The sequence below is a fragment of the Alcaligenes sp. EGD-AK7 genome, from assembly GCF_000465875.3.
In the GTDB taxonomy this organism is placed as follows: domain Bacteria; phylum Pseudomonadota; class Gammaproteobacteria; order Burkholderiales; family Burkholderiaceae_B; genus Alcaligenes; species Alcaligenes phenolicus.
In genome coordinates, this window is sequence record NZ_AVOG02000001.1 from 1,091,174 (window position 1) to 1,206,516 (window position 115,343).

Sequence of the window (115,343 nt, forward strand, 5' to 3'; positions counted from 1 at the left end):
GAAACGTACTATTGCTCGCTCTCTTTTTTCCCTGGCCGCCTTGCTGAGCCTGCCCACCCTGGCCCAGGCCGAAGTCACCGTGACCGATCCCTGGGTTCGCGCCACGGTTCCCGGCCAGCAAGCCACCGGCGCCTTCATGGTGCTGCAATCCACCGACAACGCCCAATTGCTGGGCGCCAGCAGCAGCTTGAGCAAACAGGTAGAGGTACACGAAATGGCGATGGAAAACGAAGTCATGCGCATGCGCCAGGTTGAAAAAATCGACCTGCCCGCTGGCAAGGCTGTGGAACTGAAACCCGGCGGCTACCACATCATGCTGCTGGGTCTGGACAAACAGGTTGAGGCGGGCAGTTCCGTGGATCTCACCCTGGAAATCCAGAATGCCGCCGGTCAAAAGGAAGAGCTGAAAATCAGCGCTCCAGTCCGTGCCTTGAACACCAAGGCTGGCCAGGGTCACCAGGGCGCACACGGCCACTAAGGCCCTGTTCCCACCCCTTCAAACCGCCTGTTTTACCGGTTTGAAGGGCTTTGTTTCAGACTTCCGGGTTTTCCATAATTGGCTGGTTTTGATTAGCTAACGTACATTGAAACCACTGACATAGTGTCAGTAAGCTGTCTGAAACACAGCTTTCCCAAACTGTCATCATGACAGTTCACCGCCGCCAGAGCGGCCCATAGGCCCTACCGCAACGGTAGGGCCTTCGTGTTTCTGCAGCAGGCTCTTTGCATATTACTAGGCCCTTGCCCGGGTCTGGAGTAAAGTTAAGACCGTAGCGTCGGTTTAACCTTGCAAGGAGTACATAGATGGCTCTAAGTCCACATGACAACAATCGCTCTGAGTTGCTACGTCAACTGCCCTTGAAACCAGGATGGTTTATTGGTTTGGGCATCGCCCTGATTATTCTGGGTCTGATCGCCTTGATCTACGTGGTTGGCGCCACGGTTGCCAGCGTGGTGTACGTCGGCATCCTGATGACCATAGGCGGCGTGCTGCATCTGGCTCATGCATGGAGTTCCAAAGGCTGGCGCGGCTTTCTGTTCTGGAGCTTGAGCGGCATTTTGTACTTGTTCGCCGGTTTGATTGCCATCAGCAACCCCTTGGTAGGTGCCACCGTCCTGACCCTGATTTTTGGCGCCTTCCTGATTGCTTCCGGCGCATTCCGACTCTGGATCTGGTTTCAGAACCGGGCCCAGGCAGGTGGCGGCTGGATGGCCTTTTCCGGCCTGATTACACTGGCAGCCGGTTTGATCATTGCCGCAGGCTGGCCCGGCAATAGTGTATGGATTCTGGGCCTGATTCTGGGTATTGATTTGCTGACCCAAGGTTGGGCCAGCTTGTTGATTGGTATGGCAATCAAGCGCAATCAGAACTAAACCATCGGCCAGGATCAAACCCCTGCGTCGGGATTGATCTCCGCTGACTTAATCACTGCAAATCACTCCGAAAAAATGCCCGACCAGAAGCAGATTCTGGTCGGGCATTTTGCTATCTTGATCTCCCGTCCTGGACTGTAGGCCTGCCACCAGGCTGCCAAGCCTGCAACCCAAGCGGTACAGAGCAAACCCTACAATCGACTATCGGACTTCCAGCGCCGGCAGAGCGGCATCCCGTCCCCGCAGCCAGGGCTGACGCGTATGGGCCAGCATCTGCGCATCACCGGGGCTATCACCATAGGCCATATCCAGCTCCACGGGTTTATCTCCCAGCCACGCCTGCAAGCGATCCACCTTCTCCTGCCCCCAGCAATTGGCGCTGGCCATGCCCACACAACCTTGTTGATCATCAAAGGCCAACTCTGTCGCCAGCACCTGAGCCATTCCCTGTGCTTGCCCCCAGGGCTGTAAATAAATGGACGGCGAGGCACTGACCAGCACCACCGTATCTCCCCGCTCTCGATGGGCACGGACTCGTTCCATCATTTCCGGGCGGACAATCTGCGGCACATAGTCCCGCACATAGGTGTCGGCTAAAGCCTGAACCTGCTCCCGGCTCAAACCACCCAAGGCACTGCGTAGAAAACGGTGCTTGATCGCCTGACGACGCTGCGGACCGCGATCCCAGACCAGGACGCGAGGCACGCAAGCTAAATAGGCACGAATACAGACTGGCCAGCCTCGCATGCGACGTATAAAGTCCTGCAAGCTGTCCCTGTCTGTAATCGTGCCATCAAAATCAAATGCGACCAGCACAGGTACCCCTTTGGTTTTCAGAAAAAGGGCTAGTGTAAAGGGGAACACCAGCCCTTCCCAAGCCCTGCTTTATAAGGCCCAGCCACCCAGGTAGAAAACGACCAGGGCAATGGCAATCAGAACCGTGCCCACATTCAGGCGACGCAGTTCACCCGAGAACAGGCGACCCAGCACCAGCGTGCAAAAGCCCAGCATGATGCCTGTGACGATATTGACGGTCAGCACGATAAACACGGCGCACACCAGACCCGCCATGGTGTCGACCGTATCTTCGGTATTCAGATGACGCACGCCGCCCAGCATCAGCAAGCCCACATACATCAAGGCAGGCGCAGTCGCATAGGAAGGCACCAGACCGGCCAAAGGCGACAGGAAGATCAGCATCAGGAAACCCAGGCCAACCACCACCGCGGTCAGACCGGTACGTCCCCCGGCGGCTGTGCCGGCAGCTGATTCAATATAGGCGGCGGCAGGCGAAGCCCCCAAGCTGGCTGACACCAAAGAGCTGAGCGAGTCCGTCGTCAGGGCGCGACTGCCATTGATGATCTGACCATCCTTGTCCAATTGCCCGGCATTGCCCGCGACAGCACGAATCGTGCCGGTCGCATCAAACACGGCCGTCATCACCAGAGCCAGCACACTGGGCAGGACGACCGCATTCAAGGCCCCGCCTATGTCCATGGCACCGATCAAGGAGTTCTCGCCCAGCAGGCTAGGCATGGCAAACAGGCCAGTAAAACGCACATTGGGATCGAAGATCAGGCCTACCGCCGACAGACCCAAGATCACCAGCAAGATACCGCCCGTGACACGACGGCGCTCCAGGCCAAAAATCGCTGCCAGACCCAGCACACTCAGCCAGACCGGCATGGACGTGACGTCCCCCAGGGCAACCGGCAGACCTGCGCCCGTATTACGGGTCACCAGACCTACCTCGTTGGAGGCGATCATCAGCAAGAACAGGCCAATTCCGATACCCGTGCCATGCGCGATGCCCAGGGGCAAATTGCGCAGAATCCAGGTACGAATCCCGGTAGCGGAAATCAGGGTAAAGATCAGGCCCATCAGGAACACGGCACCCAGGGCGACGGCCGGGCTAAGTTGCTGGCCCAGCACCAAGTCAAAAGCCAAGAACGCAGTCAAGGACAAGGCACAGCCCACCGCAATGGGCAGATTCGCCCACAGCCCCATCAGCAGGGAGCCAAAAGCACTGGTCAGACACACGGCCACAAAGACTGACGAGGTATCAAAGCCCGCCTTGCCCAGCATGGACGGTACGACAAATACGGAATAAACCATTGCCAGGAATGTCGTCAGCCCTGCCAAGACCTCCTGACGCAGAGAACTGCCGCGCTCTGTATAGGCAAAATGTTTCTGCAACCAACCGCCAGCAAGCGGAGGGACCAGGGCCTCCTGCCCTGGCCGCAATGCGGATTCTTGCTCAGCCATACTTCATGCTCCTTTATCAGTATTGTGATGTCTGAAACGGTACGTTGCCGTCATCAGGAATCAGTAATGGACAGTTCCAGCCCCAAAGGGGGCAAGAGACTTCTCACACGCTGAATCAAAGAAAACGCCGAGCAAAGACGAGTCCTGCCCTGCCCGCAACAAGGTGCAGACATAGGCAGAAAGAAGTAGGTATGCGGGGGTGTCTCCGACCGAACCGAGGCCTTTTCGGCGCTTCTTTTGATCCCGATAATGGGAAGTGAGGGCCATTCTACGAGCCGTCAAGGACGGGAAAATCACCTCTAGGTAATGAGGGTTATCAATCGCTTCGGTGGCGAGATACAGGCATATAGGCTTGGCCGATGAACTGCTGGCGCAACTGCTGCCATTGACGTTGCATATCCTGGGCCTGCTGCTGGTCGGGTCGCAAACGCTCTGGTTCCAAGTGCATCAGAGCCAATCCATATTTGGCCGCCGACAGCTCCTGCGCGACGCTGGCTGACTGCTGCACCGCCTGGGCGGGACGTTCCTGCCATAAGCTGCCCAGGCCGCTCAAACTGTCAGAAGCCTTGGCCAAACGCTGACGTACCGAACCTGCAATACTGACAGGCCAGATCTGGGTAAACATCACGTACATCACCGCATTGCCCAGCAAAATACCGATCACCCGATCACGGGCTGAATCCAGATCAAAGCTGGGACCAAAGCCCTGCAAGGTCACCAGATAAAAGGCAAAGGCAATTTGAATGCCGGCATACGAGATACGTTCCGGGCCATAAAATACCCAGGCCCCTAACAGGGACACCAGAAATACCACGACCATCAAGCCGCCAATATCCAGCAGATGCGGCATCACAAACAAGATGGTGATAAAGCCCAGTGCCGCCCCCAGCAAACAGCCCACAATCCGCAAGGTCAGCTTGTGTACGGTTTCCCCGGTAGAGCCCAAAGCGGCCACGTAGCAGGTAATCATGGCGGTATGAATGCCCTGCCAGTCTGCCGCGCTATAGATCAGATAACAAAGCACCGCTGCTGCCGTCGCCTTCAAGGCATGGTGCTGATAAACAGGATTACTAAAGGCGTCGGGCACCATGAAGGAGCCATGTTCCGGATCCGCTTTGCCAATAGACACTGCCCCCGACAAGGCCAGCAAGGCATCGCGCAAATCTTGTTCGGCCAAAGAACTGGAGGCTGACAGCTCGGGCAGATCATTCATCTGCGGCAAACGCCCTTGTTCAATATCCTGTGCGCTGCGTTCACAAATCTGGGCAAATGCTGTGGCCTGCTCATTGTCCAGATGCTGATCGCGCAAGACGGCAACCGCCAGCAAGGCTCGGTAGGTATTCAAGATGGTCTGATCCAGTTCTGCCTGCTCTTGTGCAGGCCGCAAATGAAACAGCCGTATCCAGCCCAGTCGCTTCTGTTGTGCACTGACTCCCAAAGCCAGTTCGTCCCACAAATCCTGCGTATCTGCCTGCCCCATCAAGCCCTGGGCCGACAAACGCAAACGCGCTGCCAGCTCACGGCGCAACACCTTGTGCGGGTACAAACCAAAACAGAGATTGAAGATCAGCACCAGGCCCATGGGGGCGCAGGTCATCAACCAGGCATAAAGCACGGCACGGGTAGCAATCTCGCCAAAGGGCACATAGCCCAGCAAGGTCAGCACAAAGGCGATGACCAAGGCAATAATCCCGCCCAAAGGCCCCAGCTTGCTGGCTACCCCGAGAAACAACAGCACAAAGGAGGTCAGCACCATGGCCAGCAAACGCCAGGCCGGATACTGAATCGTGACCTGAATCAGTGGCACCATCAGCAGCACCACAATGGACACCAGCACCACCAGAGCCAGCGCCAGTACCGAGCTCTCGCCGGCATCGGACTTCATCACAAAGAAGATCACAAAGCAGCTGACGGCAGACTCGGGAATACCGTAGTTCATGGCCAGCAGCACCATCAAGGCGCACAGCACCGCCACGCGCCAGCTTTGCGCCAGACGACCGGGGGTGGGCTGCAAGTCTTGCCAGACCAGCCGCGCCAGACCCGACACGCCGGTCTTAGCAGTTGCCATCGCGATGAATAATGGTGGTGGCCGAGGCACCCATGCGCATCAAGTCCTCGGGCGGGGCATCCAGACGGATACGCACCGGAAAGCGTTGCGCTACCCGTACCCAATTCATGGATTTCTGAATATAGGGCAGGCTGCGCGGCAGATTGATCTGCTCCTGACTACTGACGCCCCAACCAATTTCCTCTACCTTGCCCGAGAGCTTGCGCGACGGATCGGACATCACATACACCGTGGCGCAGGCCCCTGGCTTGATCTCCTTCAGATCCGTTTCACGGTACATTCCCGTGACATACCAGGAATCCGTATCCAGCAAGGTAAAGACAGAAGTGCCGGGCATCAGATGTTCCCCCGAGCCGATACGCAAACCCACGATACGACCGTTGTGCGGTGCCTTGACCTGAGTATGTTCCAGGTCACGCTGGGCCATCGCCAAACCTGCCTGTCGCGCTTGCACCATGGCTTCTTCTGCCTGCGTATTGCCGACCAGAGCCTGAGCAGCCCCGGATTGCTCTGTTGCCTGTTTCAAGGTGACTTGAGCATCACGCAGCAAGGTATTGGCTTCATCCAATTGCTGTTGGGAGACATAGCCCTTGGCCGCCAGATTCGCCAAGCGACGCTGGCTTTGCGTGGCCATCGTCAAATTGGTTTTAGCGCGGGTAATCTGATCATCGGCAATGACGGCGTTATGCCCTTCTGCGCGCACAGCCCGTTGCTTCATGTCCAGCGTAGCCTGAGCCAGCGCCAGTTCAGCCTGGGCCTGTTCCAGACGCAGCTGATAAAACACCGGGTCTACGGTAAAGAGCAGTTCATCGCGGCTGACGAACTGACCGTCACGCACCATCATGCGCTCAATATGCCCAGGCAAGGAGCTGGAGATGTGCACCACATCGGCACCGATCACCGCGTCTTCGGACAAAGGGTTGTTGGCAGAGCGCTGCAAATACCACCATGCCAAGACAATGGCGGCGACAACAATCAGCACGCTCAGCAGGCGGGCAGCGCCTTTACGGGGGGAGGATTTCTGTGCCTGGGTCATGGCTCAGTCACTCGAAGAATAGAAGAAGTGCGGCAAAGGTCAGTGCCAGCGTCAAGCAGGCATAGACAGGCAAACGCATGGGCAGGGCATCATCCACTCCCGCACGAATCAGCCCCCAACGAATCAGTAAGGTCAGCAGCACGGCTCCCAGCACACACACCAGCCAGGCCGGGAAATACGAACCCGCCATATAGACCGAAGGTGCAAGAGAACATCCCCCCAACAAGGGCAAGACAGCCAGACCGGCTAGTAGCGCACGCATGCGTGGCATCTCCCTGATTATTGTTAAACCGATCTGCGCATGGCGCCCTGATCGCTGCGATGAATTGTACCCGAGCCTGTCAAATACATCCCTTATATCCCTACCTGATTAAGCAACTGTGTATCTATGATTTTCACGAGTATAGTGACAAGCATCTTTCTGATAGGGTCTCAATAACCTCGGTTATTTACACAGAGTTGCCATGGATGACGTAAACCTGACTTTAAGCATGCTGGCCGCCGTTCTAATCAGTAACAGCGTGGTCAAGATAATACCTGTTGCCATCCCTGCCCCTCTCGTACAGATTTTGCTCGGCTTTCTAATTGCCGGCTGGTTCAATCATGGGATGACCCTGAATCCGGATCTGTTCTTTTATCTGTTTCTGCCGCCCTTATTATTTCTGGATGGCTGGCGCATTTCCAAGGAAAGTTTAATTCGGGACCGAATTGGCATTCTGGTTCTGGCTTTTATTCTGGTCTTTTTAACGGTATTCGGATTAGGCCACGTGCTGCACTGGCTCATTCCTGCCATGCCTTTGCCAGTGGCCTTCGCCTTGGCCGCCATTGTCTCGCCAACTGACCCAGTTGCCGTCTCGGCTATTACCCGCCGCGTGCCTCTGCCGCCGCGACTGCAGGCCTTGCTGGAGGGTGAATCCCTGTTCAATGATGCCAGCGGTCTGGTTGCGTTTCGACTTGCTGTAGCCCTGGCCCTGGGCGGCTCTTTTTCCATCTCGTCTGCCAGCCAGAACTTCCTGTGGTTAACGCTGGCCGGCCTGGTCGTGGGCGTAGTGACCACGCGTGCCCTGCTTTTTCTGCGTAATCTCTTTGTGCGCCGCTGGGGCGAAGAGCCAGGGCCAGAAGTTCTGTTCAGCCTGCTTCTGCCTTTTGCGTCCTACTTCCTGGCCGAACAAATGGAGGCCTCTGGCATTCTGGCCGCTGTCGCGGCAGGCGTGACCATGAGCTACGCCGAGCTCTCGGGCAATGCACTGGCGGCCACCCGTATGCAGCGCAAGACCGTCTGGGACACCTTGCAACTTAGTTTGAATGGCATGATGTTCGTCCTGCTGGGCGAGCAACTACCCGCTATCTTTCGCGGAGCGGTACAGGTTGTCCAGGAGACCGGCCACCACAATCCAGCCTGGCTGCTGGTTTACGCGGTCGCCATGTGTACCACCCTGATTTTGCTGCGTTTTCTATGCGTTTACGCTTACCTGTGGCTACGACGCGGCCTGTCCCTGCTGGGCTTGCATCATGATGCTGAGACCGCCCAAGCCAACCCGCGCCTGGTGCTGGTGCTGTCCATTGCCGGGGTACGAGGTGCCGTCACCCTGGCCGGTGTCATGACCTTGCCGCTCACTCTTGCCGATGGCAGTCCCTTTCCTGCCCGAGATCTGGCCATTTTCCTGGCCTCCGTCGTCATTATCGTGTCACTGCTGACGGCCAGCCTGGCCCTGCCACCCATCATGAAACGAGTAAGCTTCCCTGCCCTGCGCCGACGTCAGGAGCAGGAAGAACGGGCCGAGCAAGCCGTACGTCACGCCAGCGCCCAGTCGGTGGCGCAGACATTGAATGACTTGATTGCTCACAATCCCCAGTCCTCAGGGGCGCGTTACACGGCCATGGCCGACCGCGTCCTGGGCACTATTGCTCACAGCCCTCAAGGCGACGGACTGGAGCCGGATCTGGCAGAACAAGCACTGGAAAAAGACATGCAAATCCGGGCCCTCCACGCCGCGCGTGAGGCCGTTTACACTTTAGCTCGCACACACCAGATATCCGATGAAATCGCTCGCGAACGGGTCCGCCTGCTGGATCTGATCGAACTGCGTATGTCTTGAGTCCGCCTTCCTTTCATTTATCGTTGATTTTTTAGGACGCCATGCAGACTTACTCCTACCTGGGCCAGTCCCCTGCCCTGCGCCAACAACGCCAAGCCTATCGTCATGGCTTGCCAGCCTGTGTTTGCGCCCACCCCTCCATTCCCTTCATTCACAAGCGCTTGAGTGCATCAGCCAGTTTCGCCCCCAGCGCGGCCCCTGCAGGCCCGGCCTTCCAATCCAATAATGCCCTGGATCAGAAACCCATCGCCCTGGCTCCCAAACTGATCCTGAGCAATCTGCGCCTGTTTGATGGTGAAACAACAGAGCTGAAAAACGGGCTGGCCGTCCAGATTGACCAGGGCCGCATCACTGCCGTCATGCCGGTTGCCGAGATTCCGACCGACGCCACCGTCATGGACTGCCAGAACAAAGTCTTGATGCCTGGCCTGATCGACGCCCACTGGCATAGCCTCTTGTGCGCTGTCGACCAGATGACCGCCATGATGGCCGACCCGGCTGACCTGCATTTGATTGCCAGCAAAGAGGCCGAGCGCACCTTGCTGCGCGGCTTTACCACCGTGCGCGATGCCGGTGGCCCCAGCTTCTCCTTGAAACGCGGTATTGATATGGGCTTGCTGCATGGCCCGCGCATCTATCCTAGCGGCGCCATGATTGCGCAAACCGGCGGCCATGCAGACTTTCGTATGCGCTACGAAGTGCCACGCGCAGAAGGCGAGCTAAGCCACACCGAACGAGCAGGTGTAACCTGCATTGCCGATGGTGCCGACCAAGTCCTGCGTCGTGTTCGGGAGCAACTGATGCTGGGCGCCAGCCAGATCAAGCTGATGGCCGGGGGCGGTGTCACCTCCTTGTACGACCCACTGGAAGGACTGCAATTTAGTGATGCCGAACTGCGTGCCGCGGTGGGCGCCGCCAGCGACTGGGGCACCTACGTGATGGTGCACGTGTACTGCGCTCGTGGTATTCAGCGTGCGATCAAGGCAGGCGTGAAATCCATCGAACACGGCCAACTTGCCGACGACGAAACCGCCCGCATGATGGCTGGCGAAGGCGTGTGGTGGAGCCTGCAACCCTTTTTGGCCGATGAAGACGCCAACGTCCAGCACGACCCACGCAGCAAGGCCAAGCAACAACAAGTTGCCGTAGGAACCGTACGTGCCTACGAGCTGGCCGATAAATATCAGATCCAGACCGCCTGGGGCACGGACATTCTGTTCACCCCCGCCCATCTACCACACCATGGCCGCATGTTGTCCAAGCTGACCCGTTTTTACAGCCCGCTCAAGGTGCTGAAAATGGCGACCGGAGATAATGGCCGGCTGCTGCAACTGTCGGGCCTGCGCCAACCGTACGAAGGCGAGCTGGGCGTAATCCGAGCCGGTGCCCTGGCCGATCTGCTGTTGATTGATGGCGAACCCGAACAAAGCCTGAGCTTTCTGGAGCAGCCCGAACAGAACCTGCTCTTGATCATCAAGGACGGCAAGATTTACAAGAACGCCCTGCCCGGCTGAAACCTCATCAAGGAGTTCCCATGCCCAACGAAGTGATGCAGTTATTCAAATTGCTTGGTCTGGGGCTGGCATTTTTGCTGCCCCTGGCCAATCCCTTGACCTCAATGGTGATGTACCTGTCATTGGGCGAAACCTTGAGCGCAGCAGAAAAGAAGCAGCAACTGCGTCAGGCGACGCTGTATGTCATTCTGGCCTTGCTGATTACCTACTACGCCGGTTTGTGGATTACTTCGGCACTGGGCATTTCCATGGTGGACATGCGTATCGGGGGCGGGCTGATTGTGGCGTATATCGGCTTTCGCATGCTGTTTCCTCCCACTGTCAGCGACGTGGTTTCCAAGGCAGCCGATCAGAACACCGCCGCCCACAACAATATCGCCTTCGTTCCACTGACCCTGCCCTCCACGGTCGGCCCCGGCACCATGGCACTGGTCATCAGTGCCTCCTCCAAAATGGCTGGCATGCGCGGACACTATGCAGAATGGGTGCTGGTGGCCACGCCCATCATTCTGGCCATCCTGATTGGTTTGATCTTTTTCATTTGCCTGCGCTCCTCGCTCAGCATCGTGCGTGTGATCGGGCATAACGGCGTCGATGCCATTTCACGCATCATGGGGTTCTTGCTGGTCTGCATGGCCGTGCAACTCGTCCTTGAAGGCGGACAGCAGTATGCTGCTACGCTGCTGACTCATTCTGCTGCCTCCTGAGTTTATGTCTATGACTTGTTTTCCTGCATTGCGTCTGACTCTGGCTGTGACGGCCGCCCTGACTCTGGCCGCCTGCGCGGCGCCGAATCACAAACCCATGGCCCAGGCCATGCCCGAGCAAGATGCGCCGGAACCACCTCGCCTGACATTGGCCGAATACAGCGGCCCGGATCAAAACCAGCCAGCGCCCCGCGTGCAAGCCCATCACGAATACAGCCTGTCAGAACTGATCGACCTGGCCCAACGCCTGAACCCCAGCACCCGCATTGCCTGGGGCGAGGCCCAACAAGCCGCAGAAGCTGCCGGTATGGTGGAAAGCACCTACCTGCCCTTGATCTCCGCCAGCGTGGTGGGCGGCTATATGCGCAGCGACCGCGACAGCAGCGTGCACATTCTGGGTAGAGAAATCGATGTGGATTACGACACCCATTTAAGTGGCGCCGTTCCTTCCCTGACCTTGAAGTGGCTTCTGTTCGACTTTGGCAAACGCGCCGCCTTGCAAGAGGCGGCCGACAAACTGGCCATGGCCAGCCGGATTACCTTCAGTGGAGTGCATCAGGCCGTGATTGCGGAAGTATCCATCAGCTACTTCAACTACAACTCGGCCCGCCAACGCGAGCAAATCTCTGCCCAAGGGCTGAAAAATGCGGCACTGATTGAAGATATCGCCCTGGAGCGGCAGCGCAATGGGCTGGGCACCCAGATTGAAGTCGCGCAGGCACGACAACTGAAAGCCCAGGCTCGTTTGCACCATGTGAATGCCAGCACTCTGGCACGTCAGTCTTATCAAACGTTGCTGGGTGCAATTGGCCTGTCCCCGGAAACGGAGCTGAAAGTCGCCGATAGCGCCACCCGCCCCCTGCCCGAGAATCTGGATATCCCTGGCAATGACACACTGAAAAAAGCCATCGCCCAGCGGCCCGATGTACAGGCCCTGCAAGCCGCCCATCAGGCCAGTCTGGCAGGCATAGACTCAGCCGAAGCCAGTTTCATGCCCAAGCTGGCCTTGATGGGTTTTATTTCCAAACGCATGGGTTCATTAAGTGTAGGCAGCCTGCCCGAAGTCAGCCCGCAATCCTCCTCCCGAGGCGCCGTGCTGGCCCTGAATATCCCGATCTACGACGCTGGGCTACGCAACAAGCAAGTGCGCGAAGCCAAGTTGCGTGCCGACACCGCGCGCGAACGCGTTGCCAAAACCGAGCAAGACGCCTACAAGCAAATGATCATCGCTGCCGACGCACTGCGAGCTGCTCTGGAGTCTCATCAAGCCGCCACCAGCCTGGTCGAGGCGGCCCAGATCACCTACCAAGGTGCGCTGGAATCCTACCAGGAAGGCTTGACCGGCATGACCTTGCTGACCGAAGCGCACAGCGGTCTATTAGGAGCACAAGAAGCCCAGACTATGGCTCATACCGCAGGTTTGGTCGGCTCTGTGAACCTGGCCTTTGCCATGGGCGAACTCAATCAAGCCCCCAAAACCCCTGGGGATGCCACCAAGTAGTAGGCAAAGAAGAAGCAAGCCGAACTCTACTTGGGAGCAAAAATAAAAAGGGAGCCATGCAAGGCTCCCTTCTCCTGTAGCAACCGCTACTGCAGCAACTTACTGCTCTTCAATCGCATCCAGCGCCTTGGCCAAACGCTCCACCGAGCGTTCCAGATTGTTCAGCTTGTCCAGGCCAAACAGACCAATTCGGAAGGTCTTGAAATCAGCAGGTTCATCACACTGCAAAGGCACACCCGAGGCGGCTTGCAAACCAGCCTTGGCAAACTTCGCGGCCGAATGTATCCCGTCATCCGTGGTGTAGCACACCACTACGCCCGGTGCCTCAAAGCCCGGTGCCGCCACGCTGCGGAAACCATGTTCGCGGAGCAGAGCGCGCACTTTGCGGCCCAGCTCCAGCTGACGATTGCGGATCCAGTCAAAGCCCAGAGCTTCCGTCTCGGCCATCGCCTCTTGCAGCACTTTCAAGGAGTCGGTAGGCAAGGTGGCGTGGTAGGCATGAGCCCCGTTCTCATACGTTTCCATGATCTGCAGCCACTTGCGCAGATCGCAGGCAAAACTGGTGCTGGTCGTGGTTTCAATGTGTTGACGAGCACGCTCGCTTAACATCACCAGGCCGCAACATGCCGAGCCGGTCCACCCCTTTTGCGGCGCGCTGATCAGCACGTCCACACCCACATCCTTCATACCCACCCACACGGTGCCCGATGCAATGCAATCCAGCACAAACAGACCGCCCACCGCATGTACGGCATCCGCAACCTGACGCATATAGTCATCGGGCAACATGATGCCGGAGGCCGTTTCCACATGCGGCGCAAACACCAGGGCCGGTTTTTCAGCCTGAATTGCGGCAACCACTTCTTCGATAGGTGCAGGCGCATAAGCGGCTTGCTTGCCCTCCTCGATCGGGCGGGCTTTCAGAACCGTGGTGCTGGCGGGAATGGAACCCATGTCAAAAATCTGAGTCCAGCGGTAGCTGAACCAACCATTGCGTATCACCATGCACTTGCGGTCCGTTGCAAACTGACGGGCCACCGCTTCCATGCCAAACGAGCCACTGCCCGGCACCACAATCGCCGAATGTGCCTGATAGACCTGCTTGAGCGTGCGGGAGATTTCGCGCATCACTTCCTGGAAGGTCTTGGACATATGGTTCAAGGCGCGGTCGGTGTAGACCACCGAATATTCAAGCAGGCCGTCCGGATCAACGGGAGTGCTGGTTTGAGACATGAAAACCTCGGAATTCTGGTAGAGAAGATATAAGGATCAAAGGATTTTAGACCAAGCAGATCTGTACGTGCGACTTGCCCCCAAGCTTCGTCCGGCTGCAGCCAAATCACAACTCAAACTCTTCGCTATGGGCTGTTCTGCAGGAGGTGTTATTGCGCTTCTTCTGCTTTCTTGACTCGGCCTGCCGCCCTGAGTACCGTGATGAGCACGTTTGATCTAGTCCGGGTTTCATCATCATGCAGGTAGCACACTTCAGCCAGAACACCTTGGGACGCGATATTGCGGTTGGCGATATTCACGGTTGCTTCTCCAAGCTGAAAACGTCTTTAAAGCGGATTCGTTTTGATCCGTCCAAGGACCGCCTTTTTTCGGTGGGCGATCTGGTGGATCGCGGTCCGGAGTCGCATCATGTTCTGGAGTGGCTGGACCTGCCCTGGTTTCATGCAATTTGTGGCAATCACGAGCAGCTGACCTGGCGGCGGGCGATTGGGCAGCCTATTCAGGAAGTGGACCATCGCGTGCATGGTGGGCTATGGCTGGACGATTGCACCTCAAACGAGCAGGCACTGATCGCTCAACGTCTGCAAGCCCTGCCTTTGGCGATGGAAATAGAAACGCCCTTGGGACTGGTGGGTATGGTTCATGCCGACTTTCCCTACGACAATTGGCAGCACATTCATACCGAGGGTTTTGATGCCAATGACCGCTATGTCTGTATGTGGTCCAGGGATCGCTATGTGACTGGCTACGATGGCATGGTAGAGGGTCTTCGGGCTTTGGTGCATGGGCATCAGACGACGCACAAGATGCGGCAATTAGGGAATGTGTTTTTCATTGATACCGGCGGGTGGCTGGATCATGGGCATTTCACCTTGCTGGATTTGAAGCGCTTGGTGGCTTTGTAGGGTCTTTCGGCTCTTCGCTCGCAATTAGAGATTGTTTTTGGCTAATTAGTCTCTGGGAAGGCGCTGTTTCGGTCCTGCTGGGGTGTCGGGGCTGAGCACTGGCCGGCGCTGCGCGCCGGTCCCCTTGTCGAGAACTCGATCGGGGCGCATCCTGAACTCGCCGGGTACTTGGTCCCCCGGACCAAGTACAAACGTCCGGCTCAAACAGCAGGACGCTTGTACCCCCGATCGAGCCCTCGCCTGCGGCCAGTACTCTGAATCGCCCCAACACCCCAGCAGGACCGAAACAGCTCTCAGCGATTATTTGCAAAGACAATCCTTATGCGGCAACTGATTGCTGCTTATTGGTTTACTGAGTGCTGATGGCTAATGGCTAATGGCTAATGGCTAATGGCTGATGTTCGACTCGCCTTGAACACGGAATCAATGACACTACGTCTGATGACGTACAAACCTGTCTTCGTCAATGTCGGTACTGGCCTCGTCTCTCGATGTACCTACGATTACCTGAACAACAACCATGGTGACAGGCGCTTTGGCTTCAAAGACAAGCTACATGCTACAGATTACAAACTACAGCTTGGTGCTCCAGGAGATCCTCAACAAGATTCATGCTCCAGTGAAGCACCAGGCACTCGATAATTAGCAGTTGGCCCGATTTCTCTATCCCCCACCCTCTCCGCCAACTGTTGAAAACGACGATTAGCCAATAAACCTCGCCCCTCCCCCTCAAGCCCCCTGCGCACCTACGGCAACAGAAAAAACCACATATAGCCAGATCCCAACAGAACGGAAGTCACATATTTATAGTCATTGTGAGCCGGTCTGGGCCGGGGGGCCGTCCTCTGGGCGATTCAGGCTTCTTGCCGCAGGCGGGCTTGCTATTCGGGGTTCAAGCGTCCTGTTGTTTGAGCGAAATGCTTGTGCCTTGTCCGGGGGACAAGGCACTTTCGCGAGTTCAGGATGCGCCCGAATAGCAAGCCTGACCAGGGCACCGGTGCGCAGCACCGGCAAGGAGCCAAGCCCGGAGGACGGCCCCCCGGCCCAGACCGGCGTTTTCACGAGTCACTATCTAAACATGCAGGCTCTCTGCACTCCTTATCTCCCAATCCTCCTGCTCCACACACCCCCACTCCTCAACACTCAGGAAAACGAAGAAGAAGAAGAAGAAGAAGAAGCCCAAAACAAAACCGCCTCAGTTCCCAAAAGAAACTGAGGCGGTCTCATCTTCAAACAAACAGCAAACAGGCCAAAGCCTTACTTCTCCACGCCCCCACCCAAGATCACGCCGTTCACCTCCTTACCGTAGTAACTTTCCTCGCCATCATGGAACTCCACACGCGCTTGCTCAACCGTCCCCTTCTGACGAGCATCCTTGGGACGCTCATGACTATTGATGTAAGCCGCTACGTCCCAGGCATCCTGATCGGACAAGGAGAACGGTTTACCCAAAGGCATATTGGCCTTGATGAAACCAGCAGCCGTATCAATACGAGCCATCCCTGCACCCCAGTTATACGAGTTGGGGCCCCACAAAGGCGGGAACACCACGCCACTTTCGGCATCCTTCTGCCCCTGGCCATCGACCGCATGACACAAGACACAGTTGTTGGTATAGACCTCTTTACCGCGTGCTACGTCATAGCCCAGCTCAGTCTTTTTAACTTTGGGGAAACCAGCACCCGGCAACTTCTGACCCGTAGGCGCCCCATCGGACATCCAGTACATATAAGTCATCAAGTCACGGTACACATCGCTGCCAGCGGGCGGCGCAACACCCGAGGGCGAGGCCTGCGCATTCATGGAATAGGTAAAACAGCCAATGATGCGATCTTCCAGCGTGCTGATCGCCTTGGTCTTGGCACGATAGGCGGGATAACTGACATAGGCTCCCCACATAGGCGCAGAGTGTTCACGACGACCACCGTCCAGGTGGCAGTTCACACAAGCCAAAGTATTGCCCACGTGATCCGACACCGTGGTCGAGGTTTCCATAAAGATCTTGTGACCGCGACGAACCGCCTCGCCATACGGCGTATCCGGAATGCTGCTCTCTGGCGGTGGCACGTAGTAACCATCTGCGCCTACCGGCATACCAGCCGTGACCGAATGCTTGTCCTTGCTCTGTGCCTTGCGATCGGCTTCCATGGCCTCACGACTATAGGTGGCCTCGCCAACCTGGATAGTGCCCTTGTCGGGCGAACCCAAGGAAAAGGACAACCAGCCCTTGGCATTCAAACCGTAGCCAATCGCAAAAAGCAGCACACCAATACCGGCCCCCCAGGCCAGTCTGCGTCCACCCGACATGGTGGATTTGCTGCGACCATTTTTTTGAGTGTCTTTCATAAAAAGCTCTCTGTTCTGATCTTATTTCGCCTGCTTGCCATTGGCTGGCAGCGAGGCGGCGTAATAGGAAACCGCATACAGGTCCTCGTAGGACAAGCGCGATGCGATGTCATCCATCAGGCTTTGCGGCGAGTTGTGACGATGGCCGCCTTTCCAGGCCGACAACTGACTGAACAAATACTCGGCCTGTTGCGCAGCCAAGGGCGGGAAAGACGTACCTACGCCTTCACCCTGACTGCCGTGGCAACTGATACATGCAGGCACGTTCTGCTTCCAGTCCCCTTTATGGAACAGGGCTTCGCCACGGGCCAGGTTCGCTTCCGAACTGGGCACATTAATGGCGGGAGCAGGCAGCTTGGCGTAGTAAGCAGTCAGCTCTTTCATATCCTCAGGCTTCAAACCGCGAGCTACGTACTGCATGGACTCGTTCAGGCGTGTACCTTGAGCAAAATCCTCCAGCTGCTTGAGCAGATACGCCTCGGGTATACCGGCCAAACGAGGAGTGATGCCTGCGCCTTCACCGGCCTCGCCGTGGCAGGAAGCACAGCTCCACACACTGCCCTGCCCCGAATGCACCAGTACGGGCGCATCCTTCAGTGCGGGAATGGCTGGCACCACAGGGGTGCCGCCTGCATTGGAAGCAACGATAGCGGCGGTCGGCTTGTCCGCTGCGGCATGTGGCGCCAGATCGTGCAGGTAAAGACCCACACCGGCCAAGGCCAAGGCGAACAGCACAGCCAACAGGAAGATTGGAATGGGACGCGGTGGCTCCCACGGCTCGAAGGTGGGGTCGATGTTCTCGACCTGGGGCGAACTAGAAACTTTTTCCATTGTCATGACTTGTCCTATTTAGCGCCCGAATCCGTCGAGGCTTCAGCGGGGCGACGATCGTAGCCACGGTCACGTTTATCCAGTTCCTGCGCGCTGGTCGCATAGGTGCGATCCAGAGCCAGCAGGTACTCCACCAAGTCCAGCGCTTCCTTGCGAGCAACCACATGCTTGCCCGCAGGCTGCAGGGACTCTGGCAAACGCACCACTACATCGCCTTCGGAAACCTGGTCTTTCAGCTCGAACATATAGGGATAGGACGGCATCAGGCTCCAGTCAAAAATCGCACGGGGCTGATACAGGTGGGTCAAATGCCAGTCACGGCTTTTCATGCGCGCACCGACGTTAAACAGGTCCGGGCCGGTACGCATGGTGCCCAGCAGGTGGGGCGAATCGTAAAAGTAATCGCCCGGTGTAGACGCACGGCCCCAGCCACGTGCCGTATCAAACAGGGTTTGACCGGTAGAGCGTGGCTGCTGGCTGTGACAGTACAAACAGCCGTTGGCCACGTACTCGTCACGCCCCAGCAGTTGCTGGGCGGTATAGGGTTGCAACTGCTCCGGCGGTTCCGAGGTACGCAATTGCCAGGCTGGCAAAATCACCAGCATCAAGGTAGCCAGCAGCAACACGCCAATGGCCCCGATTAGTAAAGGTAAGAGTCGATTCATGACGCATCTGCCCGAGCAAGTGTAGGAGTCGCATTAACAGCGGAACCTTTGCGCAGCAAGAGCAAGGCAAAGTGAGCCGCAAAGACAAAGTGGCCCAGTGTCATCATGGTGCCGCCAATAGAGCGGGCTTCCAGATACGGAACCATCTTGCGAGTGATCTCGCCAAAACTTGAACCTGGGTCCATCAAGCCCATGCCCTGCACCACACCGGCAATGCTCAGAGCCAGCACGTAGATCGTGAAGCCTGCCGTCACCAGCCAGAAATGGGTTTTGATCAGAGCCGGGAAGGGCCAGCGACGTCCCAGAATGTGCGGCATCATGTAATACAGCGTGCCGAACATCACCATGGACACAAAGCCGTAGGCGCCCAGGTGAGCGTGACCGACGGTGTAATGCGTGAAGTGCGTCACTGAGTTCACCGAGCGGATGGCTTCCAGCGAACCCTGGAAGGAGGACAAGGTGTACATCAGCGCGCCAATCCAGACGAAACGCAGGGCCATGGATTGCTTGAAGGCCCACAGGTTCTGCGCAACGGTTACGTGCTGGTTAATGGCCACGGCAATCACCGGCACAAACATCATGATGCTGTGCACCACGGACAAGGTGACGGCCCAGGTTGGCACCGGACCGCCCATCAAGTGGTGAATACCGACCTGGCTGTAGAACAGCGCCAGACTCCAGAAACCCAGCAAGGACACGTTGTAGGAATACACGGGCTTGCCGATGATCTTGGGGATGATGTAGTACGCCGCACCCACACCCATCGGCGTCAGCCACAGACCCAGCACGTTGTGAGCAAACCACCAGTTCACGGTTGCTTGCTGAGCACCGATGTGCAGACCGGGGATGTTGGACACCAGAAACAGGAACGGAAACCAGACCATACCGGCCAGGAAATACCAGCCCGACACATAGATGTGGCGCGATTTGCGGTTGGCGGCGGTTTCAATGGCAGGCCAGGCCAGGAAAAAGCCCCCTACTGCCAACAGAATGTCGATCTGCCAGGGGAATTCCAGCCACTCGATCCCGTCGGACCAGCCATTGGCCACGGCAATCGTGCCGCCCAATACCCCCAGGGTCCACAAGGCAGCGCCGAAGTACACCATATTGGGACGTCGCAAAGGCGTATGAAAAATACGCGGCAGCAACCACAGGGCCACGCCAATCCCGGTCACCGATAACCAGCCGTAAGCCACGATGTTCAGGTGCAAGGTACGCGCACGACCAAAGGTCACTTGTGCCACGTCGGCCAGCCAATCGGGCCAATGCAATTTCAGCGAGGCCATCACGCCAAACACCGAACCGATCAGCAGCCAGGTAATCCCGACCGTGACCAGAAGCAGAACCGGCCCCCGACCACTGCGGTCAATACCGGCACGCAAAACGTCAAAGCGATGTGTCTGTGCTTCGTTCTCCCCCCCAAAGGAAGCACTATCATCCGGCTGACCAAGCTCACCTTTCATGAAGATGGTCTCAGCTTCGTTCTTCCCAACGAAGATCAGCTTGTTTGCCACGGCCCAGACAAGAATGCCCAGTGCCACCAAAGAAGCGACAAAACTGGTCGCCAGTAATATTCCTAATATAGGAGTCATGTGAATAAATGCCCGATATCTGTCATGCGGCTAAGCCTAAAGAAACGTCATTGCCCAAGCCGGTTTTATTAAAAAAGTAAGTACCGAGATACAAATGCAATGCAATCTACATCACAGTAGAGGATCAGGATTAAGGCCAAATTAAGAGAACTTTCCCTCTCGCCCCTGCCCTCAAGGCTGCTAACATGAACGCCGAAACGTAATAACCATCAGGCTTTGCCTGCACAAGCCGCATTTACCACAGGGGGGGAGAATGCACGTTTTACTTGTTGAAGATGATGCGCTCGTCGCCAGCGGAATTGTGGCGGGCTTGCGACTGCATGGGCTGACCGTGGACCACGTGGGCACGGCCAGCCTGGCCGACACGGCCTTGCTGTCTTCGCACTTTGATGTCTGTATTCTGGATCTGGGTTTGCCTGATCAGGACGGGCTGACGCTGCTGCGTCGTTGGCGCGAACAAGGCCGTAAACTGCCCATTCTGATTCTGACGGCTCGCGACGCCCTGCATCACCGGGTTGAAGGGCTGCTGGGTGGGGGCGATGACTATGTCATCAAACCTTTTGACCTGGACGAGCTGCTGGCACGCCTGCATGTATTGACACGACGTGTAGCGGGCCACGAAACAGATTGCATTGAATATGGGCGGCTCAGTTTCTGTGCCTCCACCGGCCATGTCACCCTGGATGGCAAGCCAGTCAGTCTGGCGCGCCGTGAGCTCTCCTTGTTGCGTGCCCTGCTCAGCAAACCGCACACCATCCTGAGTGCCGAACAACTGTGCGACAGCGTCTACGGCTACGATCAGGATCTGGAAAGCAATGCCATCAATGTGCACATCTACCATTTGCGCCGCAAGCTGGGCAGCAATATTGTCGAGACCGTGCGGGGCCTGGGCTACAAACTGGGGCCTGCCGGTTAGGTATTTCACACCATGAGCCTACGCCTTAGATTGCTGCTGGTTATCGGCATTTCCCTGACCGTGCTCTGGAGTGCGGTCGCCACCTGGATGCTGATGGATGCACGCCACTCCTTGCGTGAAGCGCTGGATAGCCGACTGGCAGCATCGGCCCGCATGGTGGCCGGACTGGTGGCCCAATTTCCAAACTTGCAGGAGTTGGCCCAATCCGCGGAGCGCCCCCTGGACATCATTGCCCGAGATGGGGTGGCTTGCGAAATCAGTGTGGTGCGCAGCGAAGTAGAAATTCAGGCGGTCAGCCGAACTGCGGGTAGCCCGGATATGTCACAAGTGGCTTTGGGCTTTGGCACGCACGTGCATGGTGGCAAGCGCTGGCGCACCTTTGTGCTGCGCGAAGGCCATATTCAGATTGCCGCCGCCGACAGCATAGAAATACGCGAAGCACTGGTAAGGGAAATCATGCTCTCGGCTGGCCTGCCCTTTGTCGTGGCCTTGTTTGGTAGCCTGCTGCTTTTGTGGGTTGGTATCGGTCACGGCCTGGCTCCCCTGGAGCGAATTCGGGACATGCTGTCGCGCCGTCGTCCCGGGGACGACAGCCCACTGCCCAAAGTCAACGTCCCGGTTGAGCTGCAACCCTTGCTGCGAACCCTTGAAGAACTGCTGGAGCGGCAACAAGCCGCCATCATGCGCGAACGCCGCTTTACCGACAGCGCTGCCCACGAACTGCGTACACCCCTTACCGGAATCAAAACCCATATTCAAGTTGCCCATCTGGCTGCCCAACGTCCTGGAGAACGCAACACGCTGGATACGGCCTTGAGCCAGGCAGACCAGGGCGTGCAACAGCTACAGAACATTTTGCAGCGGCTGCTGGAGTTGGCACGGCTGGACGGGCAAAGCGCCCGAATGGAAAGTAGCCAGGCCGACGAGGCGGTATACGCTGCCCTGCATGCCCTTAAAGCCATCTACGGCGACACCATAGACCAGATCACGCTGGATATACGCAGCAAACCCGGCCCGGTACAGATTGAAAAATCCCTGCTGACAGTGGCCGTACAGAACCTGATCGACAATGCCTTGCGCTATACCAAAGCCCAGCAACCGATCAGCTTGCGGATTGAAGCAGGAGAGCCGGGCTATCTGCGTCTCAGCGTGCTGGACCACGGTCCCGGATTAAGCGACAGCGAACGGGATCTGGCCATGAACCGTTTTTGGCGCGGCTCGCAACAACAGGCGGGCTATGGCTTGGGCTTGTCGATTGTGAACGCTATCGCCACCCAGCATGGCGGAACGCTGGAGCTGCTGAATCGCAAAAGTGGCGGACTGGAAGCGCGTCTGACCGTGCCCCTTGCCGACCAGGGCAGTTGAAACCAAGCCACGCAATAAAAAAAGGCCGGAGCCCATCAGGGTCCGGCCTTTTCTGTTTGACGCGGTGCTTGCCTGTTTCAGGCAAGCCCATCATCAAAGAATTTGGATTTTAGTTGCGCATGGGCCTTTTTGGCCTGCACCTTCGATGAAGGAAACGCGTTGGTTCTCTTCCAGAGTTTTGAACCCGGTTCCCTGAATTTCACTGTGGTGTGCGAAGAGATCCTTGCCGCCGTTCTCCGGCACGATGAATCCGAAGCCTTTTTCGCTGTTGAACCACTTCACAATACCAATTTCTGTCTTCAAAATAAGTCCTAAATGTAATGACGATCAGAGAAAAAAATTTTCTCTCCCTGAACTATCCTCCGATTGCGTCCACAAAGATAGCTCCGTTACTTTTTAATTGTAAAAATCCGGAAATTCTGTTGTTTCCTGAGCCTGTCCATCCTGTTTGTCTAGCCCCGCCCTTGCATCCGGGATGCCGCTGCGCACCGCGTCCGGGCCAACTGCCCCTGCCATCCCCCACACAAGAACGCCTGGTGAAAAGCGCCGCCATTTCAGCGCCAAACGGTATTTGAGGCCTGAACAACTCACTTCAGCCGATAAAAAATCCCCACGCAATCAAAGCACTCTTGGCTATACTGGCTCGCACTTAGCGGTCTACTTATCCTGATTGACGTGTGTCATGTCATGATCACGAGGAACATACAATGAATCGTAGAAACTTCCTGCTGGCCACGCCCGCTGCCGCATTTGGAACCCTGGTTCTGCCCTCCACCAGCCAGTCTGCCCCCGCCATCATCACCAACACCAGCCAAATCCTGCCGCGCCACACCAAAGGCCCGCGCATTGTCATTTGTGGGGGCGGCTGGGGCGGAATGACGGCCGCCAAGCACCTGTCCAAACTGGTGCCCCAGGCACAAGTGGTGCTGATCGAACGCAACCCCACGTTCTGGTCCGGCCCCATGAGCAACAAGTGGCTGATTGACATCGTCAACACGGATTTCCTGAACCACGACATGCTGGCGCCCTCCATCAAGTACGGCTACAGCCTGGTTCATGCCGAAGTCACCGCCATCGAGCGCGACAAGAAAACCGTGCGCACGACCCAAGGCGCGCTGGAGTACGACTACCTGATCCTGTCGGGCGGCATACGCAATGCCTACGATGCCTGGTTTGGCAATGACACTTACGCGGCGGAATACACCCGCCAGCACTTTCCCAACGCCTACATCCCGAATGCCGAGATGTTTGCCTTGAAGAACAAGCTCAAAGCCTTCAAGGGCGGCACCATTGTGATGACGCTGCCCCCGCCACCGCATCGCTGCCCGCCCTCGCCCTACGAGCGCGCCTGTTTGATGGCCTGGCATATCAAGACCAACAAGATTCCGGGCAAGATCATCATTCTGGACCCCAAGCCCACCATTGCCCCGATTGGCGAGGGATACCGCGCAGCCTTCCAGGAGCTGTACCCGGACATCATCACCCACGTCCCCAATGCCCGGGTACGCGAAGTAGACCCCTTCAAGAAGCACATCAAGACCACCGCCGGCGATTTTGATTTTGACGACGCGGTGCTGATGCCCCCACACCAGGCCGCCGATATGGTCTGGAACGCAGGCCTGGTCGGTACAGGCCCCGATGGCAAACCCACGGGCTGGGCCAATATTGACCCACGCCTGTTCACTGCCCGCGACGACGACAATGTCTACGTGGTGGGGGACTCCATGGGCTTTATTTCCGACCAGTTCGGCCACTACCCCAAGAGCGCCCACGTGGCACACGCCGTAGCCAAGATTGTTTCCCAGAACCTGGCCGAACGTATCGCGGGCAAGGAAGTGGTGCCCGTGCTGCCGGATAATCTTTGCTACATGATGGTCAACGGAGATCCGCAAGAAGAAATCTCGGTCAAGTTTGATTACGAGCTGGACGCAAGCGGCAAGGTTCTGCAAACCCAGATCGATATGGATGTCCGTACCTCCGACCTTGTTCAAGAAGACTTCCAGTGGATCAAGACCCGTTTCAATGACTTCCTCTAAACTTCCCTCCCGTTTTGTCCGCCGCCGCCAGCTTGTACTGGGCAGTGCCGCCGGACTGGGTGCCGCGTGGCTGCCCCTCAATCTGCATGCGCAAGTTGCCTTTGATCAATTGCTGAAACCGGCCACTGCGGCCCAAGTCCAAGCCATTGTGGACGAGTTCCTGAAAGGCGCCAGCCCAGAAGAAAAAGGCATGAAGCTGGATATGCCCGCTCTGGGCGACAACCCCGCCGCAGTGCCCGTCAAAGTGGTGCTGGACTTGCCCGCAAGCGACGAGCTGTATTGCCAGGAGCTGATCATTCTGGCTCAGGGCAACCCGCATCCGCTGGCCTGCCGCTTCAACTTCACCGCCCTGGCCGGAACAACGGAAGTCGCAGTTCGCCTGCGCCTGATTGAAACCCAAACCATCCGCGCCCTGGCACGGTTAAGCGATGGCCGCGTCCTGAGCGCCCAGCATCACATCACGGTGACTGCTGGCGGCTGCGGCATGTAAACAAGGGGCACTCATGAGTAAACCACGTATCTGGATCAGCAATGCCAAGCCCAAGGCGGGCGACATTGTGCGCGTGCGCGCCCTGGTCGAACACCGTATGGAAAGCGGTCTGCGCCTGAGCAAGGAAGGCCAGGTTGTGCCGCGCAACATCATCCACGAATTCAAGGCCACCTTTAACGGCGAGCCCTTGTTCAACTGGCAGCCGGAAACCGCGATTTCCCAAAACCCGTACATTGAATTTACCTTTGTCGCACGACGTTCCGGCGCTCTGGAAATGAGCTGGACGGACGATCAAGGCGCTGTCATTACCGGCCAGACGGAGCTGAGCATCAGCGACTGATTGCGGATCAGTTCCAGCCCGGCCCCCTGACCTGCCCCATTCAGCGCCCTTAACGGGCGCTGAGTTCATAACAGTGTTCTATATAGTCATACAAGGTGGGCGTAAGGGGAATGCTACGCTGAGCGTCCTTTCCTACAACGATGCACATTGACAAGAAGAATGCCCATGTCCCTCTCTCTGGTAGGTCGTCTCCTTTTTGCCCCCGCCTTGCTCGTGGCCAGCAGTGCCACCGCGCCGGCCTGGGCCAGTTCCACACTGGACATCAAAACGGTGGCCAACTCCTGTGCGAACTGTCACGGCCCGGATGGGCGTTCCACGACCATCATTCCCTCGCTGGCAGGCCGTCCCGAAGCCGCCTTGCTGGAGCAACTGCGCGCCTTTGCTTCGGACACACCTCCGGCAGGCACCACCATCATGAGTCGTCTGGTCAAAGGCTACCAGGACGCGGATCTGGAAGCCCTGGCACGTCATTTCTCTGAAATCTCCTCCACCCCTCGCAGCGTTGCGGAAGGACGTTAAGAATGAGCACCCCCTTGAACTCCTCCCGTCGCCAGTGGCTGAGCCGTGTCGGTAAAACCAGTGTGGCTGGTCTGGCCTTGAGCACCCTGCCTGTGTACGCGCGCAGCAGCTCGGCCCATGTCGTTGTGGTCGGCGGCGGCTTTGGCGGTGCAACCGCTGCCCGTTACTTGAAGCGCGGTGATCCATCCCTGAAAGTCACCTTGATTGAACCGGCCACCACCTTTTACACCTGCCCGTTCACCAATCTGTATCTGGCTGGTTTGCGCCGTTTTGAACAGCAAGGCCACGGCTTTGATGATTTGCGCGCAGCCGGTATCGATGTCATTCACGACCTGGCCACCGCGGTCGACTCCCAGGCCAAAACCCTGACCTTGGCCAAGGGCCAGAAGCTGTCTTACGACAAGCTGCTGCTCTCACCCGGTATTGATTTTCGCTGGAACACGCTGGAAGGCTATGACGAAGCCGCTTCCTTGCTGGCCCCGCACGCCTGGAAAGCGGGCGATCAAACCCGTTTGCTGAAAAGTCAGCTGGATGCCATGCCCGACGGCGGCACCTTCATTATGGTAGCCCCCGAAAACCCCTTCCGCTGTCCGCCCGGCCCTTACGAGCGCGCCAGCATGGTGGCTCACTACTTCAAGCAGAACAAACCCAAGTCCAAGATCCTGATTCTGGATGCCAAAGACAGCTTCTCCAAACAGGGCCTGTTCCAGGATGGCTGGAAACAAGTCTATGGCGACATGATCGAATGGGTGCCGTTCTCCAAAGACGGCAAAGTCACTCGCGTGGATGCCGCCAAGCTGAGCGTGGAAACCGAGTTTGGCGAGATCCACAAAGCCGATGTGCTGAACGTGATCCCGCCACAAAAAGCCGGAGCCATTGCCGAACAGGCCGGTGTCACCAACGCCAGCGGCTGGGTGCCAATTGACCCGCATACCTTCGAGTCCGAGCAGATCAAGGACATCTATGTGGTGGGCGATGCCACCATTGCCTCACCCATGCCCAAGTCCGGTTTCTCTGCCAATACGCAAGCCAAGCTGGCAGCGGCTGCCATCATTAATGCCTTGAGCGGCAAGCCTGCGCCACAGGCCACACTGAGCAATACCTGCTACAGTTTGATCGCTCCCGACTATGGCATTTCTGTGGGGCACTTGTACGCCTTTGCCGATGACAAGCTGGCTGAAGCGTCCGGCGGGGTCAGCCCTAAAGAAGCCAGCCCGGCCTTTCGCAAGCAGGAAGCCCAGTATGGCGAGGCCTGGTATGCCGCGATCAGTCGCGACACCTGGGGCACCAAAGGCTAAGTGGTTCCAACCCGGTCCTAACATCCAGCGCACATGATGAATACAGAACTTGTACTGTGGGTCAGCTTGGCCATTGGCCTGCTCTTTGGCATTAGTGGCCAGCTCAATGGTTTTTGCTTTTATCGTGGCTTGACCGAGCGCTGGTCCGGGCGTAGCGGCTACAAGCTTCAGGGCTTTGCCCTGGCGCTGGCCGTGGCCCTGGCCGGGACACAACTGGCGGCGGGCTACGGGCTGATCAGTCTGGACAAGGTCCTGTACCTGAACCCCACTTTCTCCTGGCTGCTGGTGCCGCTTGGAGGTGTGCTCTTTGGGGCAGGCATGACCCTGGCTAATGGCTGCGGCGCCCGAGCTCTGGTTCTGTTGGGACAGGGAAATCTGCGCTCCTTTGTCGTCGTGCTTTGTCTGGGTATCGCCGCCTATGTCACCTTGACGGGCCTGCTGGCGCCGCTGCGCATGAGCATCGCCCAAGCCAGCAGTGTCACCCTGCCCGCAGCGACCCTGTCCGAGGGTCCCCTCCGCTCTATGGTGATTGCCCTCCTCGTCGCCGCCCTGATCGCTTTTGCCTTGCTGCGTCGCCAGGACGGCCAACGCCTGAATGATCTGCTGGCCGGAGCATTTGTAGGGCTGCTGATTGTGGCAGGCTGGCTGACTACCGGCTGGCTGGGCGATGATCCCTTCGAGCCTTTACCCGTCAGCTCGCTGAGCTTTGTCGCCCCGATTGGGGAAAGCATTCAATACGCCATGATCTCCACCGGCATGAGCCCGCGCTTTACCATCATGATTGTGGTGGGTGTGGTGGCCGGCTCCTTGCTGAGCGCCCTGCTGCGTCGCCGCTGGAAGCTGGAAGGTTTTGAGTCGCCCCGCCACATGCTGCGCTCCATGGCAGGCGGTACCTTGATGGGCGTAGGTGGCGTGCTGGCCCTGGGCTGCACCATAGGCCAGGGCTTAAGCGGCTTGTCCACCTTGTCGGCCACCTCCTTGCTGGCGGTGCTGGGCATTATCGTCGGTGCACGTCTGACCTGGACCCGCCCAAGCGCCTGACTCCGTGTTTCAATAAGGGCTTGATTGACGGCGCTTCAGAATGGCCCTGGCGAGCTCCGCCTGACATTCGCTGAAGCACTCTTACCGAGCCCACTGCAATGCGACAGATCCTGCTTGTTGTCGATGTGCAAAGCTGCTTTTCACCGCCCCCCTGGCTGATCGACGGCATTAACGCCCTGAGCACCCGCCTGCCTTGCGCGGCCTTGATTGAACTGCACGACGAGTCTCAAACCCCTTTTTCCAGTCAGCTAGGCTGGTGTCCGCCGCGCAGCGATCGCTGCCTGGTCGATGCCAAACAAATCTTCATCAAGCACGGCTACGCCCCCAGCCCCGCTGCAATGGAATATTTGCAGCAATGTCAGGCTGATCGCATTCTGGTCTGCGGCATTCAAACCGATACCTGCGTGCTGGCTGCCGGATTTGCCTTGTTTGATGCCGGGCTGCACCCCACCCTGATTACGGATCTGACGGTTGGCTCGTCCCTGGATCGCTCCGGCGAGCTGGGTATCAAATTGTGGAAACATCACTTCGGGCGCACGATCCACAGCAGCGAACTACTGGCTGAACTGGACCGGCAGTAATCCCGCGCATGGGCGGGCAAAGCCGGACTTGGCTCAGCAACCCAAAGGTAGCGCCCACACGCGTCAAGCCACTACGCTGCAGCGAACCGCTCATCAAATCCGCCCCCCCTGTTCTCTCTGCTGCACCAGACAAATGCTGATTGAACATTCAACCATCGCGCCCCTGATTAATCATTACGTTTAGCGTAATCATTCACCCATAAGCTTTATTGATAGCCCTATACCGCCACTGATATGGTCGTTTCCAGAAACCTGCAAAAGGTTCAATTACAAGGAGACGAGACATATGCATTGGCTATCCATTGCCGTTTTAGGAGGCATGTTCGTACTGGCGACCGCCCTACCCATCAATATGGGGCTGATTGCTTTTGTAGGCGCTTTTCTGGTGGGTACGCTGGTGGCGGGCATGGGCGCCAAGGAAATCATGGGCGGCTTTCCGGCTGACCTGTTTCTAACACTGGCCGGTATTACCTATTTGTTCGCGCTGGCTCAGAACAATGGCACGATCAACTGGCTGGTCAGCATGGCCGTGCGAGCCGTGCGTGGCCGCATCGCCGCCATTCCATGGATCATGTTTCTGATCACGGCCGCATTGACCGCTGTGGGTGCCGTCAGCCCGGCCGCCGTTGCCATCATTGCCCCGATTGCGCTGGGCTTTGCCCGCCAGTACGGCATCAACCCGCTCTTGATGGGTTTGCTGGTGATTCATGGCGCCCAAGGGGGCGGCTTCTCCCCCATCAGTATTTACGGTGGCATCACCAACCGTGTGGTCAGCGCCGCCGGTTTGCCCTTGAATGAAATGGCCACCATGATGGCCAGCCTGAGCATCAACCTGGCCGTGTCCATTTTGCTATTCGTGTGGATGGGCGGTTTGAAGCTGATGCGTCAGAAAGTGGACTTAAGTTCGGCAGACGTAAACGTTGCCCGCGTGGCCCATGGCTCGGGTGGTCCGCAAGTGTTTGGCGACGCTGAAGCCGAAGCCTTTGGTGAAGAGCGCAAGACCGCCCGGAAAAGCCCCGATGCCCTGGTCGAAGCCGGTAATGGTGCCAACGAGGCCCCCCACTGGTATCGCGTTCTTACCTTGGTCGGCCTGTTCATCCTGGCCGTGCTGACTTTGTTTTTCAAACAGGATATTGGCTTTACCTCGATCACCATCGGTCTGGTACTGACCTTGATGGCCCCCAATCTGCAAAAACGCGCACTGGGCCAAGTGTCCTGGCCTGAAATCATGCTGATTGTGGGTGTCAGCACCTATGTGGGCGTGATGGAATCCATGGGCACGATTGATTTTGTCGGCCATAGTGTTGCCCAGCTGACCTCTCCCTTGATGGCGGCCTTGCTGCTGCTTTTTGTGGGCGCGGTCGTGTCGGCGTTTGCCTCCTCCACCGCCGTGCTGGGTTCGCTGATTCCGCTGGCGGTGCCCTTTCTGCAAGGCGATGGCGGCGTGGGGCCGGTGGGCTTTATTGCGGCTATGGCCGTGTCCTCCACCATTGTGGACGTCAGCCCCTTTTCCACCAATGGCGCACTGGTACTGGCCAATGCCCAGGGAGTGTCGCGTGATGCCTTCTTCCGTCAGCTATTGCTGTACGGTGCTGCCGTCACGGTTATTGCCCCAGTCGTCGTCTGGCTGCTGTTTGTGGTGCTCTAAAACTCCCGGCGAAGCAGAAATCCAGCTGGCCCCGGCACTTTGCTAGCCGGGGCCTTTTTGATGGGAATTCTGACCTCATCAACCGGCAGTTAACACTCTCTGGTCCAACTCCATAGACCATAAGATTTGCGAGTGGCGTGGAATGCCTGCAAGGCATATTCCCTCCTGCCTCATCCCGGCGTTCAGCCCTCAGCCCGGAACCGACAAGACTTATTCCCGCCCGAGTCTCACCAGCTCATCGCCCCGCCTCCCTCTCAACCGCGTTTTTCCCTATGGAAAACGCCAAAACAGCTATGGCGCCGCATTAAATTCTGAATAAAGCCTTGAAAGCTGGAAATTCCCAACACCGAAATGAGAATGATTGCTATTATTCTGCCGTTATTTCAAGCCTGATGCCCTCTTTCCCTCTCTGTCACCAAGAACTTGCTTACTGAAAAGCGAAGCTTGCGTGATGAGCGCAGCGTACAAGAATGGCGGACTCCATCCGTCACCCACCGTTGCCAAGCAAGCACGGCTTTTCTCGGTTTAATGATCATCAATCCAGCATCCGGAGACGGTGTTGTAGTAGGAGGCGCGTCAGCGTGAAAGAGTCATTTCGCCAATGTATGGCATGGCTGCATACCTGGGTCGGTCTGGTGGTGGGCTGGATCCTGTTTTTCGTCTTCGTCACTGGCACGGCTGGCTATATGGACGATGAAATCACTCGCTGGATGGAGCCGGAGCGCCCCTTGCCCATGCAAGTCCTGCCCGAGCAATCCAGCCAGATGCTGGATCAGGCCCTGACGCAGTTGCAAGCGCATGCCCCGGCAGAGTCCAAAGCCTGGACCATTACCCTGCCGCATCAAGCCCTGAACCCGCGTGCCACGCAAGGGCTGTCCATTGCCTGGGAAGAAATGCCCCAGCCCGGTCAACGTGGCCGTCGCGGGGGAGAAAAACTGGATCCTGTCACCGGCCAGATTCAGCCGGAAGTGGAACCCCGCGCAACTGCTGGTGGCACCGGCCTGTACCGCATGCATTACGCCTTGCACTACCTCCCCTATCCGGTCGCTATCTGGCTGGTCGGTATCTGTACCATGCTGATGCTGCTGGCCGTGATTACAGGCGTGGTGACTCACAAGAAAATCTTCACCGACTTTTTCACCTTCAGGCCCGGCAAGGGGCAGCGTTCCTGGCTGGACGCGCACAATGTCGTCAGCGTGATGTCCCTGCCCTTTTTCCTGATGATTACCTACACGGGCCTGATCTTTTTCATGTCCATCTACATGCCGACCGGGCGAGAAGTCATGTATGGCGCGACAGAAGAAGGACGGCAGGCTTACTTCCAGGATATTCGTCAGCAAAAACGCGACTTCCTGCCCGTGAGCATGCCGCAGGCTCCCCTGGGCGAGATGATGCACAGCGCAGAACAAGCCTGGGGCAAGAACAGCATTGCCTCGGTGCAGATTACCCATCCGGCAGATAGCCAAGCCTATGTAGAACTGCGTCGCACCGGCGTCACGGGCGTGTACTGGACCCGTGCCGAGACCCTGCGCTTTAACGCCTCTGATGGCAGCCTCATGGAGCCGGAGGACAATAGCAATGTCACCGGAGACACTCACCGCGTATTGCTGGCCTTGCACGAAGGAGTGTTTGCCGAATGGTGGTTGCGCTGGCTGTACTTTATTTCAGGCTTGCTGGGCTGCGCCGTCATTGGGACAGGTCTGGTGCTGTGGACGGTAAAGCGTCGTACCCAGCATCAAAAGCGCAAGGCCAAAGCCACCCCGCTTAGCGCATCCGAGCGTTTTGATGCCGCTGGCCTGCGTTTAGTAGAAATCCTGAATGCCGGAACTCTGGCCGGTTTGCCCTTGGGGCTGGCGGCCTACTTCTGGGCCAACCGCCTTTTGCCTGTGAATATGGCCGACCGCGCCGCCTGGGAGTTTCATGCTCTGTTCCTGGTCTGGGGCTGGTCCTTCCTGTATGCCTCCTGGCGACCATTAAAACGCGCCTGGCTGGAACTGTTGTACCTGACAGCCGCCGCCTACGCCTTGATTCCTGTCCTGAACCTGCTGACGACCGACCGTCACCTGGGTGTCACCGTCATCCATGGTGACTGGGGCCTGGCAGGCTTTGACCTGACCATGTTTGGCCTGGCCGCTATCTTTGTCTATATCACCGTAAAAATGAAACGCAAATGGCACATTGCCAGCCTGCCTAAAAAAGCCGCTGCCCCGGCCAGCTTGCAAACTGCGGGAATGAACGGATGAGTGGACTGACTTCCCGCTACCGCCTGCAAGTGCTGTCGCGCATTGTGGCGGCCACTGTCGGCGGCTACGCCCTGGCCGCTGCTGCCACAGTATTGCTGACCGTGCTCTGGCCTTTGCCTAGAGCCCAGGCCGTTCTGGCAGCGAATATGTTGAGCTTTGTCTGGTACACCATCGCCGTGATGTGGGTGTTCAGCACTAAAAGCGCCACCCGCGCCTGGGTGGGCATGGTTCTGCCTACGGCCTTGATCGCCGTGCTCAGCGCTGTGCTGATGCCCGCCGGAGTGCTGCCATGATTAATACCAGTCTGTGGCTGAATCTGGCCGTTTTTATCATCAGCCTGGTGGGCTTTATCTGCCTGGCTTTGGCCAGTGATCGCCAGGGGGAATTCCTGCTGCATCGCATGCCCAGCGAGAAGGAAAGGCGGATCTTTCGTCTGCTCGGCTGGCCCTTGCTGGCTGTGGCTTTAGCTCTATGCTGGCAAGGCTGGGGCTGGAGCATGGGCACCGTTGCCTGGCTGGGTTGGCTGACCATGGCCGGTGCCGGGTTGACCTTTTACTTGCCCTGGTGGCCTTGGCAGGAAAAGAAACCTGTGCGGGCCAAACCTGCACCAGTTGCGAAGGCAGCGCCTAAAGCGGTTGGAGCGGGCAACACTGCATCGACATCAAGTGACGCTATAGCTGGGAAAAATGGAGTGGCGGCGGCAAATTCAAGCGCTGCTTCAACTAGCGCTGGGGCTACACGTACAGAGCCAACTCACGCTGGAGTGGCGCCTACAGCATCACGATTTTCCACACGCAGCCTAGTTTTTGCCAGCGGCCTTTTGGCCATCCCTGCCGCCTTCATGATTTATCTGGCGCAACAAGGCCCCGAGCCTGTATTTGGCAACCATGCCCTGCAAGGCCAGATTGGCCCCTGGTCGTTTGCTCTGGCTGAGACGAATAACAAAGCCCCCATCAGCGGGCCCACCGGCGCTCATCGCAAAGCATTTCAGATTCGCTTTTGCCAGGCCTGCGACCCACATATACGCCGCGCCTATCTGCACGTGAGCAAGCCCGAGCCTATGCCTGCGCCCCGTCAAGCTTTCAGCAACACGCGCTGGACACGAGCGGTAGAAATCGTCATTCCGCCCAATAGCGAACTGGAACATCAACTATGGCTAACCGTGGAAGCCAAGAGTGGAGAGATCTACCATCAGGCTTTTGATTTCCACCAGGTATCCCCCATGACAGCGGCATTCATCCAGCAACAGCCGTAAGCGCGATCCGAATAGAAAGGGCCAAGATTGAACCGCCCCCGAGTGTTGAACAACAATTCACGCTTTGGTGGGCCATTCAAATTCCGGCCCTTTTTTACCCCTGGGCAACGCGGGTTCCTTGATGAAACACCATCTGCCAACGCCCCTGACTCTGCTTCCAGATGGAGCTGCGCAAGGATTGTTGCGGCTTTTCATCACCTGATATCTCACACACATAAGTCGCCAGGACGACATCCTCTGACAGGATGGTCAGCTTGAAGTTGCTGAGGTGGCGCTGCACAAAATCCTGTTCAGGCAGATCGTTTAGCACTTCTGCTCTACCCCACGCCGCGCCTCTGGCTCCGAACTCTACAAACTCGTCGGCCAGTAAAGCGCCAAGCGCCGCCACATCCTGACGAGTGGCACGCTCAAACAGGCGCTCTTCAAGAGACAGGATCAAGGATTCAAGGGAGTGAGGCATGTGGATGTGAGGGAATTGGGAGTGATGTTCAGCGTCAGAATCGTCAACACAATTCTTCATAAACCAGACAAAATCCTACACCTGACACAAGCCGCCACGCCACCGATATTTCTCACATTTACTATAAAAAAACACCACCCTAAACAAAGGAAAATTTTTGACAGTTGTTTTCCTTTCAAGCACTTAGCGCTTCCCGCTTATCGCTAGAATCCAGCCGTGTTAAATGACTAACAGGGCAATATCATGTCTTTATTAAAACGATGCACCGCAGAAACGCTGGGCACTTTCTGGCTGGTCTTTGGGGGCTGCGGAAGTGCGATCTTTGCCGCTGCCTACCCTGAACTGGGGATTGGTTTTGCCGGGGTAGCCCTGGCCTTTGGTCTGACTTTGCTGACCATGTGCTATGCCATCGGCAATATCTCTGGTTGTCACATCAACCCGGCTGTCACGCTGGGCCTGGTCGCTGGGGGACGCTTCCCCGCTCGTGATGCCATTCCCTACATCATTGCCCAGGTTCTCGGCGGTCTGTTGGCCGGCGGTGTTCTGTACCTGATCGCCAGCGGCAAAACCGGCTTCGATCCCGTGGCAGGTTTTGCCTCCAACGGCTTTGGCGAGCACTCGCCCGACAACTACAGCCGCAACGCAGCCCTGATCGCAGAAATTGTGCTGACCGCCTTCTTCCTGTTCATCATCATGGGCGCAACCCACAAGCGTGGTCACGCCGGCCTGGCAGGCGTAGCCATTGGTCTGGCACTGACTTTGATTCACCTGATCAGCATCCCTATCACCAACACTTCCGTGAACCCTGCGCGTTCTACTGGCGTGGCCTTCTTCCAGGGCACCTGGGCCATGGAGCAGCTGTGGCTGTTCTGGGTCGCTCCCTTGATTGGTGGTGTGATCGGCGCTCTGGTGTATCGCTTTCTGCACAGCAACGACGAATAAGCTGCACTGACTCCTGCTGACAGAATCATTGAGCCGCATCGGCTTGGACGGGCTATGTGCCCGATTCAAGACGATGCGGCTCAATGCTATTTATGGACCCCAATTGTCACCCTGCAAAGCACCAGGCTTGTCGCGCTTCTGTAGTAGGATTTACACCCTGCCCCAAGCAAAGAGGCAGTACGCGCTGCACCTGGCGACTCAACCCAGACTCATACGCTTATCAACGCCCGCAAACCCGGAGAACCTCATGAAAAAAGCATTGAACACCGGCCTGATCGCTTTAGGACTCAGCTTGATGGCAAGCGCCTCTTCCGTTCAGGCGGCCGACTGCGACAGCATGAGCAATCAAAATGCCATGAACCAGTGCTTTAGCAACGAGTACAAGAACTCGGACGCCGAACTGAACAGGCTCTACAAGGAAATCAACCATCGTCTGAAAGATGATGCCGATACCCTCAAAGCCTTGCGTAACGCCCAACGGGCCTGGATCAGCTTCAGGGATGCAGAATGCGACTTTGCTGCGATCAACACCGAAGGCGGCAGCATTCACTCCATGCTGATCACCACTTGCCGGAATGAATTGACCCAGGCCCGTATCAAGAACTTCAGCACCTACCTGTCCTGCGAAGAAGGCGATATGAGCTGCCCGGTTCCACCGGCCATGTAATGACATGCCCGACACCAAACACCCATCCACGCGCGATTTGAATGACCTTTACTACTTTGTACAGGTCGTGGACCACGGGGGATTTGCACCGGCCGGACGGGCTTTGGGCATCCCGAAATCCAAGCTAAGCCGACGCATCACCTTTCTGGAAGAATCCCTGGGTGTGCGTCTGATTCAGCGCTCCAGCCGCCATTTCAGCGTCACGGAAATTGGCCAGATGTACTACCAGCGCTGTGTAGCCATGCTGGTGGAGGCCGACTCCGCTCAGGACATCATCGAGCGCCATCGCAGCGAGCCGCAAGGCTCAGTACGCATCAGCTGCCCCCTGGCTTTGCTGGACTACGGCGTCAATGAATTGCTGGCCCGCTATATGGCGGCCTATCCGCAGGTCAAGCTGGAAGTGGAAAGCACCAACCGCCGCGTGGACGTGATTCGCGAAGGCTTTGATGTGGCCTTGCGCGTCCGCTTCCCTCCTTTGGAAGACAGCGGTCTGGTGATGAAAGTCCTGGGCGAGAGCACACAGTATCTGGTTGCCAGCCCGGCCCTGATCGAACGCATGGGTGGGCTGCCCAAGCTGGACCAGTTAGGTAGCTGGCCCGCCTTGAGCGACGAGCATCTGCAGCGCAATCCCACCTGGCAACTGCAAACCGCAGAAAACACCCTGATGGAAGTGCCCTACCAACCCCGTCTGGTCTGCGACGACCGCATGACTTTGCTGCAATCAGCCTTGCAGGGAATTGGCGTCGTTCAGATGCCGGCCATGCTGATCGCTCCGTACATGCAGGACGGCAGACTGGTGGATGTGGCCCCCGGCTGGAACCCCCGCTCCGGCGTGGTACATGCCGTCTTTCCTTCACGCCGAGGCCTGGTGCCTGCGGTACGCGCTCTGCTGGATTTTCTGGGCCAGGAGTTCGTCACTATTTTGCATACGCCCGCCCCCTGAATCCCTGCTGCAAATTACCCAAAGCCAGCCGCCACTCAGTCGTTCTAATTATGGAACGCTGATGGCCATATTCTTGTCTATTCAAGCCATCGTTGCACTCCTATAGTCTCTTCATCGAACTATTCATGATGGGGAGTGCATCGACATGAACGCCAAAATGGCCGCGGCCACTGCCGCTATTCTCTGGGGCTTTACCTACATTCTGACCACGACCTGGTTGCCACCTAATCCCTTGTTCCTGGCTGCTGTCCGGGCGCTGGGAGGCGCCATCGTCCTGCTGGCATTGGTACGCAGCCTGCCGCCCCGTGCCTGGTGGGGGCGCCTGGCCGTGCTGGGCACCCTGAACACCGGCCTGTTCTTTGGTCTGTTCTTTATCGCTGCCACCCGTCTGCCCGGTGGCGTGGCCGCCATCTTCCAGGCGCTGGCACCACTGGCCACCATCTTTATCGCCTGGGGCATTTTGCGTGCTCACCCCGCCCTAACGCGGATTGGAGCCGTTCTATTGGGTGCACTGGGCGTGGCGCTGGTTGTCCTGTCCAGCAACGCCACTCTGGATCTGATCGGCATTGCCGCCGCTTTGGGCAGCATGTTGTCCATTGCGATGGGCGGGGTCTTGATGAACAAATGGGGGGCGCCACCTATCCCTTTGCTGGGCTTTACCGGCTGGCAGCTCTTGATTGCCGGTGTGGAACTGAGTGTGGTTGTGCTGCTGACGCAGGACATTCCAAGCCAGCTTATCCCTGTGCATTGGCTGGGCCTGTTCCTGCTGGCAACTGTACTGACGGCTGGTCCCTTCGCGCTATGGTTCAGTGCCATCAAGCAACTGGGCGCCGTCACTGTTGCCCCCTTCATGCTGCTGGTGCCTGTGACCGCTTTTATTCTGGACGCGCTGATCAAGGGCATCTGGCCCACCACGCTGCAACTGGTGGGAGTGGCACTGGTCATGGGTGGACTGGTCTTGAGCCAGCAAACACTGGCCGTCGCACGCTCCACGCTGGAAGCATCTGTCCACAAGCCCTGAACGCCCCACCCAAGGAGGAGGCATCATGAACCACGTCATACAAGAATTACTGCGTTCACGAGTGTATTTTGTACTGGCTACTCTGCTCCTGACCTACATTTTCTGGTGGAGCGGTGTGAACAAGGTTTGGGGCTTCAGCGCTGCAAAAAAGGAAATGGCCCACTTCGGACTGGAGCCCCAGGCTTTATTCGCCGTGCTGACTATCACAGTTCAATTGCTGGGCAGTTGGCTGATTATCAGCGCGAGTCGTCTGGCCTGGTTGGGGGCGCTGATGCTGAGTGTCTTTATCTTGCAAAAACGGCAGACATGGTTTGATGTCTGCCGTTTTCCTTTACAGGGCCGGTTCGGGCTGATCAGGGTCGCGCTGTATATCAAAACCAGCGGCCCGCCAGGCTTCCAATCCGCCTTCCAAAGGGCGCACCCGACTATAGCCACTTTGCAGCAAGCGTTTGGACACCAAGGCTGCGGACACCTCATTGGGGCAATCGCAATACACAATAATTTCCCCGTCGGTAATCAGGTTCAATGTGGCCTCACCCAAGGCCAGGCTGATGGCCCCCGGAATACGTCCTTGCGCCTGCATCAGAGTCGAACGTACATCCACAATCGTGGGGGGCGTATCCGAGGACAGCATCTGGTGCAGTTCCTGCACGCTGACACGCTCCATGCACAAGGACTTCATGAAGCGATGGCGCTGCCACCACTTTCTGGCAATGAACACGCCCAAAGCCAGTGCCAGCAGGATTCCGCCCACCACACCCAGGCTGATCAGCACATTCAACAGTTCATCCACCGCCGAGCTGAACAAGGAACCCAAAAATACGGCAGAGCCCGCCCAAACCGCAGCTCCGATAATGTCGTAAAAAAGGAAGCTTCTTCTGGGTGTGCCCACCGTACCGGCCAACACACTGGCAATGGAAGCAAAGCCGGGTATGAACTTGGCCACCATCAAGGACGGTGCCCCCCAACGCATATAAATGGATTCGGTCTGCCGAATACAGGAGTCCGGCGATAGTGAAATTTTGCACAGCAAAGCCAGCAATTTGCCACCATAGCGTCGCCCAGCCAGGTACCAGCCGTAATCCGCAATCATCGCGCCCAGCACGGCAAAACCCAGCAAGCCCCACAGGCTGTAGCCACCGGACCCGTGCAAGGCACCCGTTACCACCAGCACCGGATAGGCCGGCACCGGCGCCCCCGCCTGCTCCACCAGGACATTGAAAAACACGATCAACAGACCGTGTTGCTCGATAAGTTGCAGAATCGATTCGACCATATTGCGAGGTACAAAAATTGCCAGACAGCCAATATTGTAGGCTGGTGTCGGCCGATTTCTGTTTCAACGCCAAAGCATTCCGGCATAGCTTCCATGCAAAAAACACGGTCCCTTTCAAGGACATCTGGCCAGACTCGACGCCGCTACTTTCATCACGCCCCTGCACTATCCCCGAGGCTGGCTCTGCAGCCACAAAACCGCTCAACAAACAAGAACTATTCTCATTAAAAGCCTACAGGTTAACGCTAGTAGTCATCGCTTTTTACCTGTCTATACAATAGCGGCGTCAATAACGGTTCAGGTGAGAGTCTTCACTTTGATGAAGCGCCGACGGAGCAACGACCCCGGAATCTCTCAGGCAAAAGAATCCTGAACCTTTGACCATCTGGAGAGAGGCACACCCGTGCCCACCGAAGGGGACCATCGCGAACCGATGGATAAGCTCTCAGGTAAACGGACAGAGGGGGTACAGAGGCCATATGGCCTGTGTTCACCTATTCGTCCGGAGCCTATTTATGAGCAGATAGTCAGGCGCCTTTTCTGGCCGCCTGGCATACCACATCCCTATTCCCATTTTTAATCGCACACAGGTCTGTTTTGACATTTCATGTCGTCAGAACAAGGAGGACTGCTGTGCGCTCCTCAGCTTATTTAGATCGGCATCAAGAAAACCGTCCTTGAGGACGGGTTGTGCCCTTTGTTTTCTCGCAGCACAGTCATAATTACGCATTTGAACGAAAAAAAATTAGGAGAACAGTGTGTCTCAGCAACACTCATCTGGACTGCAGCGCTCGTTGAAAAACCGGCACCTGCAACTGATAGCAATTGGAGGCGCTATCGGTACAGGGCTATTTATGGGATCAGGCCGCACCATTAGCCTGGCCGGACCCTCGGTCTTGTTTACCTACATGATCATTGGGTTCTTTTTATTCTTTGTGATGCGGGCGATGGGGGAATTGCTCCTGCATAACCTGGAATACAAATCTTTTGTGGATTTCTCCGCCGATATTCTCGGGCCCACCATGGGTTACTTTCTGGGCTGGAGTTATTGGTTCTGCTGGGTGGTTATCGGTATTGCGGATATTGTCGCCATTACCGGTTATACCCAGTTCTGGTGGCCGGACATTCCGCTCTGGTTACCCGGCCTGGCATGCATTGCCTTCTTGCTGATCTTCAACCTGCTGTCGGCCAAATTGTTTGGGGAGCTGGAGTTCTGGTTCGCCCTGGTCAAGATCATCGCTATTGTGGCCCTGATTGGTGTGGGTGCTTACCTGCTGTTTACCGGCTTTGTCGGCCCAACCGGCGAAAAAGCCAGCCTGACCCACTTGTGGGATCGCGGCGGCATGTTCCCCAATGGCCTGCATGGTTTCTTTGCGGCCTTCCAGATCGCCATCTTTGCCTTCGTGGGGATCGAGCTGGTGGGTACGGCCTCGGCTGAAACGGCTGACCCTGCCAAGAACCTGCCCAAAGCCATCAACAAGATTCCCGTTCGCGTGATTGTGTTCTACGTGCTGGCCCTGACCGCCATCATGACCGTCACCCCCTGGGACATTGTGGCGCCCAACAAGAGCCCGTTTGTAAACATGTTCTTGCTGATTGGCGTGGGTGCAGCGGCTGCCATCATCAACTTTGTGGTGCTGACCTCGGCCCTGTCGTCGGCCAATAGTGGCATGTTCTCGACCGGCCGCATGCTGTACGGTCTGTCCAAGAACAAGCTGGCTCCAGAGGCATTCAGCCAGTTGTCGCGTAACGGCACTCCCCGTAATGGTCTGATCTATTCTTGCGCCCTTTTGCTGTCCAGCCTGTTCCTGCTTTACGCAGAAGGCGACGTAATGCGTGTGTTCACCATTGTGACCACCGTGGCCAGCATCTGCTTTATCTTTGTCTGGGCCGTGATTCTGATCACCTACCTGAAGTACCGTCGCATTCGTCCTGAGGCCCATGCCGCATCGAGCTACAAAATGCCCTTTGCGATTCCCATGTGCTACCTGACCCTGGCGTTCTTTGCCTTTGCGCTGTACCTGTTCAGCCAGGAAGAAGAAACCCTGATCGGCCTGATGGCTACGCCATTCTGGTTCCTGGCCTTGTTCATCTGCCTGCCTTTCTACAAGAAACGCATGAAGCAAGATCTGGCCCTGGGTCTGGCCGCGCAAAACATGCGCTAAGTTGTTGAAGTACACGGCACGGCTCTACCCGGAGCCGTGCTGATGCAGTCGGGTCTGGCCACGTTCTACACAACTTGGCTGGCACACACTGGCAACACTCCACCTTGCTGTCCCTGGACAGCAGATCTGGAACGAGGCTGGAGCCCGGCAGCAAAAAGCCACCCGAACGGGTGGCTTTTTTCATGCTCATTGTCGCCCCGAAAATCTGGCTTTCACCTTCAGGCCTAGCACGATTTCCCAAGAAAATCACCCTTATTTACGCCTTATTACCCTTAATTATTAAACTCAAGTTTACGTAAGGGTAAACCCAAGTTGTGGCGCTTTGGAGCTTACTCATAGACTAAACCCGGTGTGTGGCCAATAAAAACGTACAAAAGGGACAAGCATGGTTTTGCGTCTAATCGACTCAATCAATGAATGGATAGGAAAGCTCATTTCCTTTATTGCCATCATTTTCTCCGCCATTATTATTTACGAAGTGTTCATGCGCTATGTGATGAATCAGCCCACTCGCTGGACTTTTGACGTCACCAAGCAGCTATATGGGTTCTACTTTCTGATGCTGGGCGCCTACGCACTTAAACATCAGGCCCATGTCCGGGTGGATTTGCTGATCAACCGCTTTTCCCCCACCGTTCGCAAATGGACCGAGATTGCGGGTTATCTGATTTTCTTCTTCCCTTTTGCCTGGGTATTTCTGACACGCAGCTACGACTTCGCCATGCGCTCGCTGGCGCAAGGCGAAACCACGTACGGCGCAGTACAGTTGCCCGTCTATCCCTTGAAGATGTCCATGGTCCTGGCCGCCGCGCTTTTGCTGCTCCAGGGCATTGCTGAAGTTATTCGTTTGTTGACCCAGAAGGAAGCCGCTCACCATGACGCCTGAACTGATTGCACTTGTCATGGGTGGCCTGCTCCTGCTTGGGCTATTCATGGGCCATCCCTTGGCCTTTGTTCTGGGTAGTACCGCCGTCATCGGCGCAATGGTGGCTGGCAAGCCCATGGTTCTGGGCATTGTCGTCAACCGCATTTACGGCGATGTCCTGGACAACTACACCCTGATCGCCATTCCTTTATTCATCCTGATGGCGCGCTTTCTGTCCGACTCGGAAGTGACTGACAAGATGTTCGAAGCATTGCGCCTGCTCATGTCCCGCGTTCGTGGCGGGCTGGCACTGGCCGTGGTGTTCATCTCCATCCTTCTGGCAGCGACCACCGGCATTATTGGCGCCTCCATTACCGTCACCGGCATGATGGCCTTGCGCCCCATGTTGCGATACGGCTACTGCCCCAAGCTGACCACCGGTGTTATTGCGGCCTCCGGCTGTCTGGGCATTCTGATTCCACCGTCCATCATGTTGATCTTGATGGCCAGCTACTCTCCCCTGTCCATCGGTGAGCTGTTCGCTGGTGCATTGATACCGGGTGTCCTGCTGGGCCTGCTGTATGCCGTCTGGGTGGTGTTCGTAGCCTGGCGTCACCCGGAACGTGCCCCCTCGGTGGAGCCTGATGAAAAGATCTCCAAGCCCGCCCTGATCCGCATGCTGCTGGTGGAAGCCGTGCCTCCTATCTTTTTGATTCTGGGCATTCTGGGCTCCATGCTGGCCGGTATTGCAACGGCCACGGAAGCCTCGGCCATTGGGGTGTTGCTGTCCCTGCTGATCGTTATTTTCCGGGGCAAATTCAAATGGTCCATTTTCCTGAATGCGCTTTACGAAACGGGCCGTACTTCCTCCATGATCTTATTTATCGTGGTGGGTGCAACCGCCTTTACCGGCGTCTTTAATATCACCGGCGGTCTGGGTGCCGCACAGGATCTGATGCGTGGCCTGGATATGGAGCCCTGGCTACTTATCGTGGTGATGCTGCTGATTATTTTTGCGCTGGGCTGCTTTCTGGACTGGACCGGTATTGTCCTGCTTTCCTTCCCGATTCTGTTGCCCATTGTGCAAGAGATGGGCATCAGCCTGCTATGGTTTGTGATTCTGGTCGCCGTTGTGTTGCAGACCTCTTTCCTGACCCCTCCCTTTGGTTATGCACTGTTTTACTTGCGGGCCATTACGCCCAAATCCGTCAAAACCATGGAGATCATTACCGGTGTCATTCCATTCATTGCCCTGATTATTTTGATGTGCATCTTGCTGGCCATTTTCCCTGGCCTGGCCACTTGGCTACCCACCGTCCTGTACGGAACTTAAATAAAACAAGGAGACACCATGAAACTGACAAAGAAGGCACTCTTCGCCTTGACGGGTTTTGCCCTGCTGGGCATTACCAGCCTGAGCCAGGCGGCACAAAAGTGGACCATGACCAGTACCTGGCCCGCTTCGATCGAGCTGGTGGAGCTGGACAAGAAATGGGTAGAGCTGGCTAACAAGCTGGTCGGCGACGAACTGAAAATCGAGTTCTTTGAAGGCGGCGCACTGGTTCCAACCGGCGAGGTCTTCAGCGCGGTGGAGTCCGGCACCATACAAGCCGGAGCCGACTGGCCGGGCTACTGGGCAGGCCGCAACCCCGCTTTCTCCCCTTTAGGAACACACTCCAGCCTGTTCAACGCGGTTGACTACGCCAACTGGATCAAGGAATGGGGTGGCGCCGAGCTTTATAACGAGATCTACGGCAAGTACGGCATGGTGTACCTCCCCTACGCCATCACCAATAACGAATCCGGCTTCCATACCAATGTGCCGATTCGCAATCTGGAAGAAATCAAGGGCAAGCGTCTGCGCCTCTCTGGCCTCGAACAAGGCAAGGTGCTGGAAAAGATTGGTGGCACGCAGGTTTCCATGGCTGGCCAGGAACTGTATCAATCGCTTGAGCGTGGCGTGATCGAGGGAGCCGAGTTCTCCACGCCGAACGTGGACGTTTCTGCCGGGCTGCATCAGGTCACCAAGCACTGGACCACGCCGGGTTGGCACCAGTCCGCTTCCGTGTTTGGCGTCATGATCAATAAAACCGCCTGGGATGCACTCAGTGATTCGGCCAAGGAGAAACTGCAAATTGCCGCCGACGCCACCATGATGTGGTCCATTGCTTTTACAGAGAAAAAAGCGACAGAAGGTCTGCGCACCTTCCAGAAAGCTGGCGTGGAAATCCACCGCATGGACGATGAAAGCCTGAAGACTATTCAGCAAGTCACCAACGAGGTGATGATTTCCATGGCTTGCAGCAATCCTGATGCGGCCAAGGTATATGCCAGCCAGATGGAATACCTGCATGACTACAAGGACTGGCGCGAAACCTCCATGCCCTTCAATCTGGGACGTCCGATTGATGGCCCGGATCTGGAGAAAATCAAAGCCTGCCTGAAATAAAACGGCCCTCCTCCAATGAGCTTAAAAGCGATAGTGGTCCGCCACTATCGCTTTTTTTATGCGCCCCGCAATCAAGTCTGAATCGCTTTGATCGCTACAGGACCTGCAGAAAGGCCAGCAAAGCCTGAAGTTCCTCATCGCTCAAGTTCAAGACCTGTATCCGTTCCGATTTACGCGGCACCAAAAGGCCGGTTTCTTTAGGGTCCGGCCCCATTGCCACGTCATACATACGCAACAAGCCATCCAGGCTGGGGAACAAACCGTTATGCATCCAGGGACCTGCCTTGGCAACATTGCGCAGGCTGGGTGTTCGGAACAGCCCCAGATCCGCAGGGTCTCGGGTCCATTCAAATCGTCCCAGATCCTGCAAGCGACGCCCGTAAAAAGACAGGCCGATATTGTGAAAACCGTTGTCTGTCAGCATGGGGCCGTTATGGCAATTCATGCAGCGTGCCTTGGTACGAAACAAGTGCAGGCCGATCAGTTCCTGATCATTCAAGGCAGCCGTATCCCCGGCGATAAAATCATCAAAGCGCGTTGCTGCCGGGCGAATGGTAACTACATAGGCGGCCAAGGCACGGGCCAATCGCTCGGCGTCGATGGGATTAGATGAGGATGCGCCATAGGCCTGTTGAAATGCCTGTCTATAGTCTTCCGAGTCCTGCAAACGTGGGATCAAGTCACTCAAGGCATGGTTCATTTCTACCGGGTTTTCTATGGGGCCGACAACTTGCTCCTGCAAGGTTCGAGCACGGCCATCCCAGAACAGATCTTTAGCAAAAGGCGCAGCAAACAAGGGTGGAGTACGGCGTTTTCCCATCAAGCCATCCTCCCCTACGGCTGATGCCTTGCCATCGGTAAAGGACTTGTCGGGCTGATGACAGGACGCACAGGAGATCTGTTTTTTTTGCGACAGCTGCTTGTCAAAAAACAGGCGTGCCCCCAAGGAGACGATCTGCCTGTTCTTGGCATCCTCTGCCGCCTCGGACTGGGCGCTGGAGCCCGGCCCAGGCACGGGCCCCCACTCTTGCCAGGACTGCCCCGGATCAATGGTGGGCGCTGGCCATTGGACGGGGACATTTTTATAGAGGGCGCGTAGACACCTGGCCTCAAGCATGTCCTTAGCTCCACAGGATTGCTCTGTTGTCTCCAAAGCGGAAGGCCCCGTAGTGACCACAGGAGCAGAAGCTAAACCTGAGCCAAGCTTCTGGTCCGCTCCTGTCTCCACTCCCCCCGCAGCGCAAGCTGCCCCTGACAGCACTGTTGCCAGTGCTACCATCAGCAAACTTGCGCCAGCTTGTCCCCCTTTTAATACCGATAGGAAGCGCGCAGCCACAGCTCTCGTCCTGTGCGATATAGGTTCGGGTTCAGCACCGAGGTTGGTGTCGAGACCACCACGGGCGCTTGCTTGTCCAGCACGTTCAGGACATCCAGCCCCAGGCCCAGACCTTTAAGCATGGCTGGCTCCCAGTCCAGACGCATATCCCAGGTCCAATAAGAACCGACCCGACCGGATTCATACTTCTCCAGCCCATCACCCCGATTCAGACCCACATAGTGCACATCCATGCGAGCGCTGTTCCAATTGATCCGGTTGTTCATCTGCAAGCCATACCGCGCCCACATGCCGGTTACGCCAGCGCTGACTCGCCAAGGCAGGTTGTAGTCCCCCACTGGACGATCACCACGGCGTATCAGGTCGCCGTTGTAATAGATGTTTTCCTCCTGTGCCTCGGCTTCACCGTCATAACCGTCGGCCAACTTGTTATTACGCTTGCTGTGCTGATAGGTCACATCCACACGTCCCGTCCACAAGCTCTCGCCCAAGGTCCAAGGGGCCGTGTTCATCAGACTCAAGGTAAAGGCATCGGTTTTGGACTTGCCATTATTGGTGTAGGTGTAGCCCGTCCTCGCCTGCCCTTCGATAGAGACTTGTTGACGGCCATAGCGGCGCACATAGGCCAGTTCGGCGGCCACTTTGTTCGTCAGCTGTTGCTGCAAGCGCAAGGCCCACTCGTCGTCATACGGGGTTTTCAAGCCATCCAGCTTGTAGGCCGTATGCGAAGGACGGTCTACCGGATTGCCGCCCGTCACCAGCAAGGTGTGCAGTTGGCTCTTGCGCTCGCGCATGGCAATTCCAAGAATATCCATGCCGTAATAGCGCGACCAGCCACCCGACAGACGGGTTTCACCCGTTCCCAGCACATCCCATTCCAGCAAGGTGCGCGGAGCCAGATTGGTATTGCCAAAGTAATTGTCCTTATCCATGCGCAAGCCCGTTGTCAGGGCCAGACGCTGCCAGGACATGCGGTCCGATACATAAACGGACGCATTGGTATAGCTGACGCCCACCTCTCCAGCGCGGTAATAGTTCAAGACCTGCACCTTGCTGGGCTGCCCATCGCTGTAATGGCGTCTCTGCCCCCCGTAGGCATCCCGATCTCGGACAAACTCTCCCTTGGTATGGGCCAGCTCAAAACCTACGTAGGGCGTATGTTCGATTGCCCCGGTCTGAAACGGCTTGAACTCCAGTCGGGTCTTCATGGTCAGATTGCGTTGCTCGGTGGACTCCTGCCCGAAACCACCGCTGATATAGGTGTAGTCGGGGCGGCCATTGGGCAGAAACACCATATTGACCATATATTCCGTGCCGTCGGAATTACGGTAGCTGTTCATCTGGTCGTAACCCAGCTGCAAGCGCCCCTGCCCCCAGCCAAAATCATGGTTCAGGTCAAAGCCCAGACCATAGGCTTTTTGCTGATGCTGCCACTGAACCCGATTAGCCGTGATGCCGGAATCCACCAGATCCTCGCGCCGGTCCGCGTACTTGAAGGTCCAGGCGGAATCCGTGCTGGCACTCCAACGGGTATGGATTTTGGCGAACACATTATCGACACGGTCTTTGGAGTTCGTATTCACATCACTGAACTCCTTCTCGTGCAAGACGCGCATGGTGCGATCAATGCTGGACTCACGACGGGACACACTGATCAAGGCCGCAGTATTGTCCGTAATGCCCACATCCAGCATGGCGGATGAAAAACGCTTGGTCCAGGCAGGGGTAAAACCCGGCTCGCCTGCCCCGAACTTTTTCTTTTGCTCTTCAGGTACAGTCTGGGAGGTCAACCCGGAGGAGTTGTAGCTGAAGTCCGCACGGAAGCTGTTATTGCCCTTGGGATCACGCACCTTGGCATCGACCACGCCCCCAGTGAAGCGGCCGTATTCCACGGGAATGCTGCTATCGAGCACCGTCACGCTTTCCAGCATATTCGTGTCCAGGTTGTAGGCCTGGGAGTAGGCGGGCACATTGCCTACCTGCAAATTCAAATTGCGGCTGGCTGGATCAATCTGATTGGTGGAGCTGATGCCATCAATCTGGAACTGATTCTGGAACGGACTGGCCCCATAGAAGCTGATATCTTCCAGCGCCAGAGAACCACGGTTGGCACTGGTTTTTGCGGCCTCGTTCTGACGCACGGCCGGGTTATCGGCCAGAAGGCTGGACAGATCACGGTTACCCGCTGCGCGTTGATCCAGTTCCTCGCGGGTATAGTTGCGTTCACCAACACGCTGGCCTTGTACACGGACGGGCTCCAGCACGGACAAACCTTTGGCAACAGTAGCCGTCACAATCGTATAACGCTGATCGCCCTGGGCTCTGGCCGCCAGTCCCCAAGGGGCCAGTAAGGTATCCAAGGCCTGCTCAACCGTCAGTTCGCCCTGCAAGGCCACGGCTCGCTTTTCCCGAATCTGTCCCGGTGAAAACGCAATTTCCACCTGGGCCAGACGGCCAATTTGCAAAAGTGCATCGGCCAAAGGCTGAGAGGCCATATCCAGCACAATAGGCCCGGCAGCGTGTGCCGGCATGGGCTGCATCACGAACAAAACACTGGCCATCAAGAAAGCCAGTTGCCCCTGCTTGAAGCGCGAGCCTTGGGAAGAAGAAAGAGACTTGGTTGTCACGCCGGGGCGAGCTTGCCTGCGCAAGGCAAAAAGAGACGGCGTGTCCTGCAAAGCGCACTTCATGATTGAGCATCCTATGTAAACAACTACCCTCAGGACGCTGTGCTACCCCTCCCCCCTCACCCCTGATTGCCATCGTATTTTTTAATTGATAATAGTTATCATTAGTAAATAACTATAAGCCCTGGTAACTCCTTGATTTGCAAGCCTTGGCCCAGGGTCAGCAAGTTCAGGGCAGCGGCTGGGCGAGCCGCTTGCACCACACCGGACACCCGCATTGAGCCCGCCTGCTCGCTGCCAATCCAGATCACTCGATGGGTGTATTCCCCCAACTGACGGGCAACTTCTTTCAAGCTGACATCATCAAAGCTCAGCAAGCCGTTCACCCAGGCAGGCGCCGCTTCCGCATACGTGGACGTTGCAGGCTGAGCCAACTGCGCCCGCAGTTGCCCGCCCGCTACCGTGGCGCTATCCCCCGGCTGCAAGATTACTGGCTGCGAGGTATCGCAAGACTGGCACTGCACCTGCACGGTATGTTCGTATACCGCCACGGCGCTGATCTGATCTTTAAGACTGACCTCGTAGCGCGTTCCCAAAGCCGTCGCTTGTGCCGGGCCGGCCTGCACGGTGAACGGACCTGTCTGGGGCGAAGCAGGCACCACCTGAAAGAAGGCACGCCCCGACTCCACGCTGACTTGTCGTTGGCCATTTTCAAAATTCAGACGCACACGAGTCTGTGCGTCCAGAATCGCCACCGAACCATCAGGCAAACTCAGTTGAGTGATTTCCACCCCACTGCGGATCGAGCCTTGCAGCTCAAACATCTGCCAGGCGTAAAAAGACGCTCCCATCAAGACACAGGCACTGGCCAGGGTTTTGACGCGTGACTTTCTCTTTTTACGGGCGATGGGCAGCACCGAAACCTGATCCAGCCGCCGCCAACTGGCCGCCAAGGCATCATAGGTTTGGGCATGCAACGGATCGGCTTCATACCAGGCGTCGAACTGGGCCAGGGCGTCCGGCTCCAGCTTGGTGCCTTCTTTACGCACCACCCAGCGGGCGGCGTCTTCATCTACTCGGCTCCAGGCCGAATCTGGCTGCGCGTTCATACTGCGGAATTAAAGACTTGGTGCGCCACCAGCAAAATGCGCATCATGTGTTTCTCAATCGTGCTCTCGGACACTGACAACTTCTGGGCGATCTGCGCGTAGCTCATCTCTTCACAGCGATGCATCATGAAAATCCGCACACTGCGCTGGGACTGGGCCATCAAGGCCTGCTCCAGACGCTGCAAGGTTTCCTTGGCCAGCACTTCCTCATACGTATCCGGGGCATGGTGATGGGCGACACTCAAGGCGTAGCCATCGAAAGCAGCCTGCTCACGTGTTTGACGCCGATACCAGTCCGCCACAATATTGGCAGCCACTCTGAACACATAAGCCCGGTGGTTGTCTGCCGTGACCTGCTTGCCCTTCTCCAGCAAACGCAGCCAGGTGTCATGCGCGCAATCTTGCGCCAGTTCAGAGCAGTGAGTACGCCTGCGCAGATAGCGGATCAAATCCGGGTAATGGGTCAGGAACGCCGCCGTCAGCTTGGACATAGAGACAATCAGGTTAACATCTAATTAATAATCATTCTCATTATTATATACACGTCCAGCGCCTTGTTTGCTACTACCTGCCATCAATACGCTAGCTGATAGTTGCTGTCGCCTGGATGCCTTATTCTGTCTGCAGACATAAAAAAAGCGCAGCGTATCTATACGCTGCGCCTGCAAAAAAACCAAGTTTGGGTACTTAGGCTTTCTTCAAATACATGGCCTTCAACAAGTAGCTGATGCCATCAATCTTGCAATCGACTTCGTGGTCACCACGAACCAGACGTATGCCTTTGGCCTTGGCACCTTTCTTCAAGGTGCTGGAGCCTTTGACCTTCAAGTCGCGGATCAGAATCACATCGTCGCCCGCAGCCAGCAAGTTACCGTTGCTGTCTTTAACGATCAGCTCATCGTCATCGGTATCTGATTCGGCAGCCGGGTCCGCGTCTTGCCATTCATAGCCGCAATCGGCACATACCCATTGCTCCGTGTCATGGTAGGTATTTTCCAAGGTGCACTGAGGACAGGGAAGCGGTGTGCTCATATTTTTTTCCTGTAAAAAGCTGGGTGCTGCTGCACCAGAAGTGCGGCCAGTTTAGCCCTTTGCATCAGGAAGGCCAAAAACGCAAGATTCACATCAACCATGGCAATGGGCTTGCGGCCAAGCCGTACCTCATTCATAGCAACGTCAGCCCCCTTAAAAAGAGCAAACAAACTGCGCATCAGGCTAAAGAATTAACAATCTCTTCAAACACCAATCCCATACTGCCTCCACCGACTGTCTGACCGGCGCTGATCGCTTGCGTACCAGATAGAAATCCGGCCCCAAAGTCCCTGCTTCCGCCACCTGCACCAGACGCCCAGCGGCCAGATCTGTTGCCACAAAAGCCCTGCACGCCAAAGCCACACCTTGACCCGCCATGGCTGCATCCAATGCCAGCGTTGTCTGGTTGAACACCGGGCCCGGCAATCTGCCACTGCCTTTCAAAAACGTAGCCCAATGATCGTGAGCATCATGCAATAAAGGCAAAGCACGCAGTTGCTCAATCGACAATGGAAGCGTCATGTTCCCTATCAAACGAGGACTGGCCACAGCCACCAGATCCTGACGAAACAGCAGTTGGGCCTCCAAATCCGCCGCAAAAGGCGGACGAGTCAGGCGCACGGCAATATCAACCTGATCGCGCTCAAAATCCGACAAGGCCTCGGTTGCCACGGTACGCAGCTCCACATCGGGCAAGACCGCTTGCAAATCCCCCAGGCGGGGAATCAGCAATTTGGCCGCCACCGTGGGCGTGACGCTGATCGTGACTGTATCGGGGCGCACCAACAAGCGCCCTGTTGCATCAGCCAAAGTGTCAAAAGCACGAGTCACCTCGGCCAAATAGGCCGCGCCCGCTAAAGTCAGCTGCAAACCACGCGGATGACGCTGAAACAGCGCCAGCCCCAGATGCTCTTCCAAAGCCCGGACTTGCTGGGCGACCGCGCCTTGAGTCACGCCCAGCTCATCAGCAGCGGCACGGAAACTCAAACGACGGCCAGACACTTCAAAAGCACGCAAGGCATTGAGCGGAGGCAATGAACGGCGAGATTTCATCATTTTTTTGACAGTAGTTTTTCTACATCCTGGAAGGTTTATTTATCGCATGATTTTTCCATTTACAGCTGAAATAATAGTATTAATCTCAGCACACGGAGGTTCTCATGACTGTAGAAAAAGTAGCACTTATTAGCGCAGGCGGCTCGGGCATGGGCGCCGCTGCGGCCCGCAGGCTGGCTCAAGATGGTTATCGCGTCGCCATCCTGTCCTCGTCCGGCAAGGGCGAGGCACTGGCTAAAGAACTGGGCGGTGTGGGCCTGACTGGCTCGAATCAATCTAACGAAGATTTACAGCGCCTGGTTGACCTGGCCATGCAGCGCTGGGGGCGTATCGACGCCCTGGTCAGCTCCGCCGGACATGGTCCACGCGGCCCGGTTCTGGAGATCAGCGACGAGGATTGGCACAAAGGCATGGATGTCTACTTTCTGAATGCCGTGCGTCCAGCACGACTGGTAGCGCCCATCATGGCCGCGCAAGGTGGTGGGGCTATTGTGAATATTTCTACAGCCTGGGCGTTTGAGCCTGCGGAGATGTTCCCCACTTCGGCGGTATTCCGCGCCGGGCTAGCCAGCTTCACCAAGATTTTTGCGGACAGTTATGCGGCCAAGAATGTACGTATGAACAACGTGCTGCCTGGTTGGATTGATAGCTTGCCGGCGACCGAAGAACGGCGAGAAAGTGTGCCTATGGGACGTTATGGAAGAACCGAGGAAATTGCCGCGACAATTGCGTTTTTGTTGTCGGATGGAGCCGGCTACATTACGGGACAGAACATCAAGGTGGATGGTGGGCTGACTCGGTCAGTGTGAGCTGCCAAGCGCTGAGCTGACTGGCTGTGTTCACACTAAGGCTGCTGTGCGCACACTAACCAAGGGCCTTAGGGGATCCGTGAGTTCAATCCAGCAGCTGAGGCATAAACCAGCAAAGCAGTAACCATGTCTTGACGCAATGCTACGGTGCCTGGACGTCCAGGTCGGCTCGAACGGGAGCCGACCTACTCACACCGCACAACATCAACTCTGAACCTCTGCACCAAAAACTCCAGGCGAACAATCACATCCCCGGCTGCTAACGCGCTTGCCCGTGCCACGGAACAAGCTTGGCCTGCAATCGACGCAAACCTATTTCAAGCGCAAACGCCACCAAGGCGATAAGCAGAATCCCCGCCATCACCACGTCAGTTGCCAGAAACTGCCCTGCTGACTGAACCATGAATCCCAAACCACGCGTGGCAGCAACCAGCTCCGAAGCCACAAGGGTTGACCACCCCACTCCCAAACCGATGCGCAAGCCCGTCAAAATATCAGGCAAGGCACTGGGGATAATGATGTAACGCAGCAACTGAGCACGCGTCGCCCCGAAAGATTGAGCCGCACGCAGTTTCACCGGATCCACATTACGCACTCCGCCAGCTGTCGCTATCGTGATCGGCGCAAAAATCGCCAGATAAATCAGCAGTACTTTTGATAGCTCACCAATCCCAAACCAGATTACGATCAAAGGCAAATACGCCAGCGGAGGAATCGGGCGATAGAATTCAATCAAAGGGTCCAGAATGCCCTGGACAATACGATTACGGCCAATCGCGATACCCGTAGGAATCGCCAACAGAACAGCCGCAATCAATGCCAAGCTGATCCGCCACAAACTGGCCACCAAATGCTGCTGCACTGTGGCGTCCATATAGCCCACCGAGAACAAACGAGAAACACGGCTCAGCACAGCCTGGGGTGAAGGCAGGAACAGCGGGTCCACATAGCCCCACTCGGTAAGGGCCCACCACAAGAACAACACCCCACTTAAAGTGAGCAAACTGATCACGGCAATAGACGTTTGCCGAGGTTTAGTGGACGCTGATTGATTAGGCTTGGAATCGCTGCACACACTTAAAGACGAAGCGCCCGACAAACCTGCGATATCGCCTGCTTGCAGAACTTCGCCAGCGGCAGAGGATTTCATGAACAATCTCCTAAATTCAGGACGAAGCCGCAACAGGATGCGCCGAGAACACATGCTCCAGCACACGTTCTCGCGCCGCGATGAACTCTGGTGAGGACTTCACCTGACGCACCGGCTGCCCATCGGTGTAACGTCGCCCAAAATCCAGCCCCAAACGCTCCACCACATGCCCAGGCGTACCACCCAAAATGATCAGATCGGTAGCTAGAAAGACAGCTTCTTCAATATCGTGAGTAATCAGAAAAACAGGCTTGGCGCTACGCTGCCAGACATTCAACAGCAGCGTCTGAGCCTGCTCGCGGGTGAAAGCATCCAGCGCCCCAAAAGGCTCATCCAGCAAGAGCACACGCGGGTCCGCCGTCAGAGCACGAGCAATACCCACCCGCTGCTTCTGACCACCAGACAATTGCCAGATACGGCGCTGCTCCAAGCCCTCCAGCCCTACCAGAGCCAATTGATGACGGGCCACAGCCTGCCGCTGCTCCTTGGACTCCCCCCGCAGCGTCAAACCAAAAGCCACGTTCTCCAGAACCGTCTGCCAAGGCAGCAAGGCGTCGTCCTGGAACACCACACCGCGATCAGCCCCAGGGCCGCGCACAGGTTCGCCATCCAAGATAATCGTTCCAGCACTGGGCAAGGTGAAGCCAGCAATCAGATTCAACAAGGTAGTCTTGCCACTTCCCGAAGGCCCCAGCACCACCACCAACTGCCCCGACCCCAATTGCAGCGACACATCTCGCAGCGCCAAATGATTGGCACCGGGATAACGTGCGCTGACGTGATTCAGTGTTAATTGCGCCATCAGAATTACCTGGCCTGCGAGGCAGCCGCCTCGACATATTTGCTGGTGGTGTAACCCGCGTAATCAGGCAAGACCTCGTCGATACGGCCCTGCTCTTTCAGGAAGGCAGAGGTATCGGCCAAGGCCTTGGCAGTGGGCTGACCTAAAGTTTTGATTTGATCAGCCGCAGATAAAAAGCCGCTGCCAGCCAGAACATTGGGAATTTCTTGAGGCGTCGCACCAGTCAAGCGGGACAGCTTGTTGATGTGATCTGCATTGGCTACCCAGGCAGCAGGATCATGCGTATAGCCCTCGTACGCAGTCAAGGTGACACGCGCAAAAGCCGACACAATATCCGGATGTTTTTCCGCAAAATCCTTGCGCACTAACCACACATCAAAAGTCGGAGCACCCAGCTTGGCCAGTTCCCCTGAACTGATCAGCACCTTGCCGCTTTCCTTGGCCTTGCTCAAGGCCGGGTCCCACGTATAAGCACCATCAATATCACCACGAGCCCAGGCTGCCACAATATTGGCCGGCGTCAGATTGATGATATTGACCTGCTTGGGATCGATCTTCCAATACTTGAGCGCAGCCAGCAGACTGTAATGGCTGGTGGACACAAAGGGCGTGGCAATCGTCTTGCCAATGAGGTCCTGCGGAGCCTGAATGCCAGAACCGTTACGCACCACCAGCTCTTCGCTGGTGCCCAACTCAGCTGCGACCAAAAAGGTTTCTATAGGTAATTTACGACTGACTGCGGCGGCCAAAGGGCTGGAGCCTAAATAGGCAATCTGCACATCACCCGAAGCGACGGCGTTGATGACCTCTGCCCCACCATCAAACTTGCGCCAGTCGATTTTTGCGCCCGTTTCTTTTTCATAAACGCCATCGGCCTGAGGCACATTGGATGGAGTGGGAATGGTCTGATAAGCAACGGTCAGGCTGGTGGCCTGCGCGCTTAGAGATACGACGCTGGCCGCCAAGGCCAGGCCCAGATGCTGCAGAGTTTTCGTCAACGACATGAAGCATTCCTCGATGATGGTGGCGGCTTGATAAGCCCTTAGGTCGAGGAATCAGAATAGACAAAAGAACTTGAGGGTCAAAAGACCGATTTCGCTTATTGTTAGTGCGCGAATTTATGAGGTGTAAAGATGAACGGGCGATAAACCGGCTCAAAAGCGTCTAACTCTGCCTCAACAGAATTGCCCCCCTTATATGCAAGGACAAGGTCAAAACAAAGCCCATCATCTAGCCGCTAGCGTGTCTTTGACTGCCCACGAACGATCAGGAAGAACAACACGCAAACCAGCACCAATAGCGCAAAGAAAGCAAGGCCAATGCTGAAGTTCTCCGTCCCAAAATCGCGCAACAGGGTGACCGCATCCAAGGCGCTGTAAAGGCCGAATAGCAAGGTTGGGACAAACAGGATCGTCGCCAGCGTCTTGATGAGGTTGCGAGACCGTATTGCCAGCAGCACGGCAAAAACAATGGTCGCTACAAGCAGAACAGGAATTCCAGCAACCAGGGTCAGCAAACCATCGGACGCCAAAGCCGGGACGGGTACGAACAGCGCAAGGGCTCCAGCACGTTTGAATAAGTTCATGAGCCTAACCTTGAGTTGGGCAAGAAACACAGCAGACTATGGCAAGGCTACCGTCTTTAATAAAACTAAACCATCCTGAACGCCTTGCTCGGCCTAATCGCCAACATCAAACCGGCGTACTAAATGCCGGGTGGTAAGTAACCGTACCGGCTGGCACAACTTGCCCGAAGGACATGGCCATGAAGTACTCAGGAGGGACGCCCGGCAACACAAGCCTGGCTTCAGGTTTGAATCCGAATCGTTGATAGTAGGATGGGTCACCAAGAACAACGCAGCCCGCTGCACCCTGCTCGGCAAGCCTCCCCAAGGCCTCACGCATCAACTGCGACCCGATACCACGGCCCTGAAGCCTTGGGATCACAGAGACAGGGCCAATCCCAAACCACCCTGAGGTGCCATCGGAGATGGAAACGGGTGACACGGCGACATGCCCAAGAAGGAAGCCACCCTGCTCCGCAACCAGGGAAACGCTTAATGCTCCCGCATCGCGCAAGGCAGCAAGAATAAACTGTTCGTTGTGGCTCGTATGAGGCGCATCACGAAACGCAGCCTCTGTAACGGTCTCGATGGCAGCAAAATCAGCCAAAGTCTCGGGGCGGATGATGAGTTTTGTCATGAGCCCAGTATAAGTAAACACCGACGGCTTTCCATCATCCCGACGAGCAATAAAAAACGGCCCACATTGCTGTGGGCCGTTTTCTTTATCTTGGTGGCGCATCCCTGATTCGAACAGGGGACCTGCGGATTATGATTCAGTTTGATGGCAAGGCATTAGCGATGCTTTATCTTTGCAATCAAATGGTTAGACCACCCATCCATCGCTATGAATACGCTATGTTTTGCTATGCGGTTGACGCTTTGTTGACATCTAAGCATCAACGAAATTAGTAGTTTTTAAATATCTATAAACCACACAAGACCTACATTTAAAACATATTTTTTCCTGATATAGGCAGATGATCCCTCTTAACTACCAAATAGCTGATAATTTTTTGATTATTGGATTGCTAGTTACTCTTAGACACGCGTCATTTTCTTTAGTGATCAGCGGACTACTTTCCCACATAATTTATCTTGAAAACAAATAAAATATCTGTATCAGATAAATCTCAGCCATATCACCAACACGGCATAAAGTCACTAATCCAATAAGAGGTTCTTATATTGCGTAGGCAAAACTGCGTACTCCCCCCACCCTGGTCTTTCTACGCACAACCCAATACCATTCCTCGTTATTGCCCCCCAAAAAATTACAATCTTATCTTGCGATTGATCATTAATCCCCTTCCTTTCTTGTTCAGATCTAACCGCCTTTATATGAAAATCTATAGCTCGTCGATGGCAGTACAGCTTCGTCATCCGTAGATTCCAATCTGCCGCTCCCATGGCCGTAGATGATTCAACTATCCCCCAGTACAGTCTTGGGGTTTCATCTACATCTTGGACACTCCGAATATCAATAAGTAGCGACTGAAGTAAAAAAGCGGATGAAGATCCCGGCAACAAATAATATTTATATAAATTTCGATCAAAACCCCTACATATGCCTGCTACCGTTGTAATTTTACTAGGAACTTCGAAACTTTCGCCATTGTGACTACTAAGAGGTACTGCGACAGTTGGTCCAGCTTGATCTACATGAACATCATCATAAATTTGGTTTTCGTCTGGAACGACCTGTTCAGGAGAATCCATAACAAACGAATCTATAATTGCAAGCTCCCCGCTTTCTATTGCTTGCCGTGCTAGCTCAACATTAGGATATAACTTTCCAGTGGTCTGCTTTGTACGAAGGGGGCAGTCAACTTCCACATATCTCGGTAAGTGGTTATAACGCGCTGACCGGTTATTAGAAAATAATGCCTTTTCCTTTGGCGATCTAGATAGATTTGTAAAACAAACAGGGCAGTATATATGACTTCCCATTACTTCCTGGTACTCACTCGGAAGAACACGCTGAGCGTGTTGCACTAAAACATTTTCATCACCTTCCTCAAAGGACCAACCTTCCATATAGAGCGCATATTCAATCCGATTCGCCATCTATCTATGTATCCTTATTAAAATTCGAGATTTTCAAAAATTAATTAACGCACTGCATATACAGAAAAAATAACGTAGTAAGTATTCGTAATTGCAGCTATAGCGTAGCGGTACTATGGGGCCTTGCCCCAAACCCCACATTCGCCATGTGGCAGAGTTACAGGGTCAAAAACCCTGCAACCCAACCTAAAGCGTGTTTTATCAGGGAATAATGTCAAGGATGCGCTTCGCCGGGTACTCACCCGGTCCCGGCAAGCCGGGCTGCAGCTTCTGTGCCCGTCCTTGACATAGAAAAGACTGCCTCAGAGTAGAGATTTGATGACGCAGCTTAGCTAGCCAGGTAGAGAATCTGCCACCATTTAAGCCTCAGCAGAGACTGAGCACTACACCAAAAATCCTAACTGGTTCTCTTCTTGGCTTGCCGATAGAGGCGGTTTATGAGCTCTTGAAAATCAATTTCACCAGCAATAAATCTCTCTGACTCAAGCAATGCGCCTTCTGGAACAGAAAATCCCTCAAGCCGCACTGAGGCCCGGGCAGAATCAGCAGCGGCTCTACGTTCGGGCTGGCCAGAGCTCATAAGAAACCCATATTTTCAATTATTTCCCTAGGTCGCTTAAATCTGACGGTTTAAGAACCTCTAGCTCAGTGTAAGTATTTCTGCTAGCACTAGTTTCAAGTGCTGTTTTCGCCTTAGTAGCATTAATACAATTATCTGATACAGCCGCTTTCGCACCCATTTCATTCCGACACTTCTCAAGCATCTCCTTACGTTCAACATCATGGTTTTTATAATAATCAACCGTCTGTGTTGCTTCGCTTTTTCCACAAGCAGTGAGAACTACTGACGCAAATACTACCGTAGAAACTAGAGATTTTTTCATTTCAAAAGCCGTCGTTCTAAAATATGCAGGGTTAATTTCAACGACAATTCTCCCTGCTTAAGCGTAGGCGGTCAACTCACACCAAACCCTTGGTCATGACCAAGAATCACAAGTCAGATCCTGGCACTCGTTGCACCTGAAGCACCAAAAGAATTTCACTACTTGATTGTTCATATCCTGTCGTGTGGAGAAATCGCGGCAAAAAGCTAAGGCCGTCTCGGGTGTTAGTGTCCTTACTTTCAGTAAGCCCACCCAACACTATGACATCCCCATCTTCCATACCTACTTTGGTTTTTAGTTCTCGCTTCGTTAGCGTTGGGGAATTATTAACCCCCGTGGTTGTTTTCACAAAGTTAGAAAGCTGTTGGGTGATATCCAAATCAATGATGCTTTCTTTTACAACGGGCCGAACATCAAAAATCACGCCGGAACTACGATATTCAACGGACTGAACAGCCTGACCTGCCCCTTGTGGGTATGACAGTGCGCCTAGTACAGGCACCTCCTGGCCCACTGAAAAAACACCTTGAGAACCGGACTGGATACGAAGAGCAGGTGACGACACCACCTTAAAACGACTATCACTGGACAACATGGAATAAACAGCATCCAGGCTGGTGTTTTTGATCTGAATAAAGTTACCCAAATTTGTAGCAGTGGAGCCTATACCAATACCTACATGCCCTCCAAGTAAGTTCGCCAGCAGTCCAAATGCTGAGCCTTGCCGGTCACTGTTGCTCACCTCATATACCAAGCCCCGTACTGCCACTTCGCCAACGCGCTGGTCGACTTGAGGCAGCAATTCACGTAAACGTTGAATTTCTTCTTCGGCACCTGCAAACACCAATACATCCGAAGACTGATCAATCAATGAGGCAGCCGAAGATGCTGACACTTCACTCTTAGGACTGGCTTCAGGCGTAGCCCTTACACTGCGGTTTGTAACGAATGACCCTTTGAACAACGGTGTCAGAGTCCGCGATAGATAAGACACTTCGCGGTATCGTGGCTGATAAATGTAGATGTGCTCAGCTTGAATAGGAGGCTCACCCTCAACACGTTTACGCACAAAATCCACGCCAGATTTTCGTTCTACCGTGTAGCCCAGGCTGTCTAAAAAATACTGCATAAAAAGCGGAAACTTGCCCTGATTGTCTGTATACCTGAAGGAAATTAGTCGCTCATCCTCAAGAACATCTGGAGCGAGCACATAAGGGGTATTGGTAGACTCTCGATAAATAAGCTGCACTGTTTCAGCGATGCTTGCGCCTTGCAAATCAAGGTTAACCAACTTGGCTTGAGCAGTCCCAGTTAGAGCCAAAGATAAGAGTGATGCCAGGATTCGAAGTTTCATTTATTGGCCTTTAGATGTGGGTTTACTGCCGGTCCAGGAGGTGATGCGTTCGCCATCAACCTCACCAATCGTTGCTGAGCCACTATTTTGAAAGTTGGAAGGATGCTCAAGCCGTATACGACCATCGTTAGACTGGATAACCGTGTAGACCGTTTTACCTGACTGCATGGTGCCAACCAGCCGCCAGGACGCGGACATAGCTTGTCGGGGTTGGGCGCGCTCTACCTGTGTGGAAGCAGGCAACGCTGAATCTGTCTTGAAATCACCGTAAGCAATTGATGTGGTTGCATTATTAATTTTCGTTCCACCACCAAAAAAACCTATTAACGTATAGATACTGAAGCTAAATACGCTAATGACCACAATGGCCAAAATCCACAGCTTCGGACTTTTCAAGACGTTCTGGCGACCATCAACTTGCAGCTCCTTGCCTGCCCCACCCGTATAGCTGCTATAGAGTGGGAAAATTTGTGCGTTATATCGCTTGTTCTCAACGGCTACACGACCTCTCTGCGTGAGCTTGTACCCTTCCCACACTTCCACACGGTAGGTCTTGTTCAGGCCCAGCGACTTTATCTTGGTGGTTCTGAAGGTAACTTCAACCACGACTTTGAGAATGCGATGCAAGTCGGAAATGTCTTGCACCATTAGCACTAGGTCGCAACAAACCTTGGTATCGGGATGCACAAAATGGCGATGCTCTCGAAAGAACACTTTATGTTCAGCTAGCAGCTTGCAGTCTGTCCCCCAGAAACGCCATGCCTCATCGATACAGATAATGTCACCGGCTTGGCAAAAGGTATCAACGTTCTCGCCATAAGGCAGAAAGTCGGCCTTCCCCACATCTTCATTTTTACAATGGACGACCGATCCCAGACCCTCCGGTTCAACACCATACTTCTCCTGGCAATAGGCGCGGATTGCATCGCTATCGATACCGTCCACGTTCGTGACTACGCGACGACCAGCCCTAACAGCAGGCACGATGACAGAGGACACACACTCATAGCTTTTCCCTGATCCCATCAGGCCGGTGTAAGCATTGATAGGCATAGTTTTTATCCGATGACCGGTATACGTCGGATGATGAAGCGCGTCGTGTAGGAAGAAACAACCATTGCAACTCCTGCCTGAACTTCAAACACATTAAGGAAGTACCACGTTGCAGCACCGATACCAGAAAACGCCGCATCAACAGCGTTTGATCCAGGTAGTAACTTCACGATGAAGCCGACAAACTCCGATGTAATGAAATACAGCGCGAAGAACAGCACAAACTTCACAAGAATGGAACGAAACACCCAAGTCAAGACACTACTCAATGCGGATAGAATGATCCCGAACATGATGACCTCACGCAGACAAAACGATAAATAGCGCAATCAGTGCCCATGCCAGCAACATGGCATCTTGGATGATGGCTTTGTTGTTATCGATCAAGATGCAATGTGCATCGAGTACGTGAGTGCCGTACAACTCAAGGGTCGGGCGGGGACATTCGCCAGCATGAGAAAATGGCTCGTATCCACGAAAACGCTCTCCAATGTCTAAAATAGGTTGCAGAATTTGCTGTGCAGTGGGAGTAGCTTCTAACGTTGGAAAACCAATACCAGGATCGGGGCCAAGATTTGTTGTAGGGTTTTCTGCGCCTGGGTTGGTTGTGTTCTGATTAGGTAACGCAGGAGTCGGAGCAGGAGACGAGGGATTTGCTGGCAAAGCCCACGGATTATTGTTGTTGCTGGTCGTCGGATTCGGGGAGACAAAATCTCTTACCGTAGGGGCTAAATCAAGATTAGCCTGCACCCAGGGAGTGACTTCTGCTGCGGTAAGAGGATCATTTTGTGGGTATGGCAAACCGTCATAGCCAGGCTCAAGGGCCGCTTCTTGCCATGCCCGGTTAGCCAAGGCAGCAACTAGAACCGGATTTAGAGGCTTATCGAGTTCTTCTTCTGTCAGATTATCAATAGCTTGCTGTGGCGTTAAGCCTTGAACATCTGGGAATGAGTTGGGTAAAGGATATGAAAAGGAAGCACAATTAGCGCCAATAGCTTGCATACCTGCACCACAACCAACCGGGGCGGTGCCTGACAAGGAAACCTTGTAATTTCCACACCAATAGTTTGTTGTGCCGTCGGCAAAGCAAGTCGGCTCTGTAATATTGGTATAGCCCTGCCGCTTCATATCTGTATAGCGATGCTCACGCGCCAATGCATCAGCATTTGCACCATAGTGTGCTTCGCCGCCCCAATCTTTGTATGTCCATACGCGATCCCCAGCATTAAAAGCATGAGATGGATAGGCACTGTTCTCCGCACTGGACTGGTCTATTAATCCATCATTCCGGAAGAACCAATCGACTAAAGTATCGATTCCCAGGCTTACTGCATAAGACACAACTGCTCCAACCCCTATTGCAAGAGCTACCGTAGCCCAGGCTGGTGCGGTGATCGCCCCGGCAGTAACCACTGCGGCTGTGCTGCCTGCACTCATAGAGAGGACAGGAGTCGCTCGCGCAACCGTATTCATAAAACGAGGATCATTTGCTGCAAAACCACGCTTCTGAATGCCTTCCTGCAAAACACCCGATATAGCCCTGGAAACACGCTCTGGTTCGGGCTTGGGCAGGGCTTGGGCATAAGTGACTGGTGTGATAAGCAAGCACCAAGCCAAGAAAAAAAAACGCAAACTAGATAAGGCCATTATTCCAATCCTTTGATTAGCGCCCAAGCGCTAACAATGCTCCAAGCGAAAATAACGAGATACCAAAGCGAAGTAATCACAGCTTTCACCTTCAAAAAAATAGATCAGGCGGGTGGCCAGTCCTGCCTGATTTACTTATGCTGTTGGATCAACCGCCGCGAATCAAACGTAATGCCATCTTGGCACCGGTCATAGTGGCGTAGATCGCTCCCAATACACCGGCCACAGCGATAATTGCTGTCATGATGTCCGATGCTTTAAATGCTCCAGTGATCGCAGTAAAGTCAATGCTGCCCGCCTCTTGGGCCATAACTGCACCCGATGCCAGCATCAGAGCAGTGGCGCCCAAGGCGGCAGCCACCGGCTTGAAATTAAATTTCAGCTTCTTCATAGGAAGTTCCTTCTTCTTTAAGTTGGGCAGGAAACCGCCTGCCTATCGGATCTACCTAACCCCTGCGGATCAGGTTCAATACGGTTCCAACACCACGCCCCAGCAGGAAGAACAGCACCACTACTGACAGTCCCAGGCTGAATACCTGGGCAACATCGGCAGCATTAAGCGCCGGAATCGGGTTGCCTACGGCTTCCAGCGTTTCGCGTTCAATGACGATCTGCTGGCGATGCTGCACAGGGCAATCCGTTCCGGCTTCGGTGCTAATGTCGCAGTACTGGAGATAGATGCGTGTCATGACGAGAGCTAGGCTTAGGCGCTTTTCTGATCTTTAGGAATGCGCTCAACCGGCTTCACCCCCATAACAATGTTCTTAGTCACATCGCCGTTCGTGACACGCATGAACTCGACTTCTCCAACAAATGGGAATTCCAAGTGCATGATTGCTTGAGCCGCTTCGGCTTTTCCGAGCGAATACTCTTGGCTGGCATAGCCTTTGGCACGCCCAGTCGTGAAATCCAATGCTTCCTCGATATACACCTTGCCACTGTCGATATTCTTGCCATCAATATTCCCGGAGAAGAATTTGACGCCCATGATCTTGCATCTTTCGATTGCCATTTCTATTTCCTTTTCGCCTGTTTGCGCGTAGTCCGGCTCGGCGTATTCCGGCGCGAAAATTCCTAACCGTATTTCCGGCGATACCACTCCGGTGCTTCCAAGGCAGCCACGTCGATAGTGCGTATTCGGATTGGTAAACGCATCACATTTGATGGCACAGAAATATCAATGCCGTACTCCAGCAACGCACTGCGGTGTCTGTAAAATGTGGCCAGGGAGAGGCCAAGAGGAAAACCATCACGCCAACTCACATAAGTGGCTCGAAGATGGCGAGGCAAGTCGTCAAAGCTTTCGTATTTCACTTTCTCAAACCTCGTGAACTGGGAGCGGCTCAAAAAAACATCATTCAAATCTTGTTGTTTTATCGCTCCGAGATAAGCCATTCCACGCTGGGTCAAAAAGCGACTTTTGAGACTAAACTCCTCTCTGAGAACCCCATAGTTCCTACAAAAATCAATTACTTCAGTATCAACATGGGAACCAGATTTACGGCGGAAGTGGCGCTCAAACTCAACATGCTTGGCATAAATTTTTCCGTACACATATTTACTGCCTGAGCCGTATTCAATCGTTGCGCCATCCGGTCTCAACACGCCCTTTTGTCGACCAATATGGTGTCCCGCAAGAGAAGATAAAACCGCCTGGATTGCCTTTTCGGAAAAAGTGGCGTAGTTCATCGTCACATCTATTCTTGATACTCTGGCACCGGTCCATGTCCAGCCTGAGTCGGCAAAACGAAAGAGCTTCCCCTTGGTAAAAGGTGGAATCGAGTGCAGGTTGAGCAAGCTATTAATACGAGAGATAGTTTCGTCCCACTGGTAGCCGAATAAGTTGTCTCGCCGGTTATAGCGAGCAATATTCCCACTGAACTCCACTCCTACCCCGTCACAGCGAATATCCACTCGACTATCAAAGGAACCTTCCAGTCCAAGCCTTTGATCAACCTGCCAATCAATTGAGCCATCCGAATCTATGCGAATGACTTTGCCGCCATTCAGCACCGGAACCCCTCCTTCAGGCCGCTCTTGTCTGATAGTCACCCAGTCTATGAAGATCGGAATACTCACAATCAGACCTTCACAAGAGAGTGTTTTTTCTCATCTGTGAGACTAACTTTACGTGTAACTGGTACGTAAGATGCTTCGGCGCTCCGCGCCTCCGCCGCACCTCCTCGCCCCGCTGCGGGGGCTGCGGCGGAGGCTTGGAACGCAAAAGGAGCTTTCTGCCAGATAACAGGCACCATTAGTTCTCGAGTTAAGCCGCATCCTTGTTTCATAACGCGAACTCCGCTGCACGTTGTGCCGCTTTGATTCGTACAGCCTCGACATTGATAAACACTCGTTTACCAACCTTGATGGTGGGCCAATAGCCACGATTACATTGGGCCTGGAAGACCGAGTGCTCTATGCCCATAGCCTGAGAAAACGCGATTGGCGTCATTAATGGCATTGAGAGCGCTATAGGATTGCTATGTGCAACAAGTAAACTATCCATTTGTATAAATTACCCGCTCGAAATACACTACGATGAATTCGCAATAAAATTGCGAGTAGCAATAGAGCGCACAATATAGAGGATTTATTGCGATGTCAATAGAGTTCAACGCCCGTGTACTACTGCTGATCGAAGAACTAGTGGACAGCGCTCGAAACTTAGAAAGAAGGAGTTTCTGGAAGCGCCTTGAAGAAATAACGGAGATCAATGCTCGTACGTGGCGAAGCATCCACGAACAGAGGCAGCGAGCGACCACAGAGGTGCTAGCGGCTCTAGGCAAACTCCGTCCGCAGTACGCTTTTTGGTTAATGACCGGAATAACTGATGTTGCTAACGGTCATATCGCCCCAGTAACTGCAACAACATTGCCTGAGCGCGCGCATATGGAAGACCCCCTGGCTGAACGCTACTTTCAGGCCTCAATAGAGTTCAAAGATCGAGTGCTATCTGAAAGCATAGACACCCTGGAAAACTCGATTAAGGCATTGGCACGCACGATTGTGTTCGCAAGATGGTGGGACAGTGTTTTAGTGGACAAAATCTACGACGAGTGCTCATCAGAGCAGTACCAGTCTTTGAAAGACATCTGGCAGAAACGGGAGGAAGCAAGAGCCAATCATCTTGCTCGACTATCAAAGGAAAAGTCGAACAACCCTCACGGAGACGAAGTACCTGTGCCAGACCCACGCACGGCTCATCAACATCAATTTTTTATGTTTTACGAACCAAGGCATGACGATACGAAGGACTGATACAGGATGGCTGGTAGATATTCAGCCTGGAGGGCGAGGTGCGAAGCGTCTACGCAAAACGTTTCGCACTCAGGCAGAAGCGAAGAATTGGGAAGTGTGGGTCAAGTCGAACGCCAACAGTAAGGCGGACTGGATGCCGGAGAAGAAAGACCTACGGCGGCTGGATGAATTAGCTACCATCTGGTTTGACCATCATGGCAAAGAGCTGCGGGCGGCAGAGGATACCTATAAGCGGATTAAGGCCGCTATCACTGCGCTAAAAAACCCCATCGGCAGTGAGTTTAATGCACAGGTTTTTGCGGGGTATCGTAGCCAGCGCCTGGATGCAGGCATTTCCTTGAACACCATAAACCGTGAGCATGCATACATGCGGGCCATGTTCAATGAGCTAATTCGGCTTGGTGTCTGGAAACGAGACAATCCGCTGAAAGACCTGCGCCAGTTCAAGGTACAAGAAAATGAGCTGTCTTATCTGACCAAGGAGCAGATCGCGGTGCTTCTGGTCGAGCTGAAAAAATCGATCAACCCGCATGTGGATTTGGTGTCACGGATTTGCCTTGCTACGGGTGCCCGTTGGAGCGAAGCAGAGCAATTACAACCACAGCAGGTACGGCAGCGACTGATCCAGTTCGCCCGCACGAAAACAGGCAAGGCGCGGGCAGTACCTATCAGCCAGGAAATGCAGGACGAGATTTTTACCCATCATGCTGAGCATCGGAACATGGGTGCAATGTTCACCGGCTGTACCGGTGCGTTTAAGGAGGCCATTGAACGCGCTGGTATTCAGTTGCCGATGGGGCAGCTTACCCATGTTCTGCGTCACACCTTTGCCAGCCATTTTATGATCAATGGCGGCAATATTTTGACTTTGCAGCGCATCTTGGGGCATCAAGATTTGAAGACGACCATGCGGTATGCGCATCTTGCTCCTGACCATCTTGATTCAGCCAGAATGCTAAATCCTTTGGTATCTTAGCCTTTTTGCGGAGCCTTGAAATAAGAGCGGGTAATAATCACAGGCTGCCGCATCACCTATGAGCAGAATCCGACTCGATATGCAAAAAAAGCCACCAGAAGGTGGCTTGGTAGCACTGCAGCCGTCGGGAATCATCCCAAGCTGGCCGTATTGACCCCATTCAATGGGGCTGGAGCAGGCCCTGTGACGATGCGCTGTACGGAGCTTTGCGAAATACCATATTGCGAAGCGAGCGCCTCTTGTGTGTAGCGGCTGGCGTGATACAGGTGATATATCTCACGCTTGACCTGATCAGAAATTTGAACACGTCCTTGCTCAACAGGCAGGAGCGCCAACATCTCCTGTAACACTGTCCCGTGCTGGTTCAAACTATCTTGATTTTGGTGGTACTGAGCCAACAAATTGACGTATCGCAGTCGATCCTCAGGGGTCACCAGGCGTGTACCAAGAAGAGTCAATTGCGAAAACAGATTCGACTGTTGCCACTCCAGCTCCATGATGAACTGGCGAATTCGTCCGATTTCGTGCTGCTGTACCTGGGGCGCTTGTGAATAGTAAGCGCCTTGGCTGTCAAATGGTGGGGGCATAGCTGATATAACCTCTCTTTGGGTTTGTTTGGGTACCCTAATTGTATATGAATACCCACAATTACCCAACATAAATTCAGGCAGTTAGGAATTCTTCCAGAATCTGGCATGCTCAGCGTTGGCTTACTCCAAATACAGCAAGCGTTTTCAACATGTTTATCTTGTCTACTAGTAATGGGGCTTCGCCCCAAACCCCACGTTCGCCACGTGGCAGGGTTGCAGGGCAAACAGCACCCTGCAACCCAACCAATAGCGTGTGTGATCAGTGGTGTGTCAAGGATTCGCTTCGCCGGGTACTCATCCGGTCCCGGCAAGCCGGGCTGCGGCTTCCGTGCCCGTCCTTGACATGGCACACAACACCTTAGGAAGTTGTTGGTGACAACCAATCTTGCGTCGAAACTTGGTTGACACCCCAACCGCAGAAAACAAAAAAGCCACCCGACTGGGTGGCTTTTTTGTCCTGATTTAACAGAGGTATTCTGGTGGCGCATCCCTGATTCGAACAGGGGACCTGCGGATTATGATTCCGTCGCTCTAACCTGCTGAGCTAATGCGCCGAAGAAGAAATTATAGCAAGGTTTCGTCTTTTAGCAAGCACTTATCTCGATCTTTTTTCATCTTTTTGATAATTCTCTCCTATGAAAACGCTAAGCCCTTGTATTCATTGAGCTTCCCTTCTTCAACGCCTGCTCCTGCCACCCATCCAAATGATACAAAAAGTAAACTACCCGGCCTTTTCCTGCTACTCCTCCCCCTTGCGCCCTATCAAGCCTGTTTGTCATTCCCTATTGCTACACTGCCTGCTTGGCGTTTGACCCGTCCTTGTTAATTGACTGACGTCCGTGATCCGGACCTTCCACAGGAACTTTGTTTATGGCCAGTACGCTTGCTATTGTTGTCTCGCTTTTGCTGCTGATGTTCTTCGCTTATCGGGGGGTGACGGTTCTGTTGCTGGCTCCCTTGATGGCCGCCCTGGCTGTGCTGCTCTCGGGGGACTCCGGGTTTTTGTTGCCCATCTACACATCCACCTTCATGAGCGCGCTTAGCGGCTATGTGCTTCAGTTCTTGCCCATCTTCTTGTTAGGTGCCTTGTTTGGTCAGTTGATGGCGGACTCCGGTGCGGCTCAGGCGATTGCTCAGTGGATTACACGCAAGCTGGGACATCGTCATGCTATTGCCACCATTGTGATGGTGTGCGGCGTACTGACTTATGGTGGTGTGTCCTTGTTCGTGGTGGCCTTTGCCATCTATCCGATCGCCAAGGATCTGTTTCGCGCCGCAGGCATCCCCAAGCGTCTGATTCCCGCATCGATTGCTTTGGGCTCCTTTACCTTCACCATGACGGCTCTGCCTGGCACGCCTGCCATTCAGAACGCGATTCCTATTCCTTATTACGGCACTAACGTGTTTGCTGCACCGGGGCTGGGGATTATTGGTGGTTTGATCATGGCTTTGGGTGGCTTGTGGTGGCTGCAGTCGCGTGCGCGCAAAGCTATTGCGAATGGCGAAGGCTATGGCGACCACGGTCAGGATCATTTTGATGCCAGCGACGATCACAGTACGCATGGTCAGAAACCCATGCCTATCTTCCTGGCTATCTTGCCGCTGATTCTGGTGATTGGCGTCAATGCCTTGTTCACTTATGGGATTTTCCCCGGCACGAACTTCGAGTTCATGGCCGAGCGCTTCCCTCAGGTTGATCCTGCCAAGATTACGGGTCTGTGGGCGCTGATTATTGCCTTGATTACCGCGAACCTGGTGCTGATCATCAGCCGCTTGGGTCACTGGAAGAATCTGCGCGAGAGCATCAATAAAGGCGTATTTGGTTTCATGCTGCCGTTGTTCAATACCGCCTCTGAAGTTGGTTACGGCGCGGTAATTGCCAGCCTGGCAGGCTTTGCGATTATTCGGGACTTTGTGTTGAACGTGGCTCCTGGCAATCCACTGATCTCGGAAGCAGTCGCCATGACGACATTGGCCGGGATTACAGGCTCGTCTTCAGGTGGTTTGAGTATTGCCTTGCAGACGTTGGGTTCGGATTATTTGGCGATGGCTCAGCAAGCTGGCATCAGCCCTGAACTGCTGCACCGAGTGGCGGTGATGGCAGCGGGCGGTCTGGATACCCTGCCCCATTGCGGCGCGATCATTACCTTGCTGTCCATCTGCAAGCTGAACCACCGTCAGTCCTATGGCAATATCGCCATGGTGACAATGGCTGCTCCTATCTTTGCGCTGATCACCGTGATTACGTTGGGTACGATTTTTGGCAGCTTCTAGATTTTCTTCTATCAGCGCATCGGGCCAGCCCATTGGGCTGGCTTTTTAGTCCACATGGAGACAACCGACACACCAGGACCGTAGAGTCAGGACGTTAAAACCACACCCAAGAACCATTTAAACCTGCCTAAGTAGAAACACCAGCAACAACAAGGGCTTCCATAAGCAACTGATTTACAACAATAAAAATCAACATAACATAAACAATATAACCATTATCACGCTATTTTCAGATATTCTCCGCCACTATCAGAAATGCTTCATGCCTATGAAGCTAGCCAGCTAACTAAAAAATAATCAGGTCCCGCTACGCCATCTACAAAAAAGGCGAGGCGAGGTCCTACCTGATACGAAGATTCGGAGACACACATATGAAATTTGGCCAAAAGCCCAACTTCGGGTTCTGACACCTCCCTATCATCAGCCACGCTCAACGATGCTGTACGACTACGCATCTGAAGGCGGAATGTTGCTCTCAATATCGCGACGTATCTTTTATTATCCGGAGGTCCTGCATGAGTACAGCGCCTTTTAATCGGCGACAGTTCCTGAAGTTTAGTGTCGTATCCGGCGTATCCATTTATATGGCGCCTTTTATACCCAAGGCAGCACAGGCCACACTTCTGGGAGAACACGACTCCCGCCCTACGCCCTGGAATAGCATAGAGCGACAAGTACCCTTCAAGATTGACGGTACGCGACAAGTCACCGGCAGCAAATTTTTTGTACGTGACATTCGCGCCAAAGATATGCCCGGTTGGCCAGAGCATCAGGCTCACGCCTTTATCCTGCGCGCCGCTCAAGCTGATCATCGTTACATCGGCCTGGACCTGGAAGCGCTAGGTGCCGACCTACAACCCGATATATTGATCCAGGCCCAGGACCTCGCCAAGGCACAACTGGAACTGCCTGACTACTACAACGACGAGATGCTACTGGCCACCGGTAAGACGGCACGCTTTTTAGGGCACCCGGTCGCCATCTTGATCTACAAAGACTTTGATCGCTACCGCCGCGCTAAAAATGCCAGCAAGAGATCCGCCGTGCTGAAGTATGGAGACAAGACAGGCTTCAGGGAAATAGATGCCTATGGTGGGGCACGCTATATCCGCGTAGAGGGCGATACTCCAGGGGCCGACGATATATTCTCCAGCATGAAGGACGGAGTCGTGTTTCCGGAAAAAATTCAGGGAAACTCACCTGTATGGCCGTCCAGCAAGGGAAACACCAATACAGCGAAGGCCATCGCCTTGAGCGAAGCGATGCAAGAACGTTTCGACCAACCACCTAATGACTGGCTCGTGTTCGATGGTGAGTACTACTCCCAATCGATCGACGGCGCCCCTTTAGAACCGGAGTGCATCAATTGCTGGTATGACAACAAAAACAAAGAGCTGCAAATGGTGGTCGGCTCCCAAACCCCGGGGGCGGATGGTGCAGAAGCTGCGGGCATAGTGGCCGCATCCCAATTTGGTTTGGAGAACATCATTGTCCACCCCTGTACGGCCACAGGTTACGGGGTCAAGGAGCACAGCGCTTTCAACCACTACGGAGTTGTTGCTGCCCTGTTTACAGACAATATGCCCGTACGGCTAGCCAATGACCGCTTTGAGCAGTTTCAAGCTGGTCAAAAACGACACTCCAACCGCATGAACAACCGCATTGCTATCGACAGAAAGAGCGGCAAGATCATGCAGTACCAGAGCTTTAGCATAACGGACGGTGGAGGCAGGGCTACGTGCAGCTGGGCGGTCACCACAGGCGGTGCACAAAGCGCACAGGGTATTTACTATCTGCCCAAGAGCGACTCCTGGGGAATTGCACTGGCCTCGCGCGCGGTGGAGGCCGGCTCCATGCGTGGTTATGGCAAGGGACAGACCATGACTGCCATGGAACTGATGTTGGACGAAGCAGCCGCTCGCCTGAACATGGACCCCATCGAATTACGCCTCAAGAACGTCATGCGCAGCGGTCAGAAAAATATGGAAGGAGGGATTCCGGCGGGCTCCCTGCGTGCCAGGGAGATTTTAGAAAAAGCACATCAACATCCATTGTGGACCGGGCGGGACAAGAAAAAGAAAGAGTTTGAAGCCAGTAACCCAGGCAAGCTGTATGGCGTGGGCTTTGCCTGCGTTATGAAAAACTATGGCACCGGCGCGCAAGGAGACCATTCTGGTATCGAAATTGATGAGCAAGGGCAAGTCCACCTTCGCACCTCGACGGTAGAAATTGGTACGGGCTCGGCAACGTCCCAAGCAGTGATCTGTGCCAAGTGGGTTGGCCGCGCTGCACACACGGTAAAGGCTTCACATCTTGACTGGCCTGAGCTGGATATGCAGGCTACTCACAACCCCTACACCTTAAAACAGCCTGATCAAGACAAACATCAAACCAATCCACGCTGGACACCGGTTCTATCCTCCGGCTCCTACGCCAGCAGCTCCTCCTACTTTGGTTCTCACGGCACCTCGGAAGCGGCTCGCTTGCTGTTTCTGTATGGACTATGGCCAGCCGCCCTGTCCATCTGGGGGGAAGGTTACGGTGGTGGTCAAATCGCCCCCTTGACCGTACGCCCTGAGGACGCCAGCTGGACCGACGATGGCCTGCTCAGCACCGGAGGTCTGGAACCCCTCACACTGCCACAACTGGCCAAGCGCGCCCACGAGCTGGAATTGGTTACTGGTGTTGTGCTGCATGCGTTTAACCGCTACCAGTGGGCCGAGGCCGACTTTGAGGTAGCTGGCCAAAACCTGCGACTACCGCTGGATGGGCTGGCACTGCGCCATGGAGCAGGCACCAAGACCGAACAGGCCAAGGCGCGTAATGGCTATCAGCGACTGGAGCGTCGCAATATCAGCTACCCGCCTGTGTCACGTCGTCGAGGCGGTTACCTGTATTACTCCGCCGTTGGCGTGTTAACGGAAGTGGAGATCGACAGCAAAAGTGGTGAACAGACCTTATTGTCAGCACATACGTGGATCGACTGCGGCAAGCCCATCGTGCCCCAACTAGTCATGAGTCAGGCCGAGGGGGGGTTAGCCATGGGATTGGGTCAGGCCTGGTTCGAGGATCTACCGCTGCACGAAGGTGGCCCCGGCGATGGCTCCTGGAATTTTCACCGCTATCGCCTACCTCGCGCCAAGGATGTGGCCGTCTGGAACACCTGTTTCGAACTACTGGACCAGATTTCCGAGACGGACTCTCCCAAGGGAATTGCCGAAGTGGTGATGATCCCCATCATTGCTGCCGCTGTCAGCGGTGTTAACCACGCTACAGGACAGTTCTTTCGTGAACTGCCTGTGACCGCAGAAAAAATCAAGGAGCGCTTGGCATGAGCAGCCCCACTAAGACCTTACACCTCAACATTAATCGGGTGGACTTGCAAACAATGGACGTCAGCCCAGATCTGCCCATGATCGACTTTCTGCATGAGCATGCAGGGCTGACCGGCACGCATTTAGGCTGCGGAATGGGGATTTGCCATGCTTGTGTTGTCATCGTGGATCACCCGGACGGACGTAGCGAAGAGATACAAACGTGCATCACACCAGCCAGTTACTTTGAGGGCAAAAAAATACGCACGATCGAGGCCCATGCCCAGCGGGATGCACAGGACAAGGTCACGCAACTGCACCCTGTACAACAAGCCTTTTTGGAGCACTTTGCCTTTCAGTGTGGTTACTGCACCCCCGGCTTTGTAAATGCGGGAATTGTGCTGTACGAGTCCCTGCAAAAGCAGCCCGTTTCACGTGAACAAGTTGAAGCCAAAGTATCGGAAGGTTTACAAAACCATATCTGCCGCTGTACCGGCTATGTCCGTTACCACCAAGCAATGAGGGATCTGATTCTCGCCACTCCAGGCATGGTCAGTTAAGTCACAAAGGCTGCGGGGGATCTAGCTGGTGATCCCCTGGCAACTGCACGGCAAAATTCTGGGCTCAGCCACGCTGGTATCGAGGCGTTCGAGTACTCGACAATACGCCTTCCGTTGCAACGCCATCTGTCTGCTCGTGTCACATGGTTAGCTAGATGGAGGGCTTACATCGCGCAGTACAGTGCCTCGATGCACACGGCTCCTTTTACCCTGTGCTAGGATTTGGATCTATGGCCGCATATTCTCAAGGCCCTCTATCAGGAGCACACCATGAACTACACCTACACCCTTAACGAGTTAGGCACTGAAGCGATTCGTCAGTTTGTTCTGGATCGTGGTCAGCCTGATCTGAACCTGCAGGCTTATATCGCCGCTGCCGAAGTAGAGGCCGATAATTTCAATGCGGGCGGCAGCCAGCGCGGCCAGATCGAGATCGATTCCAACTGCAGCAAGGATGGTTTGACGCATACCCTGCTACTGGAAAAACACTGGTTTGCGACCCAGCCTGTTCCTGAGGCGCCCAGTGAAGACAGCTTCTTCTAAATAGAAGCTGGGCTTGTCTGTCAGTTCACAATCGACTGACTGTTAGACAGACACAAGCTCAGCTATCGGCCCCTCGCCTCTCTATAGATATTGGCCCAGGTAAGCCCAAACCGCTGCCTGGGCCTCAAACTGTCTGAGGGACCAATAAGATTCATATAGAAACTGGGCATATTGCCGCATGATCTGATGCATTCGGATGCCGGAACATTATCAGAGGAAAACCCGTCGCTGGCGTTCCAGGAGTCAACCAGTCCGCAAAGCAGGACCCTACCCGCCCTAATCCACCTGCAAACCAATCTTGTAGGCCAAGGCCCCAAATCGGTCGATGTCGTTCCAGATCATGGCCTTGAAGCCACTGGCTTGTGCTGATTCATTGCCTTCTTGCGGCGTATAACCCAATGCCAGCAACTGCGATTGCATGGCCGGGTCCGTCAGGGCTTTTTGCACGACGCGGTTCAGCGTATTGATAATGTGTTCAGGCGTGTGAGACGGGGCCAACAGGCCGTGCCATTGGTCCAGCTCGAAATCACTATGACTGACTTCAGCCACGGTTGGCACTTTAGGCAGAACGGGGCTGCGTTGGGCAGAGGTGACGGCCAGGGCGCGCAAGTGTCCGGACTCGATCAAGGTAGCCGCGCTGGACAAGGTCACAATGCCTAAAGGCACCTGGCCCGCGACCACATCGTTCAAAGCGGGGCCGCAGCCGCGATACGGGATATGCAGCAAGGTCGTGCCTCGCAAGTCATAGAGCATCTCTCCGGCCAGATGCTGAGGAGTGCCATTTCCGCAGGACGCATAAGCCAAGGCCGGTTCGGACTGCTGCTCCAGAACTTGTTCCAGATTCTGAATATCCGAGCCGTGTCCGGTCACGATCACGGAGGGCACAAATCCTATATTCGCAATCGGCGCAAAGTCTTCTTTGGGTTTGAAGCCCAGGTTACGAAATACGCCAGGATTGATAGCGAAAGAGCTATTGGCCATCAGCAAGGTGTAGCCGTCAGCGCGAGCATAAGCTACCGCCCGCGCACCAATATTGCCGCTGGCACCAGGTCGGTTGTCGATAATAACGGGTTGGCCCAGCGCCCTTTCCAGCCTGGGGCCCAGTTTGCGGGCCAGCAAGTCGGTCCCGCCGCCAGGCGGAAAGGTGACGATCACGGTAATCGGCTTGAGGGGATATGTCACAGCCTGCTCGGCTGCCACCTCCCTTGCCTGCGCCGCTGGATTACCCAAGCCTAGCGCCACCATTCCCAGCAAGGCGGCTGCTGCCGCCCGCTTCCCCACCTGAAAACCCGCCATTACAGCTAACACGTTTCTCTACTCAAGCGTCCAGACCAATATCCAGCACACGGGCACTGTGCGTAATCCAGCCCACTGCGATTCGGTCTACACCGCAACGGGCTATTTCTACGGCTGTTTCAGGAGTGATACGGCCAGAGGCTTCTGTTTTGGCTCGGCCTGCGACGCGGGCCACGGCCTCGGTCAAGGTTGCGGTGTCCATATTGTCCAGAAGAATGCTGTCCACACCCAGTTCCAGCACTTCATCCAGCTGCTCCAGGGTATCGACTTCCACCTCAATGCAAACCAGATGGCCAATATAGGCACGGGCTGCTTCCACCGCGGCTTTGACACCCCCGGCAACGGCAATGTGGTTATCTTTAATCAGTACCGCGTCATCCAGACCAAAGCGATGGTTGCTGCCGCCCCCGACTCGAACTGCGTATTTCTGCACAGCGCGCAGACCGGGCATGGTTTTACGGGTGCAAGTGACTTTCGTGCCGTAGGGCGCAATCGCGCGGGCAATGGAGGCAGTTGCCGATGCCACGCCACTTAAATGCCCCAGGAAATTCAAGGCGCAGCGCTCTGCCGTCAGCATGGAACGGGCCGAGCCGCTAATGACCGCAATCTGCGCCCCCGGAGTCAGGACATCGCCATCTTGCAGTTGGGCCTCGAAGCGCAGCGTAGGGTCCAGCAAGGTAAAGGCCAGACGAGCCAGATCCAGGCCAGCCAACACACCTTCCTCGCGGGCCACCAGGCGCATTTGCGTGCGCGTTGCTGCGGGAACGATGGAATCCGTCGTCAGATCACCAGCGCGACCCAAGTCTTCTTGCAAGGTGGCGCGCACCAAGGGTTCCAGGATGACGTCGGGCAAGGAAGGAATACGGTGAGCTCGTGTCTCTGCAGCTTGCGCTGTCGGCTCGGAGGCGTTAATTATGCTCATTATGAGTATTTAAATCGCTAAAAATAAGGCCTAATGGCACGGTGCATTTATGCTATTCCTGAGCATAAGCACTGTCAAGCCATAGGCCCGCTTTTTAACGCGCTTGTTTTGCCAGCGGCAATTTACTGCCCGAGATGGCCCGTTCAAACAAAACGTCTCCACGAAAGCGAAACAATTTGGCGGGTCGGCCTGAACCACCCACACTCATGGCGCCGGTTTCTTCCACCAGGGCTTGCTGTTCAATCAAACGGCGAAAGTTCTGCTTATGCAGTCCCCGCCCTGCCAAGGCTTCCACGGCCTGCTGCAATTGCAGCAAGGTGAATTCTGGCGGCATCAGTTCAAACACAACAGGACGGTATTTGATTTTGGCGCGTAGACGTGCCAAGCCAGTGGCCAGAATACGGCGATGATCGTGACGCATGCCCAGACCCAGCTCGTAATGCTTGCCCAGCTCTTGCTGTTCACGCTGGCGACGGCGACAGGACTCGGGCAACAAGCCCGCTTCATACAGCAGCTCGTAACGCTGCAAAACAAAGTCCTCGTTCCAGATCGCCCCTTCCAGGCCAAAACTGTAATTGACGCGCTGGCGGCGCAAGGCCCGCAAGGATTCGTCCTGCTCGCACCAGTCCAGCAAGGCAGGCACGATGGTTTTCTGAATAATGTCCGGTGCACCATCGCGTCGGTCTTCCCACGGGAAGTAACGGTAGCAGTCCTGCCAGATCACCTGGGCTACATCCGGCTGGCCAACTTCACGCGTCAGCCCGACATAGCTGACCGACACAATACGCGTGCCCTGCGCGTCAAAACGATCCCTGTCTGCAAAGGTATACAGCTGCTCCACATACCCCACCGGGTGATGGGTTTGGGTTTCCACCCAATCGCGCAGCCCCGTTTGCAAAGAACGGTGCGTGTGCTGAAACGGTCCGGCGGGCAAGGCCTGCCCGGCATCCGTGGTCAAGACACGAGGCTCACCATCGGTGACAGCCACTAAAACAGCCACCAGCTCAGCACTGACTACAGGTTCCTGCGTATCGATCACATATTCTCCTTCTGAATCGCGCCAGCGCGCATCTGGCGGATTATAAGCGAGGCCCGCCCTGCTCCGGCGGGCGGCAGGGACGCTATCCGAAATTACAGTGGGTACCATATTTTCAGATGCTCAAATTATGACCCATGAACATCTAAGCCTAAAGAAATTCGCCTGCCTGCCGTTAAGCGTTTGAACTGTATGTGTTTGCCATAAATGACAAGCAAGCGCTCAGTCAGAGGCCGGATCAGACAACAGTTTCACGCTTTGTTCTGCTCCGCCATTCGCAAAAATAGAAGGTTTCTGACAATTCAGGTCGATCACGGACAGACAGAAGCCTATGCCCCGTTTTTGCATGGCCCATGCGGGCTTGACGGCCCCCCGCGTCCCCTTTGTTGTTCTCCTCCAGGATGATGAATGCGTAAGAATTTCCCCATTACCCAGGACGAGGTTCGCGTCCGGGCCGATCAGTACCTTATTTCAAAAACTGACCTGAAAGGTCGGATCACCTACGCGAATGCAGCCTTTATTGCGATCAGTGGCTTCACCCGTGAGGAGCTGATCGGCAAGGCCCATAACCTGGTCCGCCACCCCGACATGCCCCCCGAGGCTTTCCAGGATTTCTGGGATACCTTGCAAAGCAAGCGCCCCTGGATGGGCGTGGTAAAGAATCGCCGCAAGGACGGCGGTTTTTACTGGGTGTACGCCATGGCGGTGCCTATTTACGAAAATGGCACCGTCGCTGGCTATGCTTCGGTACGCGTAAAACCCAGCCAGGAACAAATCGACGAGGCCGAAAGCCTGTACGCCGCCATTAATGAAGGCCGCGCCAAAGGTGTACGCCTGCATGAAGGCCGTGCTGTGCCTACCGGTTGGCGCAAGGCCTTGAGTCAGTTGCGCCGCCCTTTCAGCAACTCCTTGCGTGCCAGCCTGTTCCGTATGGGCACCCTGGCTCTGGCCACGACCGGCACCGCCTTGTACTTCGCCCTGACGGGGGGCGTACCTCAAGGCTCGGGTTTGTGGCTGACAGGTGGCTTGTGTCTGGCCAGTGCCGTGATGATGGGTTACGGCTGGCTGATTGCCCAGCGTGTGATCCGCCCTCTGGACCAGGCCTCCCTGATCGCCCAGCAAATTGCCACCGGCAACTTGCAGCTGGATATTGACATCAACTCCAGCGAAAGCAATTCGGAAATTGGCCAGCTCTACTTCTGTCTGGATTTGATGCGCAAGAGTCTGGTGGGAATTGCCAGTGATGCACGCACCGGGATTGATGCCTCTATCCATGCGGCCCGCATTCTGGAAGTCAACAATACCAATCTGGCATCGCGCACCGAAGATCAGGCTGCGTCCTTACAGGAAACCGCCGCCAGCATGGAAGAACTGACGGTAACCGTGCGTCAGAACGCAGATAACGCCAATCAGGCCAGCCAGTTGGCCGATGCCAGTATGCAGATTGCTCAGCGTGGCGGCGAAGTGGTCAATGAAGTGGTACAGACCATGCAAGGCATTCACGACAGCTCGCGCCGCATTGGCGATATCGTCACCGTCATTGAAGGCATTGCCTTCCAGACCAATATTCTGGCACTGAACGCGGCGGTGGAATCGGCCCGTGCCGGTGAGGCTGGCCGTGGCTTTGCCGTGGTGGCCGGTGAAGTGCGCAGTCTGGCCCAGAAGAGTTCCCAAGCTGCTGGCGAGATCAAGAACCTGATTGATGCCTCGGTCAGCCGTATGGCCGTGGGTGCCGAACAAGCTGCCCGCGCGGGCGCCACCATGGGTGAGGTCGTGGACTCGGTAAAACGTGTCACGGATATTATCGGCGAGATCTCCACCGCGTCGATCGAGCAGGCCAGCGGTCTGGATCAGATCAACGAAGCGATGGCCAAGATGGATGGAGTCACCCAGCAGAATGCCGCCCTGGTACAGGATCTGGGCAACACCATGAGCGACCTGGCCTCCGAAGCCTCCGAGCTGGCCGATGCCATCAAGGCCTTGAATACCGGCTCTGTCGATTCCAACCAAAGTGCTCCTGCTTTGGCTCAGTTGAGCAAGGCTCCCACCATGCAGGTACTGTCCTACCAGAACACGCAGCCCTTTCAGGTTCAAAGTGCCAAAACAGCGAACGCCCGCCTGGAAGCGATTCGTCGCTAAACTATAAAATCAGGATCGGCAGCGGCTCTGCTGATCCTGATAAAACTGACAGCTAGACAAAACAATAATTCCGGGATCGGTTTTGATACCCGGAATACTTGAAAATAATAATTAATAATAAAATCAAGGAAGTAGACCACTGTAACCTTGCTCTGAAACCCTGGATTTTGCTTGTCATTACATTGACACATTTAGACTCTAATGCAAATACCAGGTAACAAAATTGAGTCAATATGAAACATAATGATCTGTCCTTTTCCGCCTACGTCTTTAACAGGGCCAGATCATGCGTGAAAACCAAGCCATTACGTCTCATGAAACACAGGTACCCGAAAAAACCTATTTAATCTCCAAAACAGACCTGAAGGGGCGCATCATCTACGCCAATCCGGTCTTTATCGAGGTTAGCGGCTACAGCCATGATGAGCTGATCGGGGCACCCCACAATATCGTGCGTCACCCCCACATGCCGGCCGTGATTTTTCAGGATTTATGGCAGACCCTCAAGCAACAACGATCCTGGTCGGGGCTGATCAAGAACCGCCGCAAAGACGGCGGCTTTTACTGGGTGAAGGCCCGCGTCATTCCTTTAATAGAGAATGGCCGCGTCAATGGCTATGCCTCGGTACGGGTACGCGCCCAGCCCAAAGAGATCAAGGAAGCAGAATATCTGTACCACTCCATCCAGCAGCAAGGGTTGCGCGGCTTTCGTCTGCATGAAGGCCAGTTGCAGGCCAGAGGCTGGCGCTCTGCCCTGAACACCCTGCTCCAACCCTTGAACCGCAGCCTGCGCGCCAGCTTGCTACGCTTCGGGATTCTGACGGGCAGCCTGGTGACCTTGAGCGTCGGTTTGCTATTGGGCAGTGGCGCATCCGGCACCTATCTGACCGCCGGGCTGGCCTCGCTGGGGGTGCTCAGTCTGGCGACTCTGGCCTATGGCTGGATTGTGACCCAGCGCATGATGCAGCCCCTGCACAGTGCCACCCATATCGCTCAACAAATTGCGACGGGCAATTTGCTGATCGACCTGAACCCACAACACACCCGTAGCCAGGAAATTGCACAGCTGTATTTCTATATGGACATGATGCGCAAGAGCCTGCTGAGCCTTGCCCGCGATGTGCATCAGGGCATTCAGGCTTCTCTGGATGTATCTACACAGATTGAGGACGGCAACCGCCAACTATCCCACCGTACCGCCGCCCAATCCGGCTCCTTGCAGCGCACGGCCGCGAATATGGAGCAGTTGACCATGAATGTGCAGCAGACCGCGGACAATGCCAGGCTGGCCAATCAGCTGGCCGACCAGAGCCTGTCTACCGCAAGGCGTGGAGGCGAAGTGGTGCAGGACATGGTCAGCACCATGCAGGACATCCACAATAGCTCCGAGCGCATTGGCGATATTGTGTCGATTATTGAAGGGCTGGCGTTTCAGACGAATATTCTGGCGCTGAATGCAGCCGTGGAATCCGCCCGTGCGGGCGAGGCAGGCAAAGGTTTTGCGGTCGTGGCTGGTGAAGTACGCAGTCTGGCGCAGAAAAGTGCGCAGGCCGCCGGGGAAATCAAGAACCTGGTGGAAGACTCCTTGAAGCGCATGGCAACCGGCGCCCATCATGCCAAACGGGCCGGTTCTACCATGGATGAAATCATGCAGTCCGTCTCCGATGTGACGCATCTGATCAGCGAAATCTCCACGGCCTCCAATGAGCAAGCCAGCGGTTTGGCGCAGATTAACGACGCTGTCTCCACCATGGACAGCGATACCAATGACAACGCCGATCTGGCTCGTAATTTGGGAGTGACAGTGCATGAGCTCAGCCGTCAGGCACAAGAGCTGAAACTGTCCATCCAGCTTCTGAATACGGGGTCGACTGGCCGTTCTACCTACGCCCCCGACCCGAATGCCACCCAGGAGCCAGTTCCCTTGCTGAAAGTTGCCTGATAAGAAAGCCGTGGGGGCAAAGCGCTGAGCGTCTCGCTGCCCCGCCCCCTCCTACTCCTGCCTCGATAAGGCAGCGGATTCAGCCCACTCGGGTCAGAAATGCTCTGCCCTGTTTTCCAGGCACGGCCAAGGCGCTGACAGGACGCTGATCTGGCAGGCTCTTTTTAGACCAAACCAAGTAACAGAATCGCGTGCAGGCCTACGCCAACCAAACCGCCCACCACCGTGCCATTAAAGCGTATGTATTGCAGATCCGTGCCCACGGTCAGCTCCAGCTCGCGCACCAGTTGCCTGTCATCCCATTGACGCACGGTGCGCGAGATATGGTCTTTGGCCCCTTCACGTAGTTGCTCGGCCAGGCCCGCTGCTGCGGACAGCATGTGTTCATTCAAGGTTTCACGCAGCGTCGCATCCGTATTCAAGCGTGTCCCCAAATCCTGCGCCACCTGACGCAGATGAGCCGCCACAGAAGAATCCTTTTTGGCCAGATCATTGCGCACAACACGCATCACATCCGTCCAGACGCCATCAATGTACTCACCCACATCTTTATGGTGCAAAAAGCGCTGCTTGATCGCCTCTACCTGCTCCATCAAGTCCGGGTCCTGACCCAGGCGCTGGATATAGTCGTGTACCCATTGCTCGTAATCCTTGCGCAAGGGGTGCTCGGGCTCGCTCAAAATGGTTTGCACTTCATCCACCAGAGCCCGCGCCAGACGGTCGGCCATCTTGCCCGATAACTCGTCTACCGAAGTCACTACCCCGACCATGGCCAGCAGCTTGGGCCACTCCCGCTGAGCGTAGCGCACCAATACATCAGCCACACGCTGTTTGACTGCCTCGTTGGACAAATAGCCACCCAATTGCTGCAAGACTTCGTCCAGCAGGCGCTGGTGTCGGGCATTGCGCGTCAACAAGCCCAGAATCTGGGAGCTGGAACCGGCCATGTCCACCCGCATCAAGTAACCACGTACGCCATCGGTCAGTGCTTGTTTAACGCTGCGCTCGTCCAGCAGGCGCAGAGCCTCGCCCATGGCAGTTTGCAAGGCACGGCTGACACGTTCGCTTTGTTCAGGTTGCGACAGCCACTGCCCCAAACGCGCTGCCGGGTCCAGACTGCGCAGCTTTTCCAGCAACATGGCGGAGTCCAGAAAGTGGTCGCGTACAAAGACGCCCAGGCTTTCACCCAGGCTGTTTTTCTTGTTGGGAATGATCGCAGTATGTGGAAACGGCAGGCCCAGCGGGTGGCGGAACAAGGCCACGACGGCAAACCAGTCTGCCAACGCACCGACGGTGGCGGCCTCGCTAAAGGCACGCAACCAGGGCCAAAATCCGGCAATGGGCGCCGCCTCGCCCTGCCGCATCATGGCGTGGCTTAGCAGGAACAGGCAGATAGTCAGCGCCAGCAAAGCCAATGCGCTGCGCTTCATGCGACGCAGGCGGCGTTCGGGCGAGTCAGGGCGAGAGGATGATGTAGACATTTCCACAGTCTATGCGTAGTTCAATAGCCGCATGCAATAACCTCTTATTGTGAGCCAATCTTGCTGTCCTGCGCAAAACCCCCGCACGAGGAGAAGTGTCATAGTCCTTTCACCTTAAACCACTAGCATGAGCGCTACCCCTACAACTCAGCCTTGGCGCTATTTATCACTATGAGCAAACATATCTCCGACAAGACTGTTCGTAACGCTAGTCAGAACACCCCTTTTAGTGAAATCCTGGAACGAAGCATGACTCGCCGCGCCGTGATGCGCGGTGGCCTGGCAGCCGCCCTGGCCACCATGAGCAGCTTTGGTCTGGCTGGTTGCGATAACAGCAGCACAGGAGGCAATTCCACTGATAACGGCGGCGAGAACCCGAAACCCGGTCCCGGCCCTGATCCGGAACCACCAGCAAGCGTCAAACTGGGTTTTGAATCCCTGCCCACCTCCATGACCGACGGCTGTGTCGTACCTCCCGGCTACATCGCCCATGTACTGGCCCCATGGGGTACGCCAATCAATGACAATGCCCTGCCCTGGGACAAGAACGGCAATAACAGCTCCAACGACTTGCTCAACTCCATGGGCATGCACCATGACGGCATGCACTTCTTCCCTCTGGAAGGAAGCTCTACCGAGGGCTTGCTGGCCGTCAACCACGAATACATTGATGAAAAAGCCCTGCACCCCAATGGGCCGACCCTGGTCAATGGCAAGCGCCCGGCAGAAGAAGTACGCAAGGAAATCAACGCCCACGGCGTGGCCATCATCCATATTCGTCGTACCAATGGCCGCTGGGACATCGTTCAGAACTCGCGCTACAACCGCCGCTTCACCTCGGCCACGGCCATGAAACTGGCTGGCCCTGTGGGTGGCACGGACTGGGTCAAGACCCCCTTCTCGCCCAACGGCACGCAAGTGCGCGGCACCAACAATAACTGCGGTAACGGCACCACGCCCTGGGGCACCTACATCACCGCTGAAGAGAACTGGGCAGCCTGCTTTGTCAATACCGGCATCCGCCCGCCTCATCAGCAGCGTGTGGGCGTGTCGGCTGGTCCCGTTGGCCGCTATCAGTGGGAAACGGCCGCCAAGGATCCTTCGGAAGTCCTGGGGGAATTCGCCCGCTTTAACGTGACCGCAACGGGCGCCAGTGCCACCGAGGACTGGCGCAACGAAGTCAACGGCTTTGGTTACCTGGTCGAGATCGACCCTTACGACCCCAGCAGCATTGCCACCAAGCGCACCTCCATGGGTCGCTTCGCTCACGAAGGCTGCGCTTACAGCAAGCCCGAAGCCGGCAAACCTCTGGCTTTCTACAGTGGCGACGATTCGCGCTTTGAATACGTTTACCGCTTCGTGTCCGAAGCCAACTGGGACCCGAAAGACGCCCAGCGCACGGATCGCCTGGCCGTGGGTGCCAAGTATCTGGACAAAGGCACGCTGTACGTGGCCAGCTTCAAGGAAGATGGCTCTGGCGAGTGGCTGCCGCTAACGGGTACCACAGTGGGCAAGAATGGCCGTACCCTGGCAGACGAGTTTGGCAGCCTCGACGCCATCCTGATCAATACCCGGGGCGCCGCTGACTTTGTCGGTGCCACCCCGATGGATCGCCCCGAGTGGACGGCCACCCACCCCAGCAATGGCGACATCTACCTGACGCTGACCAATAACACCAGCCGCAACGCGTCCACTGGCACCAACCCCGCGAATCCGCGCCTGAACAACGTCAACGGTCACATCATCCGCTGGCACGACGAACCCGGTTCGAACAAGTTCAAGTGGGATATCTTCGTATTCGGCTCGGACTCGGGTGCAGACGCGGACACCAACCGCTCCGGCCTGACCGACCTGAACCAGTTGGCCAGCCCCGACGGCCTGGGCTTCGACAGCCGTGGCATTCTGTGGATTCAGACCGACAACGGCATCGACGGCGGACGCAAGAACAATGTTGCTCGTGCCACCAACGACCAGATGCTGGCCGTGATTCCGGGTGCCTTGGCGGACAGCTCGGGCACCGGCCCGGCCATCAACGCCAGCAACCAGTCCGATCTGCGTCGCTTCTTTGTAGGCCCGAACGAAGCCGAAATTACGGGCTTTTCCATGACGCCGGACCACACCAGCCTGTTCCTGAACATTCAGCACCCCTCGAACTGGCCGGCCTACGACACGCATGACGCCACGGTCGTCAGCATGAATACGGTACGTCCGCGTTCTTCGACCGTGGTGATACAGCGTGCGGATGGCAAGCCTATTGCTGTGTAAACGCAAGGGCGGCTTCGCGGTTTGAATCCGCCAGATTAAGCTTTGGGAAAAAGGGGCCGTTAATTAACTGGCCCCAATTTTTTGTCACAATATACCACTGCATTCAGCCGTCCCTTGCTGATCTTCTCCGTCTACAAGGCCCCTCACACTCTGTACCCACTGGACAGAAAAAGCACGGCATTTTGCTGAAAAAGCATCGTTCAAACAGCACCTTGCCCTACCCAAATAAGCCCGTATGAAGCTCCAACGTCCCAGGCATAAAAACAAAAAACCAAAAAATTTCCCAACCAAGCCCTAAAGAGTTTTTTACCCCTTCCGTTAATAAGTCTGTACAGGAAGAACGCAGTGTGTCGAAAGCGCAGTCAGCCCCCTGGGGCCTAGCAAAACACCAACGCTTTCCTGGGCAAAAGGCGAAACCGTTTCGCCGCTCTACTCAATATTGGGAGTTACCATGTCTGTTATTAATACCAACTACCTGTCGCTGGTTGCCCAGGGCAATCTGACCAAATCGCAAGGTGCCTTGGGTCAGGCTATTGAGCGCCTGTCTTCCGGTCTGCGCATCAACAGTGCTAAAGACGACGCCGCTGGCCAAGCTATCGCCAACCGTTTCACATCGCAAGTGCGCGGCTTGACACAAGCAGCCCGCAATGCCAACGACGGTATTTCCATCGCTCAAACAACCGAAGGTTCGCTGAACGAAATCAACAACAACTTGCAACGTATTCGTGAGCAAGTCGTTCAAGCCTATAACGGCACTAACTCCACAGACGACTTGAACTCCATCAACGCAGAAATTAAAGCCCGTATGGCTGAAATTGATCGCGTTGCTGCAAAAAGTGAGTTCAACGGCACTTTTGTCTTGAATGGCTCGGCCAGCGGTGGCATTAACATTCAAGTTGGTGCCCGTGATGGCGACATCATCAACATCAAAGGCACAGACGCTCGTTCCAGCACCCTCTTGAGTGGTACCAGCGCCATTAACGCCTCCGGTCTGAGCATCACAACCACGACCGTTAGTGGCACTAGCACTAGCACTGTTGCCAGCGGTGCTCTGGCAGAAATCGATGCTGCCATCAGCAAAGTGGACGGTATGCGCTCGGATCTGGGTGCCATTCAAAACCGTTTCGAGTCCACCATCTCGAACCTGAATAACACCATCACTAACCTGTCTGCTTCGCGTTCGCGCATTGAAGATGCAGATTACGCCGTCGAAGTCTCCAACATGACACGTGCGCAAATTCTGCAACAGGCTGGTACATCGGTTCTGGCACAAGCCAACCAGGTACCTCAGACCGTGTTGTCTTTGCTGCGTTAATCTACTAAAGTTGAAGTATCTAAAAGGCGCGTTTTTTCTATTTAGATACTGGATACTTAAATAAGTAGTAGCAACAAAAACCCGGAGTCGATTTTTATCGAATCCGGGTTTTTGTCATTTCAAAAAGAAAAAGAGAATAAAAGCTGCCAGAGAAGTATTGACCAGGTATCGTTCTGCTCAATCCTACCTCTTGGCTTTTAGGCACCCCACGCCTTACGCCACTGCTCTAAAAACTGCCCTTCCAACATCCAGGAGGCAAAAATCTCCGCCTGTAAGGTATCACCACGCTGGGCCAACTGCTCTGGATCCTCTATATGCTTACGAATTTCCTTAACCCACTCTTGAGGGCGATTACGCACAACCGTCACAGATAACCCTGAGTCCCGGTAAGGTTCGATATCGGTCGCTATAATAGGGACACCACAAGCCCCCAGTTCCAATAAGCGCAAATTACTTTTACAACGATTAAACTGGTTAAGCTCTAAAGGTGCCAGCGCCAAATCCAAATTTAAAGAGGCCAGTTTCTCGGGATAATCAGCAATCGGCACACCTTCGTGAAACTCACACACGACATTGTCCGGCTTCATCCCCATAAACACCCACTGAACCTCGTGCTGCAAATCTCGTACCACCGGCTGAATGACCGCCAGATCCCCAGTGTGGCTTGCACCTCCAGCCCAGCCCACCCGCAACTTCTTCCCACTACGGCGGGCCGATTTCAAACCGGACCACCAGGCGGGCAAGAGTCCATTCATCGCGACTCGAACATCGTCATGATAGGCCCTGTATTCATTAGCCAGCTGCTCCGTTGAAACGACCAACCAATCCACCTGCTCAATAGCCCGACGCATCAACTTCAGTACACCCTGACTCATCTGTTTACGGTGAATACTACGGGTAGGGATATTGGGCAAAAAATCATCAAACTCCAAGGCAATCTTAGCGCCCGTGTACTTCCGACACCGTTGAATCAACTCCAGGATATCTGTTTGATTCCACGTGCCCTGCAACACAATCACATCTGGCTGAATACGAACCACATCAAAAAAACTCAAGGCATTAAAAAACAGACTGCCCTCTATCTGTAGCTGATCACTTAATGCCTGAAAAGGATGCAGAATTCGATAATATCCACAACCGAACCAATCCGCATGGACTACGACGACAAGCGGCAGCGGCCTGCCCGGTAAAGGGTCATAAACTCGCGCGCTCTCTTGAGCTAAAGAAAATCCTGGCGAACTTTTACTAAACGCGGGGTGGTAGTAAGGGTCTTGCGCTAAGGACGGCATCCACCGCTCATACAATACATCCACTTGTTTAACGTCCAAGCTGCTCAAAGTACGTTGACTGGGAGCGACTTTTTCAGTTGTCTGGCCAGCCTCTAGAACGGCAAGATGCTCTAAGCCAGTATCAGGCTCTAAGCACAACAAATACCCAGCCTGTATTGCTTTCAGACATAAATCAATATCTGCAAACTGCTGTGGAAAGGCTTGCTCATCAAACCCCCCAAGCTCAAAAAAAACCGATCGTCGTACCATCATGCAGCTCGCAGAGATGGCGCTGGTATTTTGCTGAGCCACCAAGCGATTCATGTAGCCAACGCTTTGGCTAGGGCTACGATGAAAGACCGACTCAACACCTTCCCCAAAACCCAAGGTCATCCCATATTCGCTCACTCCCCGCCCTTGGGGATAATCCAACCGCCCCCCAACCACGGCTACCTCAGGGCGCAGCGCCATACTCAGTAAACGCTCTAACCAATCCTCTCGTGTCGTCGAGGTAAAGGAGACCTCATCGCTTAAAAATAGCAGCACCTCCCCCTTTGCCTGTTGCACAGCCACATTACTGAAGCCCGCCAAACCAGCATTGGGACTGCATTCAACGACTTTGATTAAGTCTGTCGCCCCCTGTACCAAATCGGTAAGAAAGAGACTCAGCTTAGGATCAGAGCTTGCACTTTTAGCCAGGATAATTTCCAAATTGTCATAAGCTGTGTGCTTAACCAAACCTTCCAGGCAATGTTTGATTAAGGGCAGGCTATTACCCAGAGGAAGTATCACACTGACCATAGGCCGCTGCGCAAGCGCATAGTCCACCCTCCACACTCCCTGGGTGGCCGTAGGTTCAACCGTGCCATTGATCCCCATACGCTCCAAATGAAGCTCGGTCAGCAATTTGACTTTCTGGGATATAAGATCCTGGCTACACCAATCCAACAGGCTCTGAGGACTATGCAGCAAAACTTCTTGCACATGCCCAATGGCAGGTGGCCCAGCATGCTCGACCAAACGCCAGAGCCAATCTAAAGTCGCTACCTCCCCTAAGCCCTCCTGCAATCCACCCAAGGTTCTCCAAGCTGTAACACTGAGCACACAAGAGCGACCGGTATAAGGATAAGAACGAAACAAGTCCACACTAAAGTCGGGCTTCAAGAGAACATTCAGCGTTTGCCCCTCCCGCTGAAATGCCTCATCGACATACCAGGCCATGGCCTGAGTGTTTTGTAAAATGGACACCTGCATCTGCAAAAGCGCGTGCGCAAACAGCTCATCACCCGCATGAAGTATCCATACCCAGTCAAGGTCTATTGCCTGGCTCAGCCTACGGTTGAACGCCTCCTGCCACGACACCTTGGGATCCAAAATCTCCAAGCCAATTGCAGCAGTGTCACCATCTGGATGCTGATCACCCGAGCTTGCCAGCCAGATACAAGACGCACTGAAACACTGGGATTGCACACTGTGTAAGGTACGCGATACTTGTTCCTGACTACTCTGTTCGTCAGCAACAATCAGGATGCCAACCCTACACGGCGACGTCTGGGCAGCCAGAATGCTTTTTAATGCGAAAATACGTGCGGCTGTCGGTGTCCGACCCGCTATCCAATTCTCACAGCCCCAGCCTGTTGTCTCGCCTGCTTCGGGATTTTCTTTCCCGGACACATTTCCCATGACCATCGTTCTAACACCAGACACCAAACTCTGACTTTGACTAGTCATTCACCACTCACTTTAAGCTTCCTGGCCCCAAGCCACATTCAACTGATCGGATACGTATTGGAAGTCATTTTGTACTACATTTAAATGCTGCTCTGGCGCCATCACGTCCTCATCCAGCATCGTCATATATGTAGCTACGATCTCGTCAAAATGAGTCTCTAATACCGTCGAACTTGGGTTCAGGCCCGTTACCACACCCAAACCACTTGGGTAAGTTGGAATAGTAAAAACAGTTAGTTCTGGTCGATACTTACGGATAATAGGAATTACTTTCCAAGTATCTCCTAACCAAAAATTGGTTAAACGTTGACGATTAGCACTAATAGGGTCTACAGGATAAATATCATGAAATACAATCACTGTTTTTTCATGTGATTCTTTTTCTATGTTTATGAAATCCTTTAAAGCCTGATCAAAAGTATGCAAACCATCAATAAAAGCAAAATCAAGCAAAGAATGACCCAGCTCTTCTTTAGGATCAAAATCCATAAAAAACTGATCGCTCTCGATTTTAAAAAGCTTACTCCAGGATCGGATATCCTTATTAATAACGTAAGCCGGATCCACGCCAATTGCTTTAGTTGAGGGATTCACATACTGCAAGGAGTTTCCATCTGCAACTCCTATTTCGATATACCCCTCAGGCCGAATGAAATCATGAAAAAAACTCAACCACTTTTGATACACCGGGCCAGTAAAACGTTGCTGTGCACTTTCCATCGCCAACTTGTCACTGACCATCCCTAAAATCTGGGTAGCGTGCTCGTTTCCCGGATCATACATGAGTACCTGCGCGCACATAGCACGAGCCTCTAACAGCTGACCCTGATCCAAAAAATCACGAATTGACACCAAATCTTCTAATAAATCGCTCATATCTTTATCTTTAATATTAAATTGTTTTTGCCTTCGCTCGTTTTTTCTTTTTTATAACCGCAAAAGAATCGCGAAAATCAGCACCAGACGCACGGTCACAGCTATCGTAAAGTCTTACATACTCAATATCAGCAACAATAGCTTTTAAATTTTCACTATTTATATAATTTGAAAAAGAAGGTTTAGAAGATGCGATTTTTCTTAAAATATCTAGCGTCTTAAAATCACCCTGACGCTCTAATAAAACCGGTTGGTAATTTAAATCCTCTATGAAATAAAACCCACCGGGAGCCAAATAAGAAAACAACGTACCAAAAGCTATCTGCTGATGATGACTGGCATGGCTGGCGTCATCAATAATAATATCTAAAGGCAAGTTAACTTTTTTGAGCATTGCCATCAAATCGTCTGTAACGCCCATATCACCTCTGTGAACCTGCACACCAGGGGGGCAGCAATAGCCAGAGAAATCAGCAATATCAAACCCATGTATCTCGCCAGCAGGAAAATAATCATGCCACATGGACAAACTAGGAGCCTGGTTTAATATGCTGGGGCTAATACTTTGGACGTCATGCCGCAACAGGCCAAGCTCTAAAAGAGTAACAGGGCGATTTCTAAGTCCCTGGAGATATTTATCGTATATTTCAGCATACGCATGGGAGTTATAATAAATATCCCCTTTGTCTGATTTATACTTATTTGCCAAAGCATTTAAATAATTATTTCTTCTTTTAAATAAATTTTTATTTAATGAGCCAACACCATCACGACTCGCAGACAAGGCAGAAACCAAGTATGATCTAGAGTCAAAGTCTGCTGCAACGCGCCCCCACTTCCCAGCCTGCCAATCCACCAACGGATTATCTGAAATTACCCCAGGAAATGTACCGTAAGAAAATTGCTTTTTAAAAGCCAAGAAATCAAAAGAAAGCTGATCCCGCTTAGAGTAGGCCAACACATGTTCGAACCACTCCTCGGACAATTCCTTCAAAACAGGATGATGGTGATGCCTCAAGAGCATCCCCCCGGTAATTAAACCATTATTTTCGGGGTAGCCTTGTAATCGATAGGCATCCATTTGCCCTCTAACTGTCTGCTCATCTTCATAAGCGTAAGCAATAACAGCTTCCGCTTCTTTATAAATACAATTACGAGGATGAGGAAAACAAAAAAAAGAAAAATCAGTCTGAGATGCGTATACGTCAAAAATATCAGCAGGGTCGGTTTTAAAAACTAATGAACTGTCTATATACAAAGAGCAGTCATAGCCTTCCAGATACTTATGAGGCAATAATTTCGGCCTTCTAGACTCACGATGTGAGTCTAGAAACCCTTTTTCCAGAGCAACAACTGTCCACCAGTCAGACGTGAGACTCTCATCATCTGTGAAGCAAATCCGATCAATACTCGGGTCGCTAAAACTGCAATTTTGCTCCGCAAGGCAAAACCCCTTTGTTGCAACGGTATAAACCACCTTACGCATAAAATGCCTTGAACTCTGATAAGAAATAAAAACTATTCGATTACACTGAAGATAAGTAGAGCGCGTGAACAACGCCACCAAGCAAAACTCGTAGCTTTCAATCACAGCAAAAACTGATATTCCAGCTCATTGCTGGCCTGCCCCCACTCTGTCTTAACTAAAGAAGCCCGGATGCGGGCAACCGCCTGGCTACGCAACTGCGACACTCGACCCTCGGTTACGCCCATAACCAATGCAATTTCCTTTTGATTTAAGTCTTGTTCAAATTGCAAAGAGAATAATATTTTTTCTCGCTCGGGCAAGGCGTCGATAGCCTCCATTAAGGCGACCCGCAACCCCTGAGAAACAAGTTGGTTGAGAGGATTATCAAAATATGACGCCTCGGGGTCTCCATCCTCCAAGAAACTGAGCGCGTCGCCCCCCTCCACCTTGCGAGCCAGGTCTTCGTAATGAATCACCTGAACCCCAGAGGCCTCCTCCAGCAAACTTTGAAATTGTTCCAGGCTGATATTCAGGGCCTGGGCAATCTCCGGCTCAGAAGGCTCACGTAACAAACGGTGTCGCAACGTACTGATCGCTGCCTCGATTTGTCGACTCTTGGTACGCACACTGCGAGGCAGCCAGTCTTGGCTACGCAGCTCATCAAGCATGGCTCCCCGTATCCGCGTAATCGCATAGGTCTCAAACTGAGCGTCGGCTAAGACCTGATAACGTCGCACTGCGTCAAGCAACCCCATCATGCCCGCCTGCATAAGGTCATCCAGCTCCACGCTGGGGGGCAAGCGCACCGCCAGTTGTAAGGCCTGGCGACGCACTAGCGGAGCATATTGCTCAACCAGAGAGTCTTCAGAACGAAACATGAAAATGAGAAATCCAAAATAGGGTACCTTATTGTGCAGCTCCTCTCACGGCGACATTCTCTAGATAAAGCCAACTTTCGCCTGCCTGTTTCCGTATTTGACTGCCCTCCCCACACAAAAAACAATCAAAAAAAAACTAAAGAAAGCGGTTAAGCCGTCGTTACTATTCGGTATTTTGTACATCAATCTCACAGGCACGCGGGTGTAGCACGCTCGCCACTATGGTCTGTTATCAAGAACACCCTCTGGAGAGATCGAATGACCCATCCAGTTTCGTCAAACACTACAGCTTTGTTTAGTACACAGCCGTCAGACGACGCCCTCCTTAACAGGGCCCGCCCGACAGTTCAACCGAGCAGCGTCGAAGTCAGGCTACACAACAACGGATCAACGCCACCTTTGGCCCAAGTCGGCATGACCAGTACCCTAGATGAGTCACTGGAAAATCTGAATGCCAGTATGGAGGCCTGGGCGACCGGGATGCGATTCGATATGGATGAAGATGCACAGCGACTTGTCGTATCAATTATTGACAGCAACACCGGAGAGGTCCTACGCACAGTACCATCCGAAGCAGTAATCCAAGTGGCTAGGATGATCGTTCAATTACAAGGCACCATGATCAACACTCAGGCTTAGCGCGAACCATCAAACTAAGGACTAAAGTTCACTTTATCGGGCCTTTCTAATTTGCTTACTTAAGGCACAATTACCTAAACATTGAGGCGATTATGGCTACTATTTCTTCTATTGGGGTGGGTTCTCAACTCCCCCTTAACACCCTACTCGATAACTTGCGTAAGGTAGAAAACGTTCAACTTGAGCTTATTCAAGCCAAGATCGACGCAAATACGAACCGTATTTCAGCTTATGGCAAGCTAAAGAGTGCCATTACGAACGTCCAGTCCACAGCAGAGACTCTTAGCAAGGCACAGACCTACGGTGCCGTAAAGACCAATGCAAGTAGTGACGCCGCGACCGTAAAAGGCATCAGCCATGCTTCACCAGGACACTACGAGTTAACGATTGATCACTTAGCCAGTGCTCAGACCCTGACAATGACGGCTCAGTCCAGCCGAACAGACGCATTGGGTAACGACGGCACAATCACGATTACCTTGGCCAACGGCAAAGAACACACCTTGGACCTGAGCGGACAAGACACTTCTTTACAAGGCATTATGAAAGCCATCAATGCCTCCCCAGACATAGGCGTGACTGCCACCATCATTAACAACGGGAATACCACTAATCCTTATCAGCTTCAGCTAAACGCCCGTGACACAGGCGAACAATCTGCGGTCAGCAAAATCCGGGTTCAAGGTAACGAAACACTAGAAAACCTACTTTCCTTCACCTCTGAAAACAGCACAAATGACGATAACGCACCACTAGGGGCTTTATCCGAAAAAGCGGCCACTGACGCACAGTTCACGCTAAATGGCATCACTATTCACAGTGCTAAAAATGTGCTGAAAAACACTGTAGATGGGTTAGAAATCACCCTGAACAAGGTCAGCGCAGACCCTATTCTCATCAACGTAGAGCGTGATAATGACGTTACGACGAAAGCTATCCAAGACTTCGTCTCAGCCTATAACGCCCTTAACGATACTGCGAGGAACCTGACCGCCTACAACGTCGAACAAAAAACCGCCTCGGCCTTAACCGGTGACTCGATTGTCCGCCGTGCTCAAAATAGTCTACGTAAAGCCATAGACCAAAACGTAGACCAGGGGCAGTTACGCTCTCTCAATAGCATTGGGATTAGCACCGACCCCAAAACAGGCAATCTTGTCATCAATAGTGAACGATTAAATGCGGTACTAGCTGAAAAACCAGCAGAGGTCGAAAGCTTTTTTGGTGGTGCCACTGGTTTAGGCGCACGAGTCCACAAAGCCGCCGACGAATACGTTAAAAGCGACGGCTTCATTGATAACGCTCAAGCCGGAGCCGAGCGAACCAATAAAACACTGGACAAGCAATACCTTGCCACCGAGGACCGGATTGAAGGCAAAATTGAAATCTTGCGCAAACAGTTCCAGCAACTGGATGTAATGGTTAATCAGATGGAGGGCATCAGCAGCTACCTTACCCAGCAGCTCTCCATGCTAGGCAACACCAAGAGTGGTCAATAACCCATGAGCTACCCTGCCCCCTCTCGTCGTTTTGGCCAACAATCGGTCCGTGCCTACGCTCAAGTCGGCCTGGAAACTGAAGTCCTAAGCGCCAGCCCCGAACACTTGATTACCCTCTTGTTCAACGGTGCACGCACCGCCATGTTGCAGGCGCGCCTGCACATGGAGCAGGGCAATATTGCCGGGCGGGGGCAGTCTTTATCGAAGGCTATTGATATTGTCGATAGCGGCTTGAAAATGGCGATCGATACCGAAAAGGGCGGAGAGCTGGCCCGCAATCTGGTCGCTACCTATGACCTGATTTTGCACAATCTGATGTTGGCCAACCTTCGCAATGACGCGGAAAAGCTGACGCTGGCCGAGCGTTTGCTGACCGATATTGCCGATGCCTGGCGCAGCAATGTTGATACCCAACGTGCCAAGCAGCCAGCTTGACTCCGGGGCTCGCAGGACAGGCTCTGTTCCTGACCTGCACCTCCAACCTCCTTTGCGCCTTTAGCGCCTGGTACGAACATGAGCGATACCTCTAACCCGATCGTCGATCAATATCAAATTATCGCCAGCATCACCCGTCACATGCTGGAGCTTGCCCAAACGGCTCGCTGGGAGGATGTGTTTGAACAATCCGAACACTATCAACTCGCCGTGGAAAAGCTCAAGAACATGGAAGACCTGTCTGTTACTGAAAAACAGGCACGCCGTCAATTGCTGACCCAAATTCTGGAGGACGATGCCCAGATCCGTCATCTGGCCACTCCCGAACTGGGCCGCCTGGGTGCACTGCTGGGCAATATGAAGCGCCAGCAAACTGTGTTGCAAGCGTATTACAGCCCTAGCGTTCACCCATGAGCATAGGCGGCCCCTCCCCTTTGGGGACGCTGCTTATTCAACGGCTTGATGCCGTTCTGGGTATCAGCACTGGACAGCAAAGCAATATCGCCACGGGCGCCCGGCCGGACGCCATCAGCCAGACACCGGGCAGCCAACGCGCCGAGCGCGCCGAAAACCAAACGGCTCGTGATCAACGCCAAAGCGTAGATCAAGCCCGCGCCCACACCCAGGGTCGCGATAGCCGGAATATCCGCACACAAAGCGGTCAAACCTCGACCGACCCGGCTCTGAATGCACGAGGCCCCAATACGGCCACCACCAGCTCGGCGCCCACAACGCTGGGGCGCACCGCCCAACTGATTCTGTCCTTGCTGGAGCGCTTCCCGGATCGAGCTCCTGCTATCCAGGGACGACAGGCCCTGCTGCCTGGCCGCCCCACCATGCAAACGGACGGCAATGAATCCACGCGCCCGGGTGGCGACAGCCAGGCGGGTACGCGCTCAGGCACAGCACAAAATACTGCCAGCACAATTGCGACTCCGGCGCAACAGCGACTGCCCTTGCCCGGCGGCACCGCAACAGGTGGAGCAAATACAGGCTCTGCCAGTGCCGCGAATGCAGGCAGCAGCGCCGCTGGAACAGGAGCACCTGCGGGAATGCCTGGCGCAGGCACTGCGGCCACTGGCGCAACAGCCCATGGCGCACTGCCCACCAGCAGCACCGCCGCCCTTGCCCAGCATTTCACCCAAGCCTTGCCGCAGGCCCTGCAACAAAGCGGGTTGTTCTACGAGTCTCATCTTAGTGATCTGCACTTTGGGCAACGCAGCGTTGGCGAATTACAGCAAGAGCCGCAAAACCTGAATCGCCCTGCGGCCGAAACACATACCAGCACAAGCCAGAGTCCTCAGACCCAGGCCAGCAACCAGGACCCGGCCAATAGCCTGCTGGTGCGTCAGCAACTGGATACGCTGGCCCACCAGAACCTGCAATGGCAAGGACAGGCCTGGCCGGATGCCGACATGAACTGGACGGTGCAACGACACGAGGCTCAGTCGGACGATGAAACCGAACACTGGTCCAGCACCCTGCAACTGGATCTGCCCACGCTGGGCCCAATCACCTTGCGGCTCAACCTCCTGAACCAGCAATTGCTGGTCCATATTCAGGCCGATCAATCCGCCCCTTATCTGGACGAGAACAGCCTGCCCTTGCGCGAACGTCTGCAAGACCAGGGCCTGATCCTGAGCCAATTGCAGATTGAAGCCGACCCGACCCTGCCGCAGGACCAGCCCGATGAGCCATGATTCTCCCACCCCTCGCCCCCAGGCTCTGGCTTTACGCTACGCCCCCAAGGACGGTGCACCACGAGTGGTCGCCAAAGGCTACGGAACCTTGGCCGAAAAAATTGTCGAGACCGCCCGCGAGCACGGTCTGTACGTACACGAGTCCCCCGAACTGGTCAGCCTGCTGATGCAGGTAGACCTGGACCGTCATATCCCCCCTCAGCTCTATCAAGCCGTGGCTGAATTGCTGGCCTGGCTCTACGCCCTGGAACAAGGCCATCCCCAGGCCACACAAGCCTTGCAGGCTTTGCACGACGCCCCAAAAACTTGAGCCTGCTATTTATAAGGGCTGAAAAGCCCCTGTTTTTGGGCTTAGATACCCTGCTTAGCCTCGCGTTCTAAACGTTACATTAAGCACGGCAAGCTGCCCGCACCTGTGCGCGTGGCCCATCCTGACTTTCTGGCAAGCGAATATGTCGATTTCCAATCTCTCCAGCATTGAAAACCTTTTGGCCCAGATGCGCGCAGTTGCGCAAGCGGCCGGGGCTTCCAGTTCTGTGTCCTCCTCGGCCAGCAGCGCCGCTCCCGGTGGTTTTGCCGCCGAGCTGGCCCGCTCTTTGAACCGGGTTTCCCAGGCGCAGAATGAGGCCAATGCCCAGGCTCAGGCCTTTGAAATGGGCGAGCCCGGAATTTCCTTGAACGACGTGATGATTGACCTGCAAAAAGCCAGCGTTGGCTTTCAGGCCACCGTCCAGGTACGCAACCGCTTAGTGGCCGCCTACCAAGAAATTGCCAGTATGCCGGTATAAGCGCCTGATTCTTTCATGCCCGCCGCCCTTTCCTTAATGCTGCCTGAGCACGTCCTGATTTGAACTCCCCTGATTCCATGCAGAACCCTGCCTCTGCCTCACCCATGAGTCAGACAGCACAGTTGCTGAACAAACTTCCTGGCTACGACACACTGCGCGCCTTGCCCAAGGTAGCGCTGATCGGGCTGGGTGCCGCACTGATTGCTCTGATTGTCGCCCTCTTGCTGTGGAGCCGCGGCCCTACCTACCAGGTACTGTTCTCCAATCTGGACGACCGCGATGGCGGTGCGATTGTCTCGGCCCTGGGCCAGATGAACGTGCCCTACCAGTTCAACAGCAACGGTACCGCCATTTTGGTGCCGCAAGATCGTGTGCATGATGTGCGCATGCAAATGGCCTCGCAAGGCTTGCCGCGCAGTGGCAATGCCGGTTTCGAGCTGCTGGATCAAAGTCGCTTTGGCGCCAGCCAGTTCACCGAGCAAGTCACCTATCAGCGCGCCCTGGAAGGCGAGCTGGCCAATTCCATCAAGGCCGTGCATGCCGTCAAGGAAGCGCGCGTTCACCTGGCCATGCCGCGTGAAACCTTGTTTGTACGTGACCGCCAGTCTCCGACCGCTTCGGTAGTGCTGTCGCTGTATCCGGGCCGCGACCTGAGCGAAGGCCAGGTTTCCGCCATCAGCTGGCTGATCTCCTCCAGCGTGCCCAATCTGCAAGCCGACAAGGTGTCCATCATTGACCAGAATGGCCGCTTGCTAACCGCCCCCACTGGCGAGATGGGTGCTGATAATCAGCAGCGCAATTTTGTAAACGATATTGAATACCGAGCCGTCCAGCGCATCCTGACCTTGCTGAACCCCTTGGTCGGTGCTGGCAACGTCCGCGCCCAGGTGACGGCTGAAGTGGACTTTTCGCGCCGCGAGCAGACGTCCGAGGTCTACAAGCCCAATCAGCAACCCGGTCAGGCCGCGGTACGCAGCCAGCAGACCAGCTCTTCCTTGCAACGCAACCCGCAGCAGCCCCAGGGCGTGCCCGGTGCCTTGAGCAATCAGGCTCCCAACAATGCCACCGCCAATCTGGTCAACCCGCCTGCTGCGCCAAATCAGCCCCAAGCCCCGGCTGCTCCGGCAACTGAGCCGGCCAATGCCGCCGCACAAACCGCCAACGCCGCAAACGCTGCAGCGGCCGGTACAGACCCTTCACTGGTGTCCCTGGCCGAACAGGCCCGCTTGCTGCAAAACACCGGCAATGCGCGTAACGACTCCACCGTGAACTACGAAGTGGATCGCACCATCAGCCACGTCAAAGGTCCTTTGGGTCAGCTAAGCCGCCTGTCGGTAGCCGTGGTGGTGAACTATCGCAATACGGACAAGGACCAACAGCCGCTGGAGCAGGAAGAACTGGACAAGATCCGCGATCTGGTCAAACAAGCCGTCGGTTACTCGGCTGATCGAGGCGATAGCCTGAGCGTGGTGAACGGACAGTTCAACGAACAAGGCGATATTGATACCCCCTTCTGGAAAAATCCGGAGTACCGCGAGCTCGCTATGGAACTGGTCAAGTATCTGGTCTTTGCATTCATTCTGTTCATGGCATGGCGCATCGTCATCAACCCCATCATCCAGGGCCTGATCCAGGCCAAGGCGGTGGCTGACGCCCGCGTCGAGCGCCAGAAAGAAGAATCTGCTCGCGAACAGGCTGCTGAACAACGTGCCGCCGAAATGAGCCGCTACGAAGAGAATCTGAACACCGCCCGCACGATGGCTCACGATGACCCACGTGCCGTGGCTATGGTGTTGCGCTCCTGGTTAAACAAAGATGAAAAAAATGAAAACGGCTAAACCGGACGATTCCATCGAACGCAGTGCGATTTTGATGATGTCCTTGGGGGAAGATGCCGCCGCCGAGGTGTTTCGCCACCTCTCGCCTCGTGAGGTGCAGCAGCTCAGTACCGCCATGGCGTCCCTGAAGCAACTGACCCGTGCCGATATGGACGCGGCTCTGGAGAGCTTTCGCCAGGAGGCCGACCAGTTCATGGCGGTGGCACTGGACTCCAACGCCTATATCCGCTCCGTACTGAACAAGGCGCTGGGCTCGGACCGAGCCGCTGGCCTGATCGAAGACTTGCTGGAAAACAGCGAAGGCTCCAGCAGCGGTATTGATGCCCTGAACTGGCTGGATGCCTCCAGCGTGGCCGAGCTGATTGCCGACGAACACCCCCAAATTATTGCCACCATTCTGGTGCATCTGGAGCGTGATCGCGCCGCCGACATTCTGGGCTACATACCGGATCGTTTGCGCGATGATGTGGTCCTTCGTATTGCTACTTTTGGCGGCGTGCAGCCCACGGCCCTGAACGAGCTGACCGAAGTGTTGAACGGCATGCTATCGGGCCAGGGTGCCAAACGCAGCAAGATGGGTGGTCCACGCACGGCAGCCGAGATGCTGAACTACATGAACGCCAGCCTGGAAGAGTCCGTCCTGACCAGTCTGCGCGGCATGGACGCCGACCTGACCCAGCGCATCGTGGACGAGATGTTCGTGTTCGAGAACCTGGCCGATGTGGAAGACATTGCCATTCAGCTGCTGCTCAAGGAAATCGAGACCTCTGCATTGACGATTGCCCTGAAAGGCGCGCCCGAAGAGTTGCGCGACAAGTTCTTCCGCAATATGTCCAACCGTGCTGCCGAAATGCTGCGCGAAGACATCGACGCCCAAGGCCCGATCCGCATGTCCAAGGTGGAACAGGAACAGAAAGCCATTGTGCAGGTGGCCCGTCGCCTGGCCGAAGCCGGTCAGATTACGCTGGGTGGCCTGAGTGGGGACGAGTATGTCTAAGACGGCCTCGTTTGGGCAGCTCCTGCCCGTCCAAGCCGTTATTCGCTTGTGCCCAGGCACGAACCGCCTGCGCGGGAGCCTGTAAATGTCCAGCCACCGTAAAGCCTCGGCCTACTCGGAACTTCAGGAAAGCTGGAGCCGCTGGCAAATGCAGGGGCTGGATGATCCTGTCGTCGCCCCGGAACCGGAAGAGCCCGAGTTCGTCCCTCCTACCCCGGAAGAACTGCAGCGCGATCTGGAAAACCAGCGCAGCCAGGCGCAGGAAGAAGGCCATACCCAGGGCTATCAGGCCGGTTACAACCAGGGCCATGCTGCTGGTCTGGCAGCAGGCCAGGAAAGTGGCCATGCCCAAGGCTATGAAGCCGGAATGGCGGCTGGAATGGCCAAGGCACAAGAACAGATTGACCAGTACATCAAGGAATTTGTCGCCTTGAACCAGAACTGCGCCCAGTCCATTGAACTGATGGATCAGGAAATGGGCCAATCCCTGATTCAGCTGGCGACACGTATTGCCGAGCATGTATTGCAAAGCACCATCAAGGCCGAACCCAGCCGCATCCGCGATCTGGTTGCCGAAGTACTGCGTAGTGATCCAGGCGATACCAGCGCCCTGGAACTGAGCTTGCACCCGGACGACATCAGCCTGGTGCGTGAGTTTCTGATTGAACAAGGCGAGCCCCGCGCCTGGCGTCTGCAAGAAGACCCCCAACTGCAACGCGGTGAATGTCGTGTGCGCTCCAGCTACGGCGATATTGACGCCACCTTTGCCACTCGCTGGAAACGCGCCCTGGCCAGCCTGGGCTTGCCCGTCTCTTCGGAGCCCTGATGGCAACGCCCCTTTTGGCCTCCTCCCCCGAACGCTGGCGCGCCCAGATGCTGTCGGCACAGCAACGGGTCCAGGCCATTGAGCCCTGCTTGCGCAGTGGCCGCGTTGTCCGCGCCACGGGTTTAGTGCTGGAAGCTACAGGTTTGAAGCTGGCTGTAGGAGCCGCTTGTAAAGTGGAATTGTCTGCCGCGCAAAACATCTGGGCCGAAGCCGAGGTTGTAGGGTTTGAAGGCAGATCCTTGTATTTGATGCCCTTGAGCGAAATTTCCGGCCTGCCTCCCGGTGCACGTGTTGTACCGGTTGAAGCTCAATTGCAGCCGCCGGTTCCGCTGCCCGACTCCGATCAACCGGACAGCCTGCCCGCCCAGGCGCGTTCGCGCCATGTCCCGGTCGGCCCCGGCCTGCTGGGTCGCGTGGTCGATGGCAGCGGCAATCCGCTGGACGGTTTGGGCCCGATCGACGCGCAAGCGTGCGTCTCGCTCAGCCACACCACACCCAACCCACTGAAGCGCAGTCCCATCGACACGGTTCTGGACGTAGGAGTACGTGCCATCAACGGTTTGCTGACCGTAGGCCGTGGTCAGCGCATGGGCCTGTTTGCCGGTTCCGGTGTGGGTAAAAGTGTGCTGCTGGGCATGATGGCCCGCTACACCCAGGCCGACATCATTGTCGTAGGCCTGATCGGTGAACGGGGCCGGGAAGTTAAAGAATTTATTGAGCACAACCTGGGCGAAGAGGGCCTGCAACGCTCGGTTGTTGTCGCTGCTCCGGCTGATGTCTCGCCCTTGCTGCGTCTACAAGGCGCGGTGTACGCCACCCGACTGGCCGAGTTTTTCCGCGATGAAGGCAAGAACGTCTTGCTGATCATGGATTCGCTGACGCGTTATGCCATGGCTCAGCGCGAAATCGCCTTGGCAATTGGCGAGCCGCCCGCCACCAAGGGCTACCCTCCTTCCGTTTTTGCCAAGCTGCCGGCCCTGGTGGAGCGCGCCGGCAATGGCGAACCCAATGCACAAGGCCGTTGCGGCTCGATCACCGCGTTCTACACCGTGCTGACCGAGGGCGACGACCAGCAAGACCCGATTGCCGACTCGGCCCGGGCGATTCTGGACGGTCACATTGTGCTGTCGCGCAGTCTGGCGGAAACCGGCCATTACCCGGCCATTGATATCGAAGCGTCCATCTCGCGGGTCATGCCCAGCATTGTGGAGCCAGAACAGATCAAGATGGTGCACCGCTTCAAGGGCCTGCTCTCCAGCTATCAACGCAACCGCGACCTGATTGCCGTGGGCGCCTATACCCGTGGCAATGATCCTGCCATTGATCAGGCCATTGATCGTTTCCCCTGGCTGGAGGCCTATCTGCGCCAGGGCATGCAGCAACGTGTGGACGTGCCACGCGCCTTCGATGAATTGAACGCCGTTCTCAATAGCGAGCAATAGCCATGAAAGCCAACGCTTCTTTACATACGCTGGTCGATCTCAGTCAGAACAATGTGGACGACGCGGCCCGCCATCTGCAGGAGCTGCGAACAGAACGCGATGCGGCCCAGTCGCAGCTGGAAATGTTGCAGACCTATCGCCAGGACTACGCCCAGCGCCTGCTGGATGTGGGCCAAACTGGGGTAACCATGGCGAACTACCACAATTTCCGGCGCTTTATCGTGACATTGGACCAGGCCATTTCCCAGCAAAATAGTGTCATCCAAGCGCTGGAAGAGAAAATGGAACAGGGACGCCAGGTCTGGTATGGCCATCAGCAGCGCCTGAAAGCGTATGAAACCTTGATCGACCGCCGTCTCCAGACCCAGCAAGTCCAGCAACAAAGAATGGAACAACGTAACAGCGATGAAATCGCTGCTCGTCTCTTTACTCGTAGCCAGACCGCCTATTAAACAAGCGCCGCCATGACTTCGCCCACTCTTTCGGTTTTACCTGCGGCCCCTGCCGCACCCTCGGCCCCCGTCACTAACACGGCCGGGCCTGCGGCTGCGCATGCGCCCAAAGACGAAGGCTTTGCCCAGCATCTGCAAACCCAACAGCAGCAGGTGCAACACAAAGGGGCTGGCAAGACACCAGCAGCCGCCAAGCAGGACAGCACCAAAACCCAGGTTCCCGCCGACAGCCCCAAGCTGGCTGACGCCGTGGCCGAACAGGCTGGTGCCAGCGAGCTGGACCCCTTGATCAAAGACCCGGCCCTGCTGATTGCCGATCAGAGCGATCTGGAACTTGACACTGATGCCCCGGCCGATAGCGGCCTGCCTGCCATGGCCTTGTCGATTCTTTCGCAAGTACAGGCCATCAAGAGCAGCAAGGCCGACCCAAAAAGTGCCCAAACCGATAGCAAACTGCCACTGAGCGCTCTCAACACACGCCAGAATCTGGCCGCCGAGCCAAGTAGCCGTCAAGCTCAGACCGCGCCATTGAACGCTGTTGAAGCAGAAGCCAAGCTTGATCTGAGCGCCGAACTGGTCTTGCCTAAAGCCGTTGAAACCAGCAATCCGCTGGCCGCCACCACTACTCGCAAATCAGCGGTGAACACAGCACAAGTACTGAACAACAACCCGCCAGGCACTGGCATCGACGCTAATGTGCCCTCATCCCAGTCACGTTTGATGGATGAAGCGTCGGCTTCCTTGGCTAGCTTTGGACGACAAATTGCTGACGATGCCCGTGCCGGCGTGAATCTGAACCTGCCCGCTCTGGATGCTTCCCTGCTAGCCCAACTTGGCGCCGCACCCAGCGCAGTCCAGGCCAACAGCCCGGCCGCCTTGCCCAGCCCCCTGACGCTGGCCATTGCCACGCCGGTCCAGTCCCCCGAATGGGGGGCGGCCATGGGTCGTCAAATGATTACCTTGGCCCAACAGGCTCAAGGCGGCGTTCAAAGCGCCGACATTCGTCTGGACCCACCCGAACTGGGCCCCTTGCGCATTACCTTGCAAATGCAAGATGGCATGGCCCACGCCATGATCACCTCGCCCCATGCTCAAGTCCGCCACGCCCTGGAACAATCCTTGCAGCAGCTGCAACAGCAGTTTGCAGAAAACGGGCTGACCTTGGGACAGGCTGACGTAGGCGACCAGCACGCCTCGCACCAGGCCTTTCACGAGCAACTGGCCGCCAAGGGCAATCAAGGCGATCAACCCGCCTTCAGCCTGAACGGCGTGGCTTCCGCTGACGAAAGCAGCCCCTTGGTGAACAGCAGCGCCACACGCTCGCTGAACCCCGACGCGCTGGTTGATACCTTCGCCTGATTCACAGTCCCACAGACAGCCCGGCAAAAAGCATGATTAAGCTCGAAAAGCAGCGTCTATTCGCCGGGCCTGTCCTGTCTGACCTCCGGCACAATAGCTCAGGCATGCAGTCAGGCTCAGGCCCGACATGCGTTTGTCTGTTTGTAATACGCTAGAAAATACATCGCTCACATCACATGGCCCGAAAAGCACCCACCAAACTTGCACGCCTGATGAAAACCGGTCTGCTGGTTCTGTTTATTATCGCCGCTAGCGTGGGCGCAACGTTGTACTACTCCCTGCAACAAAGCAGCACGCCTGCCTGGTTGGCCTGGGCAGAAAAAGGCCAATCAGTTGAAGCGGCCCCTGCCCCGGACGAACCGCCGGTGGTCAAGGTCAATGCCAAACCCATTTTTGCGCCGCTGGACCCCTTTACCGTCACCCTGAACGAGAATGGCCGCTCGCGCATCTTGTACGTGGGCATCACCTTGCGTGTCCAGGACGATGGTTCGCGCTCCATGCTGGTGGAGTACATGCCCATGGTGCGTGATCGCGTGCTCAAGATTCTGGCTGAACAGCGCCCCACCTACATCCAGACCTCCGAAGGGCGTCAAGCCCTGGTTGCACAGCTGAGCGCCGGCCTGAAAGAGCCCTACGCGCCCAACACTGCTGTACCGAACATCAATGATGTCCTGTTCACCGCCTTTGTCATCCAATAAATGTCGTATCAGAGCTTCCTATCCCAAGACGAAGTCGATGCACTGCTGGCCGGTGTTACCGGCGAAGGCGCTGACACCAAGCCCTTGAACGAAAACCTGACTGGCGTACGGGCCTATGACCTGACCTCGCCAGACCGGGTAGTGCGTCACCGCATGCAGACCCTGGAGCTGATCAACGAGCGCTTTGCCCGTCGTTTGCGCTCAACCATGCTCAGCTTCATGCGCCGCAACGCAGACATCACCGTCGGTTCCATTCGTATTCAAAAGTACTCGGATTTCGAGCGCAACCTGCCCGTGCCCAGCAACCTGAACATGGTTGCCTTAAAGCCCTTGCGGGGCGTGTCGCTGTTTACCTTCGACCCGAACCTGGTCTTCCTGATTATCGACAGCCTGTTTGGTGGCCATGGCCGCTACAACACCCGCGTCGAAGGCCGGGACTTCACCACGACCGAGCAGCGCATCATCCAGCGTTTGCTGACCCTGACGCTGGAGAGCTACTGCGGTGCCTGGGAGTCCATCTACCCGCTGGAAGCGGAGTACATGCGCTCGGAGATGCATACCAAGTTTGCCAGCATCAGCAGCAGCAATGACATCGTGGTGGTGACCTCTTTCAATATTGAATTTGGTGCCCAGGGTGGCAATCTGAATATCTGCCTGCCCTACTCCATGATCGAGCCGCTGCGCGATCTGCTGACCCGCCCCTTGCAGGACAAAGGCACCAACGATATCGACCAGCGCTGGACCCAGCAATTGTCACGACAAGTGCGCAGCGCCGAAGTTGAACTGATTGCCAACTTCGTCAATATAGACATGACCATTGCCGAGCTGACCCAGTTAAAGGCCAATGATGTCTTGCCAATTGAAATCCCCACTCTTATTGAAGCCCACGTGGATGGCGTGCCGGTTCTGGAATGCCGCTACGGCACCTCCGGTGGCCGCTACTCCTTGCGGGTAGAAAACATCTTGGCCACCAACGACAGCGATTTGACTAAAGGTAAGTCCCTATGAGCGACCCTCACAACCCTAACGACCGGTCTGCGCCCGAGGACGACTGGGCAGCCGCGATGGCTGAGCAACAGGCTGGCAGCCAAAGCAGCACCCAAGCCCAAGGACTGGAACAGCCCCTGGAGGATGACTGGGCCTCGGCACTGGCCGAGCAAAGCGCGGCCACGCCTGTGCACGAACCCAGCCCTGCCAGCAATCTGTTCCCGCCCATGGAGCACGCCGAAGCGAACGCCACCACCGATATCGACATGATTATGGACATCCCGGTCCAGCTGTCGGTGGAGCTGGGTCGCACACGTCTGACCATCAAGAACATTCTGCAACTGGGCCAGGGCTCCGTGGTGGAGCTGGACGGTCTGGCTGGCGAACCGCTGGATATTTACGTGAACGGCTACCTGATCGCCCAAGGCGAAGTGGTCGTGGTAGACGATAAATACGGTATTCGCGTCACCGACATCGTGACTCCATCGGATCGTATCCAACGCCTGAACGGCCGCCGCTAGAACATGGAACAAGCCCAGCTCGTCAGAATCATGCTCAGCCTGCTGCTGGTTGTAGGCCTGATTCTGGCGGCAGCCTGGGTTGCCCGCCGAGGCGGGCTGCTGAAAAACAAAAACCAGCAACGCATCAAGATTCTGGACAATCAACGCCTGGGGCCGCGCAGCAGCGTGGCCTTGGTCCAGATTGATGACCGCGAAATTCTGATTGGCATCACCCCTCAGCAGATCAGCCTGCTGCACACCACAACGCCCGCTAGCTCCGAGCCGGACTTCCAGGCCCATCTGGACCAGCACCGTGCGCCCCGCTGACCGCATCATGACCGCACTCTTCTCTCCCACCCAGCGCATCGGCCTGATGCTGCTTCTGGCCCTGATCAGCCTGCTCCTGCCTTCCGAGGCCTGGGCCCAGGCTGTTCCGGCCATTACCAGCACAGCAGGCCCGAACGGCTCGCAAACCTGGTCACTCAGCATCCAGACACTGGCCATGCTGACCATGATGTCCTTCCTGCCAGCGGCCTTGCTGATGATGACCGGCTTTACCCGCGTCATCATCGTGCTGGGGCTGCTGCGCAATGCAATGGGAACAGGTACGGCGCCGCCCAACACCGTGCTGGTAGGCCTGGCCCTGTTTCTGACTTTCTTTGTGATGTCACCGGTGTTTGATCAGGTGTATCAGGACGCCTACAAGCCCTTGTCGGAAAACAAGATCAGCTTTGAAACCGCGCTGGAGCAAGGTGCCCAACCCCTGAAAACCTTCATGCTGCACCAGACCCGCGAAGCGGACTTGAAGCTGTTTGGCGATATGGCGGGCGTGGCAGAACTGGAATCCCCGGAAGATGTCCCCTTGCGCGTACTGGTGCCGGCTTTTGTAACCAGCGAGCTGAAAACCGCCTTCCAGATCGGCTTTACGATTTTTATCCCCTTTCTGATCATTGACCTGGTGATTGCCAGCGTCCTGATGTCCCTGGGGATGATGATGGTCCCACCCGTGACTATCTCGCTGCCCTTCAAGCTCATGCTGTTTGTGCTGGCCGATGGCTGGCATCTGCTGCTGGGTTCCCTCGCCCGCAGCTTCTACCAATAAAGGACTGTCATGACTCCCGAAACCGTCATGTCCATGACCTATACCGCCCTGAAACTGGCCCTGTCCATGGCCGGTCCCATGTTGATCGTGGTGCTGGTGGTCGGTCTGGGCATCAGTATTTTCCAGGCAGCCACCCAGATCAACGAGATGACGCTGTCTTTCATCCCCAAGCTACTGGCCATGGGCATTACGGTGGTGCTGCTGGGCCCCTGGTTGATCAACAATATGGTCGACTACATGCAGGGCCTGTTGCGTGGCATTCCCGGGCTGGTCAACTAAGACTGACCAGCGCGACAAGGAGCCTTCCGTGAGTACGCAAATCCGTGACTGGCAAAGTGCAATGCCTTGCCCACTGAACAGGCCCTAGGCTTGCCGTGCTCGACCTGAACTCCGCCCAGCTCTATGCCTGGCTCAATGCTTTCCTGTGGCCCTTCATCCGTATTCTGGCCACTCTGGCCACGGTCCCCTTTTTCAGCGAATCGGCCATCCCCAAGCGGGCCAAAGTGGGTCTGGGCTTTGTCCTGACCCTGATTGTCGCGCCCTCGCTACCGCCTCTACCCGATCTGCCTACGGCCTCTTACGAGGCCCTGCTGATTGCCGCGCAGCAAGTGTTCATCGGTGTCGCGTTGGGTCTGACCATGCGCATCGTGTTTGCAGCGGTACAGACAGCGGGCGAGTTTATCGGCCTGCAAATGGGCCTGTCTTTTGCCTCATTCTTTGACCCCGCTACCGGCGCGAATACCGCCGTGCTGTCGCGGCTGCTGAACGTGATTGCGGTGCTGACCTTTCTGGCCCTGAACGGCCACCTGCTCTTGCTGGGTGTGCTGGTGCGCACCTTCCATGTGCTGCCCATCGGCGTGGACCTGCACATCAATGGCTGGGGTGCCTTGCTTGATTGGAGCAGCGAATTGTGGGTATCAGGCATGTTGCTGGCCCTGCCACTGATTATTGTGCTGCTGACCATTAACCTGGCCTTCGGGATCTTGAACCGTACCGCCCAGCAATTGACGATTTTTGCTGTGGGTTTCCCAATTACGCTGACAGTCGGCCTGACCTTGCTGACCGTGGTCATTCCTCAGACTACGCCCTTCCTGACCCAGCTATTCAACTCCGGCTACGAAGCCATGATGCGGGTCGCGCTGGGACTGGCAGGCTCTTAAAACGCGTGCGCCTGCCGCTGCTTGTGCGATTGCATCAAGCGCCGAGCCTGGCCTATGGTCAGGACGCCTTTTTGCTTGGCGCGCCCAATCAGTAATTGCATCAACTGTGCACTGACCAGGGCGTCTCCCAAAGCATCATGGCGGTCACTTACCGGCAGGCCACAATATTTCAGGCAATCGTCCAGGCCCAGACGACGACCACGCCAGTCGGGCAATATACACGCAGCCAGTTCAGCCAAATCCAGAGCCAAAGGCCGGGCCTGCTCCAGGCCCGCCTTCGGCCAGGCACGGTCCAGAAACGCCAGATCAAAGTCGGCATCCCAGGCGACCCATACCGTATTTTCGGAATAGCGGGCAAAGTCCCGCATCAGCAGGGGTAGTGGCTCGCCTTCTTCCTGTTGTTGCGGGCTGATCTCATGAATCAATAAGCTATCAGGGCTGCGCTCGCCCTGAGTGCGAACCAGACCGGACCAGATATTGCCCAGGGCAATCGAACCATTTTCCAAGCGGACCGCACCCATCTGAACGATATGGTGGCGCTTGGGCTCCAGACCACTGGTTTCCAGATCCAGCACAGTAAAGGCCGCTTCGTCCAAAGCCAGTTCGTCCACCCCGCTCCAGGACAAGGAGGGACTGCGTGCGGCAAAAGAGGATTTACGCCAAGGAAGCCAGGAAAGCAGTTTCATAAGCGATACCGGAAAGCCAGAATACGTTGGGCACGGCGCACTTGCGACAAGGCTTCACGCAAGACACGTGCATCCAGTGCACCTAACGTACTTAAACGCACCAGATTGTTGGGCTCCTGCCCCTGCTGCAACTGGGTTTGATGATGTTGCAAGCGCAGCAATTGCAAATAGCGGTAGGCCTCGCGCAGGCCCTCTGACTCCTCGTCTGTGAAGACACCGCGCTGAGTCAGCACGGCCAGCCTGTCCATGGACGAGGCCAGTTCGCAACCATGCGCCAGGGCCAGCACACGCAGCACATCCACCATCGGTGCCAAGGCCTGTTTCTTGATGTCCAGCTTGTCATCGCCCTGCCCCATCAGCGCTTCCAGACGACTGCGCTTTTTACCACTGGGAATGCGGGTCTGACAGGTACTTTGAGCCAGCATGCGCTGGAACACAGGGTTATCGTTCACCATGCCCAGTACCCGGCGCTGCATGCGTTGCAGCATACTGCTCTGGCCCCAGATGGCGCGGCAATCAAAGTAAATCGTGGACTCCAGCAATTGCTCGGGCGCAGGCCGTTCAATCATGATCTGGAAACGATGCAGCCATTCGGCTTCAGACAGGCAGAGGTCAGGATTGCTGGCCATGACATTGCCGGTGCACCAGGCCATCCCGCAGCGGTCCAGGGCCTCGTTCACCCGACGCGCAAAAGGCAGGAGCAGGGCGCGATGGGCTTGGGCCTGTTCGGGCGAATGGGCGGCAAATAAAATGCCATTGTCCTGATCGGTATGACGGGTTTGCTCGCCACGGGCCTGACTACCAAAAGCCAGCCAGCAGAACTCGATGCCATCCAGCCCGGAGCCGGGCAAGCTCAATTCAATCGTGCGCTGAACCGTGTGATCATTCAAACGCGTAATCACCGCAGTCAGCTGTTCAGAACGCGCACCGTGAGCCAGCATGGCATCCACCAGCCGACCAATATCGGACTGCAGACGCACCAGCACGGACACGTCCTGAGCACAGCGCAAGGCACGCGACAAATGCACCAGATCCACGCGCTGCAAGGAGAACACATCGCGCTCGGACACCATGCCCACGACTTTATGGTCTTGAACCAGGCAGATATGGCCAATCTGATGCTCTACCATCAGCAAAGCTGCATCAAAGGCCGAGGATTGGGGAGCCAGCCAGACCGGGTCCGGTGTCATGACTTGAGACATGGCCTGGGTCGGATCGTATTGACCACCGGCTACCAAACGGCGCAAGTCTCGCAAGGTGAAGATGCCCAGCAAATGCTGGTCCGGATTGACCACCACCATGCTGCTGACCTGACGCTCGTGCATATCCTTGACCGCCTGCTCGACCGGACAATCCGGCAAACAGCTAAGCAAACCGCGTTCTGTCAGGGCTTGCAGACTCATGTCCAGCGTGTAGCTGGCACCCAGGTCGGCGCTGGCACTTTTCTGGGCACTGCGCCAGACCGAGGCCAGCAGGCTGCTGGTACCACGCAAGCAGTAATCCCGAAAAGGCTCGCTGATGGTCAGCAGATGGGCAACGGCTTCACCAGCCACGCACAAGGTAAAGCAGTCTTCCTGTACCAGGTAATCACTGCCCAGAGCCTGACCCGAAACCAGTTCACGCACGGGCAGAAGATCCCCTTCCACATACTCGTGAGTTTCCCCGTGTTCCTGGCTGGAGATCTGACCTTGGCGAACAAGGTAGAGCTGGTCAACACGCGCGCCTTCTTCCAACAGCACCTGTCCGGCTGAAAAAAACCGTAGCTCGCTATGCTCGATCAGGTAATCGCAGTGCTGCGCCTGCATCTGATCGAAAGGCGGGTAAGCAATCAACCAGGCCAAGATGCCGGGCGCCTTTTGGCGCACCGCCGTCTTGGCCACGGATTCACCGGGAATCGCGAAGGACATGGGCGTCTCTGCTGGCTATAGGCAAAGAATTATTGTGCCATGCAGCATGGCCCTCGCGGACCCTGTTTTTCTAGGGGATTTCAACTATAGGCATGCGCCTGTTTTTCCCCTCAAAGCGCTTAACGCAAACGATCGTAGTCACGCTCGGCCATATCGATGACATCACCTTCCTGGACCTTGAATTGGGAGACCGCCTCGGCCAGGGTCTCGGATTGAGACTGCAAAGAGCCTGCTGCCGCAGCCGCCTCTTCCACCAGCGAGGCATTTTGCTGCACCACAGCATCCATTTGTGCCACGGCAGTATTGATCTGTTCGATACCCGCCGTTTGCTCTTGAGAGGCCGAGGAAATCTCGCTCATCAAGGTGGTCACGCTATTTACCGCGCGCACCACTTCCTGAATAATGTCGCCCGCGCTGGCCACTTGCTGTGTACCGGTCTGGACTTCATTTTGCGAGGCTTCAATCAGGCCCTTGATTTCCTTGGCTGCTTGCGCGCTGCGCTGCGCCAGGCTGCGTACTTCGCCCGCTACCACCGCAAAGCCCTTGCCCTGCTCACCGGCACGGGCGGCTTCCACGGCGGCGTTCAAAGCCAGAATATTGGTTTGGAAAGCAATACCGTCAATCACGTTAACGATGTCTGCCACTTGGCCGGAACGCGCAGAAATCTGGTTCATGGTATTGACCACGGCACCGACCGACTCGCCACCCTGGCGAGCAACCTTGGCGGCGTTATGAGCCAGCTGGTCTGCCTGATGAGCATTGTCTGCGTTCTGACGCACCGTGCTGGCCAATTCTTCCAGACTGGCCGCCGTTTCCTGCAAGGCGGCGGCTTGTTGTTCGGTACGGGAACTCAAGTCAGTATTGCCTGCAAAAATCTGCGAGGAACCCGAAGCAATTTCGTCCACACCTTGGCGAACGGTCAGCACAATGCCTTGCAAGCTTTGCTGCATGCGGCGCATGGCATCATACAAAACACCGACTTCATTGGCCGAACGATAGGTAATCTTCTTGGTCAGATCGCCATTGGCAATATGGTCAAAATGCACACCGGCTTCACGCAGGGGAGCCAAAGCGGTACGGCCCAGCACCAGGCGCAGCGCCACAATAATGGCCAAGCCAATCAGCAAGCCCAAACCAATCGCGCTATTGGCAACACGGGTTTGCAATTGAGCTTGCTCCAGCAACAGATCCGTCTGATCGTTGTAGAACTTGCTCAACTCTTCAATACGGAACTGGAAAGTGGCCGCACGCAGCACACCAAAACCTTCGCTGACGAAGTAAAAAGTGCTGTAGTCGCGTGTCTCCAGGGCCTGAACCATAGGCTCGATACCATCGTCCAGATACGCCTGATAGGAAGCCACCAAACCCATGGCCAGTCGGCGCAGCTCCGGTTCGGTAGGCATATTGGCACGGATATCTGCAAAGGCCTTGCGTACCTCATCCAGCTTCTGGTTGGCCATAATCACCAGATTGTCTGCACTTTGCAGCATATTGGCGTCGTTATCGATGCCAGCTTCCTGATAAAAGCGCGCTGCGCTCATCAAGCTAAGGCGCGCTTCCATCATATTGTTATTGAGCTGCAGAACCTGTGCGGAACGATCTGCCTGACGATTGATGGTACGCAGCGCATCGCCGCTTTGCTGCAGGTAGTAAGCCGCCAGGCCGCCCACGGCCACAATCAGGACCATGAACAAGCCCATGCAGATCATCAGCATGGTGCTGATCTTCAGGCCCGAAGCAGACTTCAGACTGGGGCGAAATGATTTTGAGGAACGACGTTTAGAAGCGCGGGACGCGGACGGAAGACTGCTTTCAATACCCAGCATTTGCTAAATCCAAAGAAAACTCTAGTGGCTGACCGGCAAGATGGTGATCATGTCCGTGCCAGGGTGCTCAATCGTGACCGAGCCTGTCGTGGTACTACGCGCTTGCTCGCGATACATGGAAGGAATATGACTGCGTTTGACCACTTGCTGGAAACGCCCCTGGGCATCAAATTGAAGCCACAGTTCCTGTCGAAAATAGACCGCATCCGTTGCCAGGGTTGTGCCCTGGAACCACACGGCCATTTCACTGCCATCGAGCTGTCGGTAGACCTGATGAGGACGACCTTGCAAGGACAGCTCGGCATCGGCACGAGTACTTTGGCCCAGGATCAGATCATTCAACCCCGAGGCCTTGAAGGAGGATCCCTGGGTGGCGCACGCAACCAGGGTCAGCAAGCACAAGCCTATCAGCGTCTTACGTCCCAGCCCGACCCAGGTACTCAGTCGGGTGCGAGACATTAAAACTCCTCCCAATCATCATCCGAAGCAGCGCTGCTGCTTTTGCTCAGGTCCGGGCGCAGCAGGCGCTGGCTATCGTCCTGGGCAGCGGTAGTCTTGGCGGCCGGTGCAGCCTTGGCAGGTGCCGACAAGCCTTTGGTGGGGGGGCTGGCTTTGGTGGCCGCGGCACTGCCGTTCAAGGCGGGGCTACGACGGTGTTCTGTTTCAGAGGAAGCAGCGGCCACACTGCGGCGGTTGGCCACACGGCGCGCGCTGACGTCAATGACTTCCGTACCGGGCGAACGGAAGAAAGCGATGGCCTGGTTGACCTTGGTCACCTGCTCGCTCAGGCCAGAGGATGCCAGAGCGGCCTGCTCCACCAGACGGGCGTTGTACTGCGTTGTTTCATCCATTTGCGAGACTGCGCGATTCACCTGATCAATCCCGGAGGACTGTTCAATCGTGGCAGCGGTAATCTCACCCATGATGTCGGTCACGCGACGCACGGAGTCCACAATTTCCTGCATGGTGGCGCCGGCACGTTCCACTTGCGAGGAACCTTCCGTCACTTTGCGTACCGAGTCCTCGATCAAGGCGGTAATTTCACGCGCGGCCTGGGCACTGCGCTGAGCCAGGGCTCGCACCTCGGCGGCCACCACCGCAAAACCCTTACCCTGCTCCCCTGCACGAGCTGCTTCCACAGCCGCGTTCAGAGCCAGAATATTGGTCTGGAACGCAATGCTGTCGATCACGCCCACAATGTCGGAAATCTTGTTGGAGCTGGCCGAA

General features: G+C 55.4%; 109 protein-coding genes, 1 tRNA gene, 1 pseudogene and 1 riboswitch (2 of these 112 running past the window's edge). Of the genes and pseudogenes, 60 read left to right on the top strand and 51 right to left on the bottom strand.

Annotated elements, in window-relative coordinates; all coding sequences use genetic code 11:
- Positions 1-478, top strand: partial view of a copper chaperone PCu(A)C gene (locus tag N879_RS05150; protein WP_021446778.1) — the 3' portion only. The gene continues 2 nt to the left of window position 1, outside the view; the window shows 478 of its 480 coding nt (coding positions 3-480); only part of the start codon is in view: it crosses the left edge, with 1 base visible at position 1; the stop codon is at positions 476-478.
- Between the two features lie 326 nt (positions 479-804).
- Entirely contained in the window at positions 805-1,374 is a 570-nt protein-coding gene (locus tag N879_RS05155; RefSeq protein ID WP_009460967.1) for an HdeD family acid-resistance protein, read from the top strand.
- 201 nt (positions 1,375-1,575) lie between these two features.
- Here N879_RS05155 and N879_RS05160 read toward each other — a convergent pair whose 3' ends face one another.
- From N879_RS05160 to N879_RS05180, 5 genes are all read right to left on the bottom strand, one after another.
- Positions 1,576-2,190 (bottom strand): HAD-IB family hydrolase, encoded by a 615-nt coding sequence (locus tag N879_RS05160; protein ID WP_039942318.1) that lies wholly within the window; start codon positions 2,188-2,190, stop codon positions 1,576-1,578.
- 69 nt (positions 2,191-2,259) lie between these two features.
- Positions 2,260-3,639, bottom strand: a complete 1,380-nt coding sequence (locus N879_RS05165) for an NCS2 family permease (RefSeq protein WP_021446779.1) — start codon at positions 3,637-3,639, stop codon at positions 2,260-2,262.
- A 316-nt stretch (positions 3,640-3,955) separates the two neighbouring features.
- Complete coding sequence (locus N879_RS05170; RefSeq protein WP_021446780.1) at positions 3,956-5,707, bottom strand: FUSC family protein; 1,752 nt, start codon at positions 5,705-5,707, stop codon at positions 3,956-3,958.
- Entirely contained in the window at positions 5,694-6,743 is a 1,050-nt protein-coding gene (mdtN, locus tag N879_RS05175) for a multidrug transporter subunit MdtN (protein WP_021446781.1), read from the bottom strand. The genes N879_RS05170 and mdtN overlap by 14 nt, the downstream gene beginning before the upstream one ends.
- Before the next feature lie 7 nt (positions 6,744-6,750).
- On the bottom strand, positions 6,751-7,005 hold the full coding sequence (locus N879_RS05180) for a YtcA family lipoprotein (RefSeq protein ID WP_170978589.1): 255 nt from the start codon (positions 7,003-7,005) through the stop codon (positions 6,751-6,753).
- A gap of 202 nt (positions 7,006-7,207) precedes the next feature.
- Between N879_RS05180 and N879_RS05185 the strand changes: the two genes are divergently transcribed.
- The 4 genes from N879_RS05185 to N879_RS05200 are packed head-to-tail and all read left to right on the top strand — an operon-like array spanning position 7,208 to position 12,564.
- Positions 7,208-8,842 carry a Na+/H+ antiporter gene (locus N879_RS05185; RefSeq protein ID WP_021446783.1) on the top strand — a complete coding sequence of 545 codons (1,635 nt, stop codon included), beginning with the start codon at positions 7,208-7,210 and terminating at the stop codon, positions 8,840-8,842.
- A gap of 41 nt (positions 8,843-8,883) precedes the next feature.
- Positions 8,884-10,356 (top strand): metal-dependent hydrolase family protein, encoded by a 1,473-nt coding sequence (locus N879_RS05190; protein ID WP_009460982.1) that lies wholly within the window; start codon positions 8,884-8,886, stop codon positions 10,354-10,356.
- Positions 10,357-10,376: 20 nt separating this feature from the next.
- Positions 10,377-11,063, top strand: coding sequence for a MarC family NAAT transporter (locus N879_RS05195; RefSeq protein WP_009460989.1), 687 nt, complete (start codon positions 10,377-10,379; stop codon positions 11,061-11,063).
- Between the two features lie 10 nt (positions 11,064-11,073).
- A complete protein-coding gene (locus N879_RS05200; RefSeq protein ID WP_021446784.1) occupies positions 11,074-12,564 on the top strand; it encodes a TolC family protein in 1,491 nt (496 codons plus the stop codon).
- Positions 12,565-12,663: 99 nt separating this feature from the next.
- Here N879_RS05200 and N879_RS05205 read toward each other — a convergent pair whose 3' ends face one another.
- Positions 12,664-13,797, bottom strand: a complete 1,134-nt coding sequence (locus N879_RS05205; RefSeq protein ID WP_009461001.1) for an aminotransferase class V-fold PLP-dependent enzyme — start codon at positions 13,795-13,797, stop codon at positions 12,664-12,666.
- A 236-nt stretch (positions 13,798-14,033) separates the two neighbouring features.
- Here N879_RS05205 and N879_RS05210 point away from each other — a divergent pair, with 236 nt between their 5' ends.
- Positions 14,034-14,702 carry a metallophosphoesterase gene (locus tag N879_RS05210; RefSeq protein ID WP_021446785.1) on the top strand — a complete coding sequence of 223 codons (669 nt, stop codon included), beginning with the start codon at positions 14,034-14,036 and terminating at the stop codon, positions 14,700-14,702.
- A gap of 1,257 nt (positions 14,703-15,959) precedes the next feature.
- Here N879_RS05210 and N879_RS05220 read toward each other — a convergent pair.
- From N879_RS05220 to N879_RS05235, 4 genes are read right to left on the bottom strand one after another with little or no spacing between them, the layout of a single operon-like run.
- On the bottom strand, positions 15,960-17,048 hold the full coding sequence (locus tag N879_RS05220) for a c-type cytochrome (protein ID WP_021446788.1): 1,089 nt from the start codon (positions 17,046-17,048) through the stop codon (positions 15,960-15,962).
- 21 nt (positions 17,049-17,069) lie between these two features.
- Positions 17,070-17,885: a c-type cytochrome gene (locus N879_RS05225; protein WP_022983196.1), complete on the bottom strand. Its 816-nt coding sequence runs from the start codon at positions 17,883-17,885 to the stop codon at positions 17,070-17,072.
- Between the two features lie 8 nt (positions 17,886-17,893).
- Positions 17,894-18,544 carry a cbb3-type cytochrome c oxidase subunit II gene (locus N879_RS05230; protein WP_009461016.1) on the bottom strand — a complete coding sequence of 217 codons (651 nt, stop codon included), beginning with the start codon at positions 18,542-18,544 and terminating at the stop codon, positions 17,894-17,896.
- Positions 18,541-20,136 (bottom strand): cbb3-type cytochrome c oxidase subunit I, encoded by a 1,596-nt coding sequence (locus N879_RS05235; RefSeq protein ID WP_031232271.1) that lies wholly within the window; start codon positions 20,134-20,136, stop codon positions 18,541-18,543. The genes N879_RS05230 and N879_RS05235 overlap by 4 nt, the downstream gene beginning before the upstream one ends.
- Before the next feature lie 253 nt (positions 20,137-20,389).
- Between N879_RS05235 and N879_RS05240 the strand changes: the two genes are divergently transcribed.
- Both N879_RS05240 and N879_RS05245 read left to right on the top strand, forming a co-directional pair.
- Positions 20,390-21,052 carry a response regulator gene (locus tag N879_RS05240; RefSeq protein WP_021446792.1) on the top strand — a complete coding sequence of 221 codons (663 nt, stop codon included), beginning with the start codon at positions 20,390-20,392 and terminating at the stop codon, positions 21,050-21,052.
- Positions 21,053-21,064: 12 nt separating this feature from the next.
- Positions 21,065-22,417 (top strand): ATP-binding protein, encoded by a 1,353-nt coding sequence (locus N879_RS05245; protein ID WP_031232272.1) that lies wholly within the window; start codon positions 21,065-21,067, stop codon positions 22,415-22,417.
- Positions 22,418-22,510: 93 nt separating this feature from the next.
- On the opposite strand, the gene N879_RS05250 is transcribed toward N879_RS05245, so the two are convergent.
- Positions 22,511-22,720 carry a cold-shock protein gene (locus N879_RS05250; protein ID WP_009461028.1) on the bottom strand — a complete coding sequence of 70 codons (210 nt, stop codon included), beginning with the start codon at positions 22,718-22,720 and terminating at the stop codon, positions 22,511-22,513.
- Between the two features lie 404 nt (positions 22,721-23,124).
- Here N879_RS05250 and N879_RS05255 point away from each other — a divergent pair, with 404 nt between their 5' ends.
- The 11 genes from N879_RS05255 (at position 23,125) to N879_RS05305 (ending at position 33,868) form a co-directional block, all read left to right on the top strand.
- Positions 23,125-24,453: an FAD-dependent oxidoreductase gene (locus tag N879_RS05255; RefSeq protein ID WP_009461034.1), complete on the top strand. Its 1,329-nt coding sequence runs from the start codon at positions 23,125-23,127 to the stop codon at positions 24,451-24,453.
- A complete protein-coding gene (locus tag N879_RS05260) occupies positions 24,440-24,943 on the top strand; it encodes a thiosulfate oxidation carrier protein SoxY (protein WP_009461036.1) in 504 nt (167 codons plus the stop codon). The genes N879_RS05255 and N879_RS05260 overlap by 14 nt, the downstream gene beginning before the upstream one ends.
- Before the next feature lie 13 nt (positions 24,944-24,956).
- The gene (gene soxZ / locus N879_RS05265; RefSeq protein ID WP_009461038.1) at positions 24,957-25,283 is read left to right on the top strand and encodes a thiosulfate oxidation carrier complex protein SoxZ; all 327 of its coding nucleotides are present in this window, start codon (positions 24,957-24,959) and stop codon (positions 25,281-25,283) included.
- Positions 25,284-25,448: 165 nt separating this feature from the next.
- A complete protein-coding gene (locus N879_RS05270) occupies positions 25,449-25,802 on the top strand; it encodes a c-type cytochrome (RefSeq protein ID WP_021446793.1) in 354 nt (117 codons plus the stop codon).
- Positions 25,803-25,804: 2 nt separating this feature from the next.
- Entirely contained in the window at positions 25,805-27,100 is a 1,296-nt protein-coding gene (locus N879_RS05275; protein ID WP_009461042.1) for an NAD(P)/FAD-dependent oxidoreductase, read from the top strand.
- A gap of 33 nt (positions 27,101-27,133) precedes the next feature.
- A complete protein-coding gene (locus tag N879_RS05280) occupies positions 27,134-28,141 on the top strand; it encodes a YeeE/YedE family protein (protein WP_021446794.1) in 1,008 nt (335 codons plus the stop codon).
- Between the two features lie 98 nt (positions 28,142-28,239).
- Complete coding sequence (locus N879_RS05285) at positions 28,240-28,722, top strand: isochorismatase family protein (RefSeq protein ID WP_009461046.1); 483 nt, start codon at positions 28,240-28,242, stop codon at positions 28,720-28,722.
- A gap of 286 nt (positions 28,723-29,008) precedes the next feature.
- Positions 29,009-30,370, top strand: a complete 1,362-nt coding sequence (locus N879_RS05290) for an SLC13 family permease (RefSeq protein ID WP_009461047.1) — start codon at positions 29,009-29,011, stop codon at positions 30,368-30,370.
- Positions 30,371-30,951: 581 nt separating this feature from the next.
- A complete protein-coding gene (locus N879_RS05295) occupies positions 30,952-32,613 on the top strand; it encodes a PepSY-associated TM helix domain-containing protein (RefSeq protein ID WP_031232276.1) in 1,662 nt (553 codons plus the stop codon).
- Entirely contained in the window at positions 32,610-32,906 is a 297-nt protein-coding gene (locus tag N879_RS05300; RefSeq protein WP_009461049.1) for a DUF3649 domain-containing protein, read from the top strand. Before N879_RS05295 ends, N879_RS05300 begins: the two co-directional genes overlap by 4 nt.
- A complete protein-coding gene (locus N879_RS05305) occupies positions 32,903-33,868 on the top strand; it encodes a DUF3325 domain-containing protein (RefSeq protein WP_009461051.1) in 966 nt (321 codons plus the stop codon). Before N879_RS05300 ends, N879_RS05305 begins: the two co-directional genes overlap by 4 nt.
- Positions 33,869-33,962: 94 nt before the next feature.
- Here N879_RS05305 and N879_RS05310 read toward each other — a convergent pair whose 3' ends face one another.
- A complete protein-coding gene (locus N879_RS05310) occupies positions 33,963-34,328 on the bottom strand; it encodes a nuclear transport factor 2 family protein (protein ID WP_031232280.1) in 366 nt (121 codons plus the stop codon).
- 243 nt (positions 34,329-34,571) lie between these two features.
- Here N879_RS05310 and aqpZ point away from each other — a divergent pair, with 243 nt between their 5' ends.
- The 5 genes and pseudogenes from aqpZ to N879_RS19985 all read left to right on the top strand — a co-directional run.
- The gene (aqpZ, locus tag N879_RS05315; RefSeq protein WP_009458443.1) at positions 34,572-35,270 is read left to right on the top strand and encodes an aquaporin Z; all 699 of its coding nucleotides are present in this window, start codon (positions 34,572-34,574) and stop codon (positions 35,268-35,270) included.
- Between the two features lie 247 nt (positions 35,271-35,517).
- Positions 35,518-35,937 carry a lysozyme inhibitor LprI family protein gene (locus tag N879_RS05320; RefSeq protein WP_009458442.1) on the top strand — a complete coding sequence of 140 codons (420 nt, stop codon included), beginning with the start codon at positions 35,518-35,520 and terminating at the stop codon, positions 35,935-35,937.
- A 4-nt stretch (positions 35,938-35,941) separates the two neighbouring features.
- On the top strand, positions 35,942-36,880 hold the full coding sequence (locus N879_RS05325) for a LysR substrate-binding domain-containing protein (RefSeq protein WP_009458441.1): 939 nt from the start codon (positions 35,942-35,944) through the stop codon (positions 36,878-36,880).
- 145 nt (positions 36,881-37,025) lie between these two features.
- Positions 37,026-37,901, top strand: a complete 876-nt coding sequence (locus N879_RS05330) for a DMT family transporter (protein WP_009458440.1) — start codon at positions 37,026-37,028, stop codon at positions 37,899-37,901.
- A 25-nt stretch (positions 37,902-37,926) separates the two neighbouring features.
- Positions 37,927-38,181: pseudogene (locus N879_RS19985) on the top strand (DoxX family protein); the annotation flags it as partial.
- A gap of 51 nt (positions 38,182-38,232) precedes the next feature.
- Here the strand turns inward: N879_RS19985 and N879_RS05335 are convergent.
- The gene (locus N879_RS05335) at positions 38,233-39,177 is read right to left on the bottom strand and encodes a rhodanese-like domain-containing protein (protein WP_021446795.1); all 945 of its coding nucleotides are present in this window, start codon (positions 39,175-39,177) and stop codon (positions 38,233-38,235) included.
- Positions 39,178-39,467: 290 nt separating this feature from the next.
- Positions 39,468-39,557, top strand: a riboswitch (glycine riboswitch).
- A gap of 378 nt (positions 39,558-39,935) precedes the next feature.
- Here N879_RS05335 and N879_RS05340 point away from each other — a divergent pair.
- The 4 genes from N879_RS05340 to dctP all read left to right on the top strand — a co-directional run bounded on the left by N879_RS05340 (position 39,936) and on the right by dctP (position 44,656).
- The gene (locus N879_RS05340; protein ID WP_031232286.1) at positions 39,936-41,342 is read left to right on the top strand and encodes an amino acid permease; all 1,407 of its coding nucleotides are present in this window, start codon (positions 39,936-39,938) and stop codon (positions 41,340-41,342) included.
- Positions 41,343-41,727: 385 nt separating this feature from the next.
- Positions 41,728-42,228 (top strand): TRAP transporter small permease subunit, encoded by a 501-nt coding sequence (locus N879_RS05345; protein ID WP_009458438.1) that lies wholly within the window; start codon positions 41,728-41,730, stop codon positions 42,226-42,228.
- Positions 42,218-43,540 carry a TRAP transporter large permease gene (locus N879_RS05350; protein ID WP_009458431.1) on the top strand — a complete coding sequence of 441 codons (1,323 nt, stop codon included), beginning with the start codon at positions 42,218-42,220 and terminating at the stop codon, positions 43,538-43,540. Before N879_RS05345 ends, N879_RS05350 begins: the two co-directional genes overlap by 11 nt.
- Positions 43,541-43,558: 18 nt before the next feature.
- Positions 43,559-44,656: a TRAP transporter substrate-binding protein DctP gene (dctP, locus tag N879_RS05355; protein WP_009458420.1), complete on the top strand. Its 1,098-nt coding sequence runs from the start codon at positions 43,559-43,561 to the stop codon at positions 44,654-44,656.
- A gap of 94 nt (positions 44,657-44,750) precedes the next feature.
- On the opposite strand, the gene N879_RS05360 is transcribed toward dctP, so the two are convergent.
- The 7 genes from N879_RS05360 to N879_RS05390 all read right to left on the bottom strand — a co-directional run bounded on the left by N879_RS05360 (position 44,751) and on the right by N879_RS05390 (position 51,816).
- Positions 44,751-45,773: a cytochrome-c peroxidase gene (locus N879_RS05360; RefSeq protein WP_021446796.1), complete on the bottom strand. Its 1,023-nt coding sequence runs from the start codon at positions 45,771-45,773 to the stop codon at positions 44,751-44,753.
- 191 nt (positions 45,774-45,964) lie between these two features.
- Complete coding sequence (locus N879_RS05365; protein WP_009458416.1) at positions 45,965-48,682, bottom strand: TonB-dependent receptor; 2,718 nt, start codon at positions 48,680-48,682, stop codon at positions 45,965-45,967.
- 101 nt (positions 48,683-48,783) lie between these two features.
- Positions 48,784-49,728 carry a FecR family protein gene (locus N879_RS05370; protein ID WP_021446797.1) on the bottom strand — a complete coding sequence of 315 codons (945 nt, stop codon included), beginning with the start codon at positions 49,726-49,728 and terminating at the stop codon, positions 48,784-48,786.
- Complete coding sequence (locus N879_RS05375) at positions 49,725-50,219, bottom strand: RNA polymerase sigma factor (protein ID WP_009458412.1); 495 nt, start codon at positions 50,217-50,219, stop codon at positions 49,725-49,727. Before N879_RS05375 ends, N879_RS05370 begins: the two co-directional genes overlap by 4 nt.
- Before the next feature lie 196 nt (positions 50,220-50,415).
- Positions 50,416-50,760, bottom strand: coding sequence for a zinc ribbon domain-containing protein YjdM (locus N879_RS05380; RefSeq protein ID WP_009458410.1), 345 nt, complete (start codon positions 50,758-50,760; stop codon positions 50,416-50,418).
- A complete protein-coding gene (locus N879_RS20565) occupies positions 50,757-50,897 on the bottom strand; it encodes a hypothetical protein (protein WP_161808933.1) in 141 nt (46 codons plus the stop codon). The genes N879_RS05380 and N879_RS20565 overlap by 4 nt, the downstream gene beginning before the upstream one ends.
- Positions 50,898-50,943: 46 nt before the next feature.
- Complete coding sequence (locus tag N879_RS05390) at positions 50,944-51,816, bottom strand: LysR substrate-binding domain-containing protein (protein WP_009458407.1); 873 nt, start codon at positions 51,814-51,816, stop codon at positions 50,944-50,946.
- A gap of 104 nt (positions 51,817-51,920) precedes the next feature.
- Here N879_RS05390 and N879_RS05395 point away from each other — a divergent pair, with 104 nt between their 5' ends.
- Positions 51,921-52,625, top strand: a complete 705-nt coding sequence (locus tag N879_RS05395; protein ID WP_009458405.1) for an SDR family oxidoreductase — start codon at positions 51,921-51,923, stop codon at positions 52,623-52,625.
- 259 nt (positions 52,626-52,884) lie between these two features.
- Here the strand turns inward: N879_RS05395 and tauC are convergent, their stop codons facing one another.
- The 16 genes from tauC to N879_RS05460 form a co-directional block, all read right to left on the bottom strand.
- Entirely contained in the window at positions 52,885-53,775 is an 891-nt protein-coding gene (gene tauC, locus N879_RS05400) for a taurine ABC transporter permease TauC (protein ID WP_021446799.1), read from the bottom strand.
- Positions 53,776-53,791: 16 nt separating this feature from the next.
- Positions 53,792-54,577 (bottom strand): taurine ABC transporter ATP-binding subunit, encoded by a 786-nt coding sequence (gene tauB, locus N879_RS05405; RefSeq protein WP_009458391.1) that lies wholly within the window; start codon positions 54,575-54,577, stop codon positions 53,792-53,794.
- Between the two features lie 5 nt (positions 54,578-54,582).
- Complete coding sequence (gene tauA / locus N879_RS05410) at positions 54,583-55,581, bottom strand: taurine ABC transporter substrate-binding protein (RefSeq protein ID WP_009458389.1); 999 nt, start codon at positions 55,579-55,581, stop codon at positions 54,583-54,585.
- Between the two features lie 233 nt (positions 55,582-55,814).
- Entirely contained in the window at positions 55,815-56,162 is a 348-nt protein-coding gene (locus N879_RS05415; RefSeq protein WP_009458382.1) for a hypothetical protein, read from the bottom strand.
- 106 nt (positions 56,163-56,268) lie between these two features.
- The gene (locus N879_RS05420) at positions 56,269-56,778 is read right to left on the bottom strand and encodes a GNAT family N-acetyltransferase (RefSeq protein WP_021446800.1); all 510 of its coding nucleotides are present in this window, start codon (positions 56,776-56,778) and stop codon (positions 56,269-56,271) included.
- A gap of 524 nt (positions 56,779-57,302) precedes the next feature.
- Positions 57,303-58,205: a hypothetical protein gene (locus N879_RS20345; RefSeq protein ID WP_031232292.1), complete on the bottom strand. Its 903-nt coding sequence runs from the start codon at positions 58,203-58,205 to the stop codon at positions 57,303-57,305.
- 397 nt (positions 58,206-58,602) lie between these two features.
- The gene (locus N879_RS20955; protein WP_128831634.1) at positions 58,603-58,785 is read right to left on the bottom strand and encodes an antitoxin VbhA family protein; all 183 of its coding nucleotides are present in this window, start codon (positions 58,783-58,785) and stop codon (positions 58,603-58,605) included.
- 19 nt (positions 58,786-58,804) lie between these two features.
- Positions 58,805-59,089 carry an EexN family lipoprotein gene (locus tag N879_RS20355; protein WP_128831633.1) on the bottom strand — a complete coding sequence of 95 codons (285 nt, stop codon included), beginning with the start codon at positions 59,087-59,089 and terminating at the stop codon, positions 58,805-58,807.
- 106 nt (positions 59,090-59,195) lie between these two features.
- On the bottom strand, positions 59,196-60,443 hold the full coding sequence (locus N879_RS20360) for a type II secretion system protein GspD (protein ID WP_021446801.1): 1,248 nt from the start codon (positions 60,441-60,443) through the stop codon (positions 59,196-59,198).
- A complete protein-coding gene (locus N879_RS05435) occupies positions 60,444-61,496 on the bottom strand; it encodes a zonular occludens toxin domain-containing protein (protein WP_009458372.1) in 1,053 nt (350 codons plus the stop codon).
- 5 nt (positions 61,497-61,501) lie between these two features.
- The gene (locus N879_RS05440; RefSeq protein WP_009458364.1) at positions 61,502-61,789 is read right to left on the bottom strand and encodes a DUF2523 family protein; all 288 of its coding nucleotides are present in this window, start codon (positions 61,787-61,789) and stop codon (positions 61,502-61,504) included.
- A 7-nt stretch (positions 61,790-61,796) separates the two neighbouring features.
- Positions 61,797-63,143: a hypothetical protein gene (locus N879_RS20365; RefSeq protein ID WP_128831632.1), complete on the bottom strand. Its 1,347-nt coding sequence runs from the start codon at positions 63,141-63,143 to the stop codon at positions 61,797-61,799.
- Positions 63,144-63,291: 148 nt separating this feature from the next.
- Entirely contained in the window at positions 63,292-63,534 is a 243-nt protein-coding gene (locus tag N879_RS05445) for a hypothetical protein (protein WP_009458362.1), read from the bottom strand.
- A 55-nt stretch (positions 63,535-63,589) separates the two neighbouring features.
- Complete coding sequence (locus N879_RS05450; protein WP_009458360.1) at positions 63,590-63,832, bottom strand: hypothetical protein; 243 nt, start codon at positions 63,830-63,832, stop codon at positions 63,590-63,592.
- Between the two features lie 14 nt (positions 63,833-63,846).
- On the bottom strand, positions 63,847-64,242 hold the full coding sequence (locus N879_RS05455) for a hypothetical protein (protein ID WP_009458358.1): 396 nt from the start codon (positions 64,240-64,242) through the stop codon (positions 63,847-63,849).
- Positions 64,218-65,222: a phage/plasmid replication domain-containing protein gene (locus N879_RS05460; RefSeq protein WP_021446805.1), complete on the bottom strand. Its 1,005-nt coding sequence runs from the start codon at positions 65,220-65,222 to the stop codon at positions 64,218-64,220. The genes N879_RS05455 and N879_RS05460 overlap by 25 nt, the downstream gene beginning before the upstream one ends.
- A 519-nt stretch (positions 65,223-65,741) precedes the next feature.
- Between N879_RS05460 and N879_RS05465 the strand changes: the two genes are divergently transcribed.
- Positions 65,742-66,401, top strand: a complete 660-nt coding sequence (locus tag N879_RS05465) for a hypothetical protein (RefSeq protein ID WP_009458354.1) — start codon at positions 65,742-65,744, stop codon at positions 66,399-66,401.
- Positions 66,402-66,534: 133 nt separating this feature from the next.
- Complete coding sequence (locus N879_RS05470; RefSeq protein ID WP_235484242.1) at positions 66,535-67,377, top strand: phage integrase; 843 nt, start codon at positions 66,535-66,537, stop codon at positions 67,375-67,377.
- Between the two features lie 131 nt (positions 67,378-67,508).
- Here N879_RS05470 and N879_RS05475 read toward each other — a convergent pair whose 3' ends face one another.
- Both N879_RS05475 and N879_RS05480 read right to left on the bottom strand, forming a co-directional pair.
- Positions 67,509-67,964 (bottom strand): hypothetical protein, encoded by a 456-nt coding sequence (locus tag N879_RS05475; RefSeq protein ID WP_009458351.1) that lies wholly within the window; start codon positions 67,962-67,964, stop codon positions 67,509-67,511.
- A 480-nt stretch (positions 67,965-68,444) separates the two neighbouring features.
- A tRNA-Met gene (locus N879_RS05480) sits at positions 68,445-68,521 on the bottom strand.
- A gap of 316 nt (positions 68,522-68,837) precedes the next feature.
- On the opposite strand from N879_RS05480, the gene N879_RS05485 reads away from it, so the two are divergent.
- The 4 genes from N879_RS05485 (at position 68,838) to N879_RS05500 (ending at position 74,658) form a co-directional block, all read left to right on the top strand.
- Entirely contained in the window at positions 68,838-70,241 is a 1,404-nt protein-coding gene (locus tag N879_RS05485; protein ID WP_021446808.1) for a GntP family permease, read from the top strand.
- 515 nt (positions 70,242-70,756) lie between these two features.
- The gene (locus N879_RS05490; RefSeq protein ID WP_021446809.1) at positions 70,757-73,576 is read left to right on the top strand and encodes a xanthine dehydrogenase family protein molybdopterin-binding subunit; all 2,820 of its coding nucleotides are present in this window, start codon (positions 70,757-70,759) and stop codon (positions 73,574-73,576) included.
- On the top strand, positions 73,573-74,115 hold the full coding sequence (locus tag N879_RS05495; RefSeq protein ID WP_009458347.1) for a (2Fe-2S)-binding protein: 543 nt from the start codon (positions 73,573-73,575) through the stop codon (positions 74,113-74,115). The genes N879_RS05490 and N879_RS05495 overlap by 4 nt, the downstream gene beginning before the upstream one ends.
- Before the next feature lie 270 nt (positions 74,116-74,385).
- Positions 74,386-74,658 (top strand): hypothetical protein, encoded by a 273-nt coding sequence (locus tag N879_RS05500; RefSeq protein WP_009458345.1) that lies wholly within the window; start codon positions 74,386-74,388, stop codon positions 74,656-74,658.
- A gap of 276 nt (positions 74,659-74,934) precedes the next feature.
- Here the strand turns inward: N879_RS05500 and N879_RS05505 are convergent, their stop codons facing one another.
- The 3 genes from N879_RS05505 to N879_RS05515 all read right to left on the bottom strand — a co-directional run bounded on the left by N879_RS05505 (position 74,935) and on the right by N879_RS05515 (position 77,915).
- Positions 74,935-75,954, bottom strand: a complete 1,020-nt coding sequence (locus N879_RS05505) for a tripartite tricarboxylate transporter substrate binding protein (RefSeq protein ID WP_009458343.1) — start codon at positions 75,952-75,954, stop codon at positions 74,935-74,937.
- Positions 75,955-75,976: 22 nt separating this feature from the next.
- A complete protein-coding gene (gene nadC, locus N879_RS05510; protein WP_009458340.1) occupies positions 75,977-76,876 on the bottom strand; it encodes a carboxylating nicotinate-nucleotide diphosphorylase in 900 nt (299 codons plus the stop codon).
- Positions 76,877-76,970: 94 nt separating this feature from the next.
- A complete protein-coding gene (locus N879_RS05515) occupies positions 76,971-77,915 on the bottom strand; it encodes an NUDIX hydrolase (RefSeq protein WP_021446810.1) in 945 nt (314 codons plus the stop codon).
- 405 nt (positions 77,916-78,320) lie between these two features.
- Between N879_RS05515 and N879_RS05520 the strand changes: the two genes are divergently transcribed.
- Together N879_RS05520 and N879_RS05525 are read left to right on the top strand one after the other, a co-directional pair.
- The gene (locus N879_RS05520; protein WP_009458338.1) at positions 78,321-80,051 is read left to right on the top strand and encodes a methyl-accepting chemotaxis protein; all 1,731 of its coding nucleotides are present in this window, start codon (positions 78,321-78,323) and stop codon (positions 80,049-80,051) included.
- Between the two features lie 286 nt (positions 80,052-80,337).
- Complete coding sequence (locus N879_RS05525; RefSeq protein ID WP_021446811.1) at positions 80,338-81,993, top strand: methyl-accepting chemotaxis protein; 1,656 nt, start codon at positions 80,338-80,340, stop codon at positions 81,991-81,993.
- 164 nt (positions 81,994-82,157) lie between these two features.
- Here N879_RS05525 and N879_RS05530 read toward each other — a convergent pair whose 3' ends face one another.
- Positions 82,158-83,474 (bottom strand): DUF445 domain-containing protein, encoded by a 1,317-nt coding sequence (locus tag N879_RS05530; RefSeq protein ID WP_021446812.1) that lies wholly within the window; start codon positions 83,472-83,474, stop codon positions 82,158-82,160.
- A gap of 249 nt (positions 83,475-83,723) precedes the next feature.
- Between N879_RS05530 and N879_RS05535 the strand changes: the two genes are divergently transcribed.
- A complete protein-coding gene (locus N879_RS05535; RefSeq protein ID WP_009458332.1) occupies positions 83,724-85,739 on the top strand; it encodes a PhoX family protein in 2,016 nt (671 codons plus the stop codon).
- A gap of 451 nt (positions 85,740-86,190) precedes the next feature.
- Positions 86,191-87,054 carry a flagellin N-terminal helical domain-containing protein gene (locus N879_RS05540; protein ID WP_021446813.1) on the top strand — a complete coding sequence of 288 codons (864 nt, stop codon included), beginning with the start codon at positions 86,191-86,193 and terminating at the stop codon, positions 87,052-87,054.
- 197 nt (positions 87,055-87,251) lie between these two features.
- Here N879_RS05540 and N879_RS05545 read toward each other — a convergent pair whose 3' ends face one another.
- From N879_RS05545 to N879_RS05560, 4 genes are all read right to left on the bottom strand, one after another.
- Entirely contained in the window at positions 87,252-90,053 is a 2,802-nt protein-coding gene (locus tag N879_RS05545) for a glycosyltransferase (protein WP_021446814.1), read from the bottom strand.
- A gap of 12 nt (positions 90,054-90,065) precedes the next feature.
- The gene (locus N879_RS05550; RefSeq protein ID WP_009458055.1) at positions 90,066-90,929 is read right to left on the bottom strand and encodes a class I SAM-dependent methyltransferase; all 864 of its coding nucleotides are present in this window, start codon (positions 90,927-90,929) and stop codon (positions 90,066-90,068) included.
- 16 nt (positions 90,930-90,945) lie between these two features.
- A complete protein-coding gene (locus N879_RS05555; protein WP_021446815.1) occupies positions 90,946-92,415 on the bottom strand; it encodes a glycosyltransferase domain-containing protein in 1,470 nt (489 codons plus the stop codon).
- 101 nt (positions 92,416-92,516) lie between these two features.
- On the bottom strand, positions 92,517-93,275 hold the full coding sequence (locus N879_RS05560; RefSeq protein ID WP_009458057.1) for an RNA polymerase sigma factor FliA: 759 nt from the start codon (positions 93,273-93,275) through the stop codon (positions 92,517-92,519).
- Between the two features lie 480 nt (positions 93,276-93,755).
- Here N879_RS05560 and N879_RS20755 point away from each other — a divergent pair, with 480 nt between their 5' ends.
- From N879_RS20755 to fliR, 20 genes are all read left to right on the top strand, one after another.
- Entirely contained in the window at positions 93,756-93,914 is a 159-nt protein-coding gene (locus tag N879_RS20755) for a flagellar protein FlaG (RefSeq protein ID WP_235484256.1), read from the top strand.
- Positions 93,915-94,006: 92 nt separating this feature from the next.
- Complete coding sequence (fliD, locus tag N879_RS05570; RefSeq protein WP_009458059.1) at positions 94,007-95,413, top strand: flagellar filament capping protein FliD; 1,407 nt, start codon at positions 94,007-94,009, stop codon at positions 95,411-95,413.
- Between the two features lie 3 nt (positions 95,414-95,416).
- Complete coding sequence (fliS, locus tag N879_RS05575; protein ID WP_009458060.1) at positions 95,417-95,848, top strand: flagellar export chaperone FliS; 432 nt, start codon at positions 95,417-95,419, stop codon at positions 95,846-95,848.
- 78 nt (positions 95,849-95,926) lie between these two features.
- Positions 95,927-96,262: a flagellar protein FliT gene (locus N879_RS05580; protein WP_021446816.1), complete on the top strand. Its 336-nt coding sequence runs from the start codon at positions 95,927-95,929 to the stop codon at positions 96,260-96,262.
- A complete protein-coding gene (locus tag N879_RS05585) occupies positions 96,259-97,548 on the top strand; it encodes a flagellar hook-length control protein FliK (protein WP_021446817.1) in 1,290 nt (429 codons plus the stop codon). The genes N879_RS05580 and N879_RS05585 overlap by 4 nt, the downstream gene beginning before the upstream one ends.
- Positions 97,538-97,858, top strand: coding sequence for an EscU/YscU/HrcU family type III secretion system export apparatus switch protein (locus N879_RS05590; RefSeq protein WP_021446818.1), 321 nt, complete (start codon positions 97,538-97,540; stop codon positions 97,856-97,858). The genes N879_RS05585 and N879_RS05590 overlap by 11 nt, the downstream gene beginning before the upstream one ends.
- A gap of 142 nt (positions 97,859-98,000) precedes the next feature.
- Positions 98,001-98,336, top strand: a complete 336-nt coding sequence (gene fliE, locus N879_RS05595) for a flagellar hook-basal body complex protein FliE (RefSeq protein ID WP_009458068.1) — start codon at positions 98,001-98,003, stop codon at positions 98,334-98,336.
- 104 nt (positions 98,337-98,440) lie between these two features.
- The gene (gene fliF / locus N879_RS05600) at positions 98,441-100,174 is read left to right on the top strand and encodes a flagellar basal-body MS-ring/collar protein FliF (protein ID WP_009458070.1); all 1,734 of its coding nucleotides are present in this window, start codon (positions 98,441-98,443) and stop codon (positions 100,172-100,174) included.
- Positions 100,161-101,171 carry a flagellar motor switch protein FliG gene (gene fliG / locus N879_RS05605; protein ID WP_009458072.1) on the top strand — a complete coding sequence of 337 codons (1,011 nt, stop codon included), beginning with the start codon at positions 100,161-100,163 and terminating at the stop codon, positions 101,169-101,171. The genes fliF and fliG overlap by 14 nt, the downstream gene beginning before the upstream one ends.
- 85 nt (positions 101,172-101,256) lie before the next feature.
- Positions 101,257-101,997 carry a flagellar assembly protein FliH gene (fliH, locus tag N879_RS05610; RefSeq protein ID WP_021446819.1) on the top strand — a complete coding sequence of 247 codons (741 nt, stop codon included), beginning with the start codon at positions 101,257-101,259 and terminating at the stop codon, positions 101,995-101,997.
- On the top strand, positions 101,997-103,439 hold the full coding sequence (fliI, locus tag N879_RS05615; RefSeq protein ID WP_021446820.1) for a flagellar protein export ATPase FliI: 1,443 nt from the start codon (positions 101,997-101,999) through the stop codon (positions 103,437-103,439). Before fliH ends, fliI begins: the two co-directional genes overlap by 1 nt.
- A gap of 2 nt (positions 103,440-103,441) precedes the next feature.
- Positions 103,442-103,891, top strand: coding sequence for a flagellar export protein FliJ (gene fliJ, locus N879_RS05620; protein WP_009458076.1), 450 nt, complete (start codon positions 103,442-103,444; stop codon positions 103,889-103,891).
- A gap of 12 nt (positions 103,892-103,903) precedes the next feature.
- Positions 103,904-105,250 (top strand): flagellar hook-length control protein FliK, encoded by a 1,347-nt coding sequence (locus N879_RS05625; RefSeq protein WP_021446821.1) that lies wholly within the window; start codon positions 103,904-103,906, stop codon positions 105,248-105,250.
- Positions 105,251-105,462: 212 nt separating this feature from the next.
- Positions 105,463-105,948: a flagellar basal body-associated FliL family protein gene (locus N879_RS05630; RefSeq protein ID WP_226349333.1), complete on the top strand. Its 486-nt coding sequence runs from the start codon at positions 105,463-105,465 to the stop codon at positions 105,946-105,948.
- Complete coding sequence (gene fliM, locus N879_RS05635) at positions 105,949-106,956, top strand: flagellar motor switch protein FliM (RefSeq protein WP_009458081.1); 1,008 nt, start codon at positions 105,949-105,951, stop codon at positions 106,954-106,956.
- Positions 106,953-107,456 carry a flagellar motor switch protein FliN gene (fliN, locus tag N879_RS05640; RefSeq protein ID WP_009458083.1) on the top strand — a complete coding sequence of 168 codons (504 nt, stop codon included), beginning with the start codon at positions 106,953-106,955 and terminating at the stop codon, positions 107,454-107,456. The genes fliM and fliN overlap by 4 nt, the downstream gene beginning before the upstream one ends.
- 3 nt (positions 107,457-107,459) lie before the next feature.
- Positions 107,460-107,762, top strand: a complete 303-nt coding sequence (fliO, locus tag N879_RS05645) for a flagellar biosynthetic protein FliO (protein ID WP_235484243.1) — start codon at positions 107,460-107,462, stop codon at positions 107,760-107,762.
- 7 nt (positions 107,763-107,769) lie between these two features.
- Entirely contained in the window at positions 107,770-108,537 is a 768-nt protein-coding gene (fliP, locus tag N879_RS05650; RefSeq protein WP_039941844.1) for a flagellar type III secretion system pore protein FliP, read from the top strand.
- A gap of 9 nt (positions 108,538-108,546) precedes the next feature.
- Complete coding sequence (gene fliQ / locus N879_RS05655; protein WP_003804652.1) at positions 108,547-108,816, top strand: flagellar biosynthesis protein FliQ; 270 nt, start codon at positions 108,547-108,549, stop codon at positions 108,814-108,816.
- Between the two features lie 95 nt (positions 108,817-108,911).
- Entirely contained in the window at positions 108,912-109,697 is a 786-nt protein-coding gene (gene fliR / locus N879_RS05660; protein ID WP_021446822.1) for a flagellar biosynthetic protein FliR, read from the top strand.
- On the opposite strand, the gene N879_RS05665 is transcribed toward fliR, so the two are convergent.
- The 5 genes from N879_RS05665 to N879_RS05685 all read right to left on the bottom strand — a co-directional run.
- A complete protein-coding gene (locus N879_RS05665; protein WP_021446823.1) occupies positions 109,694-110,383 on the bottom strand; it encodes a 3'-5' exonuclease in 690 nt (229 codons plus the stop codon). The two genes, fliR and N879_RS05665, sit on opposite strands and share 4 nt — an antisense overlap.
- Positions 110,380-112,290, bottom strand: a complete 1,911-nt coding sequence (locus tag N879_RS05670; protein WP_009458094.1) for a DUF294 nucleotidyltransferase-like domain-containing protein — start codon at positions 112,288-112,290, stop codon at positions 110,380-110,382. The genes N879_RS05665 and N879_RS05670 overlap by 4 nt, the downstream gene beginning before the upstream one ends.
- Positions 112,291-112,409: 119 nt before the next feature.
- On the bottom strand, positions 112,410-114,116 hold the full coding sequence (locus N879_RS05675; protein ID WP_009458096.1) for a methyl-accepting chemotaxis protein: 1,707 nt from the start codon (positions 114,114-114,116) through the stop codon (positions 112,410-112,412).
- 21 nt (positions 114,117-114,137) lie between these two features.
- Positions 114,138-114,575 (bottom strand): hypothetical protein, encoded by a 438-nt coding sequence (locus tag N879_RS05680; protein WP_009458098.1) that lies wholly within the window; start codon positions 114,573-114,575, stop codon positions 114,138-114,140.
- A protein-coding gene (locus tag N879_RS05685) for a methyl-accepting chemotaxis protein (RefSeq protein WP_279630676.1) crosses the window boundary here: on the bottom strand, positions 114,575-115,343 show its 3' portion. 656 nt of this gene lie beyond the right edge of the window; the window shows 769 of its 1,425 coding nt (coding positions 657-1,425); the start codon falls outside the window, past its right edge; its stop codon occupies positions 114,575-114,577. The genes N879_RS05680 and N879_RS05685 overlap by 1 nt, the downstream gene beginning before the upstream one ends.

Coding starts and splice junctions, on each gene's coding strand:
- N879_RS05155 (WP_009460967.1), top strand. CDS start 805: ATGGCTCTAAGTCCACATGACAACAATCGCTCTGAGTTGCTACGTCAA.
- N879_RS05165 (WP_021446779.1), bottom strand. CDS start 3,639: ATGGCTGAGCAAGAATCCGCATTGCGGCCAGGGCAGGAGGCCCTGGTC.
- N879_RS05170 (WP_021446780.1), bottom strand. CDS start 5,707: ATGGCAACTGCTAAGACCGGCGTGTCGGGTCTGGCGCGGCTGGTCTGG.
- mdtN (WP_021446781.1), bottom strand. CDS start 6,743: ATGACCCAGGCACAGAAATCCTCCCCCCGTAAAGGCGCTGCCCGCCTG.
- N879_RS05180 (WP_170978589.1), bottom strand. CDS start 7,005: ATGCGTGCGCTACTAGCCGGTCTGGCTGTCTTGCCCTTGTTGGGGGGA.
- N879_RS05185 (WP_021446783.1), top strand. CDS start 7,208: ATGGATGACGTAAACCTGACTTTAAGCATGCTGGCCGCCGTTCTAATC.
- N879_RS05190 (WP_009460982.1), top strand. CDS start 8,884: ATGCAGACTTACTCCTACCTGGGCCAGTCCCCTGCCCTGCGCCAACAA.
- N879_RS05195 (WP_009460989.1), top strand. CDS start 10,377: ATGCCCAACGAAGTGATGCAGTTATTCAAATTGCTTGGTCTGGGGCTG.
- N879_RS05200 (WP_021446784.1), top strand. CDS start 11,074: ATGACTTGTTTTCCTGCATTGCGTCTGACTCTGGCTGTGACGGCCGCC.
- N879_RS05205 (WP_009461001.1), bottom strand. CDS start 13,797: ATGTCTCAAACCAGCACTCCCGTTGATCCGGACGGCCTGCTTGAATAT.
- N879_RS05210 (WP_021446785.1), top strand. CDS start 14,034: ATGCAGGTAGCACACTTCAGCCAGAACACCTTGGGACGCGATATTGCG.
- N879_RS05220 (WP_021446788.1), bottom strand. CDS start 17,048: ATGAAAGACACTCAAAAAAATGGTCGCAGCAAATCCACCATGTCGGGT.
- N879_RS05225 (WP_022983196.1), bottom strand. CDS start 17,885: ATGACAATGGAAAAAGTTTCTAGTTCGCCCCAGGTCGAGAACATCGAC.
- N879_RS05230 (WP_009461016.1), bottom strand. CDS start 18,544: ATGAATCGACTCTTACCTTTACTAATCGGGGCCATTGGCGTGTTGCTG.
- N879_RS05235 (WP_031232271.1), bottom strand. CDS start 20,136: ATGACTCCTATATTAGGAATATTACTGGCGACCAGTTTTGTCGCTTCT.
- N879_RS05240 (WP_021446792.1), top strand. CDS start 20,390: ATGCACGTTTTACTTGTTGAAGATGATGCGCTCGTCGCCAGCGGAATT.
- N879_RS05245 (WP_031232272.1), top strand. CDS start 21,065: ATGAGCCTACGCCTTAGATTGCTGCTGGTTATCGGCATTTCCCTGACC.
- N879_RS05255 (WP_009461034.1), top strand. CDS start 23,125: ATGAATCGTAGAAACTTCCTGCTGGCCACGCCCGCTGCCGCATTTGGA.
- N879_RS05260 (WP_009461036.1), top strand. CDS start 24,440: ATGACTTCCTCTAAACTTCCCTCCCGTTTTGTCCGCCGCCGCCAGCTT.
- soxZ (WP_009461038.1), top strand. CDS start 24,957: ATGAGTAAACCACGTATCTGGATCAGCAATGCCAAGCCCAAGGCGGGC.
- N879_RS05270 (WP_021446793.1), top strand. CDS start 25,449: ATGTCCCTCTCTCTGGTAGGTCGTCTCCTTTTTGCCCCCGCCTTGCTC.
- N879_RS05275 (WP_009461042.1), top strand. CDS start 25,805: ATGAGCACCCCCTTGAACTCCTCCCGTCGCCAGTGGCTGAGCCGTGTC.
- N879_RS05280 (WP_021446794.1), top strand. CDS start 27,134: ATGATGAATACAGAACTTGTACTGTGGGTCAGCTTGGCCATTGGCCTG.
- N879_RS05285 (WP_009461046.1), top strand. CDS start 28,240: ATGCGACAGATCCTGCTTGTTGTCGATGTGCAAAGCTGCTTTTCACCG.
- N879_RS05290 (WP_009461047.1), top strand. CDS start 29,009: ATGCATTGGCTATCCATTGCCGTTTTAGGAGGCATGTTCGTACTGGCG.
- N879_RS05300 (WP_009461049.1), top strand. CDS start 32,610: ATGAGTGGACTGACTTCCCGCTACCGCCTGCAAGTGCTGTCGCGCATT.
- N879_RS05305 (WP_009461051.1), top strand. CDS start 32,903: ATGATTAATACCAGTCTGTGGCTGAATCTGGCCGTTTTTATCATCAGC.
- N879_RS05310 (WP_031232280.1), bottom strand. CDS start 34,328: ATGCCTCACTCCCTTGAATCCTTGATCCTGTCTCTTGAAGAGCGCCTG.
- aqpZ (WP_009458443.1), top strand. CDS start 34,572: ATGTCTTTATTAAAACGATGCACCGCAGAAACGCTGGGCACTTTCTGG.
- N879_RS05320 (WP_009458442.1), top strand. CDS start 35,518: ATGAAAAAAGCATTGAACACCGGCCTGATCGCTTTAGGACTCAGCTTG.
- N879_RS05325 (WP_009458441.1), top strand. CDS start 35,942: ATGCCCGACACCAAACACCCATCCACGCGCGATTTGAATGACCTTTAC.
- N879_RS05330 (WP_009458440.1), top strand. CDS start 37,026: ATGAACGCCAAAATGGCCGCGGCCACTGCCGCTATTCTCTGGGGCTTT.
- N879_RS05335 (WP_021446795.1), bottom strand. CDS start 39,177: ATGGTCGAATCGATTCTGCAACTTATCGAGCAACACGGTCTGTTGATC.
- N879_RS05345 (WP_009458438.1), top strand. CDS start 41,728: ATGGTTTTGCGTCTAATCGACTCAATCAATGAATGGATAGGAAAGCTC.
- N879_RS05350 (WP_009458431.1), top strand. CDS start 42,218: ATGACGCCTGAACTGATTGCACTTGTCATGGGTGGCCTGCTCCTGCTT.
- dctP (WP_009458420.1), top strand. CDS start 43,559: ATGAAACTGACAAAGAAGGCACTCTTCGCCTTGACGGGTTTTGCCCTG.
- N879_RS05360 (WP_021446796.1), bottom strand. CDS start 45,773: ATGCTTGAGGCCAGGTGTCTACGCGCCCTCTATAAAAATGTCCCCGTC.
- N879_RS05365 (WP_009458416.1), bottom strand. CDS start 48,682: ATGAAGTGCGCTTTGCAGGACACGCCGTCTCTTTTTGCCTTGCGCAGG.
- N879_RS05370 (WP_021446797.1), bottom strand. CDS start 49,728: ATGAACGCGCAGCCAGATTCGGCCTGGAGCCGAGTAGATGAAGACGCC.
- N879_RS05375 (WP_009458412.1), bottom strand. CDS start 50,219: ATGTCCAAGCTGACGGCGGCGTTCCTGACCCATTACCCGGATTTGATC.
- N879_RS05380 (WP_009458410.1), bottom strand. CDS start 50,760: ATGAGCACACCGCTTCCCTGTCCTCAGTGCACCTTGGAAAATACCTAC.
- N879_RS20565 (WP_161808933.1), bottom strand. CDS start 50,897: ATGAATGAGGTACGGCTTGGCCGCAAGCCCATTGCCATGGTTGATGTG.
- N879_RS05390 (WP_009458407.1), bottom strand. CDS start 51,816: ATGATGAAATCTCGCCGTTCATTGCCTCCGCTCAATGCCTTGCGTGCT.
- N879_RS05395 (WP_009458405.1), top strand. CDS start 51,921: ATGACTGTAGAAAAAGTAGCACTTATTAGCGCAGGCGGCTCGGGCATG.
- tauC (WP_021446799.1), bottom strand. CDS start 53,775: ATGAAATCCTCTGCCGCTGGCGAAGTTCTGCAAGCAGGCGATATCGCA.
- tauB (WP_009458391.1), bottom strand. CDS start 54,577: ATGGCGCAATTAACACTGAATCACGTCAGCGCACGTTATCCCGGTGCC.
- tauA (WP_009458389.1), bottom strand. CDS start 55,581: ATGTCGTTGACGAAAACTCTGCAGCATCTGGGCCTGGCCTTGGCGGCC.
- N879_RS05415 (WP_009458382.1), bottom strand. CDS start 56,162: ATGAACTTATTCAAACGTGCTGGAGCCCTTGCGCTGTTCGTACCCGTC.
- N879_RS05420 (WP_021446800.1), bottom strand. CDS start 56,778: ATGACAAAACTCATCATCCGCCCCGAGACTTTGGCTGATTTTGCTGCC.
- N879_RS20345 (WP_031232292.1), bottom strand. CDS start 58,205: ATGGCGAATCGGATTGAATATGCGCTCTATATGGAAGGTTGGTCCTTT.
- N879_RS20955 (WP_128831634.1), bottom strand. CDS start 58,785: ATGAGCTCTGGCCAGCCCGAACGTAGAGCCGCTGCTGATTCTGCCCGG.
- N879_RS20355 (WP_128831633.1), bottom strand. CDS start 59,089: ATGAAAAAATCTCTAGTTTCTACGGTAGTATTTGCGTCAGTAGTTCTC.
- N879_RS20360 (WP_021446801.1), bottom strand. CDS start 60,443: ATGAAACTTCGAATCCTGGCATCACTCTTATCTTTGGCTCTAACTGGG.
- N879_RS05435 (WP_009458372.1), bottom strand. CDS start 61,496: ATGCCTATCAATGCTTACACCGGCCTGATGGGATCAGGGAAAAGCTAT.
- N879_RS05440 (WP_009458364.1), bottom strand. CDS start 61,789: ATGTTCGGGATCATTCTATCCGCATTGAGTAGTGTCTTGACTTGGGTG.
- N879_RS20365 (WP_128831632.1), bottom strand. CDS start 63,143: ATGGCCTTATCTAGTTTGCGTTTTTTTTTCTTGGCTTGGTGCTTGCTT.
- N879_RS05445 (WP_009458362.1), bottom strand. CDS start 63,534: ATGAAGAAGCTGAAATTTAATTTCAAGCCGGTGGCTGCCGCCTTGGGC.
- N879_RS05450 (WP_009458360.1), bottom strand. CDS start 63,832: ATGACACGCATCTATCTCCAGTACTGCGACATTAGCACCGAAGCCGGA.
- N879_RS05465 (WP_009458354.1), top strand. CDS start 65,742: ATGTCAATAGAGTTCAACGCCCGTGTACTACTGCTGATCGAAGAACTA.
- N879_RS05470 (WP_235484242.1), top strand. CDS start 66,535: ATGCCGGAGAAGAAAGACCTACGGCGGCTGGATGAATTAGCTACCATC.
- N879_RS05475 (WP_009458351.1), bottom strand. CDS start 67,964: ATGCCCCCACCATTTGACAGCCAAGGCGCTTACTATTCACAAGCGCCC.
- N879_RS05485 (WP_021446808.1), top strand. CDS start 68,838: ATGGCCAGTACGCTTGCTATTGTTGTCTCGCTTTTGCTGCTGATGTTC.
- N879_RS05490 (WP_021446809.1), top strand. CDS start 70,757: ATGAGTACAGCGCCTTTTAATCGGCGACAGTTCCTGAAGTTTAGTGTC.
- N879_RS05495 (WP_009458347.1), top strand. CDS start 73,573: ATGAGCAGCCCCACTAAGACCTTACACCTCAACATTAATCGGGTGGAC.
- N879_RS05500 (WP_009458345.1), top strand. CDS start 74,386: ATGAACTACACCTACACCCTTAACGAGTTAGGCACTGAAGCGATTCGT.
- N879_RS05505 (WP_009458343.1), bottom strand. CDS start 75,954: ATGGCGGGTTTTCAGGTGGGGAAGCGGGCGGCAGCAGCCGCCTTGCTG.
- nadC (WP_009458340.1), bottom strand. CDS start 76,876: ATGAGCATAATTAACGCCTCCGAGCCGACAGCGCAAGCTGCAGAGACA.
- N879_RS05520 (WP_009458338.1), top strand. CDS start 78,321: ATGCGTAAGAATTTCCCCATTACCCAGGACGAGGTTCGCGTCCGGGCC.
- N879_RS05525 (WP_021446811.1), top strand. CDS start 80,338: ATGCGTGAAAACCAAGCCATTACGTCTCATGAAACACAGGTACCCGAA.
- N879_RS05530 (WP_021446812.1), bottom strand. CDS start 83,474: ATGTCTACATCATCCTCTCGCCCTGACTCGCCCGAACGCCGCCTGCGT.
- N879_RS05535 (WP_009458332.1), top strand. CDS start 83,724: ATGACTCGCCGCGCCGTGATGCGCGGTGGCCTGGCAGCCGCCCTGGCC.
- N879_RS05540 (WP_021446813.1), top strand. CDS start 86,191: ATGTCTGTTATTAATACCAACTACCTGTCGCTGGTTGCCCAGGGCAAT.
- N879_RS05545 (WP_021446814.1), bottom strand. CDS start 90,053: ATGACTAGTCAAAGTCAGAGTTTGGTGTCTGGTGTTAGAACGATGGTC.
- N879_RS05550 (WP_009458055.1), bottom strand. CDS start 90,929: ATGAGCGATTTATTAGAAGATTTGGTGTCAATTCGTGATTTTTTGGAT.
- N879_RS05555 (WP_021446815.1), bottom strand. CDS start 92,415: ATGCGTAAGGTGGTTTATACCGTTGCAACAAAGGGGTTTTGCCTTGCG.
- N879_RS05560 (WP_009458057.1), bottom strand. CDS start 93,275: ATGTTTCGTTCTGAAGACTCTCTGGTTGAGCAATATGCTCCGCTAGTG.
- N879_RS20755 (WP_235484256.1), top strand. CDS start 93,756: ATGCGATTCGATATGGATGAAGATGCACAGCGACTTGTCGTATCAATT.
- fliD (WP_009458059.1), top strand. CDS start 94,007: ATGGCTACTATTTCTTCTATTGGGGTGGGTTCTCAACTCCCCCTTAAC.
- fliS (WP_009458060.1), top strand. CDS start 95,417: ATGAGCTACCCTGCCCCCTCTCGTCGTTTTGGCCAACAATCGGTCCGT.
- N879_RS05580 (WP_021446816.1), top strand. CDS start 95,927: ATGAGCGATACCTCTAACCCGATCGTCGATCAATATCAAATTATCGCC.
- N879_RS05585 (WP_021446817.1), top strand. CDS start 96,259: ATGAGCATAGGCGGCCCCTCCCCTTTGGGGACGCTGCTTATTCAACGG.
- N879_RS05590 (WP_021446818.1), top strand. CDS start 97,538: ATGAGCCATGATTCTCCCACCCCTCGCCCCCAGGCTCTGGCTTTACGC.
- fliE (WP_009458068.1), top strand. CDS start 98,001: ATGTCGATTTCCAATCTCTCCAGCATTGAAAACCTTTTGGCCCAGATG.
- fliF (WP_009458070.1), top strand. CDS start 98,441: ATGAGTCAGACAGCACAGTTGCTGAACAAACTTCCTGGCTACGACACA.
- fliG (WP_009458072.1), top strand. CDS start 100,161: ATGAAAACGGCTAAACCGGACGATTCCATCGAACGCAGTGCGATTTTG.
- fliH (WP_021446819.1), top strand. CDS start 101,257: ATGTCCAGCCACCGTAAAGCCTCGGCCTACTCGGAACTTCAGGAAAGC.
- fliI (WP_021446820.1), top strand. CDS start 101,997: ATGGCAACGCCCCTTTTGGCCTCCTCCCCCGAACGCTGGCGCGCCCAG.
- fliJ (WP_009458076.1), top strand. CDS start 103,442: ATGAAAGCCAACGCTTCTTTACATACGCTGGTCGATCTCAGTCAGAAC.
- N879_RS05625 (WP_021446821.1), top strand. CDS start 103,904: ATGACTTCGCCCACTCTTTCGGTTTTACCTGCGGCCCCTGCCGCACCC.
- N879_RS05630 (WP_226349333.1), top strand. CDS start 105,463: ATGAAAACCGGTCTGCTGGTTCTGTTTATTATCGCCGCTAGCGTGGGC.
- fliM (WP_009458081.1), top strand. CDS start 105,949: ATGTCGTATCAGAGCTTCCTATCCCAAGACGAAGTCGATGCACTGCTG.
- fliN (WP_009458083.1), top strand. CDS start 106,953: ATGAGCGACCCTCACAACCCTAACGACCGGTCTGCGCCCGAGGACGAC.
- fliO (WP_235484243.1), top strand. CDS start 107,460: ATGGAACAAGCCCAGCTCGTCAGAATCATGCTCAGCCTGCTGCTGGTT.
- fliP (WP_039941844.1), top strand. CDS start 107,770: ATGACCGCACTCTTCTCTCCCACCCAGCGCATCGGCCTGATGCTGCTT.
- fliQ (WP_003804652.1), top strand. CDS start 108,547: ATGACTCCCGAAACCGTCATGTCCATGACCTATACCGCCCTGAAACTG.
- N879_RS05665 (WP_021446823.1), bottom strand. CDS start 110,383: ATGAAACTGCTTTCCTGGCTTCCTTGGCGTAAATCCTCTTTTGCCGCA.
- N879_RS05670 (WP_009458094.1), bottom strand. CDS start 112,290: ATGTCCTTCGCGATTCCCGGTGAATCCGTGGCCAAGACGGCGGTGCGC.
- N879_RS05675 (WP_009458096.1), bottom strand. CDS start 114,116: ATGCTGGGTATTGAAAGCAGTCTTCCGTCCGCGTCCCGCGCTTCTAAA.
- N879_RS05680 (WP_009458098.1), bottom strand. CDS start 114,575: ATGTCTCGCACCCGACTGAGTACCTGGGTCGGGCTGGGACGTAAGACG.